Genomic DNA, 115,343 nt, shown 5'->3' on the forward strand with positions numbered 1-115,343 from the left:
TTGTCAAAGGTTTGGATTTTAAAAAAGTGGTGCAGCATTTAATGGCGTATTTGTGCTAATAAGTGAGGGTTAAATGAAAATAGGATGGATTGGACTTGGGGCTATGGGGACTCCTATGGCGACTCGTTTGTGCGATGCGGGTTTAAAAGTATCGGTTTATAACCGAACAGAGAGCAAAGCAGCCCCCTTAAAAGAAAAGGGCGTAGCGGTTTATACTAACCCTATAGATTTGGCCGCTAAAGTTGATCTGATTTTTATTATGCTTTCGGATAAAACGGCGATTGATGCTGTTTTAGTGCCAGAATTTTGGGAACAGATGTCTGAAAAAATCGTGGTGAATATGAGCACCATCGCTCCTTTGGAAAGCTTGGCTTTAGAAAAAACCGCTCAAAAGCATCAAGTAACTTACCTTGAAGCACCCGTTTCAGGATCGGTTGGCGCGGCCAAAGCCGGGGCGTTATTGATTTTAGCAGCCGGTAATAAAGAAGTGATCACTCAACTCAAACCTGTTTTGGTGCATTTAGGGAGTCAAACTTTTTATTTGGGTAAGATTGGTCAAGGGACAGGGGCTAAATTATCCATCAATAGCCTTTTAGCTCAAATGGGGGTTGCTTATTCAGAAGCTTTGCTATTAGCCAAACATTTAGGGGTTGATGCAGAGTTGTTTTTACAAATTATTAGCCAATCTGGCATGAATTCGCCTCTCTTTCAAGCTAAAAAAGGCATGTGGTTGCAAGATAGCTATCCGGCCGCTTTCAGTTTGAAGCTCATGCTCAAGGACATTCGTTTAGCCAACAATGAAGCAGGAGAGGCGATAAAGTTGCCATTCTTATTTCAAGCAGAAGAGCTTTATTCTCAAGCGGAAAAATCCGGTTTGGGCGCATTGGATATGGCAGCCGTTTATCATTATTTAGAAAAAGGAGATCATTAAAATGGACAGAGAACAAGTGGTTGCTTTACAGCACCAACGATTTGCTGCAAAAAATACGATCCCAATCGCCGTATTTCCCAAAAAGATTGGGAAGCTTTGGTTGAAGTGGGGAGGTTAGCCCCTTCTTCAATCGGGCTTGAGCCATGGAAAATGCTTTTATTAAAGAATGAACGCATGAAAGAAGATTTAAAACCGATGGCCTGGGGGGCACTTTTTGGTTTAGAGGGAGCGAGTCATTTTGTCATTTATCTTGCGCGAAAAGGCGTTACTTATGACAGCGATTACGTTAAGAAAGTGATGCATGAGGTTAAAAAAAGGGATTATGACACTAATTCCAGGTTCGCTCAAATCATCAAAAATTTCCAAGAGAACGATATGAAACTCAATAGCGAACGATCCTTGTTTGATTGGGCTAGCAAGCAGACTTATATCCAAATGGCGAACATGATGATGGCAGCGGCCATGTTAGGGATTGATTCTTGCCCGATTGAAGGGTATGATCAAGAAAAAGTGGAGGCTTATTTAGAGGAAAAAGGCTATCTGAACACGGCGGAATTTGGCGTGTCGGTAATGGCTTGTTTTGGTTATCGCAACCAAGAAATCACCCCTAAAACCCGTTGGAAGACAGAAGTTATTTATGAAGTGATTGAATAAAAAACGCTTTTAGCTTTTTGATAACCAACCATAAAGAGCTTGGCGTTAGCCAAGCGCTAATCTCTTGAATAATGCTTATTCATGTTTGATAAAAACAGAACCACCACAACACAATTAAGTATTCTTTAGGTATAATCAAAAACTATTTTTAAATAAAGGGTTTTTATGCTTCGTTTTGCACCTTCGCCTACAGGGGATATGCACATAGGGAATTTAAGGGCAGCCATTTTTAACTACATTGTAGCCAAACAGCAACACAAACCCTTTCTCATTCGCATTGAAGACACGGACAAAGAGCGCAACATTGAAGGCAAAGACCAGGAAATTTTAGAAATTTTAAAGCTTATGGGGATAAGCTGGGACAAGCTCGTGTATCAAAGCCATAACATAGATTACCACAGAGAAATGGCGGAAAAATTACTGAAAGAAAATAAAGCGTTTTATTGTTATGCGAGCGCGGAGTTTTTAGAAAGAGAAAAAGAAAAAGCCAAAAATGAAAAACGCCCTTTCAGGTATTCAGACGAGTGGGCCACTTTAGAAAAAGACAAGCACCATGCCCCTGTGGTGCGTTTAAAAGCCCCAAATCATGCGGTGTCTTTCAACGATGCGATTAAAAAAGAAGTGAAATTTGAGCCTGATGAATTGGATTCTTTTGTGCTTTTGAGACAGGATAAAAGCCCTACTTATAATTTCGCTTGCGCATGCGATGATTTGCTCTATGAAATCAGTCTGATTATTAGAGGTGAAGATCATGTGAGCAACACCCCCAAACAAATTTTAATCCAGCAAGCTTTAGGCTCAAACGATCCGATTGTTTATGCGCATTTGCCCATTATTTTAGATGAAACAAGCGGTAAAAAGATGAGTAAAAGAGACGAAGCGTCCAGCGTGAAATGGCTTTTGAATCAAGGGTTTTTACCGGTTGCGATTGCGAATTATCTCATCACTATCGGTAATAAAGTGCCTAAGGAAGTTTTTAACCTTGATGAAGCGATAGAATGGTTTGATTTAAAAAATCTTTCCAGTTCCCCGGCTCATTTTAATTTAAAATATTTAAAACACTTAAACCACGAGCATTTAAAGCTTTTAGACGATGAAAAGTTATTAGAACTCACTTCAATAAAAGATAAAAACCTCTTAGGGCTTTTAAGATTGTTTATAGAAGAATGCGGCACGCTTTTAGAATTGAAAGAAAAAATTTCGTTGTTTTTAGAGCCAAAAGATATTGTTAAAACTTATGAAAACGAAGATTTTAAAGAGCGTTGTTTAGCGCTTTTTAACGCTCTAAAAAGCATGGATTTTCAAGCCTATAAGGATTTTGAAAGTTTTAAAAAAGAAGCCATGCGATTAAGCCAGCTTAAGGGTAAGGATTTTTTCAAACCTTTGCGCATCCTTTTAACCGGGAACTCGCATGGCGTTGAATTGCCTTTGATTTTCCCCTATATCCAAAGCCACTATCAAGAAGTTTTAAGGCTCAAAGCATGATTTTTTCTACCCTTGTTAATGCGATAGCGGTGATTTTAAGCTCGCTCATTACGATTTATATGTGGGTGGTGATCATTTATTCGCTTCTAGGCTTCGTGCAGCCTAACCCTAATAACCCCATCATGCAAATCCTCGCTCGCTTGTGTGAGCCGGTGTTTTATTTTTTACGCTCTAGATTCAAGCTTGTGTTTAACGGGTTGGATTTCGCTCCTTTAGTGGTGGTCATTGTTTTGAAATTCTTGGATCTCACGCTCATTCAGTGGCTTTTCATGCTTGCTAAAAACCTTTAAAGAAAATAACCGTATGCGTTTTTTTATTTTATTTTTTATCGGTATGCTTGGCGTTGGTTTTTCTCAAACCGAGTTCAATTTAAAAGATTTAGAAAAAAAGCCCGCCGGGATCGTTAGGGATTATTATTTGTGGCGTTATATTAGCGATAAAAAAACCAGTTTAGAAAACGCTAAAAAAGCCTATGAATTGACTCAAAATAAAAATAACGCCCTACAAAAGGCCATGCAAGAAAAAGGCTCAGACAATTCAGAAAAAAACCCTGATGTCAAATTGCCTGAAGAGATTTATTGCAAGCAAACGGCTTTAGAAAGCATGCTAGAAGAAACAGACACTTTCCAAGCAAGCTGTATCGCTATCGCTTTAAAATCAAAAATCAGAGATTTTGATAAAATCCCCCTTCAAACCCTTAAGCCCTTACAAATTAAAATCAAAGAGGCTTACCCCGTTCTTTATGAAGAATTAGAAATCTTGCAAAGTAAGCATGTGAGCGCTTCTTTGTTTAAAGCTAACGCGCAAGTGTTTAGCGCGCTTTTCAATCATTTGAGTTATGAAAAAAAGCTCCAAATTTTTGAAGAGCGTATCCCCATTAAAGAGTTAAACCGCCTTTTAGATGAAAATTACCCGGCGTTTAACCGCTTGATCTATCAAGTCATCTTAGATCCTAAATTGGATCATTTTAAAGACGCTCTCACTAAAAGTAACGCCACCCAAAGCAACGCGCAAACCTTTTTTATTCTAGGGATTAACGAAATCTTGCGCAAAAAACCCTCTAAAGCGCTCAAGTATTTTGAACGATCAGAAGCGGTGGTTAAAGACGATGATTTTTCAAAAGACAGAGCGATTTTTTGGCAGTATTTAGTCTCTAAAAAGAAAAAAACTTTGGAACGCCTTTCACAAAGCCCTGCCTTAAACCTCTATAGTCTTTATGCGAGCCGTAAACTCCAGACCACGCCCAGTTATCGCATCATTTCTCACATCCAGAATTTAAGCCAGGAAGATCCTCCTTTTAACACTTATGACCCTTTTTCGTGGCAAATTTTTAAGGAAAAAACCTTGAGTTTGAAAGGTGAAGACGCGTTTAATGCGATGCTAAAAAGCCTATATTATGAAAAAAGCGCCCCTGAATTGACCTATCTTTTAAGCCAACGCAATAAAGACAAGATTTATTATTATTTATCCCCTTATGAGGGCATTATTGAATGGCAAAATACAGATGAAAGGGCTATGGCGTATGCGATCGCTAGGCAAGAAAGTTTCTTGCTCCCAGCAGTCATTTCGCGCTCGTTCGCTCTAGGGCTTATGCAGATCATGCCTTTTAATGTAGGGTCTTTCGCTAAACGCCTTGGCATGGATAATGTTGATCTAAATGACATGTTTAACCCCAATATCGCCCTCAAATTTGGCAATTATTACTTGAACCATTTGAAAAAAGAATTCAACCACCCCCTTTTTGTCGCCTACGCTTATAACGCTGGGCCTGGGTTTTTAAGGAGGTGGTTAGAAAGCTCCAAACGATTTAAAGAAAAAAATCATTTTGAGCCATGGCTTAGCATGGAGCTTATGCCTTATAGTGAAACCCGTTTGTATGGCTTTAGAGTCATGCTCAATTACTTGATTTATCAAGAAATTTTTGGGAATTTCATCCCTATTGATGGATTTTTAGAACAAACTCTTAACTCAAAGGACAAACCATGATTAAAAAATGCCTTTTTCCTGCCGCTGGCTATGGCACGCGCTTTTTGCCGATCACTAAAACCATTCCTAAAGAAATGCTGCCCATTGTGGATAAGCCTTTAATCCAATACGCTGTGGAAGAAGCGATGGAAGCGGGCTGTGAAGTGATGGCGATCGTTACAGGCAGAAACAAACGAAGCTTAGAAGATTATTTTGACACGAGCTATGAAATAGAGCATCAAATCCAAGGCACCAACAAAGAAAACGCCCTAAAAAGCATTCGTAACATTATAGAAAAATGCTGTTTTTCCTATGTGCGCCAAAAGCAAATGAAAGGCTTAGGGCATGCGATTTTAACCGGAGAAGCCCTGATAGGCAATGAGCCTTTTGCGGTGATTTTAGCTGATGACTTATGCATAAGCCATGATTATCCAAGCGTGCTAAAGCAAATGACTTCATTGTATCAAAAATACCAATGCTCCATTGTAGCCATTGAGGAAGTGGCGCTAGAAGAAGTTTCAAAATACGGCGTGATTAAGGGCGAATGGTTAGAAGAGGGGGTGTATGAGATTAAAGACATGGTGGAAAAACCAAGCCAAGAAGACGCCCCAAGCAATCTGGCCGTGATAGGGCGCTACATTTTAACCCCGGATATTTTTGAAATTTTAAGCGAGACGAAACCGGGTAAAAACAATGAAATCCAAATCACAGACGCCTTACGCACTCAAGCCAAAAGAAAGCGCATCATCGCTTATCAGTTCAAGGGCAAACGATACGATTGCGGGAGCGTGGAAGGCTATATTGAAGCGAGTAACGCTTATTATAAAAAACGCTTATAAATCTTATCAACGTGGGCAATTTGACTTATTACGCTTACATGTATTTGATCCTCTTTGTATGCTTGTTGCCTGTGTTATTAATGGGGCTTGTTTGGAGGCTTACTCGCCCCCCCTTAAAGCAAAATATTCCTAATAAAAGCCTTTCTTTAGAAGATTTGAGCGAACAAATCAAAAACCTTAAAAGTGCACCAGCTTTAGAAAAACTGAAAAACGACTTCAATGAGCGTTTTAAAATTTGCCCCAAAGATAAAGAAACTCTGTGGTTAGAAACGATCCAAAAATTAGTCGCTTCAGAATTTTTTGAATTAGAAGACGCTATTAATTTTGGGCAAGAATTAGAAAACGCTAACCCTAATTACCAACAAAAAATCGCTAACGCTACCGGCTTAGCCCTTAAGAATAAAAAAGAAAAAGGATAGAATTGGATTTTTTAGAGATTGTAGGACAAGTCCCTTTAAAAGGGGGGGTAGAAATTTCAGGGGCGAAAAACTCCGCACTCCCCATTTTAGCCGCCACGCTTTTAAGCCAACAGGAAGTCAAAATCAAATCCTTGCCCCAAGTGGTGGATATAAAAGCGATGGCGTTATTGTTGCAAAATTTAGGCGCAAGCTTAGAATGGCTTAATCCTAACACGCTCCAAATCAGCGCTAAATCCCTGAGCCACACCGAAGCCACTTACGATTTGGTGCGTAAAATGCGCGCTTCCATTTTGGTTTTAGGCCCTTTATTAGCGCGTTTTAAAGAATGCTTGGTGAGTTTGCCCGGTGGGTGCGCTATAGGAGCAAGGCCTGTGGATTTACACTTAAAAGCGATGCAACAATTAGGGGCTGAAATCAAAATTGAGCAAGGCTATATCCATGCAAAAGCCCCTAAAGGTTTGAAAGGGAATGATATTTTATTTGATAAGATCAGCGTTACAGGCACAGAAAACGCCCTCATGGCAGCCAGTCTTGCCAAAGGGATCACGCGCATCATTAACGCTGCTAAAGAGCCAGAAATCACTCAATTGTGCGCGTTTTTACAGAGTGGGGGGGTAGAAATTGAGGGCGTTGGCAGCAGTGAGCTAAAGATTAGGGGGGTAGAAAATGACGCTTTGAATTTAAAAGGCATTCAAATCATACCAGACAGGATTGAAGCAGGCACTTATTTATGCGTGGGGGCTATCACTAACAGCCAGCTTAAAATCAATCGTATCATCCCTAACCATCTTCAAGCGATCACCGACAAGCTCATAGAAATTGGTTTTTCGCTAGACATTCAAGAAAATTCTATAGAAATTTATCCGGCCCAAAAACGACAAGCCTTTGAAATCACCACGAAAGAATACCCGGGCTTTCCCACAGACATGCAAGCGCAATTCATGGCGTTAGCCACGCAGTGTTTGGGGACGAGCGTGATTGAAGAGACGCTTTTTGAAAACCGCTTCATGCATGCGAGCGAGTTGCAACGCTTGGGGGCTAATATCAGCCTAAAAACCAATGTGGCTACCATTAGCGGATCCACAGAGCTTACCGGAAGCGATGTGATGGCGACCGATTTAAGGGCTTCTTCGGCTCTCGTTTTAGCCGCTTTAGTGGCTAAGGGCGTGAGTAGGGTGCATAGGATTTACCACTTGGATAGGGGTTATGAGAGATTAGAGGATAAAATCAACGCCTTAGGGGCAAAAGTTGCGCGCTTAAAAGAAAAATAGCTCAATATTTGGTTACAATAGCTAGAATATTTTTCAATTATTACATAAGGAGCTTTTATGCGTATTGAGCATGATTTCATTGGGCAAATGGAAATTAGCGATGAAGTTTATTATGGGATCCAAACTTTAAGAGCGAGTGAAAATTTTTTCATCACTAATGACAAGCTTTGCAGTTATCCTGTTTTTATCAAATCTTTCGCTCAAGTCAAAAAAGCGGCTGCTTTAGCGAACGCGCAATTAGGCTTGATTGATGAAAAGCTTAAGATTGCGATTTGCCATGCGTGCGATTTGCTCATTGATGGCAAATACCATGATCAATTCATTGTGGATATGATTCAAGGGGGGGCTGGCACAAGCACGAATATGAACATGAACGAAGTGATCGCTAATTTGGCTTTAGAATACATGGGGCATAAAAAGGGCGAGTATCAATTTTGCCACCCAAACGACCATGTCAACCGCTCTCAATCCACTAATGACGCCTATCCTAGTGCGTTAAAAATCGCTATTTATGAGCGCTTGAGCAATTTAGTCGCTCCCATGAAAGCTTTAAGGGACGCTTTCGCTCAAAAAGCTAAGGAATTCGCTCATGTGATTAAAATGGGGCGCACCCAGCTTCAAGACGCTGTGCCTATGACTTTAGGCCAAGAGTTTGAAACTTATGCCTTGATGGTTGATAGGGATATTGAGCAGGTTTTAGACGCTAGGAATTGGGTAAGAGAGCTTAATTTAGGCGGCACGGCTATTGGCACAGGGATCAATTCGCACCCGGATTATCGCAGTTTGATTGAAAAGAAAATCCAAGAAGTAACGGGTCGCCCCTTTGTCATGGCTAATAATTTGATAGAAGCCACTCAAAGCACCGGGGCGTATGTGCAAGTGAGTGGGGTGTTAAAGCGTATTGCGGTGAAACTTTCTAAGGTTTGTAACGATCTCAGGTTGCTTAGCTCAGGCCCTAGAGCCGGGCTGAATGAAATCAATTTGCCTAAAATGCAGCCGGGTAGCTCTATTATGCCCGGTAAAGTCAATCCGGTGATCCCTGAAGTGGTCAATCAAGTGTGCTTTGCGGTGATTGGGAACGATTTGAGCGTGGCGTTAGCCGCAGAAGGAGGGCAATTGCAACTCAATGTGTTTGAGCCGGTTATCGCTTACAAGCTTTTCCATTCCTTTGTGATTTTAGGGCGCGCGATTGAAACCTTAACGACTAAATGCGTGGAAGGCATCACGGCTAATGAAAAGATTTGCCACGATTATGTCTTTAACAGCATTGGCATTGTTACCGCACTAAATCCGCATATCGGCTATGAAAAATCCGCTATGATCGCTAAAGAAGCCTTAAAAAGCGATCGTTCTATCTATGACATCGCTTTAGAAAAGAAAATCTTAACTAAAGAGCAACTGGACGATATTTTCAAGCCAGAAAACATGCTAAGCCCTCACGCTTTCAAAAAGCATAAAGACTGAACGCTTTGCAACACTCACGCCTTCAAACTTTACGCTCTCTTTATATGGAGCGTCTTTTGGGCGAAACTTACACCAATACTAGCCTTACCAAGCCTCAAAATAAGCCCCTTAACAAACAAGTTCATGAGGGCATAGAAAATTGCAATCTGTGCAAACGCCATCAACATTCAAAACCGGTGATTGGGCTTTTTAACCCCACTTCCAAGCTCGCTTTCATCACGCTCACCCCTATGCTGGATAGCCAATTAAATTTCTTAAACAATTTAAAAGCAGCCATGTTAGAGAGCATTATCCAAAAGGTTTTTAACTACCCCTTAAAAGATTGCAGTATTTTATCGCTCCTTAAATGCGACTCTAACAGCCTTAATTTAGAAGAAGAAATCAACGCATGCCTATTTCATTTAACCTGGCAATTAGACAACAGCGCTTCAAAAGTCATTGTGGTATTTGGCGAGATTTTGCCCAAACGCCTTTTAAACCTTTCTAAAGAAGAGTCCTTTGGGCGCATCGTGTCTTTAAAAACAAAACATTTTTTAAGCACCCATGCTTTAGAGGACATGCTCAAAAACCCCACGCTCAAAAAAGAAGCGTTAGCGCATTTTAAAATAGCGCTTCAGTTTCTTAATCAGTCTTAAAATACGCCTTATTTTTTAACCCACCTCCTTATTACACGCAATAAGGGTAAGGATTTTTGATAAATTTTGCGATAGATTTTAAAAGAGGTGTTTTGGGACAATTCCAATAAAGGTGAAGCGTTTTGCAAAAGGCGCTCATAATTAATTCTCAAATCATCATAATTAATTCTCAAATCATCATAATTGATTCTCAAATCATCATAATTGATTCTCAAATCATCATAATTAACCCTCAAATCATCATAATTAACCCTCAAATCATCATAATTAACCCTCAAATTATCATAATTGATTCTCAAATTATCAATGGATACTAACGGCTCATTCAAATCACGATAGAAAATGAAAGGGTTATTATGATAAATCGTGTCGTTTTCTAAAATCGTTTTAAAAAAATCTAGGATTTTTTTAAAACTCAAATTTTGGTAAAAGTAAGCTTTCCCATCAAGGGTGTTTAAAGGGTTTTCATAGAGCATGTCTAAATAAGCGTTTGGGTGCGTGTGCAAGTATCTCACGTAATCAATCGCTTCATCAAAGTTGTTGAAATCATGGACATTCACAAAACTCTTAGGGTTAAAATCTTTCGCCACGCTGGGACTCCCCCAATAAATGGGAATAGTATGGCTAAAGTAAGCGTCAATGATTTTTTCGGTTACATAGCCATAGCCTTGTGAGTTTTCAAAACACAGGTTGAATTTGTATTGGCTTAAAAACTCGCTTTTGTTTCCAACCTTATAGCCTAAAGTGTTTTTCACGGCTCCTCCCCCAGTAACTGGCTCAATAGAATTTAAAGCGTCATAGAAAGCGTTCCTCATAGGAGCGTTAGCGTTGCTCGCTACAAAACTGGCAAACCCTCTTTTCAAAGGATCGCTCTCATTATTGATGAGCGCGCACAAATTAGGGTGGTTTTCTTTAAAACAATGGGAGGGTTTTTTTAAAGTATAAAGGCTGTTGCCTTTAATCTTGTAGGGTGCGGTGGTGTCATTCACGCTCTCGGCTTTATGGTGTAGCCTATCATAATATAAAGGCATTCTCAAATAACGATCTCTAAAGTCTAATTCATCAAAGCCTATGGCGTAATCAAAGAGGTTGAAATTAGGCGATTCGTTTTCACCGGTGTAAAATATTCGTTTAGTGTTTTGATAGGATAAGATTTTTCTGGCTGATCCAAGGGGGTTACCAAAAACGATGTCCGCAGGTTTATCAGGGTTTCGGTGTAAAGTGATTGTGTAATGCTGACTTAAAATGAAATACAGAGTGCTCTTTTTAAATTCTTTAATTTCTTCATCTCCCCACCAATTCGCCACAGCGATTTTTAGGGGGGGGGAGATTTAGAGGCCATTTTTTCAATGGAAGCGCTTTCTATAAAGGCGTCTAATAGGGGTTGGAACATGGTTATCCTTTAAAAGGAGTATTTTACAAAAAAATTTTTTTAAATCAAAGGCTTGATTAGGGCTAAATCAGGCTCATTGATGCAATGCGTAGCGTGCTGTTTTAAAACCTCTTTAGCGTTGAAAGCGATTTTAATATGGGCATGTTTGAACATGCTCAAGTCATTCGCCCCATCGCCCACGACTAAAGTGTTCGTTTTACTGATATTTAATAAGCGTTGTAAAGCGAGTAGCATTTCGCCTTTAGAGTGTGAAAACATCATATGCCCCGTAACCAAGCCGTTTAAGGCGTTATTTTCCACTACCAGCGTGTTACTGAAAGCCGCATCTAAATGCAATAAATCCCTGTAATGATTGGTCGCTAGATCAAAGCCTCCGCTGAAGCAAACCACCTTGTAATTTTTCTCTTTTAAGGTGCTAATGAGTTCAAACGCCCCCTCAAATAAAGGCAGACTTTCACAAACTTCTTTGGCTAGTTTTAAGGGCATGTTTTTGAGTTTGGAAACCCTTAAAATAAGACTTTTATGAAAATCTGTCTCGCCATTCATAGCTTTCAAAGTGATCTTTTTCACTTCATCAAACACCCCCCACGCCCTCGCTAAAGACTCAATCGTCTCAGCATTGACTAGCGTGGAGTCAAAATCAAAAACGGCTAGTTTTTGCACTCAATGACCCTAAAATTAAGATTTCCTGCTTTTAGCGATCCCTTTGATATACTGATCAGCCAAATACAAGCCATGGTTTTCATTACCAATCAACTCAATTTTATCCAAAATATCCTTGAAAAGCACTTCTTCTTCATGCTGTTCAGACACATACCATTGCAAGAAATTGAAAGTCGCATGATCTTTGCCTTTTATGGCGTGATCAACGATATTGTTAATAGACTCGCTGATGTGTTGCTCATGTTCATAGGCTTTTTGGAAAATTTGAGTCAAACCTTCAAACTTATGCTCAGGCGCACTGATGCTGGTCAATTGCACAGGCACATTGTTTTCATTCAAGAAGACGATAAGCTTTTTAGCATGCTCGTATTCTTCAGCCGCATGATCAAACAAGAAAAGCCCCGAGCCATCTAAGCTATGGGTATAGCACCAAGAACTCATGCTCATATACAAGTTGGAAGAGTTCATTTCCTTATTCACTTGTTCGTTTAGCAACTTAATGATGTCTTTTGATAACATAGTATCTCCTTTGTGTTGGTTTAAGTTGTCCCATAATTATAGCATAAATGATAATGAAAAAGTAAACAGGAGTATGAAAATTTTTAAAAATTTACAAAAATGAGAAAGAACACCGGCTAATGGCTTGATAAAGTTTAGATTTTATCATAAAAATCTATTTAATGAGAATTAGGTCAAAAAGGGGTTGGTATCAATAGGGGGTTAAAAGGGGATATTTTTATATAATATATAAAAAGCATTCTTAAATCTAAAAATGCTACAATGTTTATCTTTAAAACGAAAGGGCAATTTAACCATGGATTTTTTAGAAAAAGTATTAGACAATCAAGTTACTGAAAGTAAAGAATTAGTGAGGCTTTATGATTATGATTTATACACGCTAGGGGAAGTAGCGGATCGCATGCGCCAAAACATGCACCAAAAAATCGTGTATTTTAATGTCAATAGGCATTTAAACCCTAGTAATATTTGCGCGGACGCTTGCAAATTTTGTGCCTTTTCAGCCCACAGAAAAAACCCTAACCCTTATGAAATGAGCTTAGAAGAAATCCTAGAAAAGGTTAAAAACTCCTACAACAAGGGGATTAAAGAAGTCCATATCGTGAGCGCGCATAACCCTAATTATTCTTATGAATGGTATTTGAAAGTGTTTGAAACCATCAAACAAGAAATGCCTAACTTACACCTAAAGGCCATGACCGCTGCAGAAGTGCATTTTTTAAGCACTAAATTCAACAAACCTTTTGAATTGGTGCTAGAAGACATGCTCAAAGCTGGGGTGGATTCCATGCCTGGCGGGGGAGCAGAGATTTTTGATGAAGAAGTTAGGCGTAAAATCTGTAGTGGTAAGGTGGGATCTTCTCGGTGGTTAGAAATCCATGCTTATTGGCACAAATTAGGCAAAATGAGTAACGCTACCATGCTTTTTGGGCATATTGAAAATAAAATCCATCGCATCGATCACATGCTAAGAATCAAAAAAATCCAAAGCCCTAAAAATCAAGTAGAAAATAAAGAAGGGGGCTTTAACGCTTTTATCCCCTTGTTGTATCAAAAAGAAAACAATTATTTGAATGTGGAAAAATCCCCTAGTGCGATAGAAATCTTAAAAACCATCGCCATATCTCGCATTCTGTTAAACAATGTCCCTCACATTAAAGCCTATTGGGCGACTTTGGGCTTGAATTTGGCTTTAGTGGCTCAAGAATTTGGCGCTAACGATTTAGACGGCACGATAGAGATAGAGAGCATTCAAAGCGCGGCAGGCGCGAAGAGCCGGCATGGTTTAGAAAAAGAAGATTTGATATTTAAAATCAAGGACGCTGGTTTTGTTGCGGTAGAAAGGGATAGTTTGTATAATTTTATACAGAAATTTTAATAATTTTTAGCGTTTTTAAGAATGATTAGTTATAATAACGCTACTAACAACACTCAAGCTAAAATCTATTAAGGAAATCAGTATTAAAAAATTAATTCTATCCTCTCTTGTTTTCGCATGTATCAATACCAGCGTTGAAGCTTTAGAAAATGACGGCTCTAAACCAAACGATTTGACCTCTCCAAAAGAAGTCTCTCAAGAATCTCCAAAAAATGAGGCTCCAAAAAATGAAGCTCAAAAAGAAACTTCTCAATCCAATCAAACGCCTAAAGAAATGAAAGTCAAGTCCATTTCTTATGTCGGGCTTTCTTACATGTCTGACATGCTCGCTAATGAGATTGTAAAGATTCGTGTGGGCGATATTGTGGATTCTAAAAAAATAGACACCGCTGTTTTGGCTTTGTTCAATCAAGGGTATTTTAAAGACGTTTATGCCACTTTTGAAAACGGCATTTTAGAGTTTCATTTTGATGAAAAAGCCAGGATTGCCGGGGTAGAAATCAAGGGTTATGGGACTGAAAAGGAAAAAGACGGCTTAAAATCCCAAATGGGGATCAAAAAGGGCGACACCTTTGATGAGCAAAAATTAGAGCATGCTAAAACGGCTTTAAAAACGGCTTTAGAGGGGCAGGGCTATTATGGGAGCGTGGTGGAGGTGCGCACAGAAAAGGTCAGTGAGGGCGCGTTATTGATCGTGTTTGATGTGAATAGGGGGGATAGCATTTATATCAAACAATCCATTTATGAGGGAAGTGCGAAATTAAAACGCCGCATGATTGAGTCTTTGAGCGCGAACAAACAGCGCGATTTCATGGGCTGGATGTGGGGCTTGAATGATGGGAAATTGCGTTTAGATCAATTAGAATACGATTCTATGCGTATCCAAGATGTGTATATGCGTAGGGGTTATTTGGACGCTCACATTTCTTCGCCTTTTTTGAAAACGGATTTTTCTACCCATGACGCTAAGCTTCATTATAAAGTCAAAGAGGGGATCCAATACAGGATTTCAGACATTTTAATAGAGATTGACAACCCGGTAGTCCCCTTAAAAACCTTAGAAAAAGCCCTTAAAGTTAAAAGGAAAGATGTCTTTAATATTGAGCATTTAAGAGCGGATGCGCAAATTTTAAAAACCGAAATCGCCGATAAGGGTTATGCGTTTGCGGTGGTGAAGCCAGACTTGGATAAAGATGAAAAAAACGGGCTTGTGAAAGTCATTTATCGTATTGAAGTGGGCGATATGGTGTATATCAATGATGTCATCATTTCAGGGAACCAACGCACGAGCGATAGGATCATTAGGAGGGAATTGTTACTAGGGCCTAAGGATAAATACAACTTGACTAAACTGAGAAATTCTGAAAATTCTTTAAGGCGTTTAGGGTTCTTCTCTAAAGTCAAAATTGAAGAAAAAAGGGTTAATAGCTCGCTTATGGATTTATTAGTGAGCGTAGAAGAGGGGCGCACCGGGCAGTTGCAATTTGGGTTAGGCTATGGCTCTTATGGAGGGCTCATGCTTAATGGGAGCGTGAGCGAAAGAAACCTTTTTGGCACAGGCCAAAGCATGAGCTTGTATGCTAACATTGCTACAGGAGGGGGCAGATCTTATCCGGGCATGCCAAGAGGAGCGGGGCGTATGTTTGCCGGGAATTTGAGCTTGACTAATCCAAGGATTTTTGACAGCTGGTATAGCTCTACGATCAATCTTTATGCGGATTACAGGATAAGCTACCAATACATCCAACAAGGCGGGGGCTTTGGGGTGAATGTCGGGCGCATGCTGGGTAACAGAACCCATGTGAGCTTAGGGTATAACTTGAATGTTACCAAGCTCCTTGGTTTCAGCAGTCCTTTATACAACCGCTACTATTCCTCTGTTAATGAAGTGGTTTCTCCAAGGCAATGTTCTACTCCCGCATCAGTGATTATCAATCGCTTATCAGGCGGTAAAACCCCCTTACAACCTGAAAGCTGTTCTAGTCCTGGAGCGATCACCACTTCACCAGAAATAAGAGGTATTTGGGATAGGGATTACCATACGCCTATCACCAGCTCTTTCACCCTTGATGTAAGCTATGACAACACCGATGATTATTATTTCCCTAGAAATGGGGTTATCTTTAGCTCCTATGCGACAATGTCTGGCTTGCCAAGCTCTGGCACGCTCAATTCTTGGAACGGGTTAGGTGGGAATGTCCGTAACACTAAAGTCTATGGTAAATTCGCCGCTTATCACCATTTGCAAAAATATTTATTGATAGATTTGATCGCTCGCTTTAAAACGCAAGGGGGCTATATCTTTAGGTATAACACCGATGATTACTTGCCCTTAAACTCCACCTTCTACATGGGGGGCGTAACCACGGTGAGAGGCTTTAGGAACGGATCGGTTACGCCTAAAGATGAGTTTGGCTTGTGGCTTGGAGGCGATGGGATTTTCACCGCTTCTACTGAATTGAGCTATGGGGTGTTAAAAGCGGCTAAAATGCGCTTAGCGTGGTTTTTTGACTTTGGTTTCTTAACCTTTAAAACCCCAACTAGGGGGAGTTTCTTCTATAACGCTCCTGTTACGACAGCGAATTTTAAAGATTATGGCGTGATAGGGGCTGGGTTTGAAAGAGCGACTTGGAGGGCTTCCACAGGCTTGCAGATTGAATGGATTTCGCCCATGGGGCCTTTGGTGCTGATTTTCCCTATAGCGTTTTTCAACCAATGGGGCGATGGCAATGGCAAGAAATGCAAAGGGCTATGCTTCAACCCCAACATGGACGATTACACGCAACACTTTGAATTTTCTATGGGAACAAGGTTTTAAAATGCGCATTAACAGAGAAAAAATTTTAGATCTAATGAAAAACGCACCCTTGAAAGAATTAGGGCAAAAGGCTTTGAGAGTGAAGCAACGCTTGCACCCTGAAAACTTGACGACTTTTATTGTGGATAGGAATATCAATTACACCAATATTTGTTTTGTGGATTGCAAGTTTTGCGCGTTCAAACGCACCTTAAAAGAAAAAGACGCCTATGTGTTGAGCTATGAAGAAATTGATCAAAAGATTGAAGAATTGCTCGCTATTGGCGGCACGCAGATCCTTTTTCAAGGGGGGGTGCACCCGCAGCTCAAAATAGACTATTATGAAAATTTAGTCAGCCATATCGCTCAAAAATTCCCCACCATCACCATTCATGGTTTTAGCGCGGTTGAAATTGATTACATTTCTAAAATCTCTAAATTGTCTTTAAAAGAAGTTTTAGAAAGGTTGAAAAACGCCGGTTTAAGCTCCATTCCAGGAGCGGGAGCAGAGGTATTAAGCGATAGGGTGCGCGATGTGATCGCTCCTAAAAAATTGAGCAGTGATCGCTGGATTGAAGTGCATAGAATGGCGCATCTTTGCGGGATTAAAAGCACGGCTACCATGATGTTTGGGAGCGTGGATAATGAAGAAGATGTGGTGGAGCATTTACAGAGAGTGCGCGATTTGCAAGATGAAACCGGCGGCTTTAGGGCTTTTATTTTATGGAGCTTTCAGCCCAACAACACCCCCTTAAAAGAAGAAATCCCAAGCATTAAAAAAGCGAGTTCCAATCGGTATTTACGCTATTTGGCATGCAGTAGGATTTTTTTAGATAACATTCAAAACATACAAAGCTCATGGGTTACTCAAGGCTCTATGATAGGGCAGTTAGCCTTATTGTTTGGAGCGAATGATTTAGGGAGTGTGATGATGGAGGAAAATGTAGTGAAAGCGGCCGGAACGAGTTTTTGCATGAATGAAGCGGGAATGATAGAGCTTATTGAAGACATTGGGAGCGTGGCGGCTAAGCGAAACACCGCCTATGAAATCTTAAAGCGTTATCCGGCTAAAGCAAAGGTATAAACAGCATGAAAAAAATTTTAATCATTTTATTATTAGGAGTTTTTATGGGGTTACAAGCGAGCGCTTTGACACACCAAGAAATCAATCAAGCTAAAGTCCCTGTGATTTATGAAGAAAACCATTTGTTGCCTATGGGATTTATCCATTTAGCCTTTAGGGGGGGTGGGAGCTTAAGCGATAAAAACCAGTTGGGTTTAGCAAAACTATTCGCGCAAGTTTTAAACGAAGGCACTAAAGAGCTTGGCGCGGTAGGATTTGCGCAAGCGTTAGAGCAAAAAGCGATCAGTTTGAATGTGGATACCAGCACAGAAGATTTGCAAATCACTTTAGAATTTTTAAAAGAATACGAAGATGAAGCCATAACGCGTTTAAAAGAGCTTTTAAAATCCCCTAACTTCACGCAAAACGCTTTAGAAAAAGTCAAAACCCAAATGTTGGCCGCGCTTTTACAAAAAGAAAGCGATTTTGATTATTTGGCTAAATTGACTTTAAAACAAGAGCTTTTTGCTAATACCCCTTTAGCTAACGCAGCCTTAGGCACTAAAGAGAGTCTTCAAAAAATCAAGATAGACGATTTGAAACAGCAATTTGCTAAGGTTTTTGAGCTCAATAAACTCGTGGTGGTGCTTGGGGGCGATTTGAAAATCGATCAAACCCTTAAGCGTTTGAATAACGCTCTTAATTTCTTACCGCAAGGTAAAGCGTATGAAGAGCCTTATTTTGAAGCGAGCGATCAAAAGAGCGAAAAAATCCTCTATAAAGACACTGAACAGGCTTTCGTGTATTTTGGCGCGCCCTTTAAAATCAAGGATTTAAAACAGGATTTAGCGAAATCTAAAGTCATGATGTTTGTGCTTGGGGGAGGGTTTGGCTCTCGTTTGATGGAAAAAATCAGGGTTCAAGAGGGCTTAGCTTATAGCGTGTATATCCGCTCCAATTTTTCTAAAGTGGCGCATTTTGCTAGCGGGTATTTGCAAACCAAGCTCAGCACTCAAGCTAAAAGCGTTGCATTAGTTAAAAAAATAGTCAAAGAATTTATAGAAAAAGGCATGACGCAACAGGAATTAGACGACGCTAAAAAGTTTTTACTAGGCTCTGAGCCTTTGAGGAATGAAACGATCTCTAGCCGCTTAAACACCACTTACAATTATTTTTATTTAGGTTTGCCTTTAAATTTCAACCAAACGCTACTCAATCAAATCCAAAAAATGAGTTTGAAAGAGATCAATGATTTCATTAAAGCCCACACCGAAATCAATGACTTGACTTTTGCCATTGTGAGCAATAAAAAGAAGGACAAATGATGCCATTTGAAGCTGTAATCGGGTTAGAAGTCCATGTCCAACTCAACACCAAAACTAAAATCTTTTGCTCTTGCTCTACAAGCTTTGGAGAATCCCCTAATTCTAACACCTGCCCTGTGTGTTTGGGCTTACCGGGAGCTTTGCCGGTATTGAATAAAGAAGTGGTTAAAAAAGCCATCCAATTAGGCACAGCCATTGAAGCTAATATCAACCAGTATTCCCTTTTTGCGAGAAAAAATTATTTTTACCCTGATTTGCCTAAGGCTTATCAAATTTCGCAGTTTGAAGTCCCCATTGTGAGTGATGGGAAATTAGAAATTGACGCTAAAGAGGGCGCAAAAATCGTGCGTATTGAAAGGGCCCACATGGAAGAAGACGCCGGTAAAAATATCCATGCGGGTAGCTGTTCTTTAGTGGATTTGAACCGCGCTTGCACCCCTTTATTAGAAATTGTCAGTAAGCCGGACATGCGAAATAGTGAAGAAGCCATAGCGTATTTGAAAAAACTCCATGCTATCGTGCGTTTTATAGGGATTTCTGATGCAAACATGCAAGAGGGGAATTTCAGGTGCGATGCGAACGTGTCCATTAGACCCAAAGGCGATGAAAAGCTTTACACGAGGGTGGAGATTAAAAACTTAAATAGCTTTAGATTCATCGCTAAAGCGATTGAATACGAGATAGAGCGCCAAAGTGCGGCGTGGGAAAGCGGGCGTTATCATGAAGAAGTCATTCAAGAAACGCGCCTTTTTGACACCCATAAAGGGATCACTCTTTCTATGCGTAATAAAGAAGAATCAGCGGATTACCGCTATTTTAAGGATCCGGATTTGTATCCTGTTTTTATTGATGAAAAACTTTTAAAAGAAGCTCAAAAGATCAATGAATTGCCTAGCGCGAAAAAAATCCGCTACATGAAAGATTTTAACCTTAAAGAAGACGATGCGAATTTATTGGTGAGCGATCCGTTATTGGCGGAGTATTTTGAAAGCATGCTCCATCTTGGGGTTAAGGCTAAAACGAGCGTAACATGGCTTTGCGTGGAATTATTAGGGCGCTTGAAAGCCGAAACCACTTTAGAAAATTGCGGAGTTAGCGCTCATACGCTAGGTGCTTTAGCCAAACGCATTGATGAGGGCAAGATTTCGGGCAAGAGCGCTAAAGATGTGTTAGACAAGCTTTTAGAAGAGAAAGGGGGCGATGTGGATGCGCTCATTGAACAAATGGGCTTATCTCAAGTCAATGACACAGAAGCGATTGTTAAAGTGATAGAAGAGGTGCTTAAAAACAACGCTGATAAGGTGCTTGAATATAAAAGCGGTAAGGACAAGCTTTTTGGGTTTTTTGTAGGCCAAGCGATGAAAAATTTAAAAGGCGCTAATCCTAGCGTGGTGAATGCTATTTTGAAAGAGAAATTGGGTTGATGAGGAAAATTTTTTCTTATGTTTTGAAGGCTTTGTTGTTTATTGGGATTGTTTATGCAGAGCCGGAATCTAAAGTGGAAGCCTTAGAAGGGAGGAAGCAAGAGTCTTCTTTGGATAAAAAAATCCGCCAAGAATTGAAGAATAAAGAAGAAAAGAAAGAAATAAAAGCCAAAAGAAAGCCCAGAGCAGAAGTCCATCATGGGGATTCCAAAAATCCCGCTCAAAAAATAACGCCTCCTAAAATCAAAGAGAGTGCTAAAGGCATGCAAAATCAAAGCATGCAAAATAATGCACCAAAACCTGAAGAAAAAGAGACAACCCCTCAAATTCTTGAAAAAAATAAAGGATCAAGCCCTAGCTCTCAATTCAATTCCATTTTCGGTAATCCTAATGACGCTGCTAATAGCACCCTTGAAGATAAGGTCGTAGGGGGCATTTCTTTGCTTGTTAATGGTTCGCCTATCACGCTGTATCAAATCCAAGAAGAGCAAGAAAAATCTAAAGTGAGCAAAGCTCAAGTCAGGGATCGTTTGATCGCTGAACGCATTAAAAACCAAGAAATTGAGCGCTTAAAAATCCATGTAGATGATGACAAATTAGACCAAGAAATGGCGATGATGGCACAACAACAAGGCATGGATTTAGACCATTTCAAACAAATGCTTATGGCTGAGGGGCATTATAAACTCTATAGGGATCAGCTTAAGGAGCATTTAGAAATGCAAGAATTGTTGCGTAATATCTTACTCACGAATGTGGATACTAGCTCTGAAACCAAAATGCGCGAATATTACAACAAACACAAGGAGCAATTCAGTATCCCCACAGAAATAGAAACCGTGCGCTACACTTCAACGAGTCAAGAAGATTTAGAAAGGGCTATGGCAGATCCTAATTTGGAAATTCCAGGGGTGAGTAAAGCTAATGAAAAAATAGAGATGAAAACCCTAAACCCTCAAATCGCTCAAGTCTTTATTTCGCATGAGCAAGGCTCTTTCACGCCCGTTATGAATGGGGGTGGGGGGCAGTTCATCACTTTTTATATCAAAGAAAAAAAGGGTAAAAACGAAGTGAGCTTCAGTCAAGCCAAGCAATTTATCGCCCAGAAATTAGTGGAAGAATCTAAAGATAAGATTTTAGAAGAGCATTTTGAAAAATTGCGCGTTAAGTCTAGGATTGTGATGATTAGAGAGTGATTTTTAGATTGTGCAACACTTCAATTTCCTCTATAAAGATTCTTTATTTTCTATCGCCTTATTCACTTTCATTATCGCTCTTGTGATTTTATTAGAACAGGCTAGGGCGTATTTCACCCGAAAGAAAAACAAAAAATTTTTGCAAAAATTCGCCCAAAATCAAAACGCTTATGCGGGCAGTGAGAATTTAGACGAGCTTTTAAAGCATGCTAAAATTTCTAGTTTGATGTTTTTAGCCAGAGCGTATTCTAAAGCGGATGTACAAATGAGTATTGAAATCTTAAAAGGGCTTTTGAATCGCTCCTTAAAAGATGAAGAAAAAATCGCTGTTTTAGATTTATTAGCCAAAAATTATTTTAGTGTGGGGTATTTGCAAAAAACAAAAGACACCGTGAAAGAAATTTTGCGCTTTTCCCCAAGGAATGTGGGAGCGTTGTTGAAACTTTTGCATGCGTATGAATTAGAAAAAGATTATTCAAAGGCTTTAGAGACTTTGGAATGTTTGGAAGAATTAGAAGTGGTTGAAATTGAAACGATTAAAAATTACCTTTATCTCATGCATTTAATAGAAAATAAAGAAGAGGTGGCTAAAATCCTGCATGTTTCAAAAGCGTCATTAGATTTGAAAAAAATCGCTCTGAATTATTTAAAATCTTATGATGAAAATCTTTTTTGGCAAGAAATTAACACAACCGAGCGTTTAGAAAATGTGATCGATCTTTTATGGGATATGAATATCCCTGCTTTTATTTTAGAAAAACATGCCGTTTTGCAAGACATCGCGCGATCCCAAGGGCTGCTTTTGGACAACAAACCTTGCCAAGTTTTTGAATTAGAGGTTTTACGCGCTCTATTGAATAGCCCTATAAAAGCGAGTCTGACTTTTGAATACCGCTGCAAGCATTGCAAACAAATCTTTCCTTTTGAAAGCCATAGGTGCCCTATGTGTTACCAGTTAGCGTTTATGGATGTGGTGCTTAAAATTTCTAAAGAAAGCTATGGGAGTGGATTGAATGCAAGAAATTGAAATTTTTTGCGATGGCTCTTCTTTAGGCAATCCTGGGCCAGGCGGTTATGCGGCGATTTTACGCTATAAGGATAAAGAAAAAATCGTCAGTGGGGGCGAAGAATTCACCACGAATAACCGCATGGAATTAAGAGCGCTCAATGAAGCGTTAAAAATTTTGAAACGCCCATGCCGTATCACGCTTTATAGCGATTCGCAATACGTGTGCCAAGCGATCAATGTGTGGCTATTTAACTGGCAAAAAAAGAATTTTTCTAAAGTCAAAAATGTGGATTTGTGGAAAGAATTTTTAGAAGTCTCTAAAGGGCATTTGATCATGGCGGTGTGGATTAAGGGGCATAATGGGCATGCCGAGAATGAACGATGCGACAGCCTCGCTAAATTAGAGGCTCAAAAACGCACTAAAACGACCACTTAAAGGGAAAAATGATGAAAAACAAACGCTCTCAAAATAGCCCTTACATAACGCCTAATAGCTCTTACACAGCGCTAGAAAAAGCTTTGGGGTATTCTTTTAAAGACAAGCGTTTATTGGAACAAGCCTTAACGCATAAATCATGCAAGCTCGCTTTAAACAATGAGCGCTTGGAATTTTTGGGCGATGCGGTGTTGGGTTTGGTGATAGGGGAGTTGCTATACCATAAATTCTATCAATACGATGAGGGAAAACTCTCTAAATTAAGGGCTTCTATTGTGAGTGCGCATGGTTTTACTAAATTAGCGAAAGCGATCGCTTTGCAAGATTATTTGCGCGTTTCTTCTTCTGAAGAAATTTCTAAGGGGAGAGAAAAACCCTCTATTCTGTCAAGCGCTTTTGAGGCTTTAATGGCCGGGGTGTATTTAGAAGCGGGGTTAGCTAAGGTGCGCAAAATCATGCAAAATTTACTCAATCGCGCTTACAAGCGTTTGGATTTGGAACATTTGTTTATGGACTATAAAACCGCCTTACAGGAATTAACCCAAGCGCAATTTTGCGTGATCCCCACTTACCAATTGCTCAAAGAAAAAGGGCCAGACCATCATAAAGAATTTGAAATGGCTCTATACATTCAAGATAAAATGTATGCGACCGCTAAAGGCAAAAGCAAAAAAGAAGCCGAACAGCAATGCGCTTATCAAGCGCTTCAAAAACTGAAGGAAGCCAAATGAACACTTTGGGGCGTTTTTTAAGGCTCACGACTTTTGGGGAATCGCATGGGGATGTGATAGGGGGGGTATTAGACGGCATGCCTAGCGGGATTAAAATAGACTATGCGCTATTAGAAAATGAAATGAAGCGCCGCCAAGGGGGGAGGAATGTTTTCACTACGCCACGGAAAGAAGACGATAAAGTGGAAATAACAAGCGGGGTTTTTGAAGATTTTAGCACAGGGACGCCCATAGGGTTTTTAATACACAACCAAAGGGCTAGGATCAAGGATTATGATAACATTAAAAACCTTTTCAGGCCTAGCCATGCGGATTTCACTTATTTTCATAAATACGGCATCAGAGATTTTAGGGGTGGGGGGAGGAGTTCAGCTAGAGAGAGCGCTATAAGAGTGGCTGCTGGGGCGTTTGCTAAAATGCTTTTAAGAGAAATCGGTATTGTTTGTGAAAGCGGGATTATAGAAATTGGGGGCATTAAAGCCAAAAATTACGATTTTAATCACGCCTTAAAAAGCGAGATTTTTGCCCTAGACAAAGAGCAAGAAGAAGCGCAAAAAACAGCCATTCAAAACGCTATCAAAAACCACGATAGCATAGGGGGTGTGGTTTTGATTAGAGCAAGGAGTGCAAAAACTAATCAAAAGCTCCCCATTGGTTTAGGTCAAGGGCTATACGCTAAATTAGACGCTAAAATCGCTGAAGCGATGATGGGGCTTAACGGGGTGAAAGCGGTTGAAATAGGCGAGGGGGTAGAAAGCTCTTTATTAAAAGGCTCAGAGTATAATGACTTAATGGATCAAAAGGGGTTTTTGAGCAATCGTAGCGGAGGGGTTTTAGGGGGCATGAGCAATGGGGAAGAAATCATTGTTAGAGTGCATTTCAAACCCACGCCAAGCATTTTCCAACCTCAACAAACCATAGACATTAAGGGCAATGAATGCGAATGTTTGTTAAAAGGCAGGCATGATCCTTGCATTGCGATTAGGGGGAGTGTGGTGTGCGAGAGTTTGCTTTCATTGGTGTTAGCTGATATGGTATTACTCAATCTGACTTCAAAAATAGAGTATTTAAAAACGATTTATAATGAGAATTAAACGAAATTGGATACAATCAGCTTAAAAAGGATATAAATGGAAAAATTACCTAAAAAACGAGTTTCTAAAACCAAATCACAAAAACTTATCAATAGCCTAACCACCCAAAAAAACAGAGCCTTTCTCAAAAAAATCAGCGCTAATGAAATGCTTTTAGAGTCAGAAAAAGGGGCGTTTAAAAAAAATGAAGCTTATTTTATTTCTGATGAAGAAGATAAAAATTATGTTTTAGTGCCAGATAACGTGATCTCTCTTTTAGCAGAAAACGCCAGAAAGGCTTTTGAAGCCAGGCTTAGGGCGGAATTAGAAAGGGATATTATCACCCAAGCGCCGATTGATTTTGAAGACGTGCGCGAAGTTTCCTTGCAATTGTTAGAAAATTTACGCCAAAAAGATGGGAATTTGCCTAATATCAACACCTTAAATTTTGTCAAACAAATCAAAAAAGAACACCCTAATTTATTCTTTAATTTTGACAACATGTTCAAACAACCCCCTTTTAATGAGAATAATTTTGAAAATTTTGACAATAGCGATGAGGAAAATTTTTAATGCAAACCATTGATTTTGAAAAATTTTCACAATATTCCAAGCCCGGCCCGCGATACACTAGCTACCCAACAGCGGTGGAATTTAAAGAAAATTTTAATGAAGAGAGCTTGAAAACGGCGTTTTTCAACCATGACACTCTCAAAAACCCCATGCCTTTATCGCTTTATACGCATTTGCCCTTTTGCAGGAGCGCATGTTATTTTTGCGCTTGTTCAGTCATTTACACGAGCTTAGAAGAGAAAAAAACCCGATATATCAGCTACCTTAAAAAAGAACTCGCTCTTTTAAAAAACGCGATGGATACCAACCGAGAAGTGGCGCAATTCCACTATGGAGGCGGCACGCCGACCTTTTTTTCGCCCATTCAATTAGATGAAATCACCCAAAGCATTCAAGAAGTTTTCCCTAATTTCAGTCAAGATGTTGAAATGAGTTGTGAGATTGACCCTAGGCATTTCACTAAAGAACACATGCAAACCTTGTTTGATAGGGGGTTTAACCGCTTGAGTTTTGGGGTTCAGGATTTTGATTTGGAGGTTCAAAAAGCCATTCATAGGATCCAACCTTTTGAAATGGTTCAAGAATCCGTGAAGCTCGCCAGAGATTACGGCATCAAATCCATTAATTTTGATTTGATTTATGGATTACCCAACCAGACTAAAGAGGGTTTTTTAAAAACTTTGGAATGGGTTTTGAAACTGGATCCGGACCGATTAGCGGTGTTTAATTACGCGCATGTGCCTTGGGTGAAAAAAACGATGCGTAAAATTGATGAAACCTTGTTGCCAAGCCCTAGAGACAAGCTAGAGATTTTAGAATCCCTTATTAGTTTTTTAGAAAAAGCCCATTACCAAATGATAGGCATGGATCATTTCGCTAAAAGCGATAACGAATTGTATTTAGCCCTTCAAAAAGCAGAATTGCGCCGTAATTTTCAAGGCTATACCACGAAAAAATTCACTCAAACCATTGGCATTGGCGTTACAAGCATTGGCGAAGGGAGCGATTATTACACGCAAAATTATAAAGACTTGCACCACTATGAAAAAGCCCTTGATTTGGGGCATTTACCGGTAGAAAGGGGTGTAGCGCTCACCAAAGAAGATACGTTGAGAAAAGAAGTGATCATGCAAATGATGAGCAATTTAAAATTGGATTACTCTAAGATTGAAGAAAAATTTTCTGTTGATTTTAAAGCGCATTTTAAAAAAGAATTAGAAAAATTAAAGCCTTATGAAGAAGTGGGCCTGCTTTCTTTCAACCCTAAAGGCTTTGAGATGACCAAAACAGGGGGCATGCTCGTAAGAAACATGGCCATGGAGTTTGACGCGTATTTGCGTGGGGGCGAAAAACATTTCAGTAAAACGCTATGAATGAAAATATTAATGAAAATATCTTTGAAGAAGTAGGGGACGCTTGTGTTAAATGCGCTAAATGCGTGCCAGGTTGCACCATATACCGCATTCATAAAGACGAGGCGACTTCGCCTAGAGGCTTTTTAGATTTGATGCGCTTAAACGCTCAAAACAAGCTCCGATTAGACGCAAATTTAAAACACCTTTTAGAAACTTGCTTTTTATGCACCGCTTGTGTGGAAATTTGCCCTTTTCATTTGCCCATAGACACTTTAATAGAAAAAGCCAGAGAAAAAATCGCTCAAAAGCATGGCATCGCTTGGTATAAAAAATCCTATTTTTCCCTTTTAAAAAACCGCAAAAAAATGGATAGGGTGTTTTCAACTGCGCATTTTTTAGCCCCTTGCATTTTCAAGCAAGTAGGGGATAGTTTAGAGCCTAGGGCGGTGTTTAAAGGCTTGTTCAAACGCTTTAAAAAAAGCGCTCTGCCTCCCTTAAATCAAAAAAGTTTTTTACAAAAGCATGCAGAGGTTAAGCCTTTAGAAAACCCCATTCAAAAAGTGGCCATTTTTATAGGGTGCTTGAGCAATTACCATTACCAGCAAGTGGGGGAAAGCTTGTTGTATATTTTAGAAAAACTCAACATTCAAGCGATCATTCCTAAGCAAGAATGCTGCTCAGCGCCTGCGTATTTTACCGGCGATAAAGACACCACGCTTTTTTTAGTGAAAAAAAACATAGAATGGTTTGAAAGCTATTTAGATGAAGTGGATGCGATCATCGTGCCTGAAGCCACATGCGCTAGCATGCTCATCAACGATTATTACAAGGTGTTTTTAGGCGAAAAAGATAAGGATTTGTATGTGAAGCGCTTGGAAAAAATCACGCCTAAAATCTATCTGGCGAGCGTGTTTTTAGAGAAACACACCCCTTTAAAACATCTTTTAGAAAAAATCCCTAAGGGAAAAAAAGAGGTTATCACTTATCATAACCCTTGCCATGCCAAAAAAACCCTAAACGCTCATAAAGAAGTGCGCAACTTGCTCAATTTGCATTATGAAATTAAAGAAATGCCGGACAATTGCTGCGGTTTTGGGGGGATTACGATGCAAACACAAAAGGCGGGATTTTCTTTAAAAGTAGGGCTTCTTAGGGCTAAAGAAATCATAGATACCAAAGCTGCAATTTTAAGTGCAGAATGTGGGGCATGCCACATGCAGCTTAACAACGCTCTAAAGTCTTTAGATGACCCCAACACCCCGCCATTTTCACACCCTTTAGAACTCATCGCTAAAGCCTTAAAAAGCGCTGAATAAAAAGCCTTTTTAACCCCACTTTCCAACATCTTTTTATATAATACAGAGCTTTAACGCCACTATCAAGGAATGAAAAATGCAAGAAATCAGTGCCTATAAACTCATCAAAGAAAAACTGCACGCCATACCCAACCTTCGCCATAAAGGGAGCTTGTTTGAAAAAATTTCTAAGCAATTTTTACAAGAGCATGACAGCGCTAACGAATACGAGTCTATTGATCTTTGGTATGATTGGAAATTAAGGGGGAAGGAGCGCGATAAGGGGATTGATATAGTCATTCAAACGACCTCAAAAGAATACATCGCCGTGCAATGCAAATTCCATCAAAACAGCATCTCGTATAACGACATTTCGCCTTTTTTAACTCAATTGCAAAGCGGGGTGGGGGAGGTCAAGTTTAAAAAAGGGATCATCATCTCCACTTCTCATTTAACCTCTGAAGCCCTTAAAGCAATTGAGCAAATCAGAAGCACAGGAATGGGGATTGACATTGATGAAATCACTGAAGAGGATTTCATTTATTCTCGTATTGATTGGGAAAAGTTTGATCCCACAAAAACCGAAGACGAACTCCCCTTATGCGATAAGAAAAGGCCACGCTCGCATCAAACAGAAGCGATAAAAGCCACCAAAGAGTATTTTTCTGACCCTAAAAACACCAGAGGCAAGCTCATTATGGCATGCGGGACAGGCAAAACCTACACTTCTTTAAAAATCATGGAAGCTTTAGACCCTAAGATCATGCTTTTTTTAGCGCCAAGCATCGCTTTGCTTTCTCAAACTTTTAGAGAATACGTGCAAGAAAAAAGCGAGCCTTTTTACGCTTCTATCGTGTGCAGCGATGATAAAACCGGGCAAAGTAAGAACGAAGACAATGACGATATTAAATTTTCTGAGCTCCCTTTAAAGCCCTCCACTCGCTTGGAAGACATTTTAAGCGCTTATGAAAAAGCGCAAAAAGAGAACAAGCGCTTCATTATTTTTTCAACCTATCAAAGCGCGTTGCGTATTAAAGAAGCGCAAGAAGCGGGTTTGGGTGAAATCGATCTCATCATTTGCGATGAAGCCCACAGAACGGTAGGGGCTATGTATTCTAGTAATGAAAGGGACGATAAAAACGCTTTCACGCTGTGCCATAGCGATGGAAATATCAAGGCTAAAAAACGCCTTTATATGACCGCCACGCCTAAAGTGTATAGCGAAAGTTCTAAAGCTAAAGCCAAAGAGAGCGATAATATTATCTATTCTATGGACGATGCAGAGATTTTTGGCGAAGAAATCTATACGCTCAATTTTTCACAAGCGATCGCTTTGGATCTCCTCACCGATTACAAAGTCATCATTTTAGCGGTGCGAAAAGAAAATTTAAGCGGCGTTACTAACAGCGTGAATAAGAGAATCAGTCAGCTCAAAGCCGAAGGCACTAAATTAGATAAAAAGCTCATCAATAACGAATTTGTTTGTAAGATCATCGGCACGCATAAAGGGTTAGCCAAGCAGGATCTAATCGTTTTAGATGATGAAAACAAAGAAGATCACAACTTGCAAAACCAATACGACACCGCTCCTTCTCAAAGAGCCATAAACTTTTGTAAAAGCATACAAACGAGCAAGAATATCAAAGACTCCTTTGAAACGATCATGGAATGCTATGATGAAGAGTTGAAGAAAAAGAGTTTTAAAAACCTAAAAATCAGCATCGATCACATTGATGGCACCATGAATTGTAAGGATAGGCTTGAAAAATTAGAAAAACTCAATGAATTTGAGCCCAACACTTGCAAGGTTTTAAGCAACGCCAGGTGTTTGAGCGAAGGGGTGGATGTCCCAGCGTTAGATAGCATTGTCTTTTTTGATGGCAAAAGCGCTATGGTGGATATTATCCAAGCGGTGGGTAGGGTGATGCGCAAAGCCAAGCGCAAGAAAAGAGGCTATATCATTTTGCCTATCGCTTTAGAAGAGAGTGAAATTGAGAACTTGGATGAAGCCGTCAATAACACCAATTTCAAAAACATTTGGAAAGTGATAAAAGCCTTAAGAAGCCATGACCCAAGCCTGGTTGATGAAGCCACTTTCAAAGAAAAAATCAAAATCTTTGGGAGCGATGATAGCAACAATCACAACGATGAAAAAACCCTTTTTGACGCTATCTTATTGCAAGATCTAGCGGACGCTATGTATAATGTCATGCCCACTAAATTAGGGGACAGGAATTATTGGGAAAATTTCACCAAAAAAACGGGCAACATCGCAAGAACCTTGAACAACCGCTTGAAAATTATTTTTGACAAAAACCCTGAATTTTTCCACGGCTTTTTGGATTCCTTAAGGGAAAATATCCATGCAAACATCAAAGAAGATGAAGCCTTAGACATGATCACTTCTCACGTCATCACTAAGCCCATTTTTGATGCACTTTTTGGGGATAATATTAAAAACCCTATCGCAAAAGCCTTGGATAAAATGGTTCAAAAACTCTCCACTCTGGGCTTAGAAGGGGAAACTAAAGATCTGAAAAACCTCTATGAAAGCGTGAAAACAGAAGCCTTGCACGCCAAAAGCCAAAAAAGCCAGCAAGAACTCATTAAAAACCTCTACAACACTTTCTTTAAAGAAGCCTTTAAAAAGCAAAGCGAAAAACTAGGGATCGTTTATACGCCCATAGAGGTGGTGGATTTCATTTTAAGAGCCACTAACGGCATTTTGAAAAAGCATTTCAACACGGATTTTAACGATTCAAACATCACGATTTTTGACCCTTTCACGGGCACCGGGAGTTTTATCGCTCGTTTGCTTTCTAAAGAAAACGCGCTCATTAGCGATGAAGCCTTAAAAGAGAAGTTTCAAAAAAATTTATTCGCTTTTGACATCGTGCTTTTATCTTATTACATCGCTTTAATCAATATCACCCAAGCCGCACAAAATAGGGACAGCTCGTTAAAAAATTTCAAAAACATCGCGCTCACGGACAGCTTGGATTATTTAGAAGAAAAAACCAATAAGGGGGCGCTCCCTTTATATGAGGATTTGAAAGAAAACAAAGGCATCAAAGACACTCTAGCCAACCAAAATATCCGAGTCATCATCGGCAACCCGCCTTATTCAGCCGGTGCAAAGAGTGAGAACGATAACAACCAAAACCTTTCACACCCTAAGCTTGAAAAATTAGTTTATGAAAAATACGGCAAAAATTCCACATCTAAAAATGTGGGGAAAACCACACGAGACACGCTCATTCAAAGCATCCGCATGGCGAGCGATGTTATTAAGGATAAGGGGGTGATAGGCTTTGTGGTGAACGGGGGTTTTATTGACTCTAAAAGCGCAGACGGGTTTAGAAAATGCGTGGCCAAAGAATTTTCACATCTTTATGTGCTGAATTTGAGGGGGAATCAGCGCACTTCAGGGGAGGAGCGAAAAAAACAAGGAGATGGAATCTTTGATAGCGGATCGAGGGCGACGATAGCGATCGTCTTTTTTGTGAAAGACAAGAGTGTTCCCAATAATACGATTTTTTACTATGAAGTGGAAGATTACTTGAAAAGAGAAGCCAAACTCAACTTGCTCGCGGGTTTTGAAAATTTGGATTTGGTGCCTTTTAAGGAAATCACCCCGAATCATAAAGGCGATTGGATCAACCAAAGGAATGACGCTTTTGAAAAACTCATCCCTTTAAAAAGAGACCCAAAGCTCAAAATATTTGATACTATTTTTGATCTCAATTCTGGCGGAGTGGTGAGCGGGCGTGATCCTTGGGTGTATAATTTTTCTCCAAACATTTTAACCCAATCGGTGCAAAAATGCATTGACACTTATAACGCTGATTTGAAGCGCTTCAATGCGCGTTTCAAGGAAGCTTTCAAACAACGCGCTAAAGATAAAGGTATCAAACCAGCCGATCGTTACAAACACCTAAACGATAGAGAAATCACCACCGATAAAACGAAAATCGCTTGGACTCGTAGTTTGAAACAAGGATTTATTAAAAATAAAAACCTGCCAGAAAGTGGCATGGAGCGTGCAAGGTTAGCCCTTTATCGCCCTTTTAACAAACAATGGCTTTATTTTGATAAAAATTTAAATGAAGAACAATACCAATTTTCAAAAATTTTCCCAGATAAAGACGCTCAGAATGTGGTGATCAATACCACAATAAGAAATTTTAGTGCCTTGATAGGGGACGCTATCACCGATAGCCATTTCACAGGCGACACCCAAGCTTACCCCTTGTATTATTACGATGATTTGGGGAATCGCCATTACGCCATCAGCGGCTATGCGCTCAATTTGTTCAGGAGGCATTATGGAGATAATTCTATTGCTGAAGAAGAGATTTTTTATTACATTTATGCGATTTTCCACCATAAGGGCTATTTGGAAAAATACAAAAATTCCCTCGCCAAAGAAGCGCCGCGCATCGCTTTGAGCCAAGATTTTAAAGAACTCTCTGCTCTAGGCAAAGAATTAGGAGAGTTGCATTTGAACTATGAGAGCGGGGAAATGCATGGTAGCGTTAATATACCACACTGATGAACGCCGAAATAGAGGGTTATTATGATGTGGAAAAAATGACCAAAAAAGGGGATCGCATCATCTATAACCAAAATATCGCTATCATTAAAATCCCTAAAAAAGCCTTTGAGTATGTGGTGAATGGTAAAAGCGCGATTGATTGGGTGATCGAACGCTACCAAAAGACTATGGATAAAGACAGCCTGATTGAAAACAACCCGAACGATTACGCCGGCGGCAAATACGTTTTTGAACTCCTTTGTAGGGTCATCAAACTCTCTGAAAAAAGCGTGGATTTGATAGAAAAGATCAGCATGAAGAGGTTTGAGTGAGCGAAAATAGTATCATAGAAATTAAAGAGCGAGAGATCTTAAAAGAAAAGATTATTGAGCTTCTAAAAAAGAGCAAGGATCAAAATAAGCCTGTCGCTATTGCCATTAATGGGGAGTGGGGGATAGGAAAAACCTATTTATGGAAAAATGAATTAGCTCCACTCATTAGAGAAGAACTTAAAAAAAATCCCATTTACACCTCTGTTTTTGGAAAAAAAGATGAGCAAGCGATCATTGAAGATCTAGTCGCTCAATTTTTAAGCGCTGAAAAACAAAAAACTGATTCAATAAGAAACATCATTAATGGGATACTTTCATTTCTTAGTGTGCATTTTGGGGTAAAAATAAATGTTAATATTGATTTTTTATTTAAAACGCTTAAAAAAGAGCATATGGAAAATACCATTGTGTGCATTGATGAGTTTGAAAGACTATCTGATAAGATCCCAGTGCAAGATATTTTGGGGTTGATTTCTGAACTCAAGGAACATAAGGGGTGTTGTGTTTATTGCGATTTACAATGATCTTAAGCTCTTTACTGATGAGACACAGAATGAACAAAAAAGAAAAATATTTGATGCTTATTGTGAAAAAGTTTTTGACAGAATTTTTAACTTTTCTCCTTATGCAAAAGAAAACAAATTGAAGTAATGGGCGATCATCCAATTAAGACTGATTTTGAAGCTTATCCGTATATGAAAGATATTTTCAATATTGATGATAACACAACCAATCTTAGAACATTTCAAAAATTAAATAATATATATGATGAATTGCAACTAAAAGAATATCCAAATGATGACTTTAAAAAAATATACCAATATTTACTATATCTAATATTATATGCATATTATTTTGATTTATATGACAAATATTTTATTCCACCTAAAGATCCAAGACCAATAACAAATCTCTTTTCTCCAAACTCTACAATCTTTAAAGAAGTGATGGAGCAACAAGCACCAATAATAAAAAATGGTATAGAGAGTATAAAAACAAACGCTTCTTATAATCCAAAAGAACTCCAAAATTGCCTTAAAAACATGATAAATAAAATCATTCAAGATACAAAATACCACAATGATTTTTTAAAAAAGTGTCAAACAAGCAAAGACTTTGAAGAGGCATCAATTGAGTTTTTTCTTGAAAATAAAGACAATCTCAAAGCTTTCCCTTATATTTTTGGTTTTAGAATTCTTAATTATAACTCTAATTTTTCATTAAGGGCAGTTATGGAAAACCATAGAGATGAATGTTTGGAATTAATAGAAAAATGGTATAAAAGCGCATCCCAATACCGCAATGAAAATCAGCAAGATTTGGGGGAATATTTTTGGATCAATGATTACACTTTTAGCTTGCCACTCAAAGAAACACTTAAATTATTAAACATCAATCTTTCAAAAGATTTTCTTTTGTATTCATACAACCACCCACTTTAATTGATTTTCTCAAATTAAAAAACGCATTTTCCAACTATCCTAAACGGATTTATCCCAAAATCCCCCCAAAAACAGAAAAATCGCAGAGCCAAACCGCTAAAACCCCCTAGAAAATTTAAAATTTTAAGTTTTAGGGGTGTTTTTCTTAAGAATTTAGGTTTTTTATAGATTATTATGTTATTATTATACGAAATGTAGACTTTTAGAAGGAAAAATGTTGTATGAAAAAGTTTGTAGTGTTTAAAACGCTCTGTTTATCGGTAGTGTTAGGTAATAGTCTTGTGGCAGCAGAAGGCAGCACAGAAGTGCAAAAGCAATTGGAAAAGCCAAAAGAGTATAAAGCAGTGAAAGGCGAGAAAAACGCTTGGTATTTGGGGATTAGCTATCAGGTCGGTCAGGCTTCGCAAAGCGTTAAAAACCCTCCCAAAAGCAGTGAATTTAACTACCCTAAGTTCCCTGTGGGTAAAACCGACTATCTGGCCGTTATGCAAGGCTTAGGGCTTACTGTGGGTTATAAGCAGTTTTTCGGGGAAAAGAGATGGTTTGGTGCGCGTTATTATGGCTTTATGGATTATGGGCATGCCGTGTTTGGAGCGAACGCTTTGACATCAGATAATGGTGGGGTGTGCGAGCTTCACCAACCATGCGCGACCAAAGTAGGGACAATGGGCAATCTGTCTGACATGTTCACTTATGGTGTGGGTATTGACACTTTATACAATGTCATCAATAAAGAAGATGCGAGTTTTGGTTTCTTTTTTGGGGCTCAAATCGCGGGTAACTCTTGGGGTAATACGACAGGGGCCTTTTTGGAAACTAAAAGCCCTTATAAGCACACTTCCTATAGCCTTGATCCGGCGATTTTCCAGTTCCTTTTTAATTTAGGGATCCGCACCCATATTGGCCGGCATCAAGAATTCGACTTTGGCGTGAAGATTCCTACTATCAATGTTTATTATTTTAACCATGGGAATTTGAGCTTCACTTACCGCCGTCAATACAGCCTTTATGTAGGGTATCGTTACAATTTCTGATTTAAAACGCTTGTTTTTCTCTAATTGGATTTTCAATTAGAGTTTTCTCGCATAGACCACCGCTTTCTTTTGAAACATTTTTGAAAGTTTTTTGAAAATTAGAATTAAAATCTTTTTGATCATGTTATGATAGTTCAAAAATTTAACAAGGATTAAGCATGTTATATTCCTCTAAAATCCAATCCCTTTCAGAATCCACAACGATCGCTATCAGCACGCTCGCTAAAGAATTGAAATCGCAAGGAAAAGATATTTTAAGTTTTTCAGCGGGTGAGCCTGATTTTGACACCCCACAAGCGATTAAAGATGCGGCTATAAAAGCCCTAAATGACGGCTTTACAAAATACACTCCAGTGGCTGGGATTCCTGAATTACTCAAAGCAATCGCTTTTAAATTGAAAAAAGAAAACAACTTGGATTATGAGCTGAGTGAAATTTTAGTGAGTAATGGTGCTAAGCAAAGCTTGTTCAATGCGATTCAAGCCTTAATAGAAGAGGGCGATGAGGTGATTATCCCTGTGCCTTTTTGGGTAACTTACCCTGAGCTTGTGAAATACAGCGGAGGGGTGAGTCAATTCATTCAAACCGATGAAAAAAGCCATTTTAAAATCACCCCCAAGCAGCTTAAAGACGCCTTAAGCCCCAAAACAAAAATGCTCATTCTCACCACTCCATCAAACCCTACCGGCATGCTTTATAGTAAGGCGGAATTAGAGGCTTTGGGCGAAGTTTTGAAAGAGACAAAAGTTTGGGTGCTTAGCGATGAAATTTATGAAAAGCTTGTCTATAAAGGGGAGTTTGTTTCTTGCGCGGCGGTGAGTGAAGAGATGAAAAAACGCACCATTACCATTAATGGCTTGAGCAAGTCAGTGGCGATGACAGGCTGGCGTATGGGCTATGCGGCGAGCAAGGATAAAAAGTTAGTCAAATTGATGAACAACTTGCAAAGCCAATGCACTTCCAATATCAATTCTATCACGCAAATGGCTTCTATTGTGGCACTTGAGGGGTTGGTGGATAAGGAAATTGAAACGATGCGTCAGGCTTTTGAAAAACGCTGTGATTTAGCCCACGCAGAAATCAATGCGATTGGAGGGTTGAATGCTTTAAAACCTGATGGGGCGTTTTATCTTTTTATCAACATTGGTAGCCTTTGTGGGGGGGATTCGATGCGATTTTGCCATGAGTTGTTAGAAAAAGAAGGCGTGGCGTTAGTACCTGGAAAGGCTTTTGGATTGGAAGGCTATGTCCGTTTGTCTTTTGCATGCTCAGAAGAGCAGATTGAAAAGGGGATTGAACGCATCGCTCGCTTTGTCAAATCAAAGGGATAAAAAGAATTTTTATTTAAAAGGGGGATTTTAATCTTGTTTGGAATTTGATATTGTGGTTAGTGGCATAGCGTGGTATAATGGTTGGATTTAAAAGTTTGAAAATTGTAGTTTTCATAACTAAAATAGATTTTAAGGAATAATTATGGCAATAAGATTTGGGGTTATCTTTATCGATAATAATATCGATAATTTTTTTAATGATAGAAGAAAAACTAAACAACAATTAATAAGATCGATTTTAGAGCGTAAGAGCGGGCTTGATTTTATAAGGTTTATTGAAGCTACTGCTTCTTATACTAATTTAGAGCGTAAAAGAAAGCTTAGTTTTGAAGAGTGTGCTGTTTTTTACACTGATGCTGATTTTGTTAGAATAGAAAGAGAAATAACAAGTTTTTTAGTATTTCAAAACGATCGAAGTGTAACGCTTAACAATGATCCAAGTGCAACATTCAATTTAAAAAACTATTTGTTAGTATTGGCGAAAAAGTTTTATTGTAGTGTTTGTTATTGCGAAAACATAAACACACAAAAAATTGAATGGATTAGCACTAACCATTCGGATTTTGGAGAAATACTGCAGGAATTCTCGGACATTACATCCTTATCCCCTAATGAATTACCACAATTTCTTGCAGACTTAAAGGATAAAATAATTGAATTTAATTTTCATAAGAAAATTATAAATAATAACTTACCTTTTGGGATTATTTTTATCGTTAGCGACCCTGAAAACCTTATTGATATTAATGATAAAAACAAAAAGTTAGAATCATGTTTTCATTATTATGAAAATAGTCATCTTCTTTGCTTCCCAATTATAACTGAGAGTTATTTAATTTTAGATAATCTAAAAAGCTATTTCATATTTCAAAATGAGAACGAAAAACCATTCAATTTAAAACAACACTTGTTGGAACTCAAAAAGGAATTAGGGTTTGAGCCATCGGGTATTTTCTATTGCGAAAATGCAAGTACACACAAAATTGAATTGGTTAGTAATGAGCCTAAGGATTTCAAAGGGGTATTGCTTGAATTTTTACAAATTACATCTTTATCCCCTAATGAATTGCCACAATTTCTTGCAAACTTTAAGTTTTCAAAAAGTTCCAATGGAATAGATAAGGCTGAATTTTCTCTATCAAGTCTCTCTTTAGAAAATATGACCCCTATTGACAACTTATTATCTACCCTTAAATGCAGGATTAAAAATACCCTTAAGCGTTATTCATGGCATGGTTATTCTAAAATTCCACAAGAAAAAAGGATAACTCAAATAAAAAAACAAGTGTCTGAAGAATGTAAAGTAGACCCTTTTTTTCATAGTTGGAGAGTAAGCTCTGAACAAAACCGCAAAGTCAATAAAATTGCTGATGATTTGAAAAGTGGTAAGATAGTTGGTGAAAAGATTATTGATAATGTATTTGATATTAATGCTAGCTATTGTTTTATCACTCCTGAAGATTTAAAGAATTTAAAGGAACGATTGTTTATACAGCAAGATATTGATATTACCCATGTTATCAATCAAAAAAAGGGAGAAGCGTTCGATCATATCTTAATAAACGACATTAAGTATAATTTGTTTGATAACACATTCCATTTTATCTTTGATGTGGATAACTCTTCTCAATTAACTATTAAAGTGCCTAGAAAAGATTTAGAAAATTATGAGTTACCTAACACTAAAAAAGATATATTTAATAAATTAATTAATATAAGAACAATTGATGAAAATTTAATTTTAAAAAATAATAAAGAAATTACCAACGATTTAAATCCTTTACTTGGGCAACTAAAAACTCAAGAATTTCCATTATCAGACGCTATTACAAAAGCCATCAATCAAAAAGAGAAAGGAATAGCACTTGATTATGCCTTAATAAATGATATTAAGTATAATTTGCTTGATAACACATTCCATTTTATCTTTGATGTTGGCAACTCTTTATTAAAAGAGTCAAGTCAGTTAATTATTGAAGTGCCTAGAGAAGCGTTGGATCTAGAGAATGTTGATCGGCTTATTGAAAATACGCTATCGCCCTATGAAACTCATAGCGTTTATAGCGAAAGTTCTTTAGTATATCATCTTAATCAAGGTTCTTATATCATTGATCTGCACTTAATAGATGACTAAACCCTAAATGAAACACCCCCTAGAAGAATTAAAAGACCCTATAGAAAATCTTTTGCTATGGATTGGGCGCTTTTTACGCTACAAATGCACGAGCCTGTCTAATTCCCAAGTGAAAGATCAAAACAAGGTTTTTGAATGCTTGAACGAACTAAATCATGCGTGCAGCTCAAGCCACTTGGAAAAAATCTGTAAAAAAGTGCGTAACGCCGGATTACTAGGTATCAACACCTACGCACTGCCCCTACTCAAATTTTACGAATACGCTCAAAAGCTTTCTTTAAAATCGCTCAAAAGCATAGACGAAGTCATGTTGGCTGAATTTTTGAGTATTTATACCGGAGGTTTGAGTTTAGCCACCAAGAAAAATTACCGGATCGCTCTATTAGGGCTTTTTAGCTATATAGACAAGCAAAATCAAGATGAAAATGAAAAATCTTATATTTATAATATCACGCTTAAAAACATCAGCGGAGTCAATCAAAGCGCGGGCAATAAGCTCCCTACTCATTTAAATAATGAAGAATTAGAAAAATTTTTAGAGAGCATTGATAAAATAGAAATGTCCGCTAAAGTGCGTGCACGAAACCGCTTGCTCATTAAAATCATCGTTTTTACAGGCATGCGTTCTAACGAAGCCTTACAGCTTAAAATAAAGGATTTTACTTTAGAAAATGGCTGTTATACGATTTTGATTAAAGGTAAGGGCGATAAATACAGAGCGGTGATGCTCAAAGCTTTCCACATTGAGAGCCTTTTGAAAGAATGGCTGATAGAAAGGGAATTGTATCCTGTTAAAAACGATTTATTGTTTTGCAACCAAAAAGGCAGTGCTTTAACGCAAGCTTATTTGTATAAGCAAGTGGAGCGCATCATCAATTTTGCAGGACTCAGGCGAGAAAAAAATGGGGCGCACATGTTAAGGCATTCTTTTGCGACCTTGCTTTATCAAAAACGCCATGATTTGATTTTAGTTCAAGAAGCTCTAGGGCATGCGAGCTTGAATACGAGCAGGATTTACACGCATTTTGACAAAGAGCGTTTAAAAGAAGCGGCGAGCATTTGGGAAGAAAATTAAAAACACCCCCTACCCCCTTAAAAAAAAGGATTTTTACCATAAAACAACCAAAACCCCATTTTTTAAGAAATCAAAGAGTTTTTAACTTGTTGGTTTAAAATTTTGCTTTCAAATTCTAACAGCCACTTTTTGACTTCTATGCCCCCATTATATCCCCCTAAAGCGCCATTTTTACGCACCATTCTATGACAAGGCACGATCAAAGAAATAGGGTTATTATGATTAGCGTTGCCAACAGCTCTGCAAGATTTAGGGTTATTAATGAGCTTTGCGATTTCATCGTAACTTTTTGTCTTGCCATAAGGGATAGTCATTAACGCAGACCAAACTTGTTTTTGAAAGGGAGTTCCTATCAAATCTAAAGGCATATTAAATTCAAAAAGTTGTCCCAAGAAATAACGCTCTAAGGCTTGAACGCTGAGTTTTAATGGGGCATTCATAGGGGTGTTATGAGAAAAATTGGCCGTATCAAAATCCAATCTCAACAAATGGCTCTCATTAGCGCACAAATGCAAATACTCTAAAGGGAAACTCTTAGGGGTCTTAAAATAGTAGTGGTATAAAACCATTAATTAAAAAAAGAGTTTGTATAAAATAATCAATAACGACAAACCATACACCCCTAAAATCAAAGCTTTATGTATTTTTTCATTCAAAAGCCCCATGATCCATTTAATCCCAATGCTCACGCCCATAACAGAGCCTAAGCCCACAATCGCCCCTGCTACTAGCACCTCTTTATTGATGATGTGATGATACATTAAAGAAAAAGCTCCTGAAATAGAAGAAAACAAGATGAAAAATAACCCTAGCGCTACGCATTTTTTAGAATCATACCCTAAAAAATAATGCATCAAAGGCACCATGAGCATCCCCCCACCAATCCCTAAAGTGATGGCAAAAAACCCTGTGAGCGCGCCAATTAAGAATAATTTTAAACCTTGCAAAGGATAGCGTTTATTATCCGCTATAAAATCTTTTTTTTTGGGTTTCAAAACAAATTGGATCATAGAATACACGACTAAAAGCGCGAAAATAACCATTAAAATTTTACTGGAAACGATTTTTAAAACAAATCCGCTAAAACTCGCCCCTATCAGCCCCCCTGCCCCTATCAACAAGCCTAAAGAAAAATCAAGCGATTTTTTTTTGAAATTCAAAACAGAGCCAACAAACGATGAAAGCGCCATTTGCAAAATGGAAATCCCAATGGATTCTTCAAAAGAATGCCCGGTTGCGAGCATGATAGGGACAATGATCAACCCCCCACCAATGCCAAAAATCCCTGATAGAATGCCAGTAAAAAGCCCTATCGCTATGTATAACGCATAAATATCCATAAAAACCCTTAAAAAAGTAAAAACCTCCTCTTAAAAGAAAATTAAAAACAACCCTATTCTAATCAAATGCAAATAACCAAACCCCCTAAACAACGCTTTTAAAAGTGATGTTTTTATTGGTCTGTTTTGTTTTTGCAACACAAAGCATGCGAATCTTCATTGGGTTCGCTGACTGAAAGGTTTCTTAATTCATAAGCCAATTTAATAGACGCCATAGCGTCATCCAAGCCAAACCCCCCTTGAGCTAAAATCTGTTTGTAGCTTTCTATATACAGGTTATCAAAGCTCTGCGTGAGATTGACTTCTTCGCCCTCTAGGATCATTTTATGATAAACCTTTTCTTTAGCCACTCCCATGTGTTCTGGATTGATGGAAAAAAACCATCTTATTTTGGCATGCTCTAAAAAGAGTATCCCCCCTACGCAATCAGGCTCTTCTCTATTGATAACCTTGTCTTTAACGCCTCCAAACAAATAGATTAAAGCATCAAAAATGTTTATGCCCATTTGAGTGGCTAACCCCCCGCTCCTATTCACATCCGCTCGCCATGAAGAAAAATACCATTTCCCTTGAACGCTGATATAAGTGAGCGTGATGTCAAACACCTTGCTAGGGTTTTTGTCTAATTCGCTCTTAATTTTTTCTTTCAAAGCCAGCGTGTCGCAATGCAGGCGCAAGGGCAAAAGACTAAACACCCTTTTTTGGTGTTTCACCTCTAAATCTTTCAATTCTTGTATTTCGCTAGGGTCTAAAACTAAGGGTTTTTCACAAATCACATGCATGCCGTATTTTAGCCCGAAACGGATGTGATCAAAATGCGTGTGCGTGGGCGTGCAAACACTCAAATAGTTGATTTCTTTACCCATAGCCCTAGATTGCTCTAAATGATTTTCAAAATCTTCAATATTGGTAAAAAACTCTGATTGCGGGAAATACTCATCTAAAACCCCCACGCTATCATGAATATCAAAAGAGCAATCCAAAAAATGCCCTGTATCTCTAATCGCTTGCAAGTGCTTGGGAGCGATAAACCCCCCTGAACCAATCATCGCAAAAAGCATTCATCTTCCTTAAATAATTTTAAATCTCATTTTAGCAAAGATTAGCTTATTTAAGCTTATATTATTGGCAATTAAAACACTCCACCGATCGATCCAACACGCTTTTTTCATCTATGCTAGGGCTTTCGCTGCGCAAATAATAAGTGGATTTGAGTCCTAATTTCCAAGCGAGCGTGTAGATGTCATGCAAGGTTTTACCGCTGGCGTTTTCTATGCGTAAAAACACATTAATGCTTTGGCCTTGATCGATCCACTTTTGGCGTACGGCCGCTGCTTTAATCAAATCTTTAGCGTCAATATCATAGGCTGATGTGTAAAAATTCCAGGTTTCTACATTCAAATTAGGCACTACCACAGGAATTAGCCCGCTCAAATTTTCTTCAAACCATTTTTTCTTATAAATGGGTTCAATCGTTTGGGTTGTGCCTACTAAAATAGAAATGGAGCTTGTGGGAGCGATCGCCATTAAATAGCCATTACGCATGCCGTTGGCCTTGACTTTCTCCCTCAAACCTTGCCAATCGCAAGCGTGATTGAAAAGCCCTTTTTCGGTGAGCTTTAAGGCTTCATTATTGGCTTTATCAATGGGGAAAATCCCCTTACTCCATTCTGAATTTTCAAAATCCTTATAAACCCCTTTTTCTTTCGCTAAATTCGCGCTCGTGTCAATCGCATGGTAGCTGATTTGCTCCATTAAAGCGTCAATTTTTTCTAAATGCTCTTTAGATCCCCAAGCGATTTTGTGTTCTGCGAGCATTTGCGCTTCACCCATAACCCCTAACCCTATGGCCCTATTTTGCAAATTAGTGGCTTTGACTTTGCGGTTAGGGTAGAAATTCAAATCAATCACATTGTCTAAAAGCCTGACCATGATCGGCACAACCCTTTTAATGTCTTCTTCAGTGTTGATTTTGCTTAAATTAATGCTCGCTAGATTACACACCGCCGTTTGCCCGTCTTTAGCGACTTTAGTAGCGATATAGATTTGTTTGCCTTTAAGAATATCGGTGCTAGTGAGCTTGTTAGCGCATTTAGTGATATTACTATCTGTCGTTACCAACTGCTTTTCTTCAAAAAACTCTATGGTGCCATCGGTGTATTCTATTTGCATGTAGTAGTGGTTAGGCGCGGTATTTTGGAAAATCTCCGTGCATAAATTGCTGGATCGAATGATTCCTGCATGAGCGTTTGGGTTGCACCGATTGGCGTTATCTTTAAAGGCTAAGAAAGGCAAGCCGGCTTCAAAATAATTCATTAAGATTTTTTTCCATAAATCTTTAGCGTTGATGTATTCCTTAATGATTTTAGGATCTTTTTCATATTCTAAATAGCGTTTTTCAAAATCCTGCCCATAAAGCTCAGTCAAATCCTTACACTCATAAGGGTCAAACAAAGTCCACATCGCATCTTCTAAAACCCTTTTCAAAAACAAATCGCACACCCAAAGAGCTGGGAACAAATCATGCGCTCTTCGCCTTTCATCGCCGCTATTTTTCCTTAAATCAATGAACTCCATCACATCAATGTGCCAAATTTCCAAATACACCGCAATCGCACCCTTTCGTGTGCCTAATTGATCCACCGCAATCGCCACATCGTTAGCGATTTTTAAAAAAGGGATCGTGCCAGCGCTCGCATTTTTATGCCCATCAATATAACTCCCAATAGAGCGCACCAAAGAAAAATCCCAGCCGATCCCCCCGCCGTATTTGGACAACAGCGCCATTTCCTTATAGCTGTCAAAAATCCCCTCAATATTATCCGGCGTGCTGCCAATATAGCATGAGCTGAGTTGGTGCTTGGTGGTGCGAGCGTTCGCTAGAGTGGGGGTCGCGCACATCGCTTCAAATTTACTCAAAACTTCATAAAATTCTAAAGCGATTTTATTGGGTTCTTGTTCGTTTTGCGCTAAAAACATCGCAATGCTCATAAACATGTGTTGGGGCAATTCAATAGGGTTATTGTTAGCGTCTTTTAACAAATAGCGATCATACAAGGTTTTAATCCCTAAATAATTGAATTGGAAATCCCTTTCAGGCTTGATCTGGCTATTTAAAAACTCTAAATCAAATTTTTCCTTAAAGCCCTTAAGGATGCGGCCCTTTTCTTCAGCGTTTTCAAAATACTCTTTCAAATGCCTATATCCTGTAAAACCACTCACTTTATGGTATAAATCATACAAAAAAAGCCTTGAGGCGACAAAACTCCAATTAGGCGTGTCAATATCTATCTTATCCACAGCGGTTTTAATCAAAGTTTGTTGGATTTCTTCAGTAGTGATCTTGTCCCTGAATTGCAACCTCGCATCCACTTCCAGCTCACTTTGGCTCACGCCCTCTAAATTATCCGTAGCGTCCTTAGTGTATTTTTGGATTTTTGTAATGTCCAAAGGCTCAATGCGCCCGTTTCGTTTAACCACCGTAATCAAAATTTTTCCTTTGAATTAAATCGTTTGTTTTTTAAATTTGGAATTGTATCAATAAAAAACTTAAGAAAAAGAAAAGTTCAAGTTGGATCTGTTCTATTAATGAGAATGAGTTTTAAAGTTTTTTAATTTTTTATACCCCCTCCATTTAATGCCATTTGGGTTAAATCACCACCCTAATTTAGCGCAAAGCCTAACACAAATCCCAAAAACACACAAGAAAGCAAGCATAACCAAACCCTCTATAAGGAGATTGCTAGGATGCCCGCAATACGCCGAGATCTCATGGATAGCGACAATAAAGGGCATCGTTAAAAGCGCCATATAAAAATCCCTCAGTCTCGCTCCTAACACAGCGTCATGAAACGCGCCAAAAAACCTAGCCTTAAAAATGGCTTTGAGAAACCTAGGGTATCTTACTTGGAAAGATTTATAACGATCCCTGCCTCGTGGGTCAAATAAAAGGTTAGACAACAAAGCCGCTATTAAGAGTGTTAGCCATGCATAATAACTATCTTTAGGGCTAAAAAGTGGATCGACAGCGCCTAGGCTATGAGGAATTGTGGATATGCATCCCGCATAGACTATGGCCACCGCCCATTGATATTCCCAGTCGCTCAAACGCTTTTTTGAGCCATTCAAGTTCTCTTTTGTAGTATCCATGTTATTTCCTTCCCCCCCATCACCTTGGCTCATTTAAGATTACCAAGCATGCCCAAAACTATAGCCGTAATCATAAAAATCACGGATAGGTTCTCTTGGGGCTTGTGGTTCTCTAGTCTGAGGCTCTCTAGTTTGAGGCTCTCTATCAACGCCACGGATAAAATCTTCTACCCTATCGCCTACTTCAGACCCAATATATCCTCCTGCTGTGCTACCAAGAAATCTCCCTAATCCAATACCCACTGGACCTCCAGGAACCCCAATTGCTCCTCCAATTTTATCACCAACAAAACCCCCAACACCACCCCCTATAAGTTTGCCTAATTCACCCCTTGCCTCTATTTTAGGACTAGCTATAGCCACATTAACCATTGCACCGCATAAAACCACTACACAACTAAATGCTTTTAATCCATTCATAACAAATCCTTTCATAAAATGGAGATTCAAGGCATGTTGGGCACACCTTGATGAGAATATTTATACCACAACCCTATTAAAAACATTGTTACAGATCAGCAAAAGATCACAAAAATCTCAATAAGCGTTTTGTTTCTACACAAATTACAGAATTAAAGTAAATGATTATAATATTTTAGGATTTTTCATTATTGAAGCAAATTAAGGTTTCTTAAAAAACTTAAAATACCCGTTTTCAATAATAAGAATGGGTTTTAAAGTTTTTTAATTTTTTATACCCCCTCCATTTAATGCTGTTTGAGTTAAATTACCACCCCCATTTAGCGCAAAGCTTAAGAAAACCTTGAAACCCCAAAATAACCAAACCCTCTACAAGGAGATTGCTAGGATGCCCACAATACGCCGAAATCTCATGCATAGCGATAATAAAGGGTATCGTTAAAAGCATCACATAAAAATCCCTTAGTCTTGCTCCTAACACAGCGTCATAAAACGCGCCAAAAAACCTAGCCTTAAAAATGGCTTTAAAAAACTTGGGGAATCCTTGCCAAGTTTCAATAATGAAATAACCTACCGACCTGCCTTTAGGATTAAACAAGAGATTAGACAACAAAGCCGCTATTAGACCCACTAGCCACACATAGTAACTATATTTAGGGTTAAAGATCGGATCGCTAGCTGAACCATTTATTTCATGAAAAATCCTAGTGGATATGAAGATACATCCTCCATAGACTAGAGCCATTGCCCATCGATATTCCAAATCGCTCAAACGATTTTTGATATTCATGCTCTCTCCTTTCTTGCCCAAAGCTACCTATCATACACGAAATGACGATCATAGGTGGGTTCTCTTGGAGCTTGTGGCTCTCTATCAACGCCACGGATAAAATCTTCTACCCTATCGCCTATTTCAGCCCCAGAATATGCCCCTATTCCACCACCAATGCCTGCACCAAACACAGTACCCTACGGACCTCCAAGAGCCCCAATCATTCCACCCATTGCACCACCCATTCCAGCTCCAACACCTTCTCCTATATCTCTACCAAACTGACCCCTTGCCTCTATTTTAGGACTAGCTATAGCCGTATTAGCCATTGCACCGCATAAAACCACTACACAACTAAATGTTCTTAATCCACTCATAACAAATCCTTTCATAAAATTGAGATTCAAGGCATGTTGGGCACACCTTGATGAGATATTTATACCACAATCGCATTCAAAGCATTGTTACAAATCAGCTAAATATCACAAAAAGATCAATAAGTGTTTTATTTCTACTCAAATTACAGAATTAAAGTAAATGATTATAATATTTTAGGATTTTTCATTATTGAAGCAAATTAAGGTTTTTTAAAAAACTTAAAATACCCGTTTTCAATGTTAATTTGAGAGGTGCGTGAAAGGCTCAACGAACCGCTAGGAATGTCTTTAGTGATGGTGGTGCCGCTGCCGATTAAGACATTAGAGCCGATATTTATGGGGGCGACTAGTTGGCTATCGCTCCCTATAAAGACATTTTCACCGATGATTGTTTGGTGTTTCTTTTTACCATCATAATTGCAAGTGATCACGCCAGCCCCTACATTTGTGTTTTTCCCTATTTCACAATCCCCTAAATAGCTCAAATGCCCCGCTTTAGCGCCTTGAAGTTTGGCGTTTTTAGTTTCTACAAAATTCCCCACATGGCTATTACAAATCACGCTTTTAGGGCGCGCATGGGCAAACGGCCCCACACTGCTATTAACAATCTGGCTCTCTTCTATCACGCTATAAGCCTTAATATGCGCGTTTTCTATCAAACAATTCCCAATCAAACGCACCCCCTGCTCTAAAACGCACTCCCCCTTAAAACTCACGCCTTTTTCTAAATAAATGCTATTAGGCAATTGCATCACTACCCCCAAGTCCATGGCGTTTTTGCGCAGTCTTTCTAGCATGATTTCTTCAGCCTTCGCCCTTTCTGTTTGGCTATTCACCCCTAAAAAACACTCTTCTTCTAAAAAAATAGCGTCAATTGTTTCGTTTTTATTGATTCCTAGAGCGATTAAATCCGTGAGGTAGTATTCTTTTTGGGCGTTTTGGTCATGGAGCTTGGACAAGTATTTTTCTAAAAACTTTCTTTCAAAAAAATACACGCCAGCGTTCACGCTTTTAATGGTTTTTTCTTCATCATTAGCGTCCTTTTCTTCTACAATCTTTTTAACATGATGGTTTTCTAAAACAACGCGCCCATAACCTTTAGGATCAGCTAAATGCAGTAAGCCTATGGCGTTATTCTTGCTTTCTAATAAGGGGGCGAGAGCGTCTTTAGTGATTAAGGGCATGTCCGCATTCAAAATCAAAACCCGCTCATGTTTTGTAGGGATAGGCGTCTTATCTTCTTGCATGATAGCCCCACCTGTCCCTGAATATTTTTCCACGATTTGAGTGTGGAAGATTACGCCCTTAAAACGCTTCAACACCGCTTCTTTAACGCGTTCTTGTTGGTGGTGTAAGATAAGATGCACATCATTACTGATTGAAAAAGCCACTTCTAAAATGTAAAACAGCATAGGCTCCCCGCAAATCGTGTGTAAAGTCTTAGGCAGGCTAGAACGCATGCGAGTGCCTTTACCAGCGGCCAGTATGATGACAGAAAGCATTAAAATCCTTTTTTAGGGAATTTTAACATGCCTTATCTTATAATTTGGCTTCGTTTCATCAAAGATTTAAGGCTAGAATTTTGCGTTTTTTCATTTTTTTAATCCTCATTTGCCCTTTAATATGCCCTTTAATGAGCACTGATAGCGCGCTGCCTAGCGTCAATCTCTCTTTAAACGCTCCTAATGATCCTAAACAGCTTGTAACTACCCTTAATGTCATCGCTTTGCTCACGCTTTTAGTTTTAGCCCCATCATTGATTTTAGTGATGACGAGTTTCACCCGTTTGATCGTGGTGTTTTCTTTTTTAAGGACCGCTTTAGGCACGCAACAAACCCCACCCACTCAAATTTTAGTCTCGCTCTCTTTGATATTGACTTTTTTTATCATGGAACCTAGCTTGAAAAAGGCTTATGATACAGGGATTAAGCCTTATATGGATAAAAAAATTTCTTACACCGAAGCGTTTGAAAAAAGCGCTCTGCCTTTCAAGGAATTCATGCTTAAAAACACACGAGAAAAGGATCTAGCGCTTTTTTTTAGGATCAGAAATCTCCCTAACCCTAAAACCCCTGATGAGGTGAGTTTGAGCGTTTTGATCCCGGCATTTATGATAAGCGAATTGAAAACAGCGTTTCAAATCGGCTTTTTACTCTACTTGCCTTTTTTGGTGATTGATATGGTGATCAGCTCTATTTTAATGGCGATGGGCATGATGATGCTCCCGCCTGTAATGATTTCTCTGCCTTTTAAAATTTTAGTGTTTATTTTGGTAGATGGGTTTAATTTATTGACCGAAAATTTAGTAGCGAGTTTTAAAATGGTTTGATATTAAAAACATTCAAGCTATAAAGCTTGAAGCTAGTTTAAAACTCATAATTCAAATACGCTGTAATGGATCTCCCTGGTGCGGGCTCTCTTCCTGTAGGGCTTGTGCCAATTCCCCTAAAATAATACTTCATGTTAAAAAGGTTATTGATTTGCAAGCTTCCTGTGATTTTATGCCTACCGCTTTGCCATAAAACGGAGCTTACTTGAACGTTCAACACAAAATACAAGGGCAATAACCCCACTGAATTACAACCATACTCTAGCCCCCCTGTGTATTCTGGGTTTAGGGGCAGGCACACGGTTTGATCTTTGGCTTGATTGAGCATGGAACTATAAGCGCGGCTATAAAAATAGCTACTGATTCCAAAAGTCGTGTGCTTGTAAGTATACATCATGTCAAATATGAATTGGTTAGGACTCACATAAGGCAAACGCTTCCCTTTAATGTCAAAGGGTTTATTGACAATGCCTGTAAAATAATAAGCAATATCATCAGCGTTAGAAGTGATGCGCGCATCAATGTAAGTGTAAGCCACATGGAATTGCAAACCCCTAATCGGCGCGTAATACAATTCCAATTCCACCCCTTGACTCCTAGCGTTAATAGGCTGTGGGCTATAGCCTCCCGCATAATAACGATTGGCAAAAATCACAAAATAATTGGTATTAAAGCTCAATAGATTTTTATAACTATAGCGTTGCCCCACTTCAATTTCATTAAAAATTTGGTTGTAATTAGTCCTAGTAATGCCTAGCATTGTGTGTTGTGGGGGGATAAAACTGCGGCGGTAGTTCGCATACCATATCCAATTTTCCATAGGTTTATAGCCAATGTTAAAGGCGGGACTCCATTCGTTTTGACGCTTTTTTGTAGTCTTCCATACAGAAAAATCATGCTTTTCTGGCTCTTTGTTGTTATAGTTCAAAAAAGTGTATCTAAGCCCTGGAGTTATCACCAATTTAGAATCAAAAAGCTCTATTTTATCGCTCAACCATACCGCTGTATAGTTGTTAAACAAGTTTTGATTGTTGCTGGGTTTTTTAGAAAGAACAAAAGGAGGCATGCGGCACACCCCATTAAAAATATCCGCTTTTTCGCATGTGCTTTGATCCAATCTGAAATACATATCCATTGTCATAAAACGCATGCCCACATTAAAAGTTTGCTTAACTTTATTGGTATTGACAACTAAGTTCAAATTAGGCTCAAAAGCGTTCATTATATAACGCCTTAAATGATCAAAGATAAAAAATCCTGCATAATTTTGATCGGTATAAACAGGGCCTAATTTAGGATTGGTATTGACATTCAAAAAATTAGAATCAAATTGAAAATCCCTTGACATGTCATGCCCATAGTAGCTAAAAGTGAAATCCCCACCTACCCTATCAGTATCCCCAAAAAAGTTTTGATACACAGCTCCCCATCGCTTCGCTCTCCCGCTTTTATTGTTATTGGGGCGGTTGTTTTGAAAACGATTTTGATTATACGCTTCTATACCTAGAGATCCGGGGTCTGCCATAAAATAATTATAGTATTGGAAAAAAGCAGTGATCTTATTGCTATCATTGATTTGATACAAGGAATCTAGCATGTAGTTTTGAATGTTCGTAGGGCTGTTGTATCTAAACCCTTGCCCTTTGAGCCAGTTGGCTTGAGCTTGGATTCCAAAATGCTTATTCATCATGCCCCCTGTTCTTAAGTAAGTGTCAAAAAGCATGTTGTTGGCTAAGCTCTTGTCAAGGTTTTTAGAATTTTGATTGAAAAAGCCCCCATTTTCAGATTTGCCCCAAAAAGTGGCCCTCTCGCTCACCTGACTCTCCCACTTGGTAGGAATGCCCTTAGTGATCACATTAATCACACCGCCAAAAACGTTAGGGCCATAACGCACGCTCTCCCCGCCCTTGGTTACGCTAATTCTATCTACAGATTGGAAGGTTACAGGGAAAATAGGAATGCTAATATCAACATAGGGTGCAACATAAATAGGGATCCCATTGACTAAAACCATAGCCGTATTAGAATGCCCTGAACTCCCCCCACCAAACCCCCTAACAGAAAAGCTAGGCACAGCTCCAATACCCGTAGCGTTTCTAATATGCACGCCTGGCACATTTTGCAAAGCTTCTTCAATGCTTTGATTGGCGCTTTTAGTGAGTTGTTTGTTAGAAATCACCGTGCGAGAACCCATATAATTTCTAACTTCCTTGCTCCTCCAGCTTAAAGGCGCTTCTTTATCGTTAGCCACCCCTGAAGCTTCTACCCTTTCCAAATTATGAGTTTTGACAGCATGCGCGCTATGACTCAAAACAGCCAAAGAGACTAAAATTCTTTTCATTTACCACCTTTTATGAAAAACGTTCTTTTTTACAACAAGGTGAAATTTATAATAACCATTATTAGTTTTAGCTTAAATTTTTGAAAAATTATTATTTAGATAATATTAATGACTTTTTTATCAAAAATACCGATTAATGCGAATGTTTATAGAAAAGATTGGGAGAAAAATAAAAATTTTTTAATATTTCTAATAGGGGTGAATTTTAAACAAATAAAGGGTTTTTAAACCCTTTTATGGCTAATCTTTAAACCAAAATTTGAGTTGCATAAAAAGCTATCAAGGAAAACGCATACGCTACAACGGTTGTGAAGATGAATAAATACGCTACAAACTTTATCCCCCCAGCTTCCCTACCAAAAGTAATGGTCGCTGCAAAACAAGGGATATAAAACATCACAAACACGATAAAAGCGATCCCGCTTGGCACGCTGACTTCTTTTCTTAAAATTTCTCTAAAAGCGTCAGATTTTTCATTTTGATCCCCTAAAGAAAACAACACGCCCAAAGTAGAAACCACCACCTCTTTAGCCATAAATCCGGTTACAAGTGAGACACTCAAACGCCAATCAAAATCCATAGGGCTAAAGACTTTTTCTAAATACGCCCCACCTCTTCCTACAATGCTGTTTTTTAAATTCTTTTTATCCAATTCTGCTTTTAATTCTTTTAATTTTTCTTCTTTGGCTTCGCTTGAAAGAGTGGTGTTTTTATCCACTAACAAGCTTTCTTGTTTATAGGTTTTCATGGCCGCATCGCTTTTAGGGTATTGAGACATAAACCAGATTAAAATCGCTCCCACTAAAATATAAGTCCCGGCCTTTTTAAGGTAAGAAAGCGATTTGGTGTAGATACTGAAATAGACCATTCTCCAACTGGGAAAGCGGTATTTGGGCATTTCCATGATAAAAGATTCGGTTTGTCCTTTAAACACGCTTAATTTGAGTAATTTTGCCATCACTAACGCCACAACCGCCCCCAAAATATAAATGCAAAACAGCACAAACCCCGCGCTCGAAGAAGGGAAAAACGAGCCTACAAACAGCACATAAATAGGGAGTCTTGCCGAGCAGCTCATAAACCCGATCACAAAAAGCGTGATCAATCGTTCGTTATAATTTTGTAAGGTTCTTGTCGCCATATAAGCAGGCACTGAACAGCCAAAACCGGTGATTAAAGGGATAAAGCTCTTCCCATGCAAGCCAAATTTATGCAAGATCCCATCTAGTAAAAACGCTACCCTACTCATATAGCCTGTCGTCTCTAGTAAAGAAATCCCAAAATACAACACCACAATTAAAGGCAAGAATGAAACCGTCGCTCCCACTCCCCCAATAATGCCATCGCCCACCAAAGACGCTAAATCTTCATTAGCCACATTTTCTTTGATGCCATCGCTCAAAAATTTAAATCCTGCCTCAAGCGCTTTTTGCGCTCCGCCTCCTATTAAAAAGCTCAAGGAAAAAATGATAAACATAAACCCTAAAAAAATGAAAATCCCATAACGCGGGTGCATTAAAATCTTATCAATCTTATAAGTGTGTTCAAAGCTCGCGTTTTGTTGGTTTTCACTGATCACTAATTGAGCGATTCTTTGAGCGCTCTGGCTGTATTTTAAAGACTCCTTAAAGCTTTGAGACGGGACTTTTATGCTTTCATTATTTGTAGTGTTTTGAGAATAAAGCCTGACAATTTCATCTAATAAAAGCTCTGTATTCAAGCGATCTTCTTTGGATCTTGCGCTTGTTGGCACGCACACAACCCCTAATTCTTTAGAAAGCTTTTCTGTATCAATTTTAACGCCTTCTTTTTGCGCCTCATCCCACATGTTGAGCGCGAGAAGCATTTTTTTATTCGTGTCTAATAGCTGCGCGCTTAAGGCTAAATTACGCTCTAAATTGGTGGAATCCACCACATTGAGAATGAGATCATATTGCCCTTTTTCTAAAAAATCTTTAGTAACCTTTTCTTCAGTGGTGAAATCATTGAGCGCGTAAGTGCCAGGTAGATCAATGATAGTGATTTGATGCTCTTTATGGATCAAACCCACTTCCATTTTATCCACGGTAACCCCGGCAAAATTCCCCACTTTCAAATGGGCGTTGCTCAAAGCGTTGATGAGGGACGATTTCCCTACATTAGGTTGACCCACAAGAGCGATAGTGATTTCTTTCATTGGGTTTGAATGCTCCACATTAAAGCCTTTTAATTTTTAGTTATATCGTTTTTAGATTAAAAGTCAGCACTATAGCGCTATAAGACTAATTGTTATATAATAAAAGCGAGACAAGAATGTTAAAATGCGAAAGGAGCGTGTAATGTTGTGCGTGTTTGATATAGAAACCATTCCTAATATAAGCTTGTGTAAAGAGCATTTTCAATTAAAAGAAGACGATGCACTAAAAATCTGTGAATGGAGTTTTGAAAAGCAAAAAGAAAAAAGCGGGAGCGAGTTTTTGCCTCTTTATTTGCATGAAATTATCTCTATTGCAGCAGTCATTGGCGATGATTACGGGCAATTTATCAAAGTAGGGAATTTTGGTCAAAAACACGAGAATAAAGAGGATTTTACAAGCGAAAAAGAGCTTTTAGAAGATTTTTTCAAATACTTTAACGAAAAGCAACCGCGCTTAATAAGCTTCAATGGCAGAGGTTTTGATATGCCCCTACTCACGCTCAAAGCCCTTAAATACAATTTAACCTTAGACGCTTTTTATAATCAAGAAAATAAATGGGAGAATTACCGCGCGCGTTATAGCGAGCAGTTCCATTTGGATTTAATGGATAGCTTGAGCCATTATGGATCCGTTAGGGGGTTGAATCTAAATGGCGTTTGCTCTATGATGAATATTCCTGGTAAATTTGATGTGAGCGGGGATTTAGTGCATGCGATTTATTACAACCCTAATTTAAGCCAAAAGGAGAAAAAAGGCATTATTGATGGCTATTGCCAAAGCGATGTGCTTAACACTTACTGGCTTTTTTTAAAATATGAAGTGTTGAAAGGGGCTTTAAATAAGGAGCAATACCTTGGGCTATTGAATGATTTTTTAGCCAAATTCCCTAAGGAAAAATACTATTCAAGCGTTTTTACTAACGCTTTAGAAAAAGAGATTAGGGAGTTTGCTTAAAACCCTAATTAAAACCCTGAAACTAGGTAAAGACTGCTTAGAAAGAAATTTTTTAAAGCGTTAGAGAAACATGAGTCTAAGGTGCATATCTGCTTGATTTTAGATCCCCACTTGAAGCTATATTATGCAATAATTATTGAACGATAAGAATAATATTTTTGTGAAAAAAATAAACGGATCGCCCTCAATTCAAAACAAAACCTAAAACAAAATCCAACCTGTTAGGGTGTCAATCACCTAAAAGTGATACTATGATGAGTAAATCAACTTAAAGGCAAAGACATGAATGAAGTGGTTATAGTGGCGGCAAAACGGAGTGCGGTGGGGAGTTTTTTAGGCTCTCTAAAGAGCGTAGGCGCTAGAGAAATGGGTGTTGGCGTGCTTAAAGACGCTTTGAATGCGAGCGGTCTTAAACCTAGCGATGTGGATTCTGTCATTTTAGGCAATGTTTTAGGTGCTGGTTTGGGTCAAAATATCGCCAGGCAGATCCAACTAGACGCTGGCATCCCTAATGACAAAAACGCTTTTAGCGTCAATATGGTTTGTGGATCGTCTATGAAAGCCATTCAATTAGCGCATGACAGCATCATGCTTGGGCGCGATGAGGTGGTGGTGTGCGGTGGCGTGGAGAACATGAGCAAAGCACCCTATTTGTCGTTTGATGTGCGAGAGGGGAAAAGAATGGGGAATGCGAACATGATAGACTCCATGATACATGATGGATTGTGGGATGCGTTCAATGATTACCACATGGGGATCACCGCTGATAATGTCGCTCAAGCATACCACATAAGCCGAGAAGAGCAAGATAATTTCGCGCTCCAATCGCAACTCAAAGCAAGAGCCGCCATTAATGCAGGGAAATTCCAAGAAGAAATCACGCCTATTGAAATAGCGAATAAAAAAGGCGTGGTGGTTTTTAAAGAAGACGAATACCCTAGAGACACGACGCTAGAATCCCTTGCAAAGCTCAAACCCGCTTTCAAAAAAGACGGATCGGTAACGGCGGGGAATTCATCAGGGATCAATGATGGCGCGAGCATTATCATTTTATGCAGCGCTAAAAAAGCGCAAAAATTAGGGTTAAAAGCCATGGCTACTATCAGGGGGTTTGGTTTGGGTGGTTGCAGTCCGGATATAATGGGTATATGCCCTAGTATTGCGATTAAAAACAATCTTAAAAATGTCAAAATGAATCTCAATGACATCAATCTTTTTGAACTCAATGAAGCCTTTGCCGCGCAAAGTCTAGCCGTGTTAAAAGAGCTTGAATTAAACCCCAATATAGTGAATGTGAATGGAGGCGCGATAGCGATTGGCCACCCTATTGGTGCGAGCGGCGCTAGGATCTTAGTAACTTTATTGCATGAAATGAAAAAAAGCGGTCATGGCGTGGGTTGCGCGTCATTGTGCGTGGGTGGCGGACAAGGCCTTTCTGTGGTAGTGGAACAAAAATAAGGAGAAAATGAGATGAACAAGGTTATAACTAATTTAGACAAAGCATTGAGCGGGTTAAAAGACGGGGACACTATTTTAGTGGGCGGTTTTGGGCTGTGCGGGATACCCGAATACGCCATTGATTACATTTATAAGAAAGGCATTAAGGATTTGATTGTCGTGAGTAATAATTGCGGCGTTGATGATTTTGGGCTTGGCATTCTTTTAGAAAAAAAACAGATTAAAAAGATTATCGCTTCCTATGTGGGAGAAAATAAGATTTTTGAATCGCAAATGCTGAACGGAGAAATTGAAGTCGTTTTGACACCGCAAGGCACGCTGGCTGAAAACTTGCGCGCTGGAGGGGCTGGGATACCCGCTTACTACACCCCAACCGGTGTTGGGACTTTGATCGCTCAAGGCAAGGAATCACGGGAATTTAACGGCAAAGAGTATATTTTAGAAAGAGCGATCACAGGCGATTACGGGCTTATCAAAGCCTATAAAAGCGACACTCTTGGGAATTTGGTGTTTAGAAAAACGGCTAGAAATTTCAACCCCTTGTGTGCGATGGCATCAAAAATATGCGTCGCTGAAGTGGAAGAAATTGTCCCGGCTGGGGAATTAGACCCAGATGAAATACACTTGCCAGGAATCTATGTGCAACACATCTATAAAGGCGAGAAATTTGAAAAACGGATAGAAAAAATCACAACAAGGAGCGCGAAATGAGAGAGGCTATCATTAAAAGAGCGGCAAAGGAATTGAAAGAGGGCATGTATGTGAATTTAGGGATAGGCTTGCCCACGCTTGTGGCTAATGAAGTGAGCGGGATGAATATCGTTTTCCAGAGCGAGAACGGGCTGTTAGGGATTGGCGCTTACCCTTTAGAGGGGGGCGTTGATGCGGATCTCATCAATGCAGGAAAGGAAACCGTAACCGTGGTGCCGGGCGCTTCGTTTTTCAACAGCGCGGATTCGTTTGCAATGATTCGTGGGGGGCATATTGATCTAGCGATTTTAGGAGGGATGGAAGTTTCACAAAATGGGGATTTGGCTAATTGGATGATCCCTAAAAAGCTCATAAAAGGCATGGGAGGGGCTATGGATTTGGTGCATGGCGCTAAAAAAGTGATTGTCATCATGGAGCATTGCAACAAATACGGGGAGTCTAAAGTGAAAAAAGAATGCTCATTGCCCTTAACAGGAAAGGGCGTGGTGCATCAATTGATAACGGATTTAGCGGTGTTTGAATTTTCCAATAACGCCATGAAATTAGTGGAATTGCAAGAGGGTGTCAGCCTTGATCAAGTGAGAGAAAAAACAGAAGCCGAATTTGAAGTGCACCTATAGCTTATAAAAGGGGTGTTTATGTTTTTATTAAGGCATTTGACTTCAGCGTGCGTGTTTTTAGCGTCTAAATGTTTGCCGGACTCCTTTGTCTTGGTCGCTCTTTTATCGTTTATCGTGTTTGTTCTTGTTTATGGTTTGACAGGGCAAGACGCTTTTTCTGTCATTTCTAGTTGGGGGAATGGCGCTTGGACGCTTTTAGGTTTTTCTATGCAAATGGCTCTTATTTTGGTGCTAGGTCAGGCTTTGGCTAGCGCTAAATTAGTCCAAAAACTTTTAAAATATCTAGCGTCTTTACCTAAAGGGTATTACACGGCTTTATGGTTGGTTACTTTTTTATCGTTAATCGCTAATTGGATCAACTGGGGTTTTGGCTTGGTGATCAGCGCAATTTTTGCAAAAGAGATCGCCAAAAATGTTAAAGGGGTGGATTACAGGCTGCTTATTGCTAGCGCTTATTCGGGTTTTGTCATCTGGCATGGGGGTTTATCAGGCTCTATCCCTTTAAGCGTTGCCACCCAAAATGAAAATTTATCCAAAATAAGTGCTGGGGTGATTGAAAAAGCTATTCCTATCAGTCAGACGATTTTTTCTGCCTATAATTTAATCATTATAGGGATCATTCTTGTAGGGTTACCCTTTTTAATGGCAATAATCCACCCTAAAAAAGAAGAAATCGTTGAGATTGACGCCAAGCTTTTAAAAGACGAATACAAGGAAACAGAACTCATTGATCACCAACAAGACAAAACGATCGCGCATTTTCTGGAAAACAGCGCTTTGCTTTCTTATCTTTTGGTTTTTTTGGGTTTTGGGTATCTGGGTATTTATTTTTTTAAAGGAGGAGGGCTTGGTTTAAACATTGTCAATACGATTTTCCTTTTTTTAGGGATTTTGTTGCATAAAACCCCTTTAGCTTATGTGAAAGCGATCAATTATTCCGCTAGGAGCGTGGCCGGGATTTTATTGCAATTCCCTTTTTATGCCGGGATTATGGGGATGATGGCAAGCCATAGCGTGGGGGGTCATTCTTTAGCGCAAATGCTTTCTTTAGCCTTCACGCACATCGCTAATGAAAAAACTTTCGCGCTCATGACTTTTTTGAGCGCGGGGATTGTCAATATTTTCATCCCGTCTGGCGGAGGGCAATGGGCGATTCAAGCTCCTATCATGCTTCCGGCTGGGCAAAGCTTGGGCGTGGATCCGGGCGTGGTTTCTATGGCTATCGCTTGGGGAGACGCTTGGACGAATATGATACAGCCTTTTTGGGCTTTGCCCGCTTTAGCCATTGCGGGTTTGGGCGCTAAAGATATTATGGGCTATTGCGTTTTGACTTTAATTTTTGTAGGCTTAGTCGTGTGTGGGGTGTTTTATTTTTTAGTGTGAGTTTTTTATGCCTAAAACCACGCTCTTTGGGGTAAAGTTTTCTCTTTTTACCCCTTAAACGCTCTTGTAATTAAGCCTTATTTCGTTACAATAACCAACCCCATAATAACCTAAGGAAGTGTTTTGTTTTTCAAATTTATTTTATGTTTATTATTAGGAGTGTTTGCATGGGCAAAAGAGGATATTCCTACCCCATTAACGCCCTCTAAACGCTATTCTATCAATTTGATGACTGAAAATGATGGTTATATCAACCCTTACATTGATGAGTATTATACCGCAGGCAATCAAATAGGCTTTTCTACTAAAGAGTTTGATTTTTCTAAAAATAAAGCGATGAAATGGTCTTCGTATTTGGGGTTTTTTAATAAAAGCCCTAGGGTTACTCGTTTTGGCATTTCCCTCGCCCAAGACATGTATACCCCATCACTTAAAAACAGAAAACTGGTGCATTTGCATGACAACCACCCTTATGGGGGGTATTTACGGGTGAATTTGAATGTGTATAACCGCCATCAAACTTTTATGGAGTTATTCACGCTTTCTTTAGGCACGACAGGGCAAGATTCTTTGGCCGCTCAAACGCAGCGTCTCATTCATAAATGGGGTCATGACCCCCAATTTTATGGCTGGAACACGCAGCTCAAAAACGAATTTATCTTTGAATTGCACTACCAATTGCTCAAAAAAGTCCCCCTTTTAAAGACTCGTTTTTTTTCTATGGAGTTAATGCCTGGGTTTAATGTGGAATTGGGTAATGCGAGGGATTATTTCCAACTCGGCTCGCTCTTTAGGGCTGGGTATAACCTGGACGCTGATTATGGTGTCAATAAGGTCAATACCGCTTTTGATGGGGGCATGCCTTATAGCGATAAATTTTCCATCTATTTTTTTGTAGGGGCTTTTGGGCGCTTCCAACCCCTTAACATCTTCATTCAAGGCAATAGCCCTGAAACTAGGGGCATTGCTAATTTGGAATACTTTGTTTATGCCAGTGAAATAGGAGCGGCTATGATGTGGCGTAGCCTCAGGGTGGCTTTTACGATCACTGATATTAGTAAAACCTTTCAATCCCAGCCTAAGCACCATCAGATCGGCACATTAGAATTGAATTTCGCCTTTTGATTTAATATCAGTTTAATATTTTTCTTCTTGTATGATATTTATATGATATTTTTGGGCAATTTAAGATGAATATCGGTAGCGTTTTGAATGAATTTGTTACTACTTTTCACTTTATTACACCAAATTTTCCCTTATTGCAAACAACTTTGAAATAAATGATTTCCATTTAAAAATCAGCCCTATACTTTAAATAGGTTACCTTGATAGGTTACCTCGAGCAACACTTTAATACACTAAGGAGTCTAAAAAATGAAAGACGCAAAAGTTCAGGTGATGGGTATTGATGCCGGCGGCACCATGACGGACACATTTTTTGTGAAAGAAAATGGCAGTTTCGTAGTTGGTAAAGCCCAAAGCAACCCAGAAGATGAGAGCTTAGCTATTTATAATAGCTCACAAGACGCTTTATCGCACTAGAAATCGGATGTGAGTAAGGTTTATCCAGAGTTGGTCACTTGCGTGTATTCAGGCACGGCGATGCTCAATCGGGTCGTCCAAAGGCGCGGAATGGAAGTGGGCCTAATTTGCAATAAGGGTTTTGAGCAAATGCATTCTATGGGCAGGGCGTTGCAATCCTACTTGGGGTATGCGCTAGAAGAAAGATTGCATATCAACACGCACAAGTATGATGATCCGCTGATTCCTTTAAAAAGGATTAGAGGCGTTACAGAAAGAACCGATGTCAAGGGGCAAGTGGTTATCCCAGTGCGTCAAGAAGAGGTTAAAGTTGCTGTTAAGGAGCTTTTAGAAGCGGGTGCAAAGGCCATTGTGATTTGCTTGTTGCAATCTCATAAAAACGCTGAAAGCGAGCGGATCGTTAGAGATATAGCGTTAAAAGAGATTGAAAAATTGGGTAAAAACATTCCTGTATTCGCTTCTGTGGATTACTACCCTCAAAGAAAAGAAAGCCACAGAATGAACACCACTATCTTAGAAGCTTATGCGGCTGAGCCAAGCAGGCAAACCCTCTCTAAAGTCAGTAACCGCTTCAAAGAGCATGGCGCTAAATTCGATCTTCGTGTGATGGCAACACATGGAGGCACCATTAGCTGGAAAGCTAAAGAGCTCGCTAGGACTATTGTGAGCGGCCCTATTGGAGGCGTGATCGGATCTAAATTGCTAGGCGAAACGCTTGGTTATGACAATATTGCATGCAGCGATATTGGCGGCACGAGCTTTGATATGGCGCTTATCGTTAAGAGCAATTTTAATATCGCTTCTGACCCTGATATGGCACGCCTTGTTTTATCTCTACCGCTTGTGGCTATGGATTCTGTTGGTGCAGGTGCGGGGAGTTTCGTGCGCATTGATCCGCACAGCCGATCGGTCAAACTAGGGCCTGACAGCGCGGGGTATAGAGTTGGCACTTGTTGGAAAGACAGCGGATAGACACGGTTTCAGTAACCGATTGCCATATTGTTTTAGGCTATTTGAACCCAGATAATTTCTTAGGCGGTTTGATCAAATTAGATGTGGATAGGGCTAAAAAACACATTAAAGAGCAAATCGCTGATCCGCTAGGCATTAGCGTAGAAGATGCGGCTGCGGGTGTGATTGAGCTGCTTGATTTGGAGCTTAAAGAATACTTGCGATCCAATATTAGCGCTAAAGGGTATAGCCCATCTGATTTTGTGTGCTTTTCATATGGTGGCGCGGGGCCTGTGCATACCTATGGCTATACAGAAAGCTTAGGTTTTAAGGATGTGGTAGTGCCTGCGTGGGCGGCTGGATTTAGCGCTTTTGGTTGCGCTTGCGCTGATTTTGAATACAGATACGACAAGAGCGTGGATATTGCCATTCCGCAGTATTCTTCAGACGAGTCCAAAATAGAAGCATGCAAGATCATTCAAGACGCATGGGATGAATTGACTCTCAAAGTGATTGAAGAGTTCAAGATCAATGGATTTTCTCAAAAAGATGTGATCTTAAGACCTGGATACAGGATGCAGTATATGGGGCAATTGAATGATTTAGAGATCACTTCTCCTGTGTCAAAAGCTGCAAGCGTGGCTGATTGGGAAGAGATTGTCAAAGAATATGAAAAAACCTACGCTCGTGTTTATTCTGAATCAGCGTGTTCTCCAGAGCTTGGTTTTAGCGTGACCGGCGTGATCATGCGTGGTGTTGTGGCTACGCAAAAACCTGTGATTCCGGTTGAAAAAGAGCATGGCGCTACGCCCCCAAAAGAAGCCAAAATAGGCGTTAGAAAATTCTATCGGCATAAAAAATGGGTGGATGCAGATGTGTGGCAAATGGAAAAATTATTGCCTGGAAATGAAGTCATAGGGCCTGCGATCGTGGAATCAGATGCGACCACTTTCGTGATACCCAAAGGCTTTGCGACAAGACTAGACAAACACCGATTGTTCCACTTGAAAGAAATTAAATAAAGGAGTTCAAAATGGCAAATTTATTGAAAAACGGCAAAACTTTAAAACAAGCTAGAGATGAAATCCTAGCCAGGACAGAAAAAACAGGGCATTATAATGGTCTCAAAAAACTAGAGTTTAAGGAAAGAGATCCGATTGGTTATGAGAAGATGTTCTCTAAATTAAGAGGCGGTATCGTGCATGCCAGAGAAACGGCTAAAAGGATTGCGGCAAGCCCTATTGTTGAGCAAGAGGGAGAATTGTGCTTCACGCTTTATAACGCTGTGGGCGATAGCGTGCTGACTTCTACGGGTATCATTATCCATGTAGGGACTATGGGATCAGCTATCAAATACATGGTAGAGAATAATTGGGAAGACAACCCAGGCATCAATGACAAGGATATTTTCACCAATAACGACTGTGCGATTGGGAATGTGCACCCATGCGATATTATGACTCTTGTGCCTATTTTCCACGATGAAAAATTGATTGGGTGGGTAGGTGGTGTTACGCATGTGATTGATACCGGTTCGGTTACTCCAGGATCGATGAGCACCGGGCAGGTTCAAAGATTTGGGGATGGATACATGATCACTTGCCGTAAGACAGGAGCGAATGATGAGAGCTTTAAGGATTGGTTGCATGAATCTCAAAGATCGGTTCGCACGCCTAAATATTGGATTCTAGATGAAAGGACTAGGATTGCAGGATGCCATATGATTAGGGATTTAGTGATGGAAGTCATTAAAGAAGACGGCATTGATTCTTACATGCGATTTATTGATGAGGTGATTGAAGAGGGAAGAAGAGGCCTTATCTCTAGGATCAAATCCATGACCATACCAGGCAAGTATAGAAAGGTAGCGTTTGTGGATGTGCCTTATGCGCATAAGGATATTGGCGTGTGCTCTGAATTTGCTAAGCTAGACACGATCATGCACTCTCCTGTGGAAATCACTATCAATAAAGACGCTACATGGAAATTAGATTTTGATGGCGCGTCCAGGTGGGGATGGCACTCTTTCAATTGCAACCAAGTGTCTTTCACTAGCGGTATTTGGGTGATGATGACTCAAACGCTGATACCCACTTCTCGCATCAATGATGGCGCTTATTTTGCGACTCAATTCAGACTCAAAAAAGGGACTTGGATGAATCCAGATGACAGACGCACCGGGCATGCTTATGCATGGCATTTCTTGGTATCAGGCTGGAGCGCTTTGTGGAGAGGCTTGTCTCAAGCGTATTACAGCCGAGGGTATTTAGAAGAGGTCAATTCCGGGAACGCTAACACTTCCAATTGGTTGCAAGGCGGTGGTATCAACCAGGATGGAGAAATCCATGCGGTGAATAGCTTTGAGACGAGTTCTTGTGGGACTGGAGCTTGCGCGATAAAAGACGGCTTAAATCACGCAGCGGCTATTTGGAATCCAGAAGGCGATATGGGCGATGTTGAAATTTGGGAAATGGCAGAGCCTCTTCTTTATTTGGGCAGGAATGTCAAAGCCAATACCGGTGGGTATGGGAAATATCGAGGCGGTAACGGGTTTGAAACCTTAAGAATGGTGTGGGGTGTGCATGATTGGACCATGTTCTTTATGGGTAATGGCTACATGAATAGCGATTGGGGTATGATGGGGGGCTATCCAGCGGCCAGTGGCTATAGGTTTGAAGCGCACAACACCGACTTGGAAAACAGGATTAAAAATAACGCCAGCTTGCCTTTGGGGGGCGATTTTAACCCAACGGATAGAGATTATGAAAAGCATATTTCTCATGCGTCTCAAGTCAAAAGGGATAAGCAATGCATCACCACTGAGAACTGCTTTGACAATTATGATTTGTATTTGAATTACATCAAAGGTGGTCCTGGATTTGGCGATCCGATTGAAAGGGATTTGAATGCGATTTTAGAAGATCTCAACAGCAAACAGCTATTGCCAGAATACGCTTACAAGGTTTATGGCGCAGTGGTGAGTCAAAATAAAGACGGCGTGTGGGTCGGCGATGAAGCCAAAACGAAAGCCAGAAGAAAAGAAATTCTTGAAAACAGAAAGGCTAGATCCATACCGGTAAAACAATGGATGGAGCAAGAAAGAAACGCTATCCTTGAAAAAGAGGCTTCCAAACAGGTTAAGCACATGTATGCGACTAGCTTTGATCTTTCGCCTAAGTTTTTAAGCGATTTTAAAACATTTTGGAACTTGCCAAAGAGCTGGACTATGAAAGAAGATGAGCTTGGCGTATTCACCTATGGTTCTAAATACAGGATGGATTTGAGCAAATTGCCTGATGTGCGCACAGTTCTGTTGGTTGATGAGAAATAAAGAAAGGAGAATGGTTATGTCAAAATACACACAAGAACAAATTAAAAATTTGGTAGAGGGGAACTTGGATTGGAACACTGTCTTAAAAATGCTTAGCATGCCTAAAGATCATGAAAGATTCCAAATGTATTTGAAGGTGTTGCAAGATAAGGTAGATTTTGATGACAAAATCGTCTTACCCTTGGGGCCACATTTGTTTGTGGTGCAAGATTCTCAAAAGAAATGGGTCATTAAGTGTTCATGCGGTCATGCATTCTGTGCTCCAGAAGAAAACTGGAAATTGCATGCAAACATCTATGTGCACGATACAGCAGAAAAAATGGAAGAGGTGTATCCTAAACTCTTAGCCAGTGATACTAACTGGCAAGTGTATCGGGAGTATATTTGCCCGGATTGCGGCATCCTTTTAGATGTTGAAGCCCCAACTCCTTGGTATCCTGTGATCCATGATTTTGAGCCTGATATAGAGGTGTTTTATAAAGAATGGCTAGGCATACAGCCCCCAGAAAGACGCTAAAATCGCTCAATCCTTTTTATGAAGAGGCTTTATGCCTCTTGGCGCTAAAAGCTTGGGTTGATTGAACTCAAGCAAATTTTCTTCAATCCTAACAAATTTAGCTACAAATTAAAAAATTTAAGCTTTTTTCTTTTTTTTTGATTTAATACTCGGTATAATTTTAATCCACCTAAAAGGAAAAGCTATGAAAGTAATACAAGGCACCATCAACGACTTTTTTGCCCTAACAAACACGATATTTTCTACCCTAAAAATAAGAAAATGCATTTTATGAGTTCTATCACTATACTTTCAATAAAATAAGGGGTTTTTTTGACTAAAAAATTCATGTCTTGGATGGTGGTTATTGGGGCTTTAATTTGCGTGCTTTTAGGGGTGTTTATCTTCTTCACTAGCATGTCGGTTAAAAAATCTTTAACCGCTTACCTTAACGCTTATTTAGATCAACGCCCCCATATTAAGGGCATGGGGATTGTAGGCGCTCCTTTTGAATGCGAAGGGTTTTTTAAAATCGCATGCGTTTCTAAAGAGCTGAGTTTTTTAGACTCTCAAAACTCCCCTATTATGGATTTTAAAAATTTGAGTATTAAGCTCCATTCTTTAGATAAAAGCTCTCTTACCCTTTCTATCCATTCTCAAATCAAATCCCCTATTTTAGAACAAGATATTCAGCAAAAAATCAGCCAAATCCCCCTAAAAGACTTGAATGCCTTATTGGAAAAAATTAAACCCACGCGCTTGAATTGCTCTTTAAAATTCAACGCTTTAGATGAAAAAACCTTAAACGATAATTTAAAATGCGATTTGACTAATGCAGAGAATATCCTTGCTTACACTTTTTTTCAAGAGGGTTTAATGGAGGCGCAAGAAAATCTCTCCCTTAAAAATATTTTTAAAACCTTGAGTTCTAAAGACGCTAAAGCCATAGAAGAGTTGCAAGACAAACTGCGTTTTTCAGCGCCAAAGTTGAGCGTTTCTATCCAAGCGCGCCATCTTAAAAACCTTTTGGAAGCCTTTTACCACCAAAATAAAGAGAGTTTGGGCTTTTTTTCCCCTTATTTTAGTTTGCGATCTCAAACCCCTAGCGTCTCTTATGAAAGCGCGTTGGCTTCTTTAGAAAACTATTTTATGGCCTTGTTCCAATCCCATTTTAAAGACAATACAGTGCTCCAACAAAATTTTAAAGGATTGTTGCAAGCCTTTGTTTCTATGGCTAAAGACAAACAATCCCAAATCGCTCTTAACGCCCAAGCTAAAGACAACACCAAGCTTACTTTTAACGCCCTGTTAGAAAGCCTTAGTGTGAATTTCTTTCAATCTTACCAAATAAGCCATGAGTGATTTCAAAGTCCCCCCCAAAGCTAAAGGGTTTAAACGCCTTTTTAAAGCCCTTTTTTATTCTAAAGACGGGCTTAAATGCGCATGGGCTGAAGAGAGCGCGTTCAGGCAAATCATCGTCTTGGCTCTTTTTTGTATCGTTCTAGCGAGCTATTTAGCCAAAGATTTTTTAGAATGGGGTCTATTGATCTTGCCTTGTTTTTTATCGGTGGTGATTGAACTAATCAATAGCTCTATTGAAAAGGCTGTGGATTTTACCAGCACAGAGTTCCACCCTTTAGCCAAAAAGGCTAAAGACATGGCCAGTTCAGCCCAACTGATAGGGCTTATTTTTTGGGCTTTTATTTGGGGGCGTTATCTTTTAACGCTTTATTTGAAGTAATTAAATTTTAGGGAGACACATGCAAGATAATTCAGTCAATGAAACAAAAAATATTGTAGAAGTGGGGATTGATTCTTCTATTGAAGAGAGCTATTTAGCTTATTCAATGAGCGTGATCATAGGGCGCGCCTTACCGGACGCTAGAGATGGCTTAAAGCCTGTGCATAGGCGTATTTTGTATGCGATGCATGAATTAGGCCTTACTTCCAAAGTCGCTTATAAAAAAAGCGCTAGGATCGTGGGTGATGTGATCGGTAAATACCACCCCCATGGCGATAATGCGGTTTATGATGCGCTAGTGAGAATGGCGCAAGATTTTTCTATGCGTTTGGAATTAGTGGATGGGCAGGGCAACTTTGGCTCTATTGATGGCGATAACGCTGCAGCGATGCGTTACACTGAAGCCAGAATGACTAAGGCGAGTGAAGAAATTTTAAGGGATATTGATAAAGACACCATTGATTTTGTGCCTAATTATGATGACACCTTAAAAGAGCCAGATATTTTACCAAGCCGTCTGCCTAACCTTTTAGTCAATGGGGCTAATGGGATCGCTGTGGGGATGGCGACTTCTATCCCCCCTCATAGGATTGATGAAATCATAGACGCTTTAGTGCATGTCTTAGAAAACCCTAACGCTGAATTAGATGAAATTTTGGAATTTGTCAAAGGGCCTGATTTTCCCACCGGTGGGATCATTTATGGCAAGGCGGGCATTATTGAAGCCTATAAAACGGGGCGAGGGCGCGTGAAAGTGCGGGCCAAAGTGCATGTGGAAAAGACAAAAAATAAAGAAATCATCGTTTTAGATGAAATGCCTTTCCAAACCAATAAAGCCAAATTAGTGGAACAAATCAGCGATTTAGCGCGAGAAAAACAAATTGAAGGCATTAGCGAAGTGCGCGATGAGAGCGATAGAGAGGGCATTAGAGTGGTGATTGAATTAAAAAGAGACGCAATGAGTGAAATTGTCTTAAACCATCTCTACAAACTCACCACCATGGAGACCACTTTTAGCATCATTCTACTCGCTATTTACAATAAAGAGCCTAAGATTTTCACGCTTTTAGAGTTGTTGCGCCTTTTCTTAAACCACAGAAAAACCATTATTATAAGACGCACGATTTTTGAATTGGAAAAGGCTAAGGCTAGAGCGCATATTTTAGAGGGCTATTTGATCGCACTAGACAATATTGATGGAATCGTGCGACTCATTAAAACAAGCCCAAGCCCAGAAGCGGCTAAAAACGCCTTAATGGAGCGTTTCACTTTGAGCGAAATCCAAAGCAAAGCCATTTTAGAAATGCGTTTGCAACGCTTAACAGGCCTTGAAAGAGACAAAATCAAAGAAGAATACCAAAACTTATTAGAGCTTATTGATGATCTCAATGGCATTTTAAAGAGTGAAGATCGCTTGAATGGAGTCGTCAAAACAGAGCTTTTAGAAGTCAAAGAGCAATTTTCTTCTCCAAGGCGCACTGAAATTCAAGAATCTTATGAAAATATTGACATAGAAGATTTGATCGCTAATGAGCCTATGGTGGTGAGCATGAGCTATAAAGGCTATGTGAAAAGAGTGGGTTTAAAAGCTTATGAAAAGCAAAATCGTGGCGGTAAGGGCAAGCTTTCAGGCAGCACTTATGAAGACGATTTCATTGAAAACTTTTTTGTGGCTAACACGCATGATATTTTGCTCTTTATCACCAATAAGGGGCAATTGTATCATTTGAAAGTCTATAAAATCCCAGAAGCGAGCCGGATCGCTATGGGTAAAGCCATTGTGAATTTAATCTCGCTCGCTCCGGATGAAAAGATCATGGCAACCCTAAGCACCAAAGACTTTAGCGATGAACGCTCTTTAGCCTTCTTCACGAAAAATGGCGTGGTGAAGCGCACCAATTTGAGCGAATTTGGGAGCAATAGGAGTTATAGCGGTATCAGAGCGATTGTTTTAGATGAAGGCGATGAATTGGTGAGCGCAAAAGTTGTGGATAAAAACGCTAAGCATTTGCTCATCGCATCGCATTTAGGTATTTTCATTAAATTCCCTTTAGAAGATGTGCGCGAGATCGGAAGAAATGCTCGTGGGGTTATAGGGATTAAGCTGAATGAAAATGATTTTGTTGTCGGTGCGGTCGTCATTAGCGATGATAGCAACAAGCTTTTGAGCGTGAGCGAGAACGGGCTTGGCAAGCAAACTCTAGCTGAAGCGTATAGAGAGCAATCTCGTGGAGGTAAGGGGGTCATTGGCATGAAGATCACTCAAAAAACCGGCAATCTAGTGGGCGTTATCAGCGTGGATGATGAGAACCTGGATTTGATGATTCTTACCGCGAGCGCGAAAATGATCAGAGTTTCCATTAAAGACATTAGAGAAACCAGAAGAAATGCCAGTGGGGTAAAACTCATAAACACCGCTGATAAAGTCGTGTATGTCAATTCTTGCCCTAAAGAAGAAGAGCCAGAAAATTTAGAAACCTCTTCGGCGCAAAATTTGTTTGAGTGATGCGTTTCTTTTTATTCTGTTATTTTTTATTTTATTTTTTAGGGGTTTCTTTGCATGCCCTTAGCCCCCTAGAAGAACAAGAATTTTTAATTTCGTACCGCTTGAAAATCGTTGATTCTAGAGTGATGGGCGAAGAGTATTCTGTCTCTAAACCTATCGTTAGCCGCATCAAAACAGCCCCCTATGTTTTAGACTATCATTGCTCCATCATCACTCGCAACTTGCCCGATTTGAAAAACCCCTTGCTCCAAACCAAACTAGAACGCTTCCTTTTAGAAATAGCGTTAAAAAAAGAAAAAGAGCGAGTCATTGACTGCCTTTTAAAAAGCCAAGTCGCTATCACGCATTATGATCACAGCTATAAAAACGGCACCACTACCACAAGCATACTTGATCTCAAAGCCTTAAGCGTTAGAGCGAGTTTAGTGGGAGATGCGTTATTTTTAGATATTTTTAGAAAGGAAGAAGAATGAAAATCGCCATTGTAGAAGATGATATTAACATGCGTAAAAGCCTGGAGCTTTTTTTTTGAGCTTCAAGACGATTTAGAGATTGTGAGTTTTAAAAACCCTAAAGACGCTTTAGTCAAGTTAGATGAAAGCTTTGATTTAGTCATCACGGATATTAACATGCCCCATATGGACGGCTTGGAATTTTTACGCCTTTTAGAAGGCAAGTATGAATCCATTGTGATTACCGGTAATGCGACCTTGAATAAAGCCATTGATTCCATTCGTTTAGGCGTGAAAGACTTTTTCCAAAAGCCTTTTAAACCAGAATTGCTTTTAGAATCCATCTATCGCACCAAAAAAGTTTTAGAATTTCAAAAAAAACACCCTTTAGAAAAACCTTTAAAAAAACCACACAAACACAGCTTTTTAGCCGCTTCAAAAGCGTTAGAAGAGAGCAAACGGCAGGCCTTAAAAGTCGCAAGCACGGACGCTAATGTCATGCTATTAGGCGAAAGCGGGGTGGGTAAGGAAGTTTTTGCTCATTTCATCCACCAGCATTCTCAGCGATCCAAGCACCCTTTTATAGCGATCAACATGTCCGCAATCCCAGAGCATCTATTAGAAAGCGAGCTTTTTGGGTATCAAAAAGGGGCGTTCACGGACGCCACAGCTCCTAAAATGGGGCTTTTTGAGAGCGCTAATAAAGGCACGATCTTTTTAGATGAAATCGCTGAAATGCCCCTTCAATTGCAAAGCAAACTTTTAAGAGTGGTTCAAGAAAAAGAAATCACGCGCCTTGGGGATAATAAGAGCGTTAAAATTGATGTTCGTTTCATTTCCGCTACCAACGCCAACATGAAAGAAAAAATCGCTGCGAAAGAATTCAGAGAAGATTTGTTTTTCCGCTTGCAAATCGTGCCTATAACTATCGCACCTTTAAGGGAGAGGGTTGAAGAGATCTTACCCATTGCTGAAATCAAGCTTAAAGAAGTGTGCGATGCGTATCATTTGGGGCCAAAATCTTTTTCAAAAAACGCCGCAAAACGCCTTTTAGAATACTCTTGGCATGGGAATGTGCGAGAGCTTTTAGGCGTCGTGGAAAGAGCGGCGATTTTAAGCGAAGGAGCAGAAATCCAAGAAAAAGATTTGTTTTTGGAAAGGTAGTTTGTAGGGCTTCTTTATAAATCATCTGCAACCAGATAAGTTTAATAAGTTTGAGTGATCACGCTATAATTTCATGGAGTTATTAAAAAAAAGCATTTATCAGAAACGCTTAATTTGGGATTTTTGCTTAAAAGGAATTTAAAGATTGGGGTTCAATTAATGGGGAGTTTTTATGTTAGCGGATGATTTTATGGTTAAAAAATTAAAAAACAAGGAATTACATGGTTTGTTGTGTAACAAATTGAGTAAAAGAGTGGATAGATTTGGCTATAGAGTGATTGGTGTTGGAGCGGATAAAGAGATAACGAAGTTATTGTTCAATTGAGTCAGGAAAAAATTGTTAGATTGAGTAGCAAGACCGCTTTAGCAAATGATGATGATTTCATGGCGGGTATTTTTGATGAATTTAATGGATTAAAGGCTAATAAAAAACCGCAGAAACCTAACTCGTTCTATTATGGGTATGGTAGATCTTATAAAATCATTGATGTTCTTAATGATAAGGATGGTGATTTTATCAATTGCAGATTGTTTATCGTTAAGGAATTAGGGGTTGATGAGTGTTTAGGGTTATGCGCCACCTGTGATTGATAATGACAACACCGCTCTTGCTGATTTGCTTGAAAATAGCGAGCCTACAATATATTATATTATGAAACCAATTCTGCAAATATCAGGCGTTTTTTGGACAAAGGGCCTTACAACATTGAGTGGTTGGTGAGGAAGTATTTGGGGGTTGGGTTTAGGAGTTGCAAAATAGAGCGGATACAAGGAACGGAATTTGCGATCAAATTCCGCTATAAAAAGTGGGGGTCTATGATTGATAGAGAAGTTAAAATGCAATTCCCCAAATATCTTAAAGACTCAAAGAGAACAGCCGTTAAAATAACAAGCAAGGTGTTTTACGAGTTGTCAAAAGGGCCTTTGTTTGGCAACCTCCTCGGCAAAGATCCCATTCAGGCGATTATCATGCGGAAGGAAAACAATAATAAATAAAATCTTGTTGAATCTTAATCTTCTTATTTTTTAAATTAGAAGTTATTTTTTAACCCCTAAGACCGCGCTACACAAATTATCATGCAATTAAAATTAAAATCAAACTCTTTACTATTGACTATAAAAAATGTTTTTTAGCATTTTTTATAATTTATGATTAACACTTAATGATAATAAAGCCTTATTAGTAGTTTTTGTGTAGGACTAAAAATAGTGGGTTTAGGGGGTTTTTAACCCTACCCCTTGTAATTTGGGCTATAGGGCGAAAATAATAGCGCCCGCTCTCACGATTTTTAATGGCTGATAACCTGCTTATTTCAAGCTTTTTATAATCTCTAGCATGGATTTAACTATGGCGCATTTTTTTTGCTTCATTCGTTGTGGCTCTTGTGTTTTAAGCTCGTTTGTGGTAGGAATATTCCCATTAAGGTTTGAAACGCTATTGCCGTTTCTGTAATGGTTAGAGAGTGTCGGCTTGGTTTCTATTTTCCTTAATATTTTCTCATTTTTCAAACTTTCATGCGAGGATTTTAAAGGCATGGCTTCTTTGTTAACTCTTGCATGATCAAGCGGCTATTATTGCTGCTAACCTTCCCCAATGCAAGCTATTTCAATTCCAAAGCTAAAAATTTTCCCGTATAGCTTTGGGTTTTTTCGCAATTTTGCGCCACCTCTAAAGGCGTGCCGCTCGCAATGACTTTCCCGCCCTTATCCCCCCCATCAGGTCCCATGTCTATAATGTAGTCAGCGTTTTTGATAATGTCTAAATTATGCTCAATCACTAGCATGGAATTGCCTAACGCCACCAAAGAATGCAAGACTTGTAAAAGGTGATTCACGTCTTCAAAATGCAAACCGGTGGTAGGCTCATCTAAAATATAAAGGGTTTTGCCTGTGTCTTTTTTACTCAATTCTTTAGCTAATTTGATCCTTTGAGCCTCCCCCCCACTTAAAGTCGTAGCGTTTTGCCCTAAAGTGATATAGCCCAAGCCCACATCTATAAGGGTTTTTAATTTCACAGCGATTTTAGGGAATTTAGCGAAAAATTCATAGGCCTCTTCTACGCTCATGTTTAACACATCGGCAATGGATTTGCCTTTCACCTTGATTTCTAGAGTTTGGGGGTTGTATTTAGCGCCCTTACAGCTATCGCATTGGACTAACACATCAGGCAAAAAGTGCATTTCTATTTTAATATCCCCATCGCCTTGGCATTTCTCGCACCGCCCTCCTTTAACATTAAAGCTGAAACGGCTCGCACTATAGCCTAAAATTTTAGCTTCTTTTTGCTCGGCAAATAAAATCCTGATTTCATCCATCACTCCTGTGTAAGTGGCAGGGTTGCTTCGTGGGGTTTTGCCTATTGGGGCTTGGTCTAAATAAATCACTTTATCCAAATGCTCCAACCCTACAATCTCCACCCCATTCAAGCTTTGATTTTTTTTAGCATGGTTTAAAAGAGTTTGAGCGGTGGGTAAAAGGGTTTGTAAAATCAGCGAGCTTTTACCGCTCCCGCTCACCCCAGTAATGCACACCAATTGTTTTAAAGGGATTTGAACGCTCAAATTCTTAATGTTATTGATATTGACATTCTTAATTTCTAAAAAATGCTTTTCTTTAGGGAGTTCAAATTTAGGGCGCTCAATCTTTTTAGTGCCGTTGAGATACAAAGCGGTAGAATGGTTATTTTGCAATAAATCTTTTACGCTCCCGCTAAAAACCACTTCACCCCCATGCCTTCCAGCCCTTGGCCCAATATCCACAACAAAATCCGCATGCTTAATTGTCTCTTTGTCATGCTCTACGACAATGAGCGTGTTCCCTTTTTTTTGTAAATTCCTAAGGGTGTTGATGAGTTTGAGCGTGTCTTTTTCATGCAAGCCAATGCTAGGCTCGTCTAAAACATATAAAACCCCTGTCAAACCACTCCCGATTTGACTGGCGATTCGTATCCTTTGGCTCTCCCCTCCGCTAATCGTTCGCGCATCCCTCCCTAAAGTCAAATACCCTAGCCCCACATCGTATAAAAAAAACACTCTTTCTAAAATCTCTTTTAAAATGGGTTCAGCGATTTTTTTTTCTTGCTCGTTAAGATAGCTAAAATGCGTGGGATCATTAAAAAAGTGATAGACTTCTTCAATGGGCTTAGTTAAAAAATCCGCCATTTTCAAGCCAGCGACTTGGACGCTCAAACTGGAGGCTTTCAAACGATGCCTCTCGCACGAAGAACAGGTTTTTTCGCTCATGTAATCGCTCAAATCCTTTTGCTCTTTAAACATGTCATAAGCGATTTGAATGATGCCTTTCCAAGGGCGTTTTAAAGGGCTGTTTTTAAAATGAAAGCTGATTTCAGTGCCATTCCCATACAAAAGAGCGTCTTGCTGCTCTTTATTCAATTCATTAAAACAAAGCGCAGTGTCAATGCCATTATACTCGCAAAAGCCTTCAAACATTTGAGCGTAATAACTGCGGTTATACCCAAAAATCACTTTAATCGCTCCTTGATTTAAAGGCGTGTTAGGATCTAAAATCTTACTAATATCTAAACTGAATTTTGTCCCCAAACCCAAACAGCTCTCGCACGCCCCTTTAGGCGAATTGAAGGAAAAACTCAAAGGCTCTAATTCTTCAAAACTCATCTTGCATTTAAAGCATGCCTTATGCTCGCTGTAATGCTTTCTGATGCTTGGCGCGTTGTCTTGCAAGATTTCCACTTCTAATTCCCCATAGCTTTCTTTAAGGGCTTTTTCTACCGCACTAGCGATCCGTGAAGCATTTTCGCTATTGATAACCACCCTATCCACCACCGCTTCAATGGTGTGTTTTTTGGTTTTGTGCAAATGGATTTCTTCATCTAAACGCACCATCACCCCATCAACAAAAGCCCTCACATACCCCTTTAAACGCAAGCTCTCTAATTTATCGTTAAACGAACCTTTTTTATCTTTAATAATGGGGGCTAGAATAATGATTTTAGAATTTTCTTCTAAATGACAGATTTGAGAAATAATATCGCTCGCACTCATAGAACTAATAGGCTCTAAACATGTGGGGCAAAATTGCTCCCCAATCCTTGCAAACAACAACCTTAAATAATCATAAATCTCAGTGATCGTCCCCACAGTGGATCTAGGGTTTTTAGAAGTGGTTTTTTGATCAATAGCGATCGCAGGGGTTAGGCCTTCAATTTTATCCACATTAGGCTTACCCACTTTGTCTAAAAATTGCCTAGCATAGCTGGACAAACTCTCTAAATAGCGCCTTTGGCCTTCAGCGTATAAAGTGTCAAACGCCAGAGTGGATTTACCCGAACCGCTTAATCCGGTAAAAACAATAAATTGGTTTTTAGGGATTTCTAAAAAAATATTTTTGAGATTATTTTCCCTAGCCCCTTGAATAATGATCTTATCCATAATGGTTTTATGTTGCAAGAGTTTCCTTAAAATAAGAAAATGGATTAAAAGGAGCTATTATACTTCAAAAAAGAGTGGTTTTATTATCATTTCTTATTCATAAGAGTTAAAAATATTTGCTTGATTAAGGATAAACATGCTATTATTTTATGAGACAATTTTAAAGATAGGAATGTAAAGGAATGGAATTTATGAAAAAGTTTGTAGCTTTAGGGCTTCTATCCGCAGTTTTAAGCTCTTCGTTGTTAGCCGAAGGTGATGGTGTTTATATAGGGACTAATTATCAGCTTGGACAGGCCCGTTTGAATAGTAATATTTATAACACAGGGGATTGCACAGGGAGTGTTGTAGGTTGCCCCCCAGGTCTTACCGCTAATAAGCATAACCCAGGAGGTACGAATATCAATTGGCATGCTAAATACGCTAATGGGGCTTTGAATGGTCTTGGGTTGAATGTGGGTTATAAGAAGTTCTTCCAGTTCAAGTCTTTTGATATGACAAGCAAGTGGTTTGGTTTTAGAGTGTATGGGCTTTTTGATTATGGGCATGCCGATTTAGGCAAGCAAGTTTATGCACCTAATAAAATCCAGTTGGATATGGTTTCTTGGGGTGTTGGGAGCGATTTGTTAGCTGATATTATTGATAACGATAACGCTTCTTTTGGTGTTTTTGGTGGGGTCGCTATCGGCGGTAACACTTGGAAAAGCTCAGCGGCAAACTATTGGAAAGAGCAAATCATTGAAGCTAAAGGTCCTGATGTTTGTACCCCCACTTATTGTAACCCTAACGCTCCTTATAGCACCAAAACTTCAACCGTTGCTTTTCAAGTATGGTTGAATTTTGGCGTGAGAGCCAATATCTACAAGCATAATGGCGTAGAGTTTGGCGTGAGAGTGCCGCTACTCATCAACAAGTTTTTGAGTGCGGGTCCTAACGCTACTAATCTTTATTACCATTTGAAACGGGATTATTCGCTTTATCTAGGGTATAACTACACTTTTTAAACCCTTTAAAAGGGTGTCTTTAAGCCCTTTTTAATCTTTATAAAAGGGATTTTAGTTTGAATTTTCGCATCTTAAAAAGCTAAAATTGATTATAAAGAAACTTTTGAGTGTAACCAACAAAACCAATACTATTGAGTAGGCATTTGGAAAATTCATCTAGGGTTTTTAGGGGGATTGTTTGCAAGAAATAGAAAATCTGCACCAAAGCGTTTTGTTGCAAGAAGTTTTGCAAGCGTTCATGCCTTTAGAAGAAGGGGTTTTGATAGATTGCACTTTAGGGTTAGGGGGGCATTCTAAAGCCCTTCTATCCCAAAAACCGCACCTGAAACTCATTGGCATTGATAAGGATAAGTTCGCTCAAGAAATCGCTAAAGAACGACTGAAAGCCTTTGAGGGGCGTTACAATCTCTTAAGTGGAGGGTTTGCCAAACGCTTTAAAGAAGCCCTAGAAATTCATGGCGATCGAATCAAGGGGGTTTTAGTGGATTTAGGGGTGAGTTCTTTGCAGCTTGATGATGATAACAGAGGGTTTAATTTCCATTCGCACGCTTTGGATATGCGCATGGATTTAGAGAGTGATTTGAACGCTCAAAAAGTCATCAACTCTTATCCTATAATAGCGTTAGAAAAAATCTTTAGAGACTATGGCGAAATCAAAGAATACAAAAAAATCGCCCACAAAATTGCAGAAAGGCGCGCTAAAAAACCCTTTAAAGACGCTAAGGATTTGAGCGAGTTTTTAAGCTCTTTTTCTAAAAATAAAAAAATCCATCCAGCGACTTTGGTGTTTCAAGCCATCCGCATAGAAGTCAATAGCGAATTAGAAGAGTTAAAAGAGTTTTTACAATGCGCTAGAAACCTTAAGGGGGCAATTTTGTGCGTGATTTCTTTTCATTCTTTAGAAGATGGGTTAGTGAAAAACGCTTTTAAAGATTACGCTAAAAATTGCATTTGCGATCCTTCAAGTTTCAAATGCGCTTGCTCTAACAATCACGCTTTAGGCGCAATTTTAACCAAAAAGCCCATCACTCCAAGCCCAGAAGAAATTAAAAACAACAGGCGTTCACGAAGCGCTAAAATGAGAGTTTTTAAATTCAAACCATGAACAAGTCAGTGGGTAAGCCATGAATATCAAAACCAATTCTTCAAATGAAAAAGAACGCTTTGTGCGCATAGAAGAGGGCGAAAAGAAAGAATTATTCGCCGAAGCTACAAATGAAAATTCACATGGTCTTTCTTTAATGGCTTTAATAGGGGTGTTGGTTTTTGGGGGCGCGTTTTTAGCTCTGTTAGCGCCTAAAATCTATTTAAGCAATAATATCTATTATATTAGCCGTAAAATTAATACCCTAGAAGATCAAAAACGCCTGCTTTTAGAAGAACAACAAATCCTAAAAAACGAATTAGAAAAAGAGCGTTTTAAATACTATATAGAGAATAGTGAAAATATTGGCGATATTGCGTTTTAAGTGAAAAACCCCCTATCCCCTTAAGAGAGCCTAATTAATGCTTTGTTTCAATATGAAATGTAAAGCCCTTTTAAACCCTTAATGTTTAGAAAAAGCCCCTTAAATGGTATAATAAAAACATTTTAAGACAACAAAGGATAACCATGAGAAAACTATTCATTCCATTTTTGTTATTCGGGAAATAATATAGATGAAAAAAACGATTTCAGCGTTGTTTTTATCAGCGTGCATAGGGTTATCGTCTGTTTATGCAGATAACGCTTTGATTTTACAAACCGACTTTAGCCTAAAAGATGGGGCTGTCTCGGCGATGAAAGGCGTCGCTTTCAGCGTTAATTCCAATCTTAAAATCTTTGATTTAACGCACGAAATCCCCCCGTATAACATCTGGGAAGGTGCTTACCGCTTGTATCAGAGCGCTAGTTATTGGCCAAAAGGCTCGGTATTTGTGAGCGTGGTTGATCCGGGCGTAGGCACTAATCGTAAATCGGTGGTATTGAAAACTAAAAACGGCCAGTATTTTGTCTCGCCGGATAACGGCACGCTGACTTTGGTGGCGCAAACTTTGGGGATTGATAGCGTGCGTGAAATTGATGAAAAAGCTAACCGCTTGAAAGGTTCTGAAAAATCCTATACTTTCCATGGTCGTGATGTGTATGCTTACACTGGGGCGCGCTTGGCTTCTGGAGCGATCACATTCGAGCAGGTCGGGCCAGAGCTTCCCACAAAAGTTGTTGAAATTCCTTACCAAAAAGCGAAAGCAACAAAAGGGGAGGTGAAGGGTAATATCCCAATTCTTGATATCCAATACGGCAATGTTTGGAGCAATATCAGCGATAAATTACTCAATCAAGCAAAAATCAAACTCAATGACACGCTGTGTGTAACGATTTTTAAAGGTTCTAAGAAACAATACGAAGGGAAAATGCCGTATGTTGCGAGCTTTGGCGATGTGCCAGAAGGCCAGCCGTTGGTTTATTTAAACAGCTTGTTGAATGTTTCCGTGGCGCTGAATAGGGATAATTTCGCGCAAAAATACCAAATTAAATCCGGTGCTGACTGGAATATTGATATCAAGAAGTGCGCTAAGTAAAGCGCTTTTTAGAAAATTAAGGGGAGTTAGAGATTTTTAACTATCAAACTTTGATTAACATAGCCTAATTAATGATAAATAAACTATAAAACAAACGCTTGTTGTTAAAATTTTGTTTTAATATGAAACACTAATCCCTTGTAAAAACTTTAATTTTCAAAAAATAAACAAACCATCCCCTTAAATTGTATAATAAAGACACTATAAACTAAAAAGAGATAACCATGAGAAAACTATTCATCCCACTTTTATTATTCAGCGCTTTAGAAGCGAATGAGAAAAATGGCTTTTTCATAGAAGCCGGGTTTGAAACTGGGCTATTAGAAGGCGTTCAAACGCAAGAAAAAAGACACACCACCACAAAAAACACTTACGCAACTTATAATTATTTACCCACAGACACGATTTTAAAAAGAGCGGCTAATTTGTTCACGGACGCTAAATCCATATCACAATTAAATTTTTCATCTTTATCTCCTGTTAAAGTGTTGTATATCGGTGGTAAATTAACTATAGAAAACTTCCTACCTTATAATTTAAGCAACGTGAAGCTTAGTTTTACAGACGCTCAAGGCAATGTAATCAATCTAGGCGTGATAGAGACTATCCCCAAACACTCTAAAATTGTTTTACCTGGGGAGGCATTTGATAGCCTAAAAGAGGCGTTTGATAAAATTGGTCCCTATACTTTCTTTCTTCCAAAATTTGAAGCCACTAGCACTTCTATTTCTGACGCTAACACGCAGAGGGTGTTTGAAACGCTCAATAACATTAAAACAAATCTTATAATGAAATATAGTAATGAAAATCCAAGCAATTTCAACACTTGTCCTTACAATAATAATGGTAATACAAAAAATGATTGTTGGCAACCTTTCACCCCACAAACCGCAGAAGAATTCACCAATTTGATGTTGAACATGATCGCTGTTTTAGACTCCCAATCTTGGGGCGATGCGATCTTAAACGCTCCTTTTGAATTCACTAACAGCTCAACAGATTGTGATAATGATCCTTCAAAATGCGTAAATCCCGGAGTAAATGGGCGTGTTGATACTAAAGTTGATCAACAATATATACTCAACAAACAAGGTATCATTAATAATTTTAGAAAAAAAATAGAAATTGATGCGGTTGTTTTAAAAAATTCAGGGGTTGTAGGGTTAGCCAATGGATATGGTAATGATGGTGAATATGGCACATTAGGAGTAGAAGCCTATGCCTTAGAACCCCAAAAACTCTTTGGTAATGACCTTAAGACTATCAATTTGGCTGATTTAAGGACCATTTTGCATGAATTCAGCCACACCAAAGGCTATGGACACAATGGGAACATGACCTATCAAAGAGTGCCAACCGGTCAAACTGAAAATGGCAAGCCAAAAGATTCTGATGGTCTCCCCTATAACGTGTGCTCTCGCTTCAATGGTTCAGGTCAACCCGCTTTCCCTAGCAACTACCCTAATTCCATCTACCACAATTGTGCGGATGTCCCGGCTGGGTTTTTAGGGGTAACAGCAGCGGTCTGGCAGCAGCTTATTAATCAAAACGCTTTACCGATCAACTACGCTAACTTGGGGAGTCAAACAAACTACAACCTAAACGCTAGTTTGAACACGCAAGATTTAGCCAATTCCATGCTCAGCACCATTCAAAAAACCTTTGTCACTTCTAGCGTTACTGACCACTATTTTTCAAGCGCTTCACAGAGTTTTAGAAGCCCTATTTTAGGGGTTAACGCTAAAATAGGCTATCAAAATTACTTTAATGATTTCATAGGATTGGCTTATTATGGCATTGTGAAATACAACTATTCTAAAGCCCTTAATCAAAAATTCCAGCAATTGAGCTATGGTGGGGGGATAGATTTGTTGTTGGATTTCATCACCACTTACTCCAATAAAAATAGCCCTACAGGCGTTCAAACGAGAAAGAATTTTTCTTCCTCTTTTGGTATCTTTGGGGGGTTAAGGGGCTTGTATAACAGCTATTATGTGTTGAACAAAGTCAAAGGGAGCGGTAATTTAGATGTGGCTACTGGGTTGAATTACCGCTATAAGCATTCTAAATATTCTGTAGGGATTAGCATCCCTTTAATCCAAAGAAAAGCTAGCGTCGTTTCTAGTGGTGGCGATTACACGAACTCTTTTGTTTTCAATGAAGGGGCTAGCCATTTTAAGGTGTTTTTCAATTACGGGTGGGTGTTTTGAGCGTGAAATGAATTGATAGAAATAATATTTTTTAAATAAAAGCCTTATTTTTGTCTTTTTTTCGTATAATAGGATTTAAGTTAGTATTGATAGTGGTGCGTTAAGATTTTTCAATCTTGTGCGATAAAATCAACGCTTCTTAATAAGCTTATAGTTTTAAACATTCAAAATAGTATAAAAAGGAAAGTCATGTATGCGGCTCATCCTATTAAACCCCTAAAAGCCCCCAAACTCAAAACTCAATTTTTGAGGCGTGTGTTTGTGGGCGCGTCTATTAGGCGCTGGAATGACCAAGCATGCCCTTTGGAATTTGTGGAATTAGACAAGCAAGCCCATAAAGCGATGATTGCGTATCTGCTCGCTAAAGATTTAAAAGACAGGGGTAATGACTTAGATTTGGATCTTTTAATCAAGTTCTTTTGCTTTGAGTTTTTGGAGCGCTTGGTTTTAACCGATATTAAACCCCCTATTTTTTACGCCCTCCAACAAACGCACAGCCAAGAATTAGCTTCCTATGTTGTGCAAAGTTTGCAAGATGAAATTAGTGCGTATTTTTCTTTAGAGGAATTAAAAGAGTATTTAAGCCACAGGCCTCAAATTTTAGAAACTCAAATTTTAGAGAGCGCGCATTTTTATGCGTCTAAATGGGAGTTTGATATTATTTATCATTTTAACCCCAACATGTATGGCGTGAAAGAAATTAAAGATAAAATTGACAAGCAACTCCATAATAACGAGCATTTGTTTGAAGGGCTTTTTGGGGAAAAAGAAGATCTGAAAAAATTGGTGAGCATGTTTGGGCAGTTGCGTTTCCAAAAGCGCTGGAGCCAAACTCCAAGAGTGCCGCAAACCAGTGTCTTAGGGCATACCTTATGCGTGGCGATTATGGGGTATTTGTTGAGCTTTGATTTAAAAGCTTGTAAAAGCATGCGGATCAATCATTTTTTGGGCGGGCTTTTCCATGATTTACCCGAGATTTTGACCCGAGACATTATCACGCCCATCAAACAAAGCGTTGCGGGGCTTGATAACTGCATTAAAGAGATTGAAAAAAAGGAAATGCAAAACAAAGTCTATTCCTTTGTTTCTTTGGGCGTTCAAGAAGATTTAAAATATTTCACCGAAAACGAGTTCAAAAACCGCTATAAAGACAAGTCTCACAAAATCATTTTCACTAAAGACGCTGAAGAATTGTTTATGCTTTATAACAGCGATGAATATCTTGGGGTTTGTGGGGAGCTTTTAAAGGTGTGTGATCATTTGAGCGCGTTTTTAGAAGCTCAAATCTCTCTTTCTCATGGCATTTCCAGTAACGATTTGATTAAAGGAGCTCAAAACCTTTTAGAATTGCGATCCCAAACGGAATTGCTTGATTTAGACTTAGGGAAGTTGTTTAGGGATTTTAAGTGATTTATAGATCTACTTAATAGAGTATTAGTTATAAAATCTAAAAAATACTCAAAAGTATTTTAATTTTATCATTCACGCTCAATGAGAGCGAAATCATTTGGTTGGTTATTTTCAAGCACGCATCAAATAGAGCTTTTTCCTCTCGCTTGAAGAAGCGATGTTGAGCAGTTGGCGGTATTTGGTGATCGTTCTTCTTACCATTTTCAAATGGAATTTTTCTTCAATGAGTTCTAAAATCTTAGCGTCGCTCAAAGGCTCTTTTTTGTCTTCGTTTTTGATCAATTCTAAAAGATAGTCTTTAATCACAGCGTTTGAAGTCTCGCTGTTGTCTAAGGCGGTGCTAAAGAAATGCTTAATTGGGAAAACCCCCCTTTGACATGCCAAATATTTATTAGAAATAGCCCTTGAAATCGTGCTTACAGAGTGGTTAAACTCATTGGCTAAATCCAATAATTTTAAAGGGCGCAATTTTTTACCCTTAAAAAAATCGTATTGATACTCTAAAAGCATGAGGCCGATTTTATAAATCGTGGCTTTTCTCAAATTTAGCGCATCAATCAAATCTTTAGCCTCTTTTAATTTTTCTTTTAAATAGCCACTATCCTTAAAGCGATTTTCTTCTAAACTGATCGTTGGGTAGCTTTCATCATTCAAACGCACGATGATTTCACCATCCACTTCTAGAATAAAAAGTTCAGGAATGACTTCTATTTCTTTTTCTAAAAACTCAATGGCTGGGGGGTTTTTAAAGGATTTTAAAATCTTTAAAGCCTTTTCGTAATAAAAATCTTTAGAAAATTCATGGTGTTTTTCTAAATTTAAAATGATTTTTCGTGCTTCTTTATAAAGCTCGTTATTGTCTAATTCCCTACTCTCTAACTGGAATAAAAAGCTCTCTTTCACATCTCTAGCGCCAATGCCGGCTGGATTAAGGTAACTAAAACGCTTGCGCACTTTTTCATAAACTTCGCTCTCTACCCCTAAAATTTTAGCCCTTTCTTCAATATTTTCTTCAAAATACCCTTCACTATCCAGCCCGCTGATAATATCCATAGCGATTTTTTGAGAGGTTTCAGTGGGAAAAAGGGGGGGAATGATTTGAGCCTCTAAAGTTTCAAAAAGGCTTTTAGATGCGATTGCGAAATTTTCTAAATGATCGCTGCTCTTTTTAGCGCTAAAACGATCGCTAAAATTTTTGATGCGTTTGTTTTCAATTTTGATTAAGGGGTTATCTAGGGCGTTTTGTTTCAACACTTCTTCTAAATCTTCAAGCTCGCTTTGTAAAATGGGGAGCCACCCTTTTAAAGTAGCGTTTAATTTGTTTTTAGGGCTAAGGTTTGTGCGTAAGATCGCCATGTTTATACCTTAAAATTTTCCCCTAAATAATACTTACGCACCAAAGCGTTTTCATAAATTTCATTAGCGTTCCCGCTCGCTAAAAGCGTGCCGCTTTTAATCACATACGCCCTATGGCACACGCTCAAAGTCTCTCGCACATTGTGATCAGTGATCAACACGCCGATGTTTAACTCAATCAAACTTTCAATAATCTTTTGAATATCAATCACCGCAATCGGATCCACGCCCGCAAAAGGCTCATCTAATAGCACGAATTTAGGGTTTTTCATTAAAGCCCTAGCGATTTCTACACGCCTTCTTTCTCCCCCACTCAAGCTCATGCCCTTACGCTCTCTTATGGCTTGGATATTAAAAGCGTCTAACAAGCTTTCCATTTTTTCTTCGCTCTCTTTAGAGTTTTTAAAAGTGCTTTCCCCTGCTAGGGCCAGATTCTCTTCTACGCTCAATTCTTTAAAAATGCTAGATTCTTGGGGCAAGTAGCCTATGCCTAAGTTAGAGCGCTTGTGTAAGGGGTATTTAGCTAAATTGACATCATTTAAATAAACGCTCCCCCCACTAGGCTCTAAAAGCCCGCATATCATGTAAAAGGTGGTGGTTTTACCCGCCCCATTAGGCCCTAAAAGCCCCACCACTTCGCCACTTTTCACTTCTAAAGAAACATCTGAAACGATTTTGGTTTTTTTAATCTGTTTGTTTAAATGCTCTGCTTTTAAAATATCCATTCAAGCGACCCTTTAAGCGATCTTTATTGTATAAAAACGGCTAGTTAATTCGGTTTTAATTTCCACAACCTTAATGGCTAAATCGTATTTTTTTAAAATTTTTTCTAATTTTTCATCGCCCCATTCCACAAAATGGATCCCCTTTTCCAACAAGCACTCCAACATGCCAAGCTCCAAGCAAGCCTCTAAATCGCGCATGTAAAAATCATAATGGAACACGCTCTCGCTATAAGCATGCATCAAGCTAAAGGTGGGCGAAGTCGCTTGAATGTCTAAACCCAAGCGTTTCAAGCACGCTTGAACTAAAGTCGTTTTACCGCTCCCCACAACGCCCTTTAAAAGCACCACCCCCTTAAAATCATCTTTTAAAATTGCAGCCGCCACTTTGTCTAACTCGTCTAAATGCGCTCTCATAACAATTCCACGCTTTTGATTTCAAACTCGCTCTTAATCTCTTCAATGAGATTGGAATGATTAGCCATGAATTCTTGCAAGGCTGTAGGGGCTTGTTTTGGTTGGGTCTCTTTAGTCTCTTTAGTCTCTTTAGTGTCGTTTTCTTTAGTTTCGTTTTCTTTAGTTTCGTTTTCTTTAACCTCTTGTTCTTTAATTTTAGTTTCTTTTCCAACCGTTTCTTTAGTTTCTTTTTCTTTCGTTTCAGCCGTCGTTTCGGTGGTTGGTTTGGGCTTTAAAGAGGGGAATTTAAATTCTTTAACCACTTCTGAAGCGCTTTTATTTTGATTTTTTAAAGCGATTTTGATATTTTCGCCCTTGCCAAAAACCCCATCAACGATACCTTTCACGATTTTAAAACGCTCTCTTAAAAGCTCTTTATCTTTATGGGTGGCTAAAGACTCCCAAGTCAAGGTTTTAGTCTGGCTGTCAAAATCAATGAAACGGATATTTTTTTCAAACACCACCCCTAATTCGTAATTGCGCTCATAAACCAATGTTTGAACTTGTTTGAAAAGGTTGTGAAAAATGCGATCTTTAGCTGAAAGCATGGGAGTTTGCGGGGTTTCTGCGTTCTCTTTTTTTTCTGGCTTTTCTATTTTCTCTATGCTTTTAAATTCTTGTTTAGGGGCGTTAGCGTTTTGATTTAAGGGCTGAAAAGCGCTTTCTTTACTTTGCTCTAATTCCAAAATCGCATCGTCTAGGGCTTTGAGCTTTAAAGCTTCTTTGAATTTCATTTTCAATAACAACAGCACAAAACTAGCATTTGCCCCTTCTTTTAAAAGGCTCAAACTGCTCATAATGATTTTAAAAAAGCGCTCTATCAAAAGGATGGAATACGAATCAGGGCTTAATAATTTCGCTTTCAAAAAAAGCATCATTTCTTCTAAAACGCTCTCGGTTTCATAATTTTCTAAAATGGCATAACGCTCTTGTAATCGCGCTTCATCTTGATTGATTAAGCTTTGGAAAAAATCTTCTAAAACGCTCCTGTCAATCGCTCCTAACATTTCAGCCACTTTGCTTTCTGTGATAGCGTTATCGCAATAATTGATGGCTTGCTCTAAAAGAGTGATCGTGTCCCTCAAGCTCCCTTGCCCGCTATGAGCGAGTTTTTCTAACGCGCTACTTTCATAGCTCACTTGTTCTTTTTCTAAAATGGTTTTTAAATGAGAAATAACGGAATTTTCAGGGATTTTTTTAAACCTGAAATGCTGGGTGCGGCTGAGTATGGTAGCGGGCAATTTCAAAGCGTCCGTTGTCGCTAAAAGGAATTTCACATGGCTAGGAGGCTCTTCTAAAGTCTTTAAAAGCGCGTTAAACGCTTCAGTGGTGAACATATGCACTTCATCAATGATAAAGATTTTATAGCGCCCAAAGCTTGGTTTGTAGCGGGTTTGCTCTATGAGATTACGGACATCATCAATCCCCCTATTAGACGCTCCATCCATTTCTATAATATCTATATGGTGGTTGTTTAAAGCACTCTGGCATTGAATGCAAGTATCGCAAGGCACGGCTTTTGGCCCTTCTTCACACATCAAAGCCCTAGCAAAAATCCTAGAAGAGCTGGTTTTACCCGAACCTCTTAACCCGCTGAATAAATAAGCGTTAGCCAAACGCTGGTTGTCTAGGGCTAAAGAAAGCGTTTTAGCCACGCTCTCTTGACCGACTAGCTCGCTAAAATGTTTGGGGCGGTATTTTAACGCTAAAACTTGCATATTGATTGTAATCCTTAAAACTCATTTAGGAGTATTGTAATGCAAAATGACTTAAAACTAGCCCCTTTTTAGGTTTTACTCAATAACGCTAAAAAATCCCTGAATAAAGTAACGCTAAGCGTTCCCATGATAGCGGTTACAAAGAGATTCACCCCCATAAAGATTTTTTGGTTATTCAAAAGTTTAGAGCCATAGCGTAAGGACAGGGTGCATAACAATAAAAGCCAAGAAAGAGCCGCCGATAAAGTGCCGGCTAAAAAGACGAATTTTTGTGCTAAATTAAAAGACAAAGCGCTCGCGCCAATTAAAAACACCATTTCCAAATACACTTGAGGGTTGAGTAAGGTAACGCCTAAAGTGAATAATAAGGTCTTTTTTAAGGATAATTTTTTAGGGGTTTGGACTTGCTTCTTTTTAAAGGTTTGAAAAAGGGTTTTTAAAGCTAAAAAAGCATAAAATCCGGTAAAAACCGCCCCGAATAAATTCAAAAACAAACTCAAATAAAGGTTTTTAGCGAAATAAGCCCCCACGCCAAACACGCCCATGCTCATTAACACAATATCGCACATAAAACACAGAGCGCAAATCAAAAACACATAATTCCTAGCCATGCCTCGCTCTACAATGAACAAGGATTGCGCTCCCACAGCCGCGCACAAAGAAATCGCTAAACCAAAACCTTCTATAAAAACCACAAACATCTTGATTAAATCCTTTCACTCAAAATAAGCCAAAAACTACCAACACCATACAAACCAATCATTCTAAAATGGTATTTTAAAATTTTAGGGTTTAAAACGACCTTTATAAATAAAAATTAAATGATGACACGCAATGGCTTTGCGCGAAATTTAAAAACCCCATTTTTTAGTGCTCTTAGTGGCGTTTGAGAATAAGTTAAGATTAACATGGTAAAATGCCAAAATTTGCTGTCGTCATGCGGCAAAAATTTAGACAACAAGGAATTGGGAATGAGAAGGAGTTTGGCTTTTTGCCTGTTAGCTTTGCTTGGATTACAGGTTTTAGGCGCTAGGGATTTTTCGCAACTCAAAAACGAAGAACTTTTAAAATTAGCAGGCTCTCTGCCTTCTAATGAAGCGATTGATTATCGCATGGAAGTGTCTAAACGCCTTAAAGCTTTAAACGCTGAGGACGCTAAGAAATTCCGTGCGAATTTCAGCCGGATCGCTAGGAAAAATCTTTCCAAAATGAGCGAAGAGGATTTCAAAAAAATGCGTGAAGAAGTGCGTAAAGAATTAGAAGAAAAAACCAAAGGTTTGAGCGATGAAGAAATCAAGGCAAAAGGGCTTAATGTGAGCGTTTGTAGCGGCGATACGAGAAAAGTTTGGTGTAGGGCTGTTAAGAAAAAAGACGAACATTGCTCTCCTAAGTGAGATAAAATTTAATTTAAAAGGATAAAACATGAAAAAAGCGTTGAAAATACTTTCTGTTAGCGCATTGCTATTTGTGGCTTTGAACGCCAAAGATTTCAGCAAAACAAGCGATGAAGATTTGGTTAAAATGGCTGGCGTTGTCGCTCCGCAGGATATTGTGGATTACACAAAAGAGTTGAAAAAGCGCATGGAAAAGATGCCTGAAGACAAGAGAAAGGCGTTTCATAAACAATTGCATGAATATGCGGTTAAAAACACAGACAACATGACCGTGGCGGATTTTGAAGCCCGCCAAAAAGCCGTTAAAGAAGCGCTTAAAAAAGGTAATATGGAAGACATGGATGATGATTTTGGGTTGAGATCATGCAAGCATGGGAAAAAGCACAAACACGATAAGCATGGCAAGAAGCATGGCAAAAAACATGACAAAGATCATGACGATAAAGACCATGACCACCATGATGAAGATCACAGCGATAAGCACTAAAGCTTAAACCACACCACTTTCTCTATCAAAGCTTCAAACCCTTTAAGCAGAAATCCTAAACGCTTTGAGCGTTTGGGATAAATGCGTTCTGTTAAGCGTTATCAAAATTCTGTTCTCATTAAATAGTGCTTATAAAATTCAAAAGATGGTTTCATTATTACAAAAATTAACACTCCAAAGATAAATAGTTAAAAAACACCCAAAAATCTTTTTTTTTTTGAAATCCAAAAAATTTATGGTAAAGTTAAACATATTGTAAATAAATTTTCATTTCTATTCATGTTTACAATAAAAAAATTACTTTAAGGAACATTTTATGAAAAAACGATTTTTTCTCTCTCTCTCTCTCGCTTGCGGTATCATCGCTCCACGCTGAAGACAACGGCTTTTTTGTGAGCGCGGGCTATCAAATCGGCGAAGCGGTGCAAATGGTGAAAAACACCGGCGAATTGAAAAATTTGAACGATAAATATGAGCAATTAAGCCAATCTTTAGCCCAACTGGCTTCGTTAAAACGAAGCATTCAAACGGCGAACAACATTCAGGCTGTCAACAATGCTTTAAGCGATTTAAAAAGCTTTGCGAGTAACAACCACGCAAACAAAGAAACATCGCCCATCTACAACACCGCGCAAGCTGTTATCACTTCAGTATTGGCTTTTTGGAGTCTTTATGCAGGGAACACTACCAGTTTTTATGTGACCGGTTTGAATGATGGATCTAATGCTCCTCTTGGAAGAATCAATAAAGATGGGAACTGCACAGGATTACAACAATGTTTTATGAACAAAAAAACTTATGATCAAATGAAAATGCTTGCCGAAAACCTCCAAAAAGCTCAAGGCAATCTCTGTGCCTTATCAGAATGCTCTAGCGATCAAAATGGAGACAAAACTTCCATGACTACAGCTCTTCAAACCGCACAAAAGCTCATGGATTTAATCGAACAGACCAAGGTTTCTATGGTGTGGAAAAATATAATCATCGCAGGTGTTTCAAACAGAGCTGGTGGTGCTGGCGCTATCACATCCACTGGTCCTGTAACCGACTATGCGGTGTTTAACAACATTAAGGCGATGCTACCTATCTTGCAACAAGCGCTCAAACTAACTCAGGACAACCACACCCTATCCACTAACTTGCAAGCTCGAGCTATGGGATATCAAACAAATCGTGAATTTGCTAAAGACATTTACGCTTTAGCTCAAAACCAAAAGCAAATCCTTTCTAACGCTTCAAGTATCTTCAACCTCTTTAATTCTATTCCTAAAGACCAACTTAAGTATTTGGAGAACGCTTACTTGAAAGTGCCACATTTGGGTAAAACACCTACTAATCCTTACAGACAGAATGTGAATTTGAATAAAGAAATTCAGACGATTCAAAACAATGTAGATAATTATGGCAATCGGTTGGATTCGGCTTTAAGCGTGGCTAAAGATGTTTATAACCTAAAATCCAATCAAACAGAGATTGTAACCGCCTATAACGACGCTAAGAATTTGAGCGAAGAGATTTCTAAACTCCCCTATAATAAGGTCAATGTAACAAACATCGTTATGTCGCCTAAAGATTCTACAGCGGGCCAATACAACTACCAGATCAACCCAGAGCAGCAATCCAATCTTTCTCAAGCTTTAGCGGCGATGAGCAATAACCCCTTTAAAAAAGTGGGCATGATCAGCTCTCAAAACAATAACGGCGCTTTGAATGGGCTTGGCGTGCAAGTGGGCTATAAGCAATTCTTTGGCGAAAGCAAAAGATGGGGATTAAGGTATTATGGCTTCTTTGATTACAACCACGGTTATATCAAATCCAGCTTCTTTAATTCGTCTTCTGACATATGGACTTATGGCGGTGGGAGCGATTTGTTAGTGAATATTATCAACGATAGCATCACAAGAAAGAACAACAAGCTCTCCGTGGGTCTTTTTGGAGGCATCCAACTCGCAGGGACTACATGGCTTAATTCTCAATACGTGAATTTAACAGCGTTCAATAACCCTTACAGCGCGAAAGTCAATACCTCCAATTTCCAATTTTTGTTCAATCTCGGCTTGAGGACGAATCTCGCTACAGCTAAGAAAAAAGACAGCGAACATTCCGCGCAACATGGCATTGAACTGGGCATTAAAATCCCCACCATTAACACGAATTACTATTCTTTTCTAGGCACTCAATTGCAATACAGAAGGCTCTATAGCGTGTATCTCAATTATGTGTTCGCTTATTAAAATGGTTTAGGCTCTCTTTTTTAAGAGGGTTTAGAAAAATCGCAACATCAAGCTTTTATCGTTGGTGGTAAAATCTACAAAACTAACGGCGCGACAACAAACCCTAACGCCACGCTCAAAGACACGACTAAAACCCCAGGGATCAAAAACGCATGATCAAACACGTAACGGCCCATTTTAGTGGTGCCGGTGTTATCCATAGCGATCGCTCCTAGTAAAGTGGGGTAAGTGGGTAACACAAACAACGCCGAAACGCTCGCAAAAGAAGCCACGATAATATACAAATGCTCTGTATGGTTAGCGCTAATGCCTAAGGCTGTGATCACGCTTGGGATGAGCGCTTTAGAGGTGGCAGCTTGCGAATACAAAAGCATGGAAGCCAAAAAGAGTGCTATGGCTAATAAAAATGGGTAATCAGCGATCAAAAAAGAAGCGTATCGCTTGATCTCATCTATATGATTGCTCACAAAAGTATCGCCCAACCACGCCACGCCCAACACGCACACGCACGCTTGCATGCCGGATTTAAACACGCTTGAATGAGCGATTTCATTAGCATTAATCTTGCAAAAAAGCACAATTAAAGTCGCCACGCTTAGCATGAAAGACACGATCGCGTAATCTCTGTCTAAAATTACCGGGCTAATTAAAGCGATATTTTTAGAAATCGCGCTCGCATAAAAAACGATCGCTACAACCCCACCGATAAAAATCCATAACGATAATTTCGCGCTTTTTAGGGTTTCTTTTTCTTCTTTGATTTTAGGGGGCGAAATTTTGCCCACTTTCAAGCGCTCTAAATAATGCGGATCGCTGTCTAACTTTAAATCAGTAAAACCCATAATAAACGCCGTGAGCATGCATGCTAAAAAAGTCGTAGGGATCCAAACCATTAAAAGGGTCAAGTAATTTGCTCCTAAAGGCTCTAAAATACCGCTCATAAACACCACCGCCGCGCTCACTGGGCTTGCGGTAATAGCGACTTGACTAGAAACGACTGCTAAGCTTAAGGGTGCTTTGGGTTTGATGTTTTGACTCTGACTCACTTCCACAATCACTGGGATCAAGGAAAAAACCGTATGCCCGGTGCCGGCTAGTATCGTTAAAAAATACGCCACGCTTGGCGCGAGGTAATTGATTTGCTTGGGGTGTTTCCTTAAAATTTTTTCAGCGATTTTGACTAAGTAATCCAAGCCCCCCGCTTTTTGCATGGCACTAATAGCGCTAATGACTGCCATGATGATTAAAATCACATCAAAAGGGATTTTGCCCGGATTTAGCCCCAAAAATAAGCATAAAATAAGCACGCCCAAGCCCCCCGCATAGCCCACTCCTAAACCCCCTAGTCTTGCCCCTAAAAAAAGCGAAAAAAGTAACACTGCAATTTGGAAAAAGGAATCCACCATTAACCCTTTTTAAATTTATTTTAACGATGTTTTACTATACTATAAAATCTTTTAATTTCAAAAGGTGGTCCATAATGAGAATATTTTTGAAATTGTTGATTCTTTTATTTTGTTTGAAGGGGCAGGTTATGGCTCAAAATTTACCCACCATTGCTTTACTGGCGACAGGGGGGACGATTGCAGGGAGTAGTGCGAGCGCGAGTTTGGGTAGTTATAAGAGTGGTGAGTTGGGCATCAAAGATATTCTTAAGGCTGTCCCTAGTCTCAACAAGATCGCTCGCATTCAAGGGGAACAGATTTCTAACATCGGCTCACAAGACATGAATGAAGAAGTATGGTTCAAACTCGCCAAACGCGCCCAAGAATTGCTAGATGATAGCCGTATTCAAGGCGTTGTCATCACGCATGGCACGGACACTTTAGAAGAGAGCGCGTATTTTTTAAACTTAGTTTTACGCTCCACAAAACCGGTCGTGCTGGTGGGAGCGATGCGTAATGCTGCTTCTTTGAGCGCGGATGGGGCTTTGAATTTGTATAACGCGCTGAGCGTAGCGACTAATGAAAAAAGCGCAAATAAAGGCGTGTTGGTGGTGATGGACGATAATATTTTTAGCGCTAGGGAAGTGGTTAAAACGCACACCACCCACACTTCCACCTTTAAAGCCTTAAATAGCGGCGCGATAGGGAGCGTGTATTATGGCAAGGCGCGCTATTACATGCAGCCTTTAAGAAAGCACACGATAGAGAGCGAATTTTCCATTTTAGAGCTCAACCCCCCCTTGCCTAAAGTGGATATCATTTACACGCATGTCGGCATGACCCCTGATCTATTCCAAGCGAGCCTAAACTCGCATGCAAAAGGCGTTGTGATAGCCGGGGTGGGTAATGGGAATGTGAGTGCTGGATTGTTAAAAGCGATGCAAGAAGCGAGCCAAATGGGGGTGGTTATTGTTCGTTCTAGCAGGGTAGGTAGCGGTGAGATTACTTCAGGTGAGATTGATGACAAGGCCTTTATCACAAGCGACAATTTAAACCCCCAAAAAGCCAGAGTGCTTTTACAACTCGCTCTAACTAAAACGAATGATAAGGCAAAAATCCAAGAAATGTTTGAAGAGTATTAAACGATTTTCTTAGATTACCCAATTATCAAAGATAATTGGGTGATTTGGTTTGTTTTGTTTTTGACTTTATTTTCATCAAATATTGATAACTATCAAAATAGATTTGATGAAGCTCCCCCTTTTTTTTAAAAAGAGAGTTTTTAATACGCAAACACATAATTGAGATACACGCTATAGAGCCTTCTGTATTGCAATTGAGTGCCTAGAAAAGAATAGTAATTCGTGTTAATGGTGGGGATTTTAATGCCCAGTTCAATGCCATGTTGCGCGGAATGTTCGCTGTCTTTTTTCTTAGCTGTAGCGAGATTCGTCCTCAAGCCGAGATTGAACAAAAATTGGAAATTGGAGGTATTGACTTTCGCGCTGTAAGGGTTATTGAACGCTGTTAAATTCACGTATTGAGAATTAAGCCATGTAGTCCCTGCGAGTTGGATGCCTCCAAAAAGACCCACGGAGAGCTTGTTGTTCTTTCTTGTGATGCTATCGTTGATAATATTCACTAACAAATCGCTCCCACCGCCATAAGTCCATATGTCAGAAGACGAATTAAAGAAGCTGGATTTGATATAACCGTGGTTGTAATCAAAGAAGCCATAATACCTTAATCCCCATCTTTTGCTTTCGCCAAAGAATTGCTTATAGCCCACTTGCACGCCAAGCCCATTCAAAGCGCCGTTATTGTTTTGAGAGCTGATCATGCCCACTTTTTTAAAGGGGTTATTGCTCATCGCCGCTAAAGCTTGAGAAAGATTGGATTGCTGTTCTGGGTTGATCTGGTAGTTGTATTGGCCCGCTGCTGGGGCGTTTTGATTGTGAGGTAGTGTAACAATGTCTTTTGTATTGACTTGGTTATAGGGAAGTTTAGAAATCTCTTGACTCAAATTATTAGCGTTGCTATAGGCTGTTACAATGTTTGCTTGATTGGATTTTAGGTTATAAACATCTCTAGCCACGCTTAAAGCCGCATCCACCCGGTTACCATAATAACTCACGTTGTTTTTAATCGTCTGAACTTCTTGGTTCAAATTCACCACTTGTCTGTAAGGGTTAGTAGGCGTTTGACCCGCATTGGGTATTTTCAAGTAGGCTTTCTCTAGATACTTATACTGCTCTGCAGGGATAGAACTAAAGAGGTTGAAAATGTCTTTGGCGTAAGAGATGACTTGCTTTTGGTTTTGAGCGAAAGTGTAGATGTCTTTAGCGAATTTGGGGTTTGTTTGAGATCCTGTGGCTTGAGCTTGCAAACTAGCAGATAGGGTGTGGTTACTTTGAGAAAGCGTAACCGCTTGTTGCAAAATGGGTATCATCGCCTTAATGTTGTTAAACACCGCGTATTGAGTGGGGTAGCCAGTGGAATTGATAGCACCGGATTTGTTTGAAACGCCACTGATGACGATATTTTTCCACATCATAGCCGTCTTAGTGTTTGCGATTAAATCCATAAGCTGTTGCGCCAAATTAAGAGCGTTGCTTACGGTTGAGTTTGGCGAGTTTGAACCTTCTGTTGCAGCACACCCGGATAAAGCGCAAAGATTGTTCGCTTTAGTGGCAGCGTTTTGTTGGGCTGCTTGGAGACTTTCAGCGAGTTTTTTCATCTTATCGTAAGTGGTTTGATCCATCGCGCAGTTTTCAATTCCTGAGCAGTTGTCTATAATCGTTTTAAAAGGAGGGTTACCCTGGACATTAGCGCGTTTTTGATCATTCTTATTAACCACAAAAAAAGTGAAGTAGTTCCCCGCATAAAGACTCCAAAAACCCAATACTGAAGTGATAACGGCTTGCACGGCGTTAAAGATGGGCGATTGGGTGGTGCTGTTATAGTTGTTGTTGGTAAAGCTTTTTAAATAGTTTAAAGAGCTATTGACCAGCTCAATGTTGTTGGCGTTTTGAATGCTTTGCTTCAATGAAGCCACTTGATTCAAATACTGGTTTAATTGCTCATATTTGTCGTTCAAGTTTTTCAATTCGCCAGTGTTTTTGACCATTTGCACCGCTTCGCCGATTTGATAGCCCGCGCTCACAAAAAAGCCGTTGTCTTCAGCGTGCAAGAGCGATGAAGCGAGAGAGAGAGAGTAAAATTGTCTTTTTCATAAAATGTTCCTTAAAGTAATGTTTTTGTTGTAAGAATATCATGAAGTGATAATATATTTACAATGAACCTAATTCTACTATAAATTTATTGGATTTCAAAAAAAAAAAAAAAAAAGATTTTGGGGTATTTTAACTTATTTATCTTTGAAGCGTTGAATTTTGTAACGATAAAACCATCTTTTGAATCTTATCATCAGTATTTAATAAGAACGAAGCCAAACTAAAACAAGAACGCGTAGCTGACAAAAACTTCTTTATTCCTAAAAACGCTGAAGTTTTGTCGGATCGTTTGTTGCTGCCACACATTGCTAGAGCCAAAGTTTTTCCAACTTTGCGCGCTCAAGCTATAATAAGGGATTTTTAACCCCACATTAAAGCGGTTGCGCTTGCCTATATACAAAGAACCCCCAAAATTCACAAAAAACCCCCCACCCGCTGCAAAAAATTTATCGTCTTGATTCGTGTTTTGGTTTTTATATTGAGAACTCCATAATATTGCGTATTCCACCCCACCCCCACCAAACACGCCTATTTTAAAAAACAGCATTTTTTCTGTTTTTAAAGCGAGTTTTAAAAGGGTGTCTATAGGGAGATTAACAAACACATTCACATTCAAACCAAACGCCATGAAATGCCCGTTATTGAAAAGGAAGTTTTGAGGGTTTGGGGTTTTTTGCAAATTCAAAGAGCCTTGAGTGTTTGAAGCAATATCGTAGGTTTTAATCGCGCTTGGGTCATAATTGGCTTGGGATAAAAGGGTGTTACCCCCCACTTTTTGACCCAATTGCGCTTTAGCGTATTCTATATCCCCCCACACCCTTAATCCTAAAATATGGTATTTATCAATAGCTATTTCATCGCCTATTTGCCCGGTATAAGACAGGTTTTTACCCCCCTTATAATGGGCTTCTAATTTCTCGCCATAACACACGCTGCTAGGGCAAGTGGGGTTGTCTTTATAGGCTTGTTGTCGCATGCTTGTACGCGTGCTAGCCCCTGTGCCTAGCCTAAAACCTAGATAAATGTGGTTTTTCGTTTTAAAAAAAGGCGTTTTTTCAGCACTATTGCCCCACAAAACCCCCAAACTGGCTAAAAAAACAAGCGCTTTCAAACACTTTTTTGATTCAATTCTACCCATAATGGCACTTCACTTTGCAACATTTCTTGATTAAAAAATTCCTCTATACCCTCTCGCATGCTCTTTATTTCTGTAAGGGTATTGACACAATTACGAAACGCGCTCGCTTGCATTTCGCCCTTAGCGTAAGCATGCAAATTTTTCCTGAACATGATCACCCCCCTATCCCCATAAAACTCCACCATTTTATCAAAATGTTCTAAAACCAGATCTTTTTTCACGACTGCGGGTAATTTTGTGGTGTTGTTTCTGATTTGCCAAAATATCCATGGGGCTCTTAAGGCTGCTCGCCCTATCATTAGCCCATCAGCTTGCGTAATTTGCAAAACTTCAAAGGCTTTTTTCACGCTGTCAATTTCGCCATTGGCTATCACCGGCTTTTTTAAAATCCCTTTCATTAAAGCGATGCTTTCATAATCTATTTTGTCTTTTTGGTATTTGTCGCTTCGTGTCCTCCCATGCACCACCACATAATCCACCGGCGCATCATTTAAGGCATGAGCGATTTCTTTAGGGATTTTCTTTTCAAAGCCTAAACGCACTTTCACGCTTGTGATTTTTTTATTGGTGTTTTCCCTGATGGTTTTTAAAAGCTTCACTAAGTGGTTTAAATCCTTCAATAGCCCGCTACCATTACCATGATTAGCCACTTTAGGAGCGGGGCAACCGCAATTAAAATCAATCCCATTCACATGCTCTAAAGCGTTGATTTTCTCCACCGCTTCTTTGACTACGCTTTCTTTAGAGCCTGAAATTTGTGCCATGAAATGATCTTCTAAAGGGGATTTTTCTAACATTTTAGAAGTTTTATCAAACGCATACACTAACGAATGCGAGCTCACCATTTCGCTTGTGGTAACATCCACGCCAAATTTTTTCACCACGCTTCTGAAAGGCAAATCCGTATAGCCTGCCAAAGGGGCTAGAAAAAGCCATTTTTTATTTTTAAAGTCCATCCGCTCTCATATCAAAGTTTTTTGCTGTATTTTGACACAATCAAGGTTAAAAAGCGCTTTAAAAACTTATCGCTTGATTGAAATTAAGCTCTTTTATAGATCCATTAAGCTCTGTTTAAAACGGGTTAAAAAATCATGCGTTGGTTGTTTTAAAAACTCTGCGTATAAAACAGGCCGTAAGCGTTTAGGGATATCCAACCTCCTGGCTCTGTCTTTAAAATCCTTTGGCATGCTTAAAATTTTTTGGGGTTTAAAAGCGATAAAAACATGCTCTTTATCCTTTTCAATGATGAATTTTTGAGCGATTTCTAGGCTAAAAAAATGGCGTTTGATTTCTTCTTTTTGAGAAAAGCTCAACACATACCCCTTTTTCTTTAAGATTTTATCCACCATAAAAAGCGCGTTTTGCGAACGCTTGAAAAAAGTGATCCCATGCATTTGTGAAACGGGAATCAAAGGATAAAGCCGCTCTTTTTCTCTATCTAAAAATTTAAAACTTTGGATAATGCCCTTAGAATAATGTTGCATCAAGGAGTTAGCGTAATGTTTCCTGAAAAAATTGCGTTTGAATTTTAAAGAAGAATTAGAATCATCTTCAAAAAATTTCAAATCTTTAGCGAGCGTTTTAAGGGTGTCTTTAGGGGTGTAGAGTAAGGGGCGAACGATCGCATAAGATTTTCTTTTTTCATAGGCTTGAAAGCTTAAAAGCGTGTTTAATCCGGCACCTTTACTTAGTTGCATCAAAAACCATTCCAGTCTGTCATTCAAATGGTGCGCTAAAATCAAATGCTTGTAAGAATGCTCTTTTGTTAAGGATTCAAAAAAATCATAACGGATCTTTCTCGCTTGCATTTCAAAATTGCGCTCAATCTTTGGAGCGTAATGGATATAGCATTTTTTATGGTGTGTTTTTGCGAGTATTTGAGCGTGTTGGATGATTTCAAGGCGTTGTTTTTGCGTGTTATAATCCACTAAAGCGATGTCAAAAGCGATATTTTCTCCAACTAAGAGATGGAACAAGCAAACAGAATCCAACCCACCCGAAAAGCCCAATAAATTTTTCCCCTCTCTTAAAGGCTCTAAATAATTTTTAAAATCTTGCATTACACGATCGGCACTGGGCTTGATAGAGCGTCTTCTTTCATGCAATTTTTCATGCCATTTCCTTGCGAGTCAGAATGCTCTTCAACAAGCTCGCGCCTTCTATGCCTAAAATTTCGTTCCTGAGTTTTTCCACTTCATGCAAACTTGGAGCTTTTTTGTGGACGGCTTCGTTGCGGATCTCTTGAATGAGACTTAGGCTTCTTGAAAAAGGATAATTGATGAATCTTTTTAAGTTTTCTTCTAAATGGCATTGGATTTTTTCGTGTTTGAGTAAAAATTTAACGCTCCAAAAATTAGGCTTTTGAGTGAAAAAATCTTCAAGTATCAAAGATTTTCCTTGGACTTTATAAGCTAAATCATAAAGGCTGGGATCTTTTGCGCAAGCCTTTAAAAGAACTTTTTTAGCAAAAAGATAAATTTCGTATTCTAAGGTTTTGGAGTATTTGACGATGATGCTTGTAAAGTCATTCAAAAGATCGTTTTCGCTTTGTAAAAGCTCTAACTCTGCATGAATGATGTTATTGATGCTGTCAGGGTGTAAGAGGTAAAAAAGCCTTTTTCCAAAAACAAAACGCATGAAATTTTCTTGCATAGTTAAATATTCTTTGCTTTTATACACGCTCAGATAATGCTTTTCATCGCCTAAAAAATAAGAACGCTCCTCTTTCAATCTGACCGGCAAAGGATAGACATAATTATTCCCATAAATGGCGTAAGTGTGGTTGTTGGGCGCGATGAAATTGGATAAAAATTGATCCCTTAAAAGGCTGAAGTCTTCCCTGACTAATTCCCTTAAATCGCTGATAATAAAAAAGTCTTCCACTTCCAAATTTTTTTCTTTATAGTAACTAGGAATCAAACCCTCATCAATCTCTTTAGAAACCTTTATCACCTTAGCGGCAAACAAATTAGCGTAATCGGTCAAAAAAAGCTGCAAAAAATTTTCTTCATTGGTGGCTTTGTAGATTTCTTCTAAGGAGTCTTGCTTTTCTTGATCGTTGAGCTTTGATCGGATTTTACCAAAACCCACTTGGGATTTTTCCTGCAAAACGCTTAAATGTTGTTGGATGACATCTTTTTGATAGTAAGGGTTATAAAGGATTAAAAGGTGGTTCATGCCTTGTCTTATTTTAAGATTTCTTTAAGGTTTTGCTTGATCTCGTCAGGATTTTGTTCGTATTCTTGGATGAGATCTTTTAAAATTTCAAACAATTCGTCAAAATCTTGCGGGTGCTCTTTCTTAAATTTCACTACCAAATCCAAAGTCTTGCCCGCCTTGTTTGATGGATCGTTTTCGCCCTCAAGAGCGTTTTTTATATCCAAAACCATATTGGCAATGCGAGCGCTCTGCATGGGGCTTGAGATGCGTTTGAATAAAAAACCCTTAAGCGCGTTTAAAAGCTTAAGAGTTGGGCAAATTTTAGAAAACATCGCCTTTCCTTTAAAAGATTTAAAACAACGCTTACTAGCCAAAAACTAGCAAGCGTTCTAGCGTTGGCGCATTCGGTATTCTAACACAAATTCAGTTCATTCCTCTTCAGGCTCAACATCTATAATATCTTCGCCATTGATAAAATCTTCGCCAGTTTGAATCCATTTTTCAAGACCTTGATCGCACTCTTGCGTTTTTTTAATTTTTTCTTCAATTTCTTGAAAAGATTTTCCAGTTCCAACGCCATTGGGAAACATGTTTGTTTGAATCTGGTTTCATCGTTGATGAGAGCTAAGATTTCTTGTTTTTGTCCGTCAAAATTAGATTTCATTTCTTCTTTAGCTTTTTCAAGTTTTTCTATTTTTTGGCTTTCTTTCCAAGAATCCCACACTTCAAAAGCAAGACCGATAAGCGGTAAACCTTTGTTTATGCTGCCTGCCAAGTTTACAGCGCCCCAAGGTTTGAATTTAAAAGCCAAATCCATGCCCACAAATTTTCCCACAGCCGCTACCCCGTCTCTAGCCAGTTTGATGTCAGTTGCATTGATAAACCCGCTTTGATTTAAAAAATTGATTCCAATCTTCCCCAACGCTCCGGCATGCTTTTCAAAAAAACTCATATCGGCATTAAAACCGGTTTCAATTTTAGCCATTTCATTGAAGATCCCTTGCGTTTCTCTTTCAAATGCATTCTGGACTCTTGTTTCTATATTGATACCTTTATCGCCTATTTCTCTAATAACAAGATCATTAAAGGTTTCTAGGCTGGTGCCAGAAACTTGAGCGATGAGGCCGCTAAAATACCTCGTTATAAATTCTTTTAAATTAATGCGGGCTTGAGAAATTTCACTATTTAAATTTTGAAGATCCTTTCGCCTTTTTTCAATCATTCTATTCAAATATTCCATTTCTCTCTTAATCTCTTGTTGCTCTTGTTTTGCAAGCGGCATTTGCCTATAGATAACATCTTGAATGACGCTTTTTTTGACTTCTTCTATGATGGTTAATTTCCCGCCATTTTCTTTAATCTTTTTTTGAGTCGCGTCTTGCAAGGCTTTGATGTGTGAGAGTTTTTGGAATTCTTCTTGATGCTTTAGCCAGTGTTCCACCCCCAAATCAAAAGGGTTTGCCGCAACAGCGACAATAATCAAACCCTCTTTTTCTTTTTCGCTTAAAGAAATCAAATCATTCAGTCGGCTTTGGATGTTTTCTTTTTTAATCTTAAATCTTTTGTTGTAATCCTCTTCATCTTCAATATCCGCTTCTTCATCAAAACGGCTGATGACAAAAATCGTCCTAACTAAAAGATTGAGCGTCCTAAACAACCAGTTCAAATCGTCCTTATGGCTTTCTTTGATAGGGTTTGACGGGTTGAGCGCGTATAAAATGAGATGGGCTTCGCTGATATATTTTTTTGTAATATCTTTATAGCGTTCTATTTTGCCACTATCGGTTATTTTTTCTTTAAACCCGAACAATCCCGGGGTGTCAACCAGCTCCATTTCATTGTCTATGTCATAGATTTTAACTTCATCGCTGGATTCTTTGTGGTCTATCTTCATGCTCTTGTCTAGCCGATCGATCCAAGCTGCCGCTATGGAGGTTTTCCCTTCAGAAAAACCTCCCACTAAAGCCACTTTAAGTTTTTGACCAGAAACATCTTTAATCGCATTATGGATCTTGTCTTTGAGAGACTCTTCAATATGGATTCTATATTTCTCTCCAGTATGGATAAAATCAAGCAATTTTTTAAGATTTTCTTGATTCCTCTTTTGATCTTTTTTAAATTGTTCTAGCGTTTCATTCATTGCGCGATCCTTTGTTTTAATGTGGTTTTGATGCGATCATCTAAATGCCATAAGTCTTCACCGGCCTTTATTAGCCCTTCCCTCATACGCTCGTAACAAACAACGAGATCGTTAAGACTGGCTTTTAAGTTCTCAATCATTTCAGATGCACCTTTTTTGCCACTTTCAATTTGGTTTCTCATACCTTCTGTGATTTTTTCACAAAATTTATCTAAATTTTTATCCGCTTCTTTTCTTTGTTGGGATTTTTTATAGTCTGAATCAAAAAAACTCCACACTGATTTAACTATCCCCATTGCTCCTAAAACCAATCCTCCAATTAGTGCAATCTCACCTACTATAGGTGCCGCTAAAAGTGAAATCAAACCTCCTCCTATTGAAGCGAATAAGCCTATTTTATTAATACCGCTATCAATATTGAAACTAAAACCAAAACCACTATCAATGTTGATGCGATCTAACATTATTAGAGAATCTTTAAGCCTCTCTTCAAATTGTTCAATATCTTTTTTTATCTCTTCAATGAATGATTCCTTGCATTCATTAGAACGCCGTTTTATGTTTTCACCCGATTTTTCCATGCCTTTTTGGAGTTCATGTTTAAACATTGTTTTAAGTTCATCATTTTCAATGTCGTCATCAATACGTGCATGCATTTCTTCTCTAAAATCAGATTTGAATCGCTGTTTCTGTGAATGCTGAATTTGTTAAATTGGATATATATTTTTCTTTAGAACAATCCAAATTATCACAAACTTCTTGGTGGTGGTTCTTTATTTCTCTGATGGTTGGATCGATCTGTCTGTCAATCGTAATTTCGATCGCCTTTTGCAATTGTTCTACCACTTTTAAGGCTTTATTGCAGTTGGATTCTATGATTTTTTTGCGCGAGTTTTCAAGAAGCGTTTCGGTTATAAATTCTGCTAATGGTTGGAAACGGGATTGATACAATAATAATTCTTCCGCTTTAAAAAAATCTAGAAATTTTTGTTTCTTTTTGTAAAAATCAGTCCCTGGGATCAAAGCCTGTGAAAGACCATAAAAAGCCACTTGAGCACTCACTGCTTTATAGCCCTTGTAGTGCTCGCCTAAAATGTTTTTCATCTTTTTATTTAAAATTTTTAAGCTTTCTTTTTCGCTTCCATTAATAAGCCCATCTTTGAAAGCTCTTGGGCTGTTAATCGGTTTGTTAAAAATCGTCCATACCTCTGTTTGCGAATCAAGTTGTTTTTGGATTTTTTCAATCGTCCCTTCTTTTTTCTCTTCTCCTTTTTGCGGAGAATTAGGCGTTTTGGTAACATAAAAAATAGCATGGGCTTTTTGTGTGGCGTTAGAAATTTGCTGAATAACTTTTTTTCGTCGCCTTCTATCCCTGGAACATCAAGCAAAGTAAAGATTTTGTTGTTGTGCTTAAGGGTGTAAGATTTAGTTTCTAAAAAAGAGCATGCCCGCTACCTCTATGATTTTTCTCTGCATAGAGCCGCATGAACCGCTCTTGTTGATCCATTTTGCTTCGTTCTTTAAAAAACAGCCTCAAGCATTCAATGAGGGTTGATTTTCCCGCACCGGTTTCCCCATAAAAAGCGATAGTAAAATTTTCCCACTCTTCATTTTCTTTTAAACTTTCAAGCTCTTTTAAACTTTCAAATTCTAATTTTTGAAATACCTCTAACGCTTCTTGGTTGGATTTTTTTTAGTCTTTCATTATCAGCGTTTTTAAAAATATTTTGGAGATTTTCAATGCTGGCTTTCACATCAAGATAAATGTTTTTCATTTTTGCCCTCATGCCGGATTTTTCTGACGCATTCTAACAAAAAAAACGCAAACCCCCACGCTCCAGCCACGCTATAAACGCGCTTTTAGCCCTAACTTTTAAAAAGGGCTTAAAACCTTAGCGAGTAAGATATTGTCTTTAAAGGCGCTAGGCATAATCGTATAATGCCCGGGTTTTAAAGGGGTGGTTAGTTCGCTGTCATTGATCAAAATTTCCCCATCCACTTCAGGCGCCCACCTGAGATCCCTTGCTTTGTAAAAATACTCGCCCTCTTTATTTTCCACTAACGCCTTAATGGGCTTATTTAACAAAGCCTTAAAGGAATGGTTTTGGTGCTTTAGAGCGATTTTATTCAAGGCTTTGATGCGGGCGTTGATAATTTTTTTAGGCACTTTCTCTAAAGAATAGGCATGCGTGTTTTCTTCAGCGCTGAAAGCAAAAATATTCAATCTATCAAACTGGAACTCGTCTAAAAACGCGCTCAATTCCTCAAATTCGCCCTCATTTTCTTCCGGATGCCCTACAATAATCGTACTTCTAATAAAGCTTTCTTTAACCTGCTTCATGGCATCTAAAAGCTTTAAATGGTGCGCTTGGCTGGAGTTGCGCCGCATCTTTTTGAGCATGGAGTCGCTGATGTGCTGGATGGGCATGTCAAAATAATTTTGAAAAATGGGCGAACTTTCAATCGCGCCAATAAGCTCTAAAGTGGTGCTAGAGGGGTAGAGGTATAGAATGCGAGCGCTCTTTAAGGCTTTCTGTTTGTCAATCGCCCTAATAAGCTGAATCAAGCCGTCTTTTTGCCCCTTATCGTATAAAAAGGAGCTAGAGTCTTGAGCGATAAAAGTCATATCCTTATAACCTTTAAGAGCCAGATTTTCCACTTCTTTTAAAATGGAGTCCAATTCCCTGCTTTGCAATTTCCCCTTAAAGCTAGGGATAGCACAAAAAGAACATTTTTGATTGCAACCCTCAGAAATTTTCACATAAGCATGCACGCTCGATCCCGTGATGATGCGCGCGTTATAATGCTCGCTTAAAAACACTTGCTCGCTGAACTGGTTTTGTTTTTTAGCAATCATTATATCGATCTTGTCATAATCCCCCACGCCGGTAAAAATATCCACTTCAGGGATCAACTCTTTGATTTCATCTTTATAGCGCTCGCTCAAGCACCCGCTCGCAATCAAAATCGCTCCCTCTTTTTTGTCTTTAGCGGCGTTGAGAATGGTTTGGATGCTCTCTTGTTTGGCGCTTTCAATAAAACCGCAAGTGTTGATCAAAATCACATCAGCACTCTTAGCGTCATTAGTGAGCGTGTAGTTATAAAGCTTGCCTAACATCACCTCTGAATCCACCAAATTTTTAGAGCAACCTAATGAGATCAGGCAAAGTTGTTTGTTTTCTTTAATTTGCATGTTAATGGCTTTTTAAGTTTTTCAAATCCACTTCCCAAAAGAAATCAATCCATTCAGGAGCGTCTTTTAAAAACGCATGGGCTTTGTATTTCGCGCTTGTTTTTTGGAACAAACTCGCACTATAAAACTTTTTATCAGGGTGTTTTTCTTCCAACACTTTAAGCACCGCTTCTAAAGAATTACCGCTATCTACGATTTCATCTACCACAAGAATGGTTTTTAGACGCTCTTTGATCGTGGGGATATTTTCAATTTTTAGGGCGTTTTGTCGGTGGGTGGTGTCATAAGAAATCGCATTGATGCCATAAACTTCCCTTAAATTCCAGTGCAAGCTCAAAAAATGCGCTAAAGTCATTCCCCCTCGCATCACGCACACAAGGGCTTCTGGGACACCGCAAAGGTGCTCTACTTGTTTGACTAATTCCAGGCTGTCTTTCAAAAAGGTTTCATAAGAATAATGCATTATAGTCCTTAAATTCCATAATATTGCTTCAAAAAGGTTGTATTCGCCACGCCATCAAATCCCCTTAACTTCAAATCGTTTAAGGCTAACTCTAGGGCGTTTAAGGCGTAGGCGGTTTTATAGACAGGAATGATCCCCATGTGGTTGATGCGAATGAGCGTGTCTTTATAAGGCTCTTGACCGCCCGCAAATTGCACCTGGTATTTTTCTTTTAAAAGGTTTCGCAATTCTTTGGCATGCTCATTAACAATCGTTGTCATGCTCAAGCTCGGGCTTTTAGGGAAAATCTTTAAACCGAGCGCTAAAACGGCTTTTTGAGTGGCTAAAGCGACTCTTTTAGTCTCTCTATAGAGCGCTTCAAAGCCCCCTAAATTTTGCACCAATTCAAAATAGCGCTGCAACCCTAAAGTGTGTAAAATAGGAGCGGTGTAGCTTGTGGTGTTGTTTCTTTGGTTTTTCAATTCGCTCTTCAAATTGAAATAAAACCCCACATTGCGTTCTTCTATACATTCAATGGCCTTCTGGCTCAATGCGACTAGGCTCATCGCAGGAGGCAGCATGAACGCTTTTTGACTCCCTCCAATGAGCGCATCAATATGCGTTATTTCTAAAGGCTCAACCCCTAAAGCGGTGATCGCATCTACTATCACAAAAACATTCGGGTTAGTTTCTTTGATCGCTTGAGCGATTTTTTCCACAGGGTGTCGTAACCCCCCACTAGACTCGCATGCTTGAATGCAAAACGCATCAATGTTGGGGTTGGCTTTAAGCGCGTTTAATACCCCATCTACTTGAGCCGGTGTGTCCCATTCATAGACTAATTCATGGGCTTTGATAAAATGGGCTTTAGCGATCTTGCCAAACCTTTCGCCAAACTTACCCGCATTAACAAAAAGCAACTCTTTTTGACACAAGGAAAGCACGCTCGCTTCCATAGCCCCTGTCCCGCTGCTGCTTAGAAGCAAAACCTCTTCTAAACCGGTCATTTTTTTCAAATTTTCCCGCACGCTTTGGAAAATCTTTTCAAAATCTTTGGTGCGGTGGTGGGGCATTGGCTGAGAAAAGCTTGTGCGCATCTCTTCGCTAATGGCTACAGGGCCTGGAGTGAAAAGCAACATTTTAAAATTAACCTTTAATTTTTAAAGAGAATTTAAAAGGTATCATACTAAAACGCGCTTAAAATTAAGCCTTATTGTTTAAGAAAATCGCTTTTTAATGCAAATAAAATGCTAAAATGCCATGGTTTAAAAAGAATTTAAGGCAATGATTGGATAAATTTAGTCTTCGCACGTGTTTTTTAACCCTTTTTTTTAGCGGGTATTCTAAAAAAGCTCCAGGAACGATAGGGAGTTTAGTAGCGTTGTTACTAGGCTTGCCCGTTTTAATTTTTTCGGCTAACACTTTGTTTTTAGGGGCGGTTTTCATTGGGCTTATCGCTATCGCTCAAATAGACAAGGAAGAAGAAGAGAGCAAGATTCATGACAGCTCTTACATTGTGATAGACGAATTAGTGGGCATGTGGTTGGCGATGGCGATTAGCGGGTTATCGTTAGCGGGTGTGGTTTTGAGTTTTATCTTTTTTAGGATCTATGATATCACTAAACCCTCACTCATTGGTAGAATAGACAAAGAAGTTAAAGGAGGCTTGGGGGTGGTGGCTGATGACGCTTTAGCCGGGATTTTAGCCGGCTTGAGCGCGTTATTAGTCATCCATATTTTGGGATTTTTTAACATTAAACTTTGATTTTAAAAAAAATTCAAAAGCCTTTTTTTAGGTAAATATAGATAGACTTTATTGCAATCGTTTTTAGGGAGTTTGATCGTGGAGTTTTGCGTTTTATTTGGTGGGGCGAGTTTTGAGCATGAAATCAGCATTGTGAGCGCGATTGCGCTTAAAGGAGTGTTAAAAGATAGGATTAAATATTTTATTTTTTTAGATGAAAACCATCATTTTTATTTGATTGAAGAATCCAACATGCATTCAAAATACTTCGCTCAAATCAAAGAAAAAAAATTACCCCCCCTAATTCTCACGCATAATGGCTTGCTCAAAAACTCGTTTTTAGGCACTAAGATTATAGAATTGCCTTTAGTGATCAATCTTGTGCATGGGGGCGATGGCGAAGACGGGAAATTAGCGAGCTTGTTAGAATTTTATCGTATCGCTTTCATAGGCCCTAGGGTTGAAGCGAGCGTGTTGAGTTATAACAAATATTTAACCAAGCTTTACGCCAAAGACTTAGGAGTAAAGACTTTAGATCATGTTCTTTTGAATGAAAAAAACCGCGCTAACGCCTTGGATTTGATTGGGTTTAATTTCCCTTTCATTGTGAAACCCAGTAACGCCGGAAGCTCTTTAGGAGTGAGCGTTGTGAAAGAAGAAAAAGAATTGGTTTATGCTTTAGACAGTGCGTTTGAATATTCTAAAGAAGTTTTAATAGAGCCTTTCATTCAGGGCGTGAAGGAATACAATTTAGCCGGCTGTAAGATCAAAAAGGATTTTTGTTTTTCCTATATTGAAGAGCCTAATAAACAGGAATTTTTAGATTTCAAACAAAAATATTTGGATTTTTCACGCAATAAAGCCCCTAAAGCGAACCTTTCTAACACCCTAGAAGAACAATTAAAAGAAAATTTTAAAAAACTCTATAACGATTTGTTTAGTGGTGCGATCATTCGTTGCGATTTTTTTGTCATAGAAAATGAAGTGTATCTTAATGAGATCAACCCCATTCCTGGCAGTTTGGCCAATTATTTGTTTGATGATTTTAAAACAACGCTAGAAAATTTAGCACAATCATTACCCAAAACCCCTAAAATCCAAATCAAAAACTCTTATTTGTTGCAGATCCAAAAGAATAAGTAATGGCCAAACGCAGTATCGCTTATTTGGATAGCGTTTTTGACATTTCCTACACTTTTATAGATAACCATAGCCCTTTAAACGCCTTGTTTTTGCATGGTTGGGGGAGTTCTAAAGAAATCATGCAACAAGCGTTTCAAGGCTGTTTTTTAAATTACAACCATTTGTATGTGGATTTGCCCGGCTTTAATCAAAGCCCTAACGATGAAAAAGTCTTAGAGACTAAAGATTATGCTAATATCATCAATTTGTTCTTAAAAAGCGTGGATAAAAAAGCGCATGTCGTTTTTGGGCATAGCTTTGGAGGGAAAGTGGCGATCTTGTGTGAAAACGAACGGATTGTTTTATTGAGCAGTGCGGGGATCTTAGAGCCAAAACCCTTAAAAGTGCGTTGTAAAATCCTTTTAGCTAAAATCTTTAAAAAATTAGGCTTGAATTTAGGGTTTTTGAGAAGTAAGGACGCTATGGGGCTTAATCAAGTGATGTATGAAACCTTTAAAAAAGTGATTAGTGAAGACTTTAGCGAGCATTTCAAACGATGCGAGAAAGAAGTTTTATTATTTTGGGGTAAAGATGATAAAGCAACACCCTTAAGCTCCGCTCAAAAAATGCAAACCTTATTGAAAAGAAGCGCGTTATTCGTTTTAGAAGGGGATCATTTCTTTTTTTTAAACCAAGCAAAAGAGGTTGAAAAACTAGTGGAGAATTATCATCATGCAAAGTCTTAGTTGGCTGAATTTAGCGTTTCGTTGGCTCTTTATAACAGGGCTTGGCTATTATATAATGACTTTATTGCAATGGTATCATTACAGCATGTTTAGGATCTTAACCAAGCACCACAAAATGCGTTGGCATGGGATTTATTTTTTATTGCCTTTAGGGGTGTTTATCCTGTCGTATGCTTTCAAAATGCCGTTTGTTTTTGATTTCTTTTGCGGCGTTATTCAAATGCCCATGCTCATTGTTTGGGCCAAACGCAACGACAAGCCCTTAGTTTTCACGCCAAGGGTGAAGCGCTTTTTTGTATTCTTATTATTATTTTTAATCTTGCATGAAATCTTAAATACAGAATTAGTCCCTTTGAATGGGATTTCGCTCGCGCTAGGCTGTTTGTGTTTGTTTATATTCGTTTTAAGCGCTTCTTTAATCTTTGAAAAAGCCTTATCCAAGCAGTATTTGCAAACCGCTAAAGATAAAATCGCCTCTTTAAAGAATTTAAAAGTCATCGCCATTACCGGAAGCTTTGGGAAAACCAGCACCAAAAACTTCTTGCTTCAAATCTTACAAACCACATTCAACGCGCATGCAAGCCCCAAAAGCGTCAATACCCTTTTAGGCATTGCGAACGATATTAACCAGAATTTAGACGATAAGAGCGAAATCTATATCGCTGAAGCCGGGGCAAGGAATAAGGGCGATATTAAAGAAATCACCCGCCTCATTGAACCGCACCTTGCCGCGATCGCAGAAGTGGGCGAACAGCATTTAGAATATTTTAAAACTTTAGAAAATATTTGCGAGACTAAAGCGGAATTATTGGATTCCAAACGCTTAGAAAAAGCCTTTTGTTACTCTGTGGAAAAAATCAAACCCTATGCCCCTAAAGATAGCCCTTTAATAGATGTTTCTAGCCTGGTTAAAAACATCCAATCCACTTTAAAAGGCACTTCTTTTGAAATGCTTTTAGATGGTGTTTGGGAAAGATTTGAAACAAAGGTTTTAGGGGAGTTTAGCGCTTACAATATCGCTTCAGCCATTTTAATCGCTAAGCATTTAGGCTTAGAGACAGAAAGGATCAAACGGCTTGTTTTAGAACTCAACCCTATTGCGCATCGTTTGCAACTTTTGGAAGTGAATCAAAAAATCATCATAGACGATAGCTTTAATGGGAATTTAAAGGGCATGTTAGAGGGCATTCGTTTAGCGAGCTTGCATCAAGGGCGTAAGGTTATTGTAACACCGGGATTAGTGGAAAGCAATACAGAAAGTAATGAGGCTTTAGCGCAAAAAATAGACGGGGTTTTTGATGTCGCTATCATCACAGGGGAGTTGAATTCCAAAACGATTGCTTCCAAATTGAAAACCCCACAAAAAATCTTACTCAAGGATAAGGCGCAATTGGAAAATATCTTACAAGCCACCACGATTCAAGGCGATTTGATTTTATTCGCTAATGACGCCCCTAATTACATTTAGGAAATGAACATGCAACATTTATACGCTCCTTGGCGCGAAAGTTATTTGAAAGAGAAAAATAAGAGTTGTGTCTTTTGTGAAATTTCTCAAAACCCTACAAAAGATTTAGAAAACAGAGTGCTTTATAGAAATAGCGATCTCTTTGTGGTGATGAACGCCTACCCTTATAACCCAGGGCATTTGTTGATCATTCCTCATGCGCATCAAGCGAGCGTTGAACTTTTAGAGCTGAATACTTGGCTGAACATGAATGCTTTAGTGCCTAAAGTGTTAAAAGCGTTGTATGCTTATGGCGCTCAAGGGATCAATTTAGGTTTGAACTTGCACAGAAGTGCCGGAGCAGGGATTCCTGAGCATTTGCACATGCATTTAGTGCCTAGGTTTTTAGGCGATAGCAATTTTATGAGCGTTATCGCTCAAACCAGGGTGTGCGGGATTGATTTAAATGAAACCTATCTTACCTTAAAAAACTTATTAGAAAAGGAGCTTCATTGAAAACAAACGCTTTTAGTTTGGGTGTGCTACAATTGATTTTAATTCATTTTAGGGAGTGTAAGCGATGAAGGTGCGTGGGTTTAAGGCAAAGATGCGTGGGTTTAAGATTTTTTCAGGGAGCGCTCACCCTGCATTTGGCAAAGAAGTGTCAAAGCATTTAGGCTTTCCCTTATCCAAAGCGGTGATAGGCAAATTCAGCGATGGTGAAATCAATATCCAAATCAGCGAATCGGTGCGCGGTAAGGATATTTTTATTATCCAGCCCACTTGCGTGCCGGTTAATGACAATTTAATGGAATTGTTAGTCATGGTGGATGCTTTAAGGCGCAGTTCGGCCAATTCTATCACAGCGGTGTTGCCGTATTTTGGCTATGCCAGACAGGATAGAAAAGCGGCTCCAAGAGTGCCTATCACGGCTAAAATGGTCGCTAATTTGATGCAAGAAGTGGGGATTGAAAGGATCATTACAATGGATTTGCATGCCGGGCAAATCCAAGGTTTTTTTGATGTGCCGGTGGATAATTTATACGGATCTATCGTTTTTAGAGACTATATCCGCTCTAAAGCGTTAAAAAACCCTGTGATCGCTAGCCCTGATGTGGGTGGGGTTACAAGAGCCAGGTATTTTGCCAATCAAATGGGGTTAGATTTAATCATCGTGGATAAGCGCCGTGAAAAAGCTAATGAAAGCGAAGTGATGAATATTATCGGCTCAGCCAAGGAGCGCGATGTGATTTTAGTGGATGACATGATTGATACCGCAGGCACGATCTGTAAAGCCGCTTTGGCTTTAAAAGAGCAAGGGGCAACTTCTGTCATGGCGTTAGGCACGCATGCGGTTTTGAGCGGGAATGCGATCAAGCGCATTAAAGAAAGCGCGTTAGATGAAGTGGTGGTAACTAACTCTATCCCTTTAGTTCAAAAATGCGATAAAATCACCACCTTAAGCGTAGCACCCTTATTTGCAGAAGTGATCAGAAGGATTTATCATAACGAAAGCGTCCAATCGCTTTTCACTTAAAAAAGGGGGGGAAAGGGGGATAAAAAAGTGGGAGTGGTGGATTCTGTAGGACTTGAACCTACGACCAATCGGTTATGAGCCGAGCGCTCTGACCAGCTGAGCTAAGAATCCAAAATTCCCAAAGGATGGTTTGCTATTGTATCCAAAAATATAGCGAAAAGCAAGTAGGTTTTCTAAGATCCCAAATAGGATCATAAAAGTGATAAAACTGCTCCCCCCATAGCTAAATAATGGTAAGGGAATCCCCACCACAGGGGCTAACCCTAAAGTCATGGCGATATTCACGCTGGAATAAACAAAGATTAAAATAGAAATCCCAAGGGCTACAATCTTTAAAAACCAATCGCTGTTGCTCTCAAACAGATAAAAAAATAAATGCAAACTCAAGCCTATATAAATCGCAAAAAGCAACATAGCCCCTAAAAACCCAAAACGCTCCACGAAGTAAGCGAAGATGAAATCGCTCGTTGCGATAGGCAAGAATTTGAATTTGGTTTGCGTGCAAGCTTCTTTAGATTTGCCTAAAAACCCGCCCGATCCTATAGCGATAATGGATTGCATGACATGGTAATTAGGCTTTTCAGAAAGAAAGTCTGCGATGCGCTTTTTTTGGTAATCATGCAAAAAGTGATAAGCGATAGGCGAAGCCACTAAAAGAGCGATAAAAAGAGGGAGCCACACCCTAGTCCTTAAACCCACGATCAGTAAAATCCCAAAACCCATGATTAGCACAATAAGAGCCGTGCCTAAATCAGGCTGTTTTAAAATCAAAGCCGCCGGTAAGCAAATGTAAAAACTGAGCTTTAAAAACATGCTCCAATCATAGCCCTTAAAGGGGGGTGGGTTGATTTTAATCAAATGCGCTAATAGTAAAAGGATGGCGATTTTCACGGGTTCGCTAGGCTGTAAAGTGATAGAGGTAAAGGGAATGACTAGCCATCGTTGCGCCCCAAGCTTGCTCGATCCCATAAAATCCACTAACGCTAATAAAATAACGCACGCCCAATAAAACACAAAGAGCCAGCGATCGAGCTTTCTGAAAGGGATAAAAAACACGATCCAAAAGAGAATAAACCCTATCGCATAATAAACCCCTTGCTTCAAGCTCAAAACCGCGCTGCTCTCAAAAATCAATACAAAAGAAACCACAAGCAAGGGGATGATAAACACAAAAGGCAAAAGATCAAAATGCATCCAAATCCTTTTGTCTAATGCCATGCGTTTTTCATAACCCCTAATATTATGGTTTTAATTTTTTGATTGTATCCAAATTGAGATAATTCTCCTTGAAAAGGGATGTTATCACATCAACTGCAGGCAATTTGACTTCGCCCATCTCATCATTAAAGCATTTTTCTAACACTTTCAAATAAGCAAACCCAATGCCTTCTGTGATAATTACAGCGGTTGCGCTCCCTGCAACACTCCCCACAACAGGAATGAATTTAAGGAAACCATTAACGAGCGTTCTCCCCACTTGCGCGACAGCGGTTACGCTTAACAATCCTGCAATCAAACTCGCGCCCACAGATTTATCCAAATCCATTCCAAAAGCGTCATTCATTTTATAGATCATTCCTGCTTGAATGGGTGCGATAGCGAGTGCATCGCTAAAGGGTATGGGGATAAGCCCAGCCGCTCCAGCCGCTCCTGATGCAACATGGATAATGGTTTTACATTCCTCTATCATGGCTTGTTTTCTTTTTTGGATATTAGCTTTTTGAATACTCAAGAAATGCCTTCTCTTATTTTCTTTAGCGTCTGAAAGACATTTTTCTGTTTCAGCTACCAACTCTTCTAAACCTTCAATGGGGACTTCAATACCTCTAAATGAAAATGCAACGGAATTGACCCTCACATAATCTCTGACAAAACCTTTAAACCCCCATTCTTCGTCTATAATTCTTTGAGATTCTTTAACAAAGGCATCGCCGGCTTTTTCTTGAGTGTTGGTGAAAACGACAATCGTTGGGATATTCCAATGTTTAGCGAAGCTTAATAACTCTCTCTCTCTTGAACCCTAGAAGAAGTCTCTTTAACGCACAAATACGCCACATCAATAGCCTCTTTTTCATTAAGCGTTTTAAAAGAATCTTCCATTTCTTTTTTAATGCTTTGCATGGTGTCGTGATAATCTTTATCTTCAATGCCTTTGGTGTCCCACAAAATCAAGCCCTTCTGTTCATCAATGTATTTTTCAAGATGCTGAGTGATGGGCTTTCCTACGCCTGCTTTAGCGATTTCTTTACCAAATAGAGCGTTAATGAGCGAGCTTTTACCCACCCCAGTAGCTCCCATAAGCAAAATATTCATGATTGGTTTTTCTTTTTTGATGGCTTCGCGCAATTTTTCCATATTCAATCCTCTTTCTTTCCCATCAAGCGTGAACGCGTCGCCTAAAAACTTGTGCAAAACGCCGTTCAATTTCTCATGGTTTTCGTTGTTTTCCATTATAAAACCCCTTTTAAAAATGATTTGAGCCACAAAATGTTGGCACACAGATTATAGCGTATTAAAATAATGAAATAGGATTTTTTTAAGGTTTTGAGTAGAATAATGGTTTTTAAAAATGCAAAAAAGAGTTTGAATGCAAAAAGTTTTCATCGCCCCTACCCATTACAAACGCATTGATGAATTTTTAGCCAAAGAATTGCAAATTTCTAAAAACCAGGTATTGAATTTGATTAAAGAAGGGTTAGTGTTTTGTCAAAAAAAGGAGGTCAAAAAAGGGGGGTTAGCCTTAAAAGAGGGCGATGAAATCACGCTTTTAACGCCCAAAATCGCGCCCAAACCCTTAAAAAAAGAGCTTGATTTAGAAATAGAAGTCATTTTTGAAGATGAAGACTTGTTAGTGTTAAATAAGCCCCCTAATCTAGTCGTCCATAAAGCCCTAAGCGTGAAAGAGCCTACTTTAGTGGATTGGTTGGAATCTCAAAATTACGAGCTTTCTAATCTTGGCTTAAAAGAGCGCTATGGGATTGTGCATCGTTTGGATAAGGATACGAGCGGAGGGATTGTCATCGCTAAAAATAATTTTACCCATGTTCATTTGAGCGAGCAGCTCAAAACTAAAATGATGGGGCGCTACTATATCGCCTTGCTTTCA

At 39.1% G+C, this 115,343-nt stretch carries 95 protein-coding genes, 1 tRNA gene and 9 pseudogenes (2 of these 105 only partly in view); 66 read left to right on the plus strand and 39 right to left on the minus strand.

Translation table 11 applies throughout. The features are described from left to right. The 11 genes and pseudogenes from DQL14_RS08500 to DQL14_RS04440 form a co-directional block, all read left to right on the plus strand. Window positions 1-59, plus strand: partial view of a hypothetical protein gene (locus DQL14_RS08500; RefSeq protein WP_165695278.1) — the final stretch only. Its footprint begins 79 nt before the window's first position; 59 of the gene's 138 nt are visible here — the last part of the coding sequence; its start codon lies beyond the left edge, outside the window; the stop codon is at window positions 57-59. A gap of 14 nt (window positions 60-73) precedes the next feature. Further along, window positions 74-931, plus strand: coding sequence for an NAD(P)-dependent oxidoreductase (locus tag DQL14_RS04395; RefSeq protein ID WP_108168874.1), 858 nt, complete (start codon window positions 74-76; stop codon window positions 929-931). 1 nt (window position 932) lies between these two features. Next, window positions 933-1,585: pseudogene (frxA, locus tag DQL14_RS04400) on the plus strand (NAD(P)H-dependent flavin oxidoreductase FrxA). A gap of 165 nt (window positions 1,586-1,750) precedes the next feature. Next, window positions 1,751-3,070, plus strand: a complete 1,320-nt coding sequence (gene gltX / locus DQL14_RS04405) for a glutamate--tRNA ligase (protein WP_108168875.1) — start codon at window positions 1,751-1,753, stop codon at window positions 3,068-3,070. After that, on the plus strand, window positions 3,067-3,360 hold the full coding sequence (locus tag DQL14_RS04410) for a YggT family protein (RefSeq protein WP_108168876.1): 294 nt from the start codon (window positions 3,067-3,069) through the stop codon (window positions 3,358-3,360). The genes gltX and DQL14_RS04410 overlap by 4 nt, the downstream gene beginning before the upstream one ends. 13 nt (window positions 3,361-3,373) lie before the next feature. Further along, window positions 3,374-5,056, plus strand: coding sequence for a lytic transglycosylase domain-containing protein (locus DQL14_RS04415; protein ID WP_108168877.1), 1,683 nt, complete (start codon window positions 3,374-3,376; stop codon window positions 5,054-5,056). Next, entirely contained in the window at window positions 5,053-5,874 is an 822-nt protein-coding gene (galU, locus tag DQL14_RS04420; protein ID WP_000591495.1) for a UTP--glucose-1-phosphate uridylyltransferase GalU, read from the plus strand. The genes DQL14_RS04415 and galU overlap by 4 nt, the downstream gene beginning before the upstream one ends. An 11-nt stretch (window positions 5,875-5,885) precedes the next feature. Then, window positions 5,886-6,293, plus strand: a complete 408-nt coding sequence (locus DQL14_RS04425; protein WP_022576680.1) for a hypothetical protein — start codon at window positions 5,886-5,888, stop codon at window positions 6,291-6,293. A gap of 2 nt (window positions 6,294-6,295) precedes the next feature. Beyond that, window positions 6,296-7,564 (plus strand): UDP-N-acetylglucosamine 1-carboxyvinyltransferase, encoded by a 1,269-nt coding sequence (gene murA / locus DQL14_RS04430; RefSeq protein WP_108168878.1) that lies wholly within the window; start codon window positions 6,296-6,298, stop codon window positions 7,562-7,564. A 57-nt stretch (window positions 7,565-7,621) separates the two neighbouring features. Beyond that, complete coding sequence (aspA, locus tag DQL14_RS04435; protein ID WP_001217480.1) at window positions 7,622-9,028, plus strand: aspartate ammonia-lyase; 1,407 nt, start codon at window positions 7,622-7,624, stop codon at window positions 9,026-9,028. 44 nt (window positions 9,029-9,072) lie between these two features. Then, on the plus strand, window positions 9,073-9,663 hold the full coding sequence (locus tag DQL14_RS04440; protein WP_108168879.1) for a uracil-DNA glycosylase family protein: 591 nt from the start codon (window positions 9,073-9,075) through the stop codon (window positions 9,661-9,663). An 8-nt stretch (window positions 9,664-9,671) separates the two neighbouring features. Here the strand turns inward: DQL14_RS04440 and DQL14_RS04445 are convergent. The 3 genes and pseudogenes from DQL14_RS04445 to DQL14_RS04455 all read right to left on the minus strand — a co-directional run bounded on the left by DQL14_RS04445 (window position 9,672) and on the right by DQL14_RS04455 (window position 12,238). Continuing rightward, window positions 9,672-11,056 (minus strand): annotated as a pseudogene (locus tag DQL14_RS04445) (glycosyltransferase family 10 domain-containing protein). A 39-nt stretch (window positions 11,057-11,095) separates the two neighbouring features. After that, a complete protein-coding gene (serB, locus tag DQL14_RS04450) occupies window positions 11,096-11,719 on the minus strand; it encodes a phosphoserine phosphatase SerB (protein ID WP_108168880.1) in 624 nt (207 codons plus the stop codon). A 15-nt stretch (window positions 11,720-11,734) separates the two neighbouring features. Continuing rightward, window positions 11,735-12,238, minus strand: coding sequence for a ferritin (locus DQL14_RS04455; RefSeq protein ID WP_000949227.1), 504 nt, complete (start codon window positions 12,236-12,238; stop codon window positions 11,735-11,737). A gap of 295 nt (window positions 12,239-12,533) precedes the next feature. Here DQL14_RS04455 and mqnE point away from each other — a divergent pair, with 295 nt between their 5' ends. The 20 genes and pseudogenes from mqnE (at window position 12,534) to xerH (ending at window position 39,775) form a co-directional block, all read left to right on the plus strand. Continuing rightward, on the plus strand, window positions 12,534-13,616 hold the full coding sequence (gene mqnE / locus DQL14_RS04460) for an aminofutalosine synthase MqnE (RefSeq protein WP_108168881.1): 1,083 nt from the start codon (window positions 12,534-12,536) through the stop codon (window positions 13,614-13,616). Between the two features lie 82 nt (window positions 13,617-13,698). Then, entirely contained in the window at window positions 13,699-16,434 is a 2,736-nt protein-coding gene (gene bamA / locus DQL14_RS04465) for an outer membrane protein assembly factor BamA (RefSeq protein ID WP_108168882.1), read from the plus strand. Window position 16,435: 1 nt separating this feature from the next. Further along, on the plus strand, window positions 16,436-17,497 hold the full coding sequence (locus DQL14_RS04470) for a dehypoxanthine futalosine cyclase (RefSeq protein ID WP_162296862.1): 1,062 nt from the start codon (window positions 16,436-16,438) through the stop codon (window positions 17,495-17,497). Between the two features lie 5 nt (window positions 17,498-17,502). Continuing rightward, window positions 17,503-18,801 carry a M16 family metallopeptidase gene (locus DQL14_RS04475; protein WP_108168883.1) on the plus strand — a complete coding sequence of 433 codons (1,299 nt, stop codon included), beginning with the start codon at window positions 17,503-17,505 and terminating at the stop codon, window positions 18,799-18,801. Beyond that, window positions 18,801-20,225 (plus strand): Asp-tRNA(Asn)/Glu-tRNA(Gln) amidotransferase subunit GatB, encoded by a 1,425-nt coding sequence (gatB, locus tag DQL14_RS04480; RefSeq protein WP_162296863.1) that lies wholly within the window; start codon window positions 18,801-18,803, stop codon window positions 20,223-20,225. Before DQL14_RS04475 ends, gatB begins: the two co-directional genes overlap by 1 nt. Further along, window positions 20,225-21,421, plus strand: a complete 1,197-nt coding sequence (locus DQL14_RS04485; protein ID WP_108168885.1) for a SurA N-terminal domain-containing protein — start codon at window positions 20,225-20,227, stop codon at window positions 21,419-21,421. Before gatB ends, DQL14_RS04485 begins: the two co-directional genes overlap by 1 nt. Window positions 21,422-21,431: 10 nt before the next feature. Then, window positions 21,432-22,448: a hypothetical protein gene (locus tag DQL14_RS04490; protein ID WP_108168886.1), complete on the plus strand. Its 1,017-nt coding sequence runs from the start codon at window positions 21,432-21,434 to the stop codon at window positions 22,446-22,448. Further along, window positions 22,435-22,903, plus strand: a pseudogene (rnhA, locus tag DQL14_RS04495) (ribonuclease HI). The gene DQL14_RS04490 and the pseudogene rnhA overlap by 14 nt, the downstream one beginning before the upstream one ends. Further along, entirely contained in the window at window positions 22,878-23,597 is a 720-nt protein-coding gene (gene rnc, locus DQL14_RS04500; protein WP_162296864.1) for a ribonuclease III, read from the plus strand. The pseudogene rnhA and the gene rnc overlap by 26 nt, the downstream one beginning before the upstream one ends. Further along, the gene (gene aroC, locus DQL14_RS04505) at window positions 23,594-24,691 is read left to right on the plus strand and encodes a chorismate synthase (protein WP_108168889.1); all 1,098 of its coding nucleotides are present in this window, start codon (window positions 23,594-23,596) and stop codon (window positions 24,689-24,691) included. The genes rnc and aroC overlap by 4 nt, the downstream gene beginning before the upstream one ends. 36 nt (window positions 24,692-24,727) lie before the next feature. Beyond that, the gene (locus DQL14_RS04510; RefSeq protein ID WP_108168890.1) at window positions 24,728-25,243 is read left to right on the plus strand and encodes a DUF2603 domain-containing protein; all 516 of its coding nucleotides are present in this window, start codon (window positions 24,728-24,730) and stop codon (window positions 25,241-25,243) included. After that, window positions 25,243-26,616: an oxygen-independent coproporphyrinogen III oxidase gene (hemN, locus tag DQL14_RS04515; protein WP_108168891.1), complete on the plus strand. Its 1,374-nt coding sequence runs from the start codon at window positions 25,243-25,245 to the stop codon at window positions 26,614-26,616. The genes DQL14_RS04510 and hemN overlap by 1 nt, the downstream gene beginning before the upstream one ends. Next, a complete protein-coding gene (locus tag DQL14_RS04520) occupies window positions 26,613-27,914 on the plus strand; it encodes a (Fe-S)-binding protein (RefSeq protein ID WP_108168892.1) in 1,302 nt (433 codons plus the stop codon). The genes hemN and DQL14_RS04520 overlap by 4 nt, the downstream gene beginning before the upstream one ends. Window positions 27,915-27,990: 76 nt before the next feature. After that, window positions 27,991-32,759: pseudogene (locus DQL14_RS04525) on the plus strand (type ISP restriction/modification enzyme). Then, window positions 32,756-33,283, plus strand: coding sequence for a P-loop NTPase fold protein (locus DQL14_RS08655; protein WP_231952796.1), 528 nt, complete (start codon window positions 32,756-32,758; stop codon window positions 33,281-33,283). The pseudogene DQL14_RS04525 and the gene DQL14_RS08655 overlap by 4 nt, the downstream one beginning before the upstream one ends. A gap of 126 nt (window positions 33,284-33,409) precedes the next feature. Beyond that, entirely contained in the window at window positions 33,410-34,201 is a 792-nt protein-coding gene (locus DQL14_RS08660) for a hypothetical protein (protein WP_231952799.1), read from the plus strand. A gap of 221 nt (window positions 34,202-34,422) precedes the next feature. After that, window positions 34,423-35,235 carry an outer membrane protein gene (locus DQL14_RS04535; RefSeq protein ID WP_000715041.1) on the plus strand — a complete coding sequence of 271 codons (813 nt, stop codon included), beginning with the start codon at window positions 34,423-34,425 and terminating at the stop codon, window positions 35,233-35,235. A gap of 158 nt (window positions 35,236-35,393) precedes the next feature. Continuing rightward, a complete protein-coding gene (locus DQL14_RS04540) occupies window positions 35,394-36,566 on the plus strand; it encodes a pyridoxal phosphate-dependent aminotransferase (protein ID WP_108168893.1) in 1,173 nt (390 codons plus the stop codon). A gap of 142 nt (window positions 36,567-36,708) precedes the next feature. Then, the gene (locus DQL14_RS04545; RefSeq protein ID WP_108168894.1) at window positions 36,709-38,700 is read left to right on the plus strand and encodes a hypothetical protein; all 1,992 of its coding nucleotides are present in this window, start codon (window positions 36,709-36,711) and stop codon (window positions 38,698-38,700) included. A gap of 7 nt (window positions 38,701-38,707) precedes the next feature. Beyond that, window positions 38,708-39,775: a tyrosine recombinase XerH gene (gene xerH / locus DQL14_RS04550; protein WP_108168895.1), complete on the plus strand. Its 1,068-nt coding sequence runs from the start codon at window positions 38,708-38,710 to the stop codon at window positions 39,773-39,775. Window positions 39,776-39,837: 62 nt separating this feature from the next. Here xerH and DQL14_RS04555 read toward each other — a convergent pair whose 3' ends face one another. From DQL14_RS04555 to glmU, 9 genes and pseudogenes are all read right to left on the minus strand, one after another. Next, window positions 39,838-40,344, minus strand: coding sequence for a methylated-DNA--[protein]-cysteine S-methyltransferase (locus DQL14_RS04555; protein WP_108168896.1), 507 nt, complete (start codon window positions 40,342-40,344; stop codon window positions 39,838-39,840). 3 nt (window positions 40,345-40,347) lie between these two features. After that, complete coding sequence (locus DQL14_RS04560; protein WP_108168897.1) at window positions 40,348-41,115, minus strand: sulfite exporter TauE/SafE family protein; 768 nt, start codon at window positions 41,113-41,115, stop codon at window positions 40,348-40,350. 113 nt (window positions 41,116-41,228) lie between these two features. Further along, entirely contained in the window at window positions 41,229-42,176 is a 948-nt protein-coding gene (locus DQL14_RS04565; RefSeq protein ID WP_108168898.1) for a Gfo/Idh/MocA family protein, read from the minus strand. Between the two features lie 61 nt (window positions 42,177-42,237). Beyond that, the gene (locus DQL14_RS04570; protein WP_108168899.1) at window positions 42,238-44,604 is read right to left on the minus strand and encodes a ribonucleoside-diphosphate reductase subunit alpha; all 2,367 of its coding nucleotides are present in this window, start codon (window positions 44,602-44,604) and stop codon (window positions 42,238-42,240) included. Between the two features lie 165 nt (window positions 44,605-44,769). Next, entirely contained in the window at window positions 44,770-45,264 is a 495-nt protein-coding gene (locus DQL14_RS04575) for a hypothetical protein (RefSeq protein WP_108168900.1), read from the minus strand. A 39-nt stretch (window positions 45,265-45,303) separates the two neighbouring features. Continuing rightward, window positions 45,304-45,684 (minus strand): pantothenate kinase, encoded by a 381-nt coding sequence (locus tag DQL14_RS04580; RefSeq protein WP_162296865.1) that lies wholly within the window; start codon window positions 45,682-45,684, stop codon window positions 45,304-45,306. A 307-nt stretch (window positions 45,685-45,991) separates the two neighbouring features. Further along, the gene (locus tag DQL14_RS04585) at window positions 45,992-46,474 is read right to left on the minus strand and encodes a hypothetical protein (RefSeq protein ID WP_108168902.1); all 483 of its coding nucleotides are present in this window, start codon (window positions 46,472-46,474) and stop codon (window positions 45,992-45,994) included. 23 nt (window positions 46,475-46,497) lie between these two features. Next, window positions 46,498-46,848: pseudogene (locus DQL14_RS08665) on the minus strand (pantothenate kinase). Window positions 46,849-47,033: 185 nt separating this feature from the next. Beyond that, window positions 47,034-48,335 carry a bifunctional UDP-N-acetylglucosamine diphosphorylase/glucosamine-1-phosphate N-acetyltransferase GlmU gene (glmU, locus tag DQL14_RS04600; RefSeq protein ID WP_108168904.1) on the minus strand — a complete coding sequence of 434 codons (1,302 nt, stop codon included), beginning with the start codon at window positions 48,333-48,335 and terminating at the stop codon, window positions 47,034-47,036. Between the two features lie 80 nt (window positions 48,336-48,415). On the opposite strand from glmU, the gene fliP reads away from it, so the two are divergent. Then, window positions 48,416-49,162: a flagellar type III secretion system pore protein FliP gene (gene fliP / locus DQL14_RS04605; RefSeq protein ID WP_001210302.1), complete on the plus strand. Its 747-nt coding sequence runs from the start codon at window positions 48,416-48,418 to the stop codon at window positions 49,160-49,162. Window positions 49,163-49,199: 37 nt separating this feature from the next. Here fliP and DQL14_RS04610 read toward each other — a convergent pair whose 3' ends face one another. Both DQL14_RS04610 and feoB read right to left on the minus strand, forming a co-directional pair. Then, the gene (locus DQL14_RS04610; protein ID WP_108168905.1) at window positions 49,200-51,503 is read right to left on the minus strand and encodes a TonB-dependent receptor family protein; all 2,304 of its coding nucleotides are present in this window, start codon (window positions 51,501-51,503) and stop codon (window positions 49,200-49,202) included. A gap of 247 nt (window positions 51,504-51,750) precedes the next feature. Next, window positions 51,751-53,679, minus strand: coding sequence for a ferrous iron transport protein B (gene feoB, locus DQL14_RS04615; protein ID WP_108169937.1), 1,929 nt, complete (start codon window positions 53,677-53,679; stop codon window positions 51,751-51,753). 142 nt (window positions 53,680-53,821) lie between these two features. Between feoB and DQL14_RS04620 the strand changes: the two genes are divergently transcribed. The 17 genes and pseudogenes from DQL14_RS04620 (at window position 53,822) to DQL14_RS04695 (ending at window position 71,985) form a co-directional block, all read left to right on the plus strand. Beyond that, entirely contained in the window at window positions 53,822-54,634 is an 813-nt protein-coding gene (locus DQL14_RS04620) for a 3'-5' exonuclease (protein WP_108168906.1), read from the plus strand. 282 nt (window positions 54,635-54,916) lie between these two features. Continuing rightward, window positions 54,917-56,092, plus strand: coding sequence for an acetyl-CoA C-acetyltransferase (locus tag DQL14_RS04625; RefSeq protein WP_108168907.1), 1,176 nt, complete (start codon window positions 54,917-54,919; stop codon window positions 56,090-56,092). Window positions 56,093-56,104: 12 nt separating this feature from the next. Next, the gene (locus tag DQL14_RS04630) at window positions 56,105-56,803 is read left to right on the plus strand and encodes a CoA transferase subunit A (RefSeq protein ID WP_108168908.1); all 699 of its coding nucleotides are present in this window, start codon (window positions 56,105-56,107) and stop codon (window positions 56,801-56,803) included. Further along, window positions 56,800-57,423: a 3-oxoacid CoA-transferase subunit B gene (locus DQL14_RS04635; RefSeq protein WP_026938318.1), complete on the plus strand. Its 624-nt coding sequence runs from the start codon at window positions 56,800-56,802 to the stop codon at window positions 57,421-57,423. Before DQL14_RS04630 ends, DQL14_RS04635 begins: the two co-directional genes overlap by 4 nt. A gap of 18 nt (window positions 57,424-57,441) precedes the next feature. Next, on the plus strand, window positions 57,442-58,806 hold the full coding sequence (locus tag DQL14_RS04640; RefSeq protein WP_108168909.1) for a TIGR00366 family protein: 1,365 nt from the start codon (window positions 57,442-57,444) through the stop codon (window positions 58,804-58,806). Window positions 58,807-58,929: 123 nt separating this feature from the next. After that, on the plus strand, window positions 58,930-59,931 hold the full coding sequence (locus DQL14_RS04645) for a lipid A deacylase LpxR family protein (RefSeq protein WP_000465227.1): 1,002 nt from the start codon (window positions 58,930-58,932) through the stop codon (window positions 59,929-59,931). 249 nt (window positions 59,932-60,180) lie between these two features. Then, window positions 60,181-62,321: pseudogene (locus DQL14_RS04650) on the plus strand (hydantoinase/oxoprolinase family protein). An 11-nt stretch (window positions 62,322-62,332) separates the two neighbouring features. Then, entirely contained in the window at window positions 62,333-64,630 is a 2,298-nt protein-coding gene (locus DQL14_RS04655; protein ID WP_108168910.1) for a hydantoinase B/oxoprolinase family protein, read from the plus strand. A gap of 16 nt (window positions 64,631-64,646) precedes the next feature. Then, complete coding sequence (locus tag DQL14_RS04660) at window positions 64,647-65,147, plus strand: acetone carboxylase subunit gamma (RefSeq protein ID WP_162296866.1); 501 nt, start codon at window positions 64,647-64,649, stop codon at window positions 65,145-65,147. Between the two features lie 312 nt (window positions 65,148-65,459). Beyond that, on the plus strand, window positions 65,460-66,488 hold the full coding sequence (locus tag DQL14_RS04665) for a hypothetical protein (RefSeq protein ID WP_108168912.1): 1,029 nt from the start codon (window positions 65,460-65,462) through the stop codon (window positions 66,486-66,488). Next, window positions 66,481-66,867: a diacylglycerol kinase gene (locus DQL14_RS04670; protein ID WP_001279202.1), complete on the plus strand. Its 387-nt coding sequence runs from the start codon at window positions 66,481-66,483 to the stop codon at window positions 66,865-66,867. Before DQL14_RS04665 ends, DQL14_RS04670 begins: the two co-directional genes overlap by 8 nt. A gap of 19 nt (window positions 66,868-66,886) precedes the next feature. After that, a complete protein-coding gene (gene gyrA, locus DQL14_RS04675; RefSeq protein ID WP_108168913.1) occupies window positions 66,887-69,373 on the plus strand; it encodes a DNA topoisomerase (ATP-hydrolyzing) subunit A in 2,487 nt (828 codons plus the stop codon). Next, a complete protein-coding gene (locus DQL14_RS04680) occupies window positions 69,373-69,846 on the plus strand; it encodes a hypothetical protein (protein WP_162296867.1) in 474 nt (157 codons plus the stop codon). Before gyrA ends, DQL14_RS04680 begins: the two co-directional genes overlap by 1 nt. Continuing rightward, window positions 69,843-70,989: pseudogene (gene flgR, locus DQL14_RS04685) on the plus strand (transcriptional activator FlgR). The gene DQL14_RS04680 and the pseudogene flgR overlap by 4 nt, the downstream one beginning before the upstream one ends. Before the next feature lie 172 nt (window positions 70,990-71,161). Then, entirely contained in the window at window positions 71,162-71,314 is a 153-nt protein-coding gene (locus DQL14_RS08510) for a hypothetical protein (RefSeq protein WP_001891480.1), read from the plus strand. A gap of 20 nt (window positions 71,315-71,334) precedes the next feature. After that, complete coding sequence (locus tag DQL14_RS04690) at window positions 71,335-71,580, plus strand: hypothetical protein (RefSeq protein ID WP_130624926.1); 246 nt, start codon at window positions 71,335-71,337, stop codon at window positions 71,578-71,580. Between the two features lie 93 nt (window positions 71,581-71,673). Further along, window positions 71,674-71,985, plus strand: coding sequence for a hypothetical protein (locus DQL14_RS04695; RefSeq protein WP_231952802.1), 312 nt, complete (start codon window positions 71,674-71,676; stop codon window positions 71,983-71,985). A gap of 312 nt (window positions 71,986-72,297) precedes the next feature. Here the strand turns inward: DQL14_RS04695 and DQL14_RS04700 are convergent, their stop codons facing one another. Beyond that, window positions 72,298-72,525: a hypothetical protein gene (locus DQL14_RS04700; protein ID WP_108168916.1), complete on the minus strand. Its 228-nt coding sequence runs from the start codon at window positions 72,523-72,525 to the stop codon at window positions 72,298-72,300. A 65-nt stretch (window positions 72,526-72,590) separates the two neighbouring features. Then, on the minus strand, window positions 72,591-75,416 hold the full coding sequence (uvrA, locus tag DQL14_RS04705) for an excinuclease ABC subunit UvrA (RefSeq protein WP_172953000.1): 2,826 nt from the start codon (window positions 75,414-75,416) through the stop codon (window positions 72,591-72,593). Window positions 75,417-75,580: 164 nt separating this feature from the next. Here uvrA and hopE point away from each other — a divergent pair, with 164 nt between their 5' ends. The 6 genes from hopE (at window position 75,581) to DQL14_RS04735 (ending at window position 82,584) form a co-directional block, all read left to right on the plus strand. Then, the gene (gene hopE, locus DQL14_RS04710; RefSeq protein ID WP_024751027.1) at window positions 75,581-76,402 is read left to right on the plus strand and encodes a Hop family outer membrane protein HopE; all 822 of its coding nucleotides are present in this window, start codon (window positions 75,581-75,583) and stop codon (window positions 76,400-76,402) included. A 178-nt stretch (window positions 76,403-76,580) separates the two neighbouring features. Then, window positions 76,581-77,507: a 16S rRNA (cytosine(1402)-N(4))-methyltransferase RsmH gene (gene rsmH, locus DQL14_RS04715; protein ID WP_108168918.1), complete on the plus strand. Its 927-nt coding sequence runs from the start codon at window positions 76,581-76,583 to the stop codon at window positions 77,505-77,507. A 19-nt stretch (window positions 77,508-77,526) separates the two neighbouring features. After that, window positions 77,527-77,871, plus strand: coding sequence for a hypothetical protein (locus DQL14_RS04720; protein WP_108168919.1), 345 nt, complete (start codon window positions 77,527-77,529; stop codon window positions 77,869-77,871). A 190-nt stretch (window positions 77,872-78,061) separates the two neighbouring features. Beyond that, window positions 78,062-78,964 (plus strand): SAM hydrolase/SAM-dependent halogenase family protein, encoded by a 903-nt coding sequence (locus tag DQL14_RS04725; RefSeq protein ID WP_108168920.1) that lies wholly within the window; start codon window positions 78,062-78,064, stop codon window positions 78,962-78,964. 224 nt (window positions 78,965-79,188) lie between these two features. Continuing rightward, a complete protein-coding gene (locus DQL14_RS04730; RefSeq protein ID WP_108168921.1) occupies window positions 79,189-81,174 on the plus strand; it encodes a porin family protein in 1,986 nt (661 codons plus the stop codon). A gap of 189 nt (window positions 81,175-81,363) precedes the next feature. Further along, window positions 81,364-82,584, plus strand: a complete 1,221-nt coding sequence (locus DQL14_RS04735; RefSeq protein WP_108168922.1) for an HD domain-containing protein — start codon at window positions 81,364-81,366, stop codon at window positions 82,582-82,584. Between the two features lie 111 nt (window positions 82,585-82,695). Here the strand turns inward: DQL14_RS04735 and DQL14_RS04740 are convergent, their stop codons facing one another. The 5 genes from DQL14_RS04740 to DQL14_RS04760 form a co-directional block, all read right to left on the minus strand. Further along, on the minus strand, window positions 82,696-83,940 hold the full coding sequence (locus DQL14_RS04740; protein ID WP_108168923.1) for an RNA polymerase factor sigma-54: 1,245 nt from the start codon (window positions 83,938-83,940) through the stop codon (window positions 82,696-82,698). A 2-nt stretch (window positions 83,941-83,942) separates the two neighbouring features. Next, entirely contained in the window at window positions 83,943-84,665 is a 723-nt protein-coding gene (lptB, locus tag DQL14_RS04745; RefSeq protein WP_000353240.1) for an LPS export ABC transporter ATP-binding protein, read from the minus strand. 12 nt (window positions 84,666-84,677) lie between these two features. After that, entirely contained in the window at window positions 84,678-85,079 is a 402-nt protein-coding gene (gene tsaE, locus DQL14_RS04750) for a tRNA (adenosine(37)-N6)-threonylcarbamoyltransferase complex ATPase subunit type 1 TsaE (protein WP_001201276.1), read from the minus strand. Then, the gene (locus DQL14_RS04755; RefSeq protein ID WP_108168924.1) at window positions 85,076-86,836 is read right to left on the minus strand and encodes a DNA polymerase III subunit gamma/tau; all 1,761 of its coding nucleotides are present in this window, start codon (window positions 86,834-86,836) and stop codon (window positions 85,076-85,078) included. Before DQL14_RS04755 ends, tsaE begins: the two co-directional genes overlap by 4 nt. Window positions 86,837-86,904: 68 nt before the next feature. Continuing rightward, window positions 86,905-87,537 (minus strand): LysE family transporter, encoded by a 633-nt coding sequence (locus DQL14_RS04760; protein ID WP_000498386.1) that lies wholly within the window; start codon window positions 87,535-87,537, stop codon window positions 86,905-86,907. A 270-nt stretch (window positions 87,538-87,807) separates the two neighbouring features. Here DQL14_RS04760 and DQL14_RS04765 point away from each other — a divergent pair, with 270 nt between their 5' ends. The 3 genes from DQL14_RS04765 to sabA (DQL14_RS04775) all read left to right on the plus strand — a co-directional run bounded on the left by DQL14_RS04765 (window position 87,808) and on the right by sabA (DQL14_RS04775) (window position 90,951). Next, a complete protein-coding gene (locus tag DQL14_RS04765) occupies window positions 87,808-88,230 on the plus strand; it encodes a DUF1104 domain-containing protein (protein WP_108168925.1) in 423 nt (140 codons plus the stop codon). A gap of 28 nt (window positions 88,231-88,258) precedes the next feature. Continuing rightward, window positions 88,259-88,717, plus strand: a complete 459-nt coding sequence (locus DQL14_RS04770) for a sialic acid-binding protein (protein WP_108168926.1) — start codon at window positions 88,259-88,261, stop codon at window positions 88,715-88,717. Window positions 88,718-89,109: 392 nt separating this feature from the next. Next, window positions 89,110-90,951: a Hop family adhesin SabA/HopD gene (gene sabA / locus DQL14_RS04775; RefSeq protein ID WP_145986697.1), complete on the plus strand. Its 1,842-nt coding sequence runs from the start codon at window positions 89,110-89,112 to the stop codon at window positions 90,949-90,951. A gap of 74 nt (window positions 90,952-91,025) precedes the next feature. Here the strand turns inward: sabA (DQL14_RS04775) and DQL14_RS04780 are convergent, their stop codons facing one another. Further along, window positions 91,026-92,357, minus strand: a complete 1,332-nt coding sequence (locus DQL14_RS04780; RefSeq protein WP_108168927.1) for an anaerobic C4-dicarboxylate transporter — start codon at window positions 92,355-92,357, stop codon at window positions 91,026-91,028. 74 nt (window positions 92,358-92,431) lie between these two features. Between DQL14_RS04780 and DQL14_RS04785 the strand changes: the two genes are divergently transcribed. Next, a complete protein-coding gene (locus DQL14_RS04785) occupies window positions 92,432-93,478 on the plus strand; it encodes a type II asparaginase (RefSeq protein ID WP_108168928.1) in 1,047 nt (348 codons plus the stop codon). A 140-nt stretch (window positions 93,479-93,618) separates the two neighbouring features. On the opposite strand, the pseudogene sabA (DQL14_RS04790) reads toward DQL14_RS04785, so the two are convergent. From sabA (DQL14_RS04790) to DQL14_RS04845, 13 genes and pseudogenes are all read right to left on the minus strand, one after another. Then, window positions 93,619-95,569 (minus strand): annotated as a pseudogene (sabA, locus tag DQL14_RS04790) (Hop family adhesin SabA/HopD). Window positions 95,570-95,789: 220 nt separating this feature from the next. Continuing rightward, on the minus strand, window positions 95,790-96,707 hold the full coding sequence (locus tag DQL14_RS04795; RefSeq protein ID WP_108168930.1) for an outer membrane beta-barrel protein: 918 nt from the start codon (window positions 96,705-96,707) through the stop codon (window positions 95,790-95,792). Continuing rightward, the gene (locus DQL14_RS04800; protein WP_108168931.1) at window positions 96,677-97,663 is read right to left on the minus strand and encodes a tRNA dihydrouridine synthase; all 987 of its coding nucleotides are present in this window, start codon (window positions 97,661-97,663) and stop codon (window positions 96,677-96,679) included. Before DQL14_RS04800 ends, DQL14_RS04795 begins: the two co-directional genes overlap by 31 nt. 93 nt (window positions 97,664-97,756) lie before the next feature. Further along, window positions 97,757-98,767, minus strand: a complete 1,011-nt coding sequence (gene tilS, locus DQL14_RS04805) for a tRNA lysidine(34) synthetase TilS (RefSeq protein WP_108168932.1) — start codon at window positions 98,765-98,767, stop codon at window positions 97,757-97,759. Between the two features lie 49 nt (window positions 98,768-98,816). Continuing rightward, the gene (locus tag DQL14_RS04810) at window positions 98,817-99,884 is read right to left on the minus strand and encodes an HP0729 family protein (protein WP_108168933.1); all 1,068 of its coding nucleotides are present in this window, start codon (window positions 99,882-99,884) and stop codon (window positions 98,817-98,819) included. Window positions 99,885-99,892: 8 nt separating this feature from the next. Further along, entirely contained in the window at window positions 99,893-100,198 is a 306-nt protein-coding gene (locus DQL14_RS04815) for a hypothetical protein (protein ID WP_108168934.1), read from the minus strand. A gap of 96 nt (window positions 100,199-100,294) precedes the next feature. Beyond that, a pseudogene (locus DQL14_RS04820) lies at window positions 100,295-102,006 on the minus strand (LeoA/HP0731 family dynamin-like GTPase). Further along, on the minus strand, window positions 102,003-102,662 hold the full coding sequence (locus DQL14_RS08845) for an apolipoL family protein (RefSeq protein WP_108168935.1): 660 nt from the start codon (window positions 102,660-102,662) through the stop codon (window positions 102,003-102,005). The pseudogene DQL14_RS04820 and the gene DQL14_RS08845 overlap by 4 nt, the downstream one beginning before the upstream one ends. Before the next feature lie 13 nt (window positions 102,663-102,675). Beyond that, the gene (locus DQL14_RS08850; protein WP_331837237.1) at window positions 102,676-103,110 is read right to left on the minus strand and encodes a hypothetical protein; all 435 of its coding nucleotides are present in this window, start codon (window positions 103,108-103,110) and stop codon (window positions 102,676-102,678) included. Between the two features lie 539 nt (window positions 103,111-103,649). Then, the gene (locus DQL14_RS08855; RefSeq protein ID WP_331837238.1) at window positions 103,650-103,781 is read right to left on the minus strand and encodes a hypothetical protein; all 132 of its coding nucleotides are present in this window, start codon (window positions 103,779-103,781) and stop codon (window positions 103,650-103,652) included. Window positions 103,782-103,879: 98 nt separating this feature from the next. Next, complete coding sequence (gene rimO, locus DQL14_RS04835; protein WP_108168936.1) at window positions 103,880-105,199, minus strand: 30S ribosomal protein S12 methylthiotransferase RimO; 1,320 nt, start codon at window positions 105,197-105,199, stop codon at window positions 103,880-103,882. A 1-nt stretch (window position 105,200) separates the two neighbouring features. Then, window positions 105,201-105,662, minus strand: a complete 462-nt coding sequence (locus DQL14_RS04840; RefSeq protein WP_108168937.1) for a phosphoribosyltransferase — start codon at window positions 105,660-105,662, stop codon at window positions 105,201-105,203. Window positions 105,663-105,670: 8 nt separating this feature from the next. Further along, window positions 105,671-106,780, minus strand: a complete 1,110-nt coding sequence (locus tag DQL14_RS04845; RefSeq protein WP_108168938.1) for a pyridoxal-phosphate-dependent aminotransferase family protein — start codon at window positions 106,778-106,780, stop codon at window positions 105,671-105,673. A gap of 149 nt (window positions 106,781-106,929) precedes the next feature. Here DQL14_RS04845 and DQL14_RS04850 point away from each other — a divergent pair, with 149 nt between their 5' ends. From DQL14_RS04850 to DQL14_RS04875, 6 genes are all read left to right on the plus strand, one after another. Further along, the gene (locus DQL14_RS04850) at window positions 106,930-107,406 is read left to right on the plus strand and encodes a phosphatidylglycerophosphatase A family protein (RefSeq protein ID WP_108168939.1); all 477 of its coding nucleotides are present in this window, start codon (window positions 106,930-106,932) and stop codon (window positions 107,404-107,406) included. 78 nt (window positions 107,407-107,484) lie between these two features. Beyond that, complete coding sequence (locus tag DQL14_RS04855) at window positions 107,485-108,528, plus strand: D-alanine--D-alanine ligase (protein ID WP_108168940.1); 1,044 nt, start codon at window positions 107,485-107,487, stop codon at window positions 108,526-108,528. Continuing rightward, the gene (gene estV, locus DQL14_RS04860; RefSeq protein WP_108168941.1) at window positions 108,528-109,253 is read left to right on the plus strand and encodes a lipase EstV; all 726 of its coding nucleotides are present in this window, start codon (window positions 108,528-108,530) and stop codon (window positions 109,251-109,253) included. The genes DQL14_RS04855 and estV overlap by 1 nt, the downstream gene beginning before the upstream one ends. Further along, entirely contained in the window at window positions 109,240-110,721 is a 1,482-nt protein-coding gene (locus DQL14_RS04865) for a Mur ligase family protein (protein ID WP_108168942.1), read from the plus strand. Before estV ends, DQL14_RS04865 begins: the two co-directional genes overlap by 14 nt. Before the next feature lie 9 nt (window positions 110,722-110,730). After that, window positions 110,731-111,216 (plus strand): HIT family protein, encoded by a 486-nt coding sequence (locus DQL14_RS04870; RefSeq protein ID WP_108168943.1) that lies wholly within the window; start codon window positions 110,731-110,733, stop codon window positions 111,214-111,216. Window positions 111,217-111,280: 64 nt separating this feature from the next. Next, window positions 111,281-112,237, plus strand: a complete 957-nt coding sequence (locus DQL14_RS04875) for a ribose-phosphate pyrophosphokinase (protein WP_079343539.1) — start codon at window positions 111,281-111,283, stop codon at window positions 112,235-112,237. Window positions 112,238-112,271: 34 nt separating this feature from the next. On the opposite strand, the gene DQL14_RS04880 is transcribed toward DQL14_RS04875, so the two are convergent. The 4 genes from DQL14_RS04880 to DQL14_RS04895 form a co-directional block, all read right to left on the minus strand. Continuing rightward, window positions 112,272-112,348 (minus strand) — tRNA-Ile (locus DQL14_RS04880). After that, window positions 112,310-113,455 carry an FtsW/RodA/SpoVE family cell cycle protein gene (locus tag DQL14_RS04885; RefSeq protein ID WP_108169939.1) on the minus strand — a complete coding sequence of 382 codons (1,146 nt, stop codon included), beginning with the start codon at window positions 113,453-113,455 and terminating at the stop codon, window positions 112,310-112,312. The genes DQL14_RS04880 and DQL14_RS04885 overlap by 39 nt, the downstream gene beginning before the upstream one ends. 22 nt (window positions 113,456-113,477) lie before the next feature. Continuing rightward, on the minus strand, window positions 113,478-114,095 hold the full coding sequence (locus DQL14_RS04890; protein ID WP_231952805.1) for a hypothetical protein: 618 nt from the start codon (window positions 114,093-114,095) through the stop codon (window positions 113,478-113,480). A 137-nt stretch (window positions 114,096-114,232) separates the two neighbouring features. Continuing rightward, complete coding sequence (locus DQL14_RS04895; RefSeq protein WP_108168945.1) at window positions 114,233-114,688, minus strand: GTPase; 456 nt, start codon at window positions 114,686-114,688, stop codon at window positions 114,233-114,235. A 136-nt stretch (window positions 114,689-114,824) separates the two neighbouring features. Here DQL14_RS04895 and DQL14_RS04900 point away from each other — a divergent pair, with 136 nt between their 5' ends. After that, window positions 114,825-115,343 carry the 5' portion of an RluA family pseudouridine synthase gene (locus DQL14_RS04900; protein ID WP_108168946.1) on the plus strand. It continues 465 nt past the right edge of the window, so 519 of the gene's 984 nt are visible here — the first part of the coding sequence; it begins with the start codon at window positions 114,825-114,827; the stop codon falls past the right edge of the window.

The organism is Helicobacter pylori NCTC 11637 = CCUG 17874 = ATCC 43504 = JCM 12093 (genome assembly GCF_900478295.1).
GTDB lineage: Bacteria > Campylobacterota > Campylobacteria > Campylobacterales > Helicobacteraceae > Helicobacter > Helicobacter pylori.

Coding starts and splice junctions, on each gene's coding strand:
- DQL14_RS04635 (WP_026938318.1), top strand. CDS start 56,800: ATGAGAGAGGCTATCATTAAAAGAGCGGCAAAGGAATTGAAAGAGGGC.
- DQL14_RS04630 (WP_108168908.1), top strand. CDS start 56,105: ATGAACAAGGTTATAACTAATTTAGACAAAGCATTGAGCGGGTTAAAA.
- DQL14_RS04725 (WP_108168920.1), top strand. CDS start 78,062: ATGAAAAAAACGATTTCAGCGTTGTTTTTATCAGCGTGCATAGGGTTA.
- DQL14_RS04470 (WP_162296862.1), top strand. CDS start 16,436: ATGCGCATTAACAGAGAAAAAATTTTAGATCTAATGAAAAACGCACCC.
- rimO (WP_108168936.1), bottom strand. CDS start 105,199: ATGCAAATTAAAGAAAACAAACAACTTTGCCTGATCTCATTAGGTTGC.
- gatB (WP_162296863.1), top strand. CDS start 18,801: ATGCCATTTGAAGCTGTAATCGGGTTAGAAGTCCATGTCCAACTCAAC.
- aroC (WP_108168889.1), top strand. CDS start 23,594: ATGAACACTTTGGGGCGTTTTTTAAGGCTCACGACTTTTGGGGAATCG.
- DQL14_RS04780 (WP_108168927.1), bottom strand. CDS start 92,357: ATGGTGGATTCCTTTTTCCAAATTGCAGTGTTACTTTTTTCGCTTTTT.
- glmU (WP_108168904.1), bottom strand. CDS start 48,335: ATGCTTTCTGTCATCATACTGGCCGCTGGTAAAGGCACTCGCATGCGT.
- DQL14_RS04585 (WP_108168902.1), bottom strand. CDS start 46,474: ATGAATATCAAAAATCGTTTGAGCGATTTGGAATATCGATGGGCAATG.
- DQL14_RS04870 (WP_108168943.1), top strand. CDS start 110,731: ATGCAACATTTATACGCTCCTTGGCGCGAAAGTTATTTGAAAGAGAAA.
- DQL14_RS04840 (WP_108168937.1), bottom strand. CDS start 105,662: ATGCATTATTCTTATGAAACCTTTTTGAAAGACAGCCTGGAATTAGTC.
- lptB (WP_000353240.1), bottom strand. CDS start 84,665: ATGGATATTTTAAAAGCAGAGCATTTAAACAAACAGATTAAAAAAACC.
- DQL14_RS04845 (WP_108168938.1), bottom strand. CDS start 106,780: ATGTTGCTTTTCACTCCAGGCCCTGTAGCCATTAGCGAAGAGATGCGC.
- DQL14_RS04785 (WP_108168928.1), top strand. CDS start 92,432: ATGAGAATATTTTTGAAATTGTTGATTCTTTTATTTTGTTTGAAGGGG.
- aspA (WP_001217480.1), top strand. CDS start 7,622: ATGCGTATTGAGCATGATTTCATTGGGCAAATGGAAATTAGCGATGAA.
- DQL14_RS04865 (WP_108168942.1), top strand. CDS start 109,240: ATGCAAAGTCTTAGTTGGCTGAATTTAGCGTTTCGTTGGCTCTTTATA.
- DQL14_RS04395 (WP_108168874.1), top strand. CDS start 74: ATGAAAATAGGATGGATTGGACTTGGGGCTATGGGGACTCCTATGGCG.
- DQL14_RS04720 (WP_108168919.1), top strand. CDS start 77,527: ATGAATATCAAAACCAATTCTTCAAATGAAAAAGAACGCTTTGTGCGC.
- DQL14_RS04655 (WP_108168910.1), top strand. CDS start 62,333: ATGGCAAATTTATTGAAAAACGGCAAAACTTTAAAACAAGCTAGAGAT.
- DQL14_RS04735 (WP_108168922.1), top strand. CDS start 81,364: ATGTATGCGGCTCATCCTATTAAACCCCTAAAAGCCCCCAAACTCAAA.
- DQL14_RS04640 (WP_108168909.1), top strand. CDS start 57,442: ATGTTTTTATTAAGGCATTTGACTTCAGCGTGCGTGTTTTTAGCGTCT.
- DQL14_RS04540 (WP_108168893.1), top strand. CDS start 35,394: ATGTTATATTCCTCTAAAATCCAATCCCTTTCAGAATCCACAACGATC.
- DQL14_RS04765 (WP_108168925.1), top strand. CDS start 87,808: ATGAGAAGGAGTTTGGCTTTTTGCCTGTTAGCTTTGCTTGGATTACAG.
- DQL14_RS04660 (WP_162296866.1), top strand. CDS start 64,647: ATGTCAAAATACACACAAGAACAAATTAAAAATTTGGTAGAGGGGAAC.
- DQL14_RS04755 (WP_108168924.1), bottom strand. CDS start 86,836: ATGCAAGTTTTAGCGTTAAAATACCGCCCCAAACATTTTAGCGAGCTA.
- hemN (WP_108168891.1), top strand. CDS start 25,243: ATGCAAACCATTGATTTTGAAAAATTTTCACAATATTCCAAGCCCGGC.
- DQL14_RS04415 (WP_108168877.1), top strand. CDS start 3,374: ATGCGTTTTTTTATTTTATTTTTTATCGGTATGCTTGGCGTTGGTTTT.
- DQL14_RS04895 (WP_108168945.1), bottom strand. CDS start 114,688: ATGGAAAACAACGAAAACCATGAGAAATTGAACGGCGTTTTGCACAAG.
- DQL14_RS04875 (WP_079343539.1), top strand. CDS start 111,281: ATGAAGGTGCGTGGGTTTAAGGCAAAGATGCGTGGGTTTAAGATTTTT.
- DQL14_RS04440 (WP_108168879.1), top strand. CDS start 9,073: ATGGAGCGTCTTTTGGGCGAAACTTACACCAATACTAGCCTTACCAAG.
- DQL14_RS04545 (WP_108168894.1), top strand. CDS start 36,709: ATGGCAATAAGATTTGGGGTTATCTTTATCGATAATAATATCGATAAT.
- DQL14_RS04680 (WP_162296867.1), top strand. CDS start 69,373: ATGCGTTTCTTTTTATTCTGTTATTTTTTATTTTATTTTTTAGGGGTT.
- gltX (WP_108168875.1), top strand. CDS start 1,751: ATGCTTCGTTTTGCACCTTCGCCTACAGGGGATATGCACATAGGGAAT.
- DQL14_RS04885 (WP_108169939.1), bottom strand. CDS start 113,455: ATGGCATTAGACAAAAGGATTTGGATGCATTTTGATCTTTTGCCTTTT.
- DQL14_RS04810 (WP_108168933.1), bottom strand. CDS start 99,884: ATGAACCACCTTTTAATCCTTTATAACCCTTACTATCAAAAAGATGTC.
- DQL14_RS04580 (WP_162296865.1), bottom strand. CDS start 45,684: ATGAATGGATTAAAAGCATTTAGTTGTGTAGTGGTTTTATGCGGTGCA.
- DQL14_RS04510 (WP_108168890.1), top strand. CDS start 24,728: ATGGAAAAATTACCTAAAAAACGAGTTTCTAAAACCAAATCACAAAAA.
- DQL14_RS04815 (WP_108168934.1), bottom strand. CDS start 100,198: ATGTTTTCTAAAATTTGCCCAACTCTTAAGCTTTTAAACGCGCTTAAG.
- DQL14_RS04565 (WP_108168898.1), bottom strand. CDS start 42,176: ATGCTTTTTGCGATGATTGGTTCAGGGGGGTTTATCGCTCCCAAGCAC.
- DQL14_RS04410 (WP_108168876.1), top strand. CDS start 3,067: ATGATTTTTTCTACCCTTGTTAATGCGATAGCGGTGATTTTAAGCTCG.
- DQL14_RS04555 (WP_108168896.1), bottom strand. CDS start 40,344: ATGGTTTTATACCACTACTATTTTAAGACCCCTAAGAGTTTCCCTTTA.
- DQL14_RS08855 (WP_331837238.1), bottom strand. CDS start 103,781: ATGAAAAACATTTATCTTGATGTGAAAGCCAGCATTGAAAATCTCCAA.
- DQL14_RS04535 (WP_000715041.1), top strand. CDS start 34,423: ATGAAAAAGTTTGTAGTGTTTAAAACGCTCTGTTTATCGGTAGTGTTA.
- DQL14_RS08510 (WP_001891480.1), top strand. CDS start 71,162: ATGTTAGCGGATGATTTTATGGTTAAAAAATTAAAAAACAAGGAATTA.
- DQL14_RS04730 (WP_108168921.1), top strand. CDS start 79,189: ATGAGAAAACTATTCATCCCACTTTTATTATTCAGCGCTTTAGAAGCG.
- DQL14_RS04670 (WP_001279202.1), top strand. CDS start 66,481: ATGAGTGATTTCAAAGTCCCCCCCAAAGCTAAAGGGTTTAAACGCCTT.
- DQL14_RS04475 (WP_108168883.1), top strand. CDS start 17,503: ATGAAAAAAATTTTAATCATTTTATTATTAGGAGTTTTTATGGGGTTA.
- DQL14_RS08850 (WP_331837237.1), bottom strand. CDS start 103,110: ATGAAAAACATTTTAGGCGAGCACTACAAGGGCTATAAAGCAGTGAGT.
- DQL14_RS04625 (WP_108168907.1), top strand. CDS start 54,917: ATGAATGAAGTGGTTATAGTGGCGGCAAAACGGAGTGCGGTGGGGAGT.
- tsaE (WP_001201276.1), bottom strand. CDS start 85,079: ATGAGAGCGCATTTAGACGAGTTAGACAAAGTGGCGGCTGCAATTTTA.
- DQL14_RS08660 (WP_231952799.1), top strand. CDS start 33,410: ATGGGCGATCATCCAATTAAGACTGATTTTGAAGCTTATCCGTATATG.
- DQL14_RS04770 (WP_108168926.1), top strand. CDS start 88,259: ATGAAAAAAGCGTTGAAAATACTTTCTGTTAGCGCATTGCTATTTGTG.
- DQL14_RS04610 (WP_108168905.1), bottom strand. CDS start 51,503: ATGAAAAGAATTTTAGTCTCTTTGGCTGTTTTGAGTCATAGCGCGCAT.
- DQL14_RS04700 (WP_108168916.1), bottom strand. CDS start 72,525: ATGCCTTTAAAATCCTCGCATGAAAGTTTGAAAAATGAGAAAATATTA.
- feoB (WP_108169937.1), bottom strand. CDS start 53,679: ATGAAAGAAATCACTATCGCTCTTGTGGGTCAACCTAATGTAGGGAAA.
- DQL14_RS04520 (WP_108168892.1), top strand. CDS start 26,613: ATGAATGAAAATATTAATGAAAATATCTTTGAAGAAGTAGGGGACGCT.
- DQL14_RS04485 (WP_108168885.1), top strand. CDS start 20,225: ATGAGGAAAATTTTTTCTTATGTTTTGAAGGCTTTGTTGTTTATTGGG.
- galU (WP_000591495.1), top strand. CDS start 5,053: ATGATTAAAAAATGCCTTTTTCCTGCCGCTGGCTATGGCACGCGCTTT.
- tilS (WP_108168932.1), bottom strand. CDS start 98,767: ATGCAAGATTTTAAAAATTATTTAGAGCCTTTAAGAGAGGGGAAAAAT.
- gyrA (WP_108168913.1), top strand. CDS start 66,887: ATGCAAGATAATTCAGTCAATGAAACAAAAAATATTGTAGAAGTGGGG.
- DQL14_RS04800 (WP_108168931.1), bottom strand. CDS start 97,663: ATGGACTTTAAAAATAAAAAATGGCTTTTTCTAGCCCCTTTGGCAGGC.
- xerH (WP_108168895.1), top strand. CDS start 38,708: ATGAAACACCCCCTAGAAGAATTAAAAGACCCTATAGAAAATCTTTTG.
- estV (WP_108168941.1), top strand. CDS start 108,528: ATGGCCAAACGCAGTATCGCTTATTTGGATAGCGTTTTTGACATTTCC.
- hopE (WP_024751027.1), top strand. CDS start 75,581: ATGGAATTTATGAAAAAGTTTGTAGCTTTAGGGCTTCTATCCGCAGTT.
- DQL14_RS04795 (WP_108168930.1), bottom strand. CDS start 96,707: ATGGGTAGAATTGAATCAAAAAAGTGTTTGAAAGCGCTTGTTTTTTTA.
- DQL14_RS04560 (WP_108168897.1), bottom strand. CDS start 41,115: ATGGATATTTATGCGTTATACATAGCGATAGGGCTTTTTACTGGCATT.
- DQL14_RS04455 (WP_000949227.1), bottom strand. CDS start 12,238: ATGTTATCAAAAGACATCATTAAGTTGCTAAACGAACAAGTGAATAAG.
- DQL14_RS04760 (WP_000498386.1), bottom strand. CDS start 87,537: ATGTTTGTGGTTTTTATAGAAGGTTTTGGTTTAGCGATTTCTTTGTGC.
- DQL14_RS04575 (WP_108168900.1), bottom strand. CDS start 45,264: ATGGATACTACAAAAGAGAACTTGAATGGCTCAAAAAAGCGTTTGAGC.
- DQL14_RS04740 (WP_108168923.1), bottom strand. CDS start 83,940: ATGGCGATCTTACGCACAAACCTTAGCCCTAAAAACAAATTAAACGCT.
- DQL14_RS04620 (WP_108168906.1), top strand. CDS start 53,822: ATGTTGTGCGTGTTTGATATAGAAACCATTCCTAATATAAGCTTGTGT.
- mqnE (WP_108168881.1), top strand. CDS start 12,534: ATGGATTTTTTAGAAAAAGTATTAGACAATCAAGTTACTGAAAGTAAA.
- DQL14_RS08845 (WP_108168935.1), bottom strand. CDS start 102,662: ATGCATGCACGTATTGATGACGACATTGAAAATGATGAACTTAAAACA.
- rnc (WP_162296864.1), top strand. CDS start 22,878: ATGAAAAACAAACGCTCTCAAAATAGCCCTTACATAACGCCTAATAGC.